The organism is Rickettsiales bacterium, assembly GCA_041396965.1.
Lineage (GTDB): Bacteria > Pseudomonadota > Alphaproteobacteria > Rickettsiales > SXRF01 > SXRF01.
Genome location: JAWKXN010000002.1, coordinates 1 through 115343 on the forward strand (window position 1 = coordinate 1; position 115343 = coordinate 115343).

At 38.9% G+C, this 115343-nt stretch carries 120 protein-coding genes, 1 tRNA gene and 1 pseudogene (1 of these 122 running past the window's edge); 67 read left to right on the forward strand and 55 right to left on the reverse strand.

Translation table 11 applies throughout. The features are described from left to right. Positions 1-22: 22 nt before the first annotated feature. From R3D71_10720 to R3D71_10750, 7 genes are all read right to left on the reverse strand, one after another. The gene (locus R3D71_10720; GenBank protein ID MEZ5692117.1) at positions 23-280 is read right to left on the reverse strand and encodes a type II toxin-antitoxin system prevent-host-death family antitoxin; all 258 of its coding nucleotides are present in this window, start codon (positions 278-280) and stop codon (positions 23-25) included. A gap of 299 nt (positions 281-579) precedes the next feature. Beyond that, positions 580-846, reverse strand: a complete 267-nt coding sequence (gene fliQ, locus R3D71_10725) for a flagellar biosynthesis protein FliQ (protein ID MEZ5692118.1) — start codon at positions 844-846, stop codon at positions 580-582. Positions 847-863: 17 nt separating this feature from the next. Continuing rightward, entirely contained in the window at positions 864-1178 is a 315-nt protein-coding gene (fliE, locus tag R3D71_10730) for a flagellar hook-basal body complex protein FliE (GenBank protein MEZ5692119.1), read from the reverse strand. Positions 1179-1263: 85 nt separating this feature from the next. After that, the gene (flgC, locus tag R3D71_10735; GenBank protein MEZ5692120.1) at positions 1264-1671 is read right to left on the reverse strand and encodes a flagellar basal body rod protein FlgC; all 408 of its coding nucleotides are present in this window, start codon (positions 1669-1671) and stop codon (positions 1264-1266) included. Between the two features lie 37 nt (positions 1672-1708). Next, positions 1709-2119, reverse strand: a complete 411-nt coding sequence (flgB, locus tag R3D71_10740) for a flagellar basal body rod protein FlgB (protein MEZ5692121.1) — start codon at positions 2117-2119, stop codon at positions 1709-1711. A gap of 315 nt (positions 2120-2434) precedes the next feature. Next, complete coding sequence (locus R3D71_10745) at positions 2435-2980, reverse strand: hypothetical protein (protein ID MEZ5692122.1); 546 nt, start codon at positions 2978-2980, stop codon at positions 2435-2437. A gap of 102 nt (positions 2981-3082) precedes the next feature. Next, the gene (locus R3D71_10750; GenBank protein ID MEZ5692123.1) at positions 3083-3685 is read right to left on the reverse strand and encodes a hypothetical protein; all 603 of its coding nucleotides are present in this window, start codon (positions 3683-3685) and stop codon (positions 3083-3085) included. 341 nt (positions 3686-4026) lie between these two features. Between R3D71_10750 and R3D71_10755 the strand changes: the two genes are divergently transcribed. The 5 genes from R3D71_10755 to R3D71_10775 all read left to right on the forward strand — a co-directional run bounded on the left by R3D71_10755 (position 4027) and on the right by R3D71_10775 (position 9220). Then, positions 4027-5916, forward strand: a complete 1890-nt coding sequence (locus tag R3D71_10755; protein ID MEZ5692124.1) for a secretin N-terminal domain-containing protein — start codon at positions 4027-4029, stop codon at positions 5914-5916. Positions 5917-5997: 81 nt separating this feature from the next. Further along, a complete protein-coding gene (locus R3D71_10760; protein MEZ5692125.1) occupies positions 5998-6756 on the forward strand; it encodes a hypothetical protein in 759 nt (252 codons plus the stop codon). 2 nt (positions 6757-6758) lie between these two features. Then, positions 6759-7514, forward strand: coding sequence for a hypothetical protein (locus R3D71_10765; GenBank protein ID MEZ5692126.1), 756 nt, complete (start codon positions 6759-6761; stop codon positions 7512-7514). Between the two features lies 1 nt (position 7515). Continuing rightward, positions 7516-8415 (forward strand): hypothetical protein, encoded by a 900-nt coding sequence (locus R3D71_10770; GenBank protein MEZ5692127.1) that lies wholly within the window; start codon positions 7516-7518, stop codon positions 8413-8415. A gap of 169 nt (positions 8416-8584) precedes the next feature. Further along, positions 8585-9220 (forward strand): YqgE/AlgH family protein, encoded by a 636-nt coding sequence (locus R3D71_10775; GenBank protein ID MEZ5692128.1) that lies wholly within the window; start codon positions 8585-8587, stop codon positions 9218-9220. Positions 9221-9263: 43 nt separating this feature from the next. Here R3D71_10775 and R3D71_10780 read toward each other — a convergent pair whose 3' ends face one another. Further along, complete coding sequence (locus tag R3D71_10780; protein MEZ5692129.1) at positions 9264-11057, reverse strand: ABC transporter transmembrane domain-containing protein; 1794 nt, start codon at positions 11055-11057, stop codon at positions 9264-9266. After that, positions 11047-11379, reverse strand: a complete 333-nt coding sequence (gene cyaY / locus R3D71_10785; GenBank protein ID MEZ5692130.1) for an iron donor protein CyaY — start codon at positions 11377-11379, stop codon at positions 11047-11049. The genes R3D71_10780 and cyaY overlap by 11 nt, the downstream gene beginning before the upstream one ends. A 261-nt stretch (positions 11380-11640) precedes the next feature. On the opposite strand from cyaY, the gene phaZ reads away from it, so the two are divergent. The 6 genes from phaZ (at position 11641) to R3D71_10815 (ending at position 20014) form a co-directional block, all read left to right on the forward strand. After that, positions 11641-12885: a polyhydroxyalkanoate depolymerase gene (gene phaZ, locus R3D71_10790; protein MEZ5692131.1), complete on the forward strand. Its 1245-nt coding sequence runs from the start codon at positions 11641-11643 to the stop codon at positions 12883-12885. Between the two features lie 100 nt (positions 12886-12985). Further along, positions 12986-14164 (forward strand): glutamine-hydrolyzing carbamoyl-phosphate synthase small subunit, encoded by a 1179-nt coding sequence (gene carA, locus R3D71_10795; protein ID MEZ5692132.1) that lies wholly within the window; start codon positions 12986-12988, stop codon positions 14162-14164. A 5-nt stretch (positions 14165-14169) separates the two neighbouring features. Continuing rightward, positions 14170-15069, forward strand: a complete 900-nt coding sequence (locus R3D71_10800) for a DUF2610 domain-containing protein (protein MEZ5692133.1) — start codon at positions 14170-14172, stop codon at positions 15067-15069. Between the two features lie 93 nt (positions 15070-15162). Continuing rightward, positions 15163-18441 carry a carbamoyl-phosphate synthase large subunit gene (gene carB, locus R3D71_10805; GenBank protein ID MEZ5692134.1) on the forward strand — a complete coding sequence of 1093 codons (3279 nt, stop codon included), beginning with the start codon at positions 15163-15165 and terminating at the stop codon, positions 18439-18441. Between the two features lie 36 nt (positions 18442-18477). Next, positions 18478-18951, forward strand: a complete 474-nt coding sequence (gene greA / locus R3D71_10810) for a transcription elongation factor GreA (GenBank protein MEZ5692135.1) — start codon at positions 18478-18480, stop codon at positions 18949-18951. 172 nt (positions 18952-19123) lie between these two features. Beyond that, positions 19124-20014: a hypothetical protein gene (locus R3D71_10815; protein MEZ5692136.1), complete on the forward strand. Its 891-nt coding sequence runs from the start codon at positions 19124-19126 to the stop codon at positions 20012-20014. A gap of 16 nt (positions 20015-20030) precedes the next feature. Here the strand turns inward: R3D71_10815 and metF are convergent, their stop codons facing one another. Continuing rightward, positions 20031-20915, reverse strand: coding sequence for a methylenetetrahydrofolate reductase [NAD(P)H] (metF, locus tag R3D71_10820; protein ID MEZ5692137.1), 885 nt, complete (start codon positions 20913-20915; stop codon positions 20031-20033). A 201-nt stretch (positions 20916-21116) separates the two neighbouring features. On the opposite strand from metF, the gene R3D71_10825 reads away from it, so the two are divergent. The 9 genes from R3D71_10825 (at position 21117) to R3D71_10865 (ending at position 30066) form a co-directional block, all read left to right on the forward strand. Beyond that, the gene (locus R3D71_10825) at positions 21117-21908 is read left to right on the forward strand and encodes a VacJ family lipoprotein (GenBank protein ID MEZ5692138.1); all 792 of its coding nucleotides are present in this window, start codon (positions 21117-21119) and stop codon (positions 21906-21908) included. A gap of 22 nt (positions 21909-21930) precedes the next feature. Continuing rightward, positions 21931-22584, forward strand: a complete 654-nt coding sequence (locus tag R3D71_10830; GenBank protein MEZ5692139.1) for an ABC transporter substrate-binding protein — start codon at positions 21931-21933, stop codon at positions 22582-22584. Between the two features lie 235 nt (positions 22585-22819). Next, the gene (gene mdh, locus R3D71_10835; protein ID MEZ5692140.1) at positions 22820-23767 is read left to right on the forward strand and encodes a malate dehydrogenase; all 948 of its coding nucleotides are present in this window, start codon (positions 22820-22822) and stop codon (positions 23765-23767) included. A gap of 27 nt (positions 23768-23794) precedes the next feature. Next, positions 23795-24967, forward strand: a complete 1173-nt coding sequence (gene sucC / locus R3D71_10840) for an ADP-forming succinate--CoA ligase subunit beta (GenBank protein MEZ5692141.1) — start codon at positions 23795-23797, stop codon at positions 24965-24967. 28 nt (positions 24968-24995) lie between these two features. Continuing rightward, positions 24996-25880: a succinate--CoA ligase subunit alpha gene (gene sucD, locus R3D71_10845; GenBank protein ID MEZ5692142.1), complete on the forward strand. Its 885-nt coding sequence runs from the start codon at positions 24996-24998 to the stop codon at positions 25878-25880. A gap of 57 nt (positions 25881-25937) precedes the next feature. Then, a complete protein-coding gene (locus tag R3D71_10850) occupies positions 25938-26198 on the forward strand; it encodes a type II toxin-antitoxin system HicA family toxin (protein ID MEZ5692143.1) in 261 nt (86 codons plus the stop codon). Further along, positions 26195-26560 carry a type II toxin-antitoxin system HicB family antitoxin gene (locus R3D71_10855; protein MEZ5692144.1) on the forward strand — a complete coding sequence of 122 codons (366 nt, stop codon included), beginning with the start codon at positions 26195-26197 and terminating at the stop codon, positions 26558-26560. The genes R3D71_10850 and R3D71_10855 overlap by 4 nt, the downstream gene beginning before the upstream one ends. 20 nt (positions 26561-26580) lie before the next feature. After that, positions 26581-27105, forward strand: a complete 525-nt coding sequence (locus R3D71_10860; protein MEZ5692145.1) for a hypothetical protein — start codon at positions 26581-26583, stop codon at positions 27103-27105. A 99-nt stretch (positions 27106-27204) separates the two neighbouring features. After that, positions 27205-30066 carry a 2-oxoglutarate dehydrogenase E1 component gene (locus R3D71_10865; protein MEZ5692146.1) on the forward strand — a complete coding sequence of 954 codons (2862 nt, stop codon included), beginning with the start codon at positions 27205-27207 and terminating at the stop codon, positions 30064-30066. A 31-nt stretch (positions 30067-30097) separates the two neighbouring features. On the opposite strand, the gene R3D71_10870 is transcribed toward R3D71_10865, so the two are convergent. Together R3D71_10870 and R3D71_10875 are read right to left on the reverse strand one after the other, a co-directional pair. Further along, positions 30098-30595: a hypothetical protein gene (locus tag R3D71_10870; protein ID MEZ5692147.1), complete on the reverse strand. Its 498-nt coding sequence runs from the start codon at positions 30593-30595 to the stop codon at positions 30098-30100. Positions 30596-30823: 228 nt separating this feature from the next. Further along, positions 30824-32428 (reverse strand): peptide chain release factor 3, encoded by a 1605-nt coding sequence (locus R3D71_10875; GenBank protein ID MEZ5692148.1) that lies wholly within the window; start codon positions 32426-32428, stop codon positions 30824-30826. Between the two features lie 104 nt (positions 32429-32532). Between R3D71_10875 and R3D71_10880 the strand changes: the two genes are divergently transcribed. Together R3D71_10880 and obgE are read left to right on the forward strand one after the other, a co-directional pair. Further along, entirely contained in the window at positions 32533-32853 is a 321-nt protein-coding gene (locus R3D71_10880) for a hypothetical protein (GenBank protein ID MEZ5692149.1), read from the forward strand. A gap of 21 nt (positions 32854-32874) precedes the next feature. Continuing rightward, entirely contained in the window at positions 32875-33879 is a 1005-nt protein-coding gene (gene obgE / locus R3D71_10885; protein ID MEZ5692150.1) for a GTPase ObgE, read from the forward strand. A gap of 11 nt (positions 33880-33890) precedes the next feature. Here the strand turns inward: obgE and R3D71_10890 are convergent, their stop codons facing one another. After that, on the reverse strand, positions 33891-34364 hold the full coding sequence (locus R3D71_10890) for a hypothetical protein (GenBank protein ID MEZ5692151.1): 474 nt from the start codon (positions 34362-34364) through the stop codon (positions 33891-33893). A 147-nt stretch (positions 34365-34511) separates the two neighbouring features. Between R3D71_10890 and proB the strand changes: the two genes are divergently transcribed. The 8 genes from proB (at position 34512) to R3D71_10930 (ending at position 40574) form a co-directional block, all read left to right on the forward strand. Beyond that, complete coding sequence (gene proB, locus R3D71_10895; protein ID MEZ5692152.1) at positions 34512-35648, forward strand: glutamate 5-kinase; 1137 nt, start codon at positions 34512-34514, stop codon at positions 35646-35648. A gap of 91 nt (positions 35649-35739) precedes the next feature. After that, on the forward strand, positions 35740-35979 hold the full coding sequence (locus R3D71_10900) for a type II toxin-antitoxin system HicA family toxin (GenBank protein ID MEZ5692153.1): 240 nt from the start codon (positions 35740-35742) through the stop codon (positions 35977-35979). Between the two features lies 1 nt (position 35980). After that, a complete protein-coding gene (locus tag R3D71_10905; protein MEZ5692154.1) occupies positions 35981-36349 on the forward strand; it encodes a type II toxin-antitoxin system HicB family antitoxin in 369 nt (122 codons plus the stop codon). Positions 36350-36374: 25 nt separating this feature from the next. Then, positions 36375-37115: a pyridoxine 5'-phosphate synthase gene (locus R3D71_10910; protein MEZ5692155.1), complete on the forward strand. Its 741-nt coding sequence runs from the start codon at positions 36375-36377 to the stop codon at positions 37113-37115. Between the two features lie 17 nt (positions 37116-37132). After that, entirely contained in the window at positions 37133-37543 is a 411-nt protein-coding gene (gene acpS, locus R3D71_10915; GenBank protein ID MEZ5692156.1) for a holo-ACP synthase, read from the forward strand. 12 nt (positions 37544-37555) lie between these two features. After that, positions 37556-38308: a uroporphyrinogen-III synthase gene (locus R3D71_10920; protein ID MEZ5692157.1), complete on the forward strand. Its 753-nt coding sequence runs from the start codon at positions 37556-37558 to the stop codon at positions 38306-38308. 26 nt (positions 38309-38334) lie between these two features. Further along, positions 38335-39504 carry a hypothetical protein gene (locus R3D71_10925; protein ID MEZ5692158.1) on the forward strand — a complete coding sequence of 390 codons (1170 nt, stop codon included), beginning with the start codon at positions 38335-38337 and terminating at the stop codon, positions 39502-39504. Positions 39505-39506: 2 nt separating this feature from the next. Beyond that, a complete protein-coding gene (locus R3D71_10930; GenBank protein ID MEZ5692159.1) occupies positions 39507-40574 on the forward strand; it encodes a heme biosynthesis HemY N-terminal domain-containing protein in 1068 nt (355 codons plus the stop codon). 53 nt (positions 40575-40627) lie between these two features. Here the strand turns inward: R3D71_10930 and panB are convergent, their stop codons facing one another. Then, positions 40628-41434: a 3-methyl-2-oxobutanoate hydroxymethyltransferase gene (gene panB, locus R3D71_10935; GenBank protein MEZ5692160.1), complete on the reverse strand. Its 807-nt coding sequence runs from the start codon at positions 41432-41434 to the stop codon at positions 40628-40630. Positions 41435-41487: 53 nt separating this feature from the next. Further along, positions 41488-42975 (reverse strand): HAMP domain-containing sensor histidine kinase, encoded by a 1488-nt coding sequence (locus R3D71_10940; protein ID MEZ5692161.1) that lies wholly within the window; start codon positions 42973-42975, stop codon positions 41488-41490. 312 nt (positions 42976-43287) lie between these two features. On the opposite strand from R3D71_10940, the gene rpmH reads away from it, so the two are divergent. From rpmH to R3D71_10980, 8 genes are all read left to right on the forward strand, one after another. Continuing rightward, the gene (gene rpmH, locus R3D71_10945; protein MEZ5692162.1) at positions 43288-43422 is read left to right on the forward strand and encodes a 50S ribosomal protein L34; all 135 of its coding nucleotides are present in this window, start codon (positions 43288-43290) and stop codon (positions 43420-43422) included. A gap of 60 nt (positions 43423-43482) precedes the next feature. Then, positions 43483-43875: a ribonuclease P protein component gene (gene rnpA / locus R3D71_10950; protein MEZ5692163.1), complete on the forward strand. Its 393-nt coding sequence runs from the start codon at positions 43483-43485 to the stop codon at positions 43873-43875. 27 nt (positions 43876-43902) lie between these two features. After that, positions 43903-44139: a membrane protein insertion efficiency factor YidD gene (gene yidD, locus R3D71_10955; protein MEZ5692164.1), complete on the forward strand. Its 237-nt coding sequence runs from the start codon at positions 43903-43905 to the stop codon at positions 44137-44139. Between the two features lie 3 nt (positions 44140-44142). After that, the gene (gene yidC, locus R3D71_10960) at positions 44143-45933 is read left to right on the forward strand and encodes a membrane protein insertase YidC (GenBank protein MEZ5692165.1); all 1791 of its coding nucleotides are present in this window, start codon (positions 44143-44145) and stop codon (positions 45931-45933) included. Between the two features lie 15 nt (positions 45934-45948). After that, positions 45949-46563, forward strand: a complete 615-nt coding sequence (yihA, locus tag R3D71_10965; GenBank protein MEZ5692166.1) for a ribosome biogenesis GTP-binding protein YihA/YsxC — start codon at positions 45949-45951, stop codon at positions 46561-46563. A 144-nt stretch (positions 46564-46707) separates the two neighbouring features. Continuing rightward, positions 46708-47631, forward strand: a complete 924-nt coding sequence (gene argB / locus R3D71_10970) for an acetylglutamate kinase (GenBank protein ID MEZ5692167.1) — start codon at positions 46708-46710, stop codon at positions 47629-47631. Between the two features lie 989 nt (positions 47632-48620). Beyond that, entirely contained in the window at positions 48621-49406 is a 786-nt protein-coding gene (locus tag R3D71_10975) for an ABC transporter permease (GenBank protein MEZ5692168.1), read from the forward strand. 6 nt (positions 49407-49412) lie between these two features. Beyond that, positions 49413-50174, forward strand: a complete 762-nt coding sequence (locus R3D71_10980; GenBank protein MEZ5692169.1) for an ABC transporter ATP-binding protein — start codon at positions 49413-49415, stop codon at positions 50172-50174. Positions 50175-50181: 7 nt separating this feature from the next. Here R3D71_10980 and R3D71_10985 read toward each other — a convergent pair whose 3' ends face one another. The 13 genes from R3D71_10985 to R3D71_11045 form a co-directional block, all read right to left on the reverse strand. Continuing rightward, on the reverse strand, positions 50182-50604 hold the full coding sequence (locus R3D71_10985) for a hypothetical protein (GenBank protein ID MEZ5692170.1): 423 nt from the start codon (positions 50602-50604) through the stop codon (positions 50182-50184). An 83-nt stretch (positions 50605-50687) separates the two neighbouring features. Beyond that, positions 50688-51044, reverse strand: coding sequence for an HIT domain-containing protein (locus R3D71_10990; GenBank protein MEZ5692171.1), 357 nt, complete (start codon positions 51042-51044; stop codon positions 50688-50690). Between the two features lie 13 nt (positions 51045-51057). Next, positions 51058-51393, reverse strand: coding sequence for a phosphoribosyl-ATP diphosphatase (locus R3D71_10995; protein ID MEZ5692172.1), 336 nt, complete (start codon positions 51391-51393; stop codon positions 51058-51060). A 2-nt stretch (positions 51394-51395) separates the two neighbouring features. Then, positions 51396-52229: an imidazole glycerol phosphate synthase subunit HisF gene (gene hisF, locus R3D71_11000; GenBank protein ID MEZ5692173.1), complete on the reverse strand. Its 834-nt coding sequence runs from the start codon at positions 52227-52229 to the stop codon at positions 51396-51398. 16 nt (positions 52230-52245) lie between these two features. Then, entirely contained in the window at positions 52246-53151 is a 906-nt protein-coding gene (locus R3D71_11005) for an RDD family protein (protein ID MEZ5692174.1), read from the reverse strand. A gap of 4 nt (positions 53152-53155) precedes the next feature. Further along, the gene (hisA, locus tag R3D71_11010) at positions 53156-53887 is read right to left on the reverse strand and encodes a 1-(5-phosphoribosyl)-5-[(5-phosphoribosylamino)methylideneamino]imidazole-4-carboxamide isomerase (protein ID MEZ5692175.1); all 732 of its coding nucleotides are present in this window, start codon (positions 53885-53887) and stop codon (positions 53156-53158) included. 51 nt (positions 53888-53938) lie between these two features. Beyond that, positions 53939-54634: a glutathione S-transferase family protein gene (locus tag R3D71_11015; protein MEZ5692176.1), complete on the reverse strand. Its 696-nt coding sequence runs from the start codon at positions 54632-54634 to the stop codon at positions 53939-53941. A gap of 39 nt (positions 54635-54673) precedes the next feature. Next, positions 54674-55225, reverse strand: coding sequence for a GNAT family N-acetyltransferase (locus R3D71_11020; GenBank protein MEZ5692177.1), 552 nt, complete (start codon positions 55223-55225; stop codon positions 54674-54676). Continuing rightward, positions 55225-55857 (reverse strand): imidazole glycerol phosphate synthase subunit HisH, encoded by a 633-nt coding sequence (gene hisH / locus R3D71_11025; protein MEZ5692178.1) that lies wholly within the window; start codon positions 55855-55857, stop codon positions 55225-55227. Before hisH ends, R3D71_11020 begins: the two co-directional genes overlap by 1 nt. A 4-nt stretch (positions 55858-55861) precedes the next feature. Next, on the reverse strand, positions 55862-56254 hold the full coding sequence (locus R3D71_11030) for a DUF2628 domain-containing protein (protein MEZ5692179.1): 393 nt from the start codon (positions 56252-56254) through the stop codon (positions 55862-55864). After that, positions 56254-56853, reverse strand: coding sequence for an imidazoleglycerol-phosphate dehydratase HisB (gene hisB / locus R3D71_11035; protein ID MEZ5692180.1), 600 nt, complete (start codon positions 56851-56853; stop codon positions 56254-56256). The genes R3D71_11030 and hisB overlap by 1 nt, the downstream gene beginning before the upstream one ends. Positions 56854-57247: 394 nt before the next feature. Then, the gene (locus R3D71_11040; protein ID MEZ5692181.1) at positions 57248-57478 is read right to left on the reverse strand and encodes a hypothetical protein; all 231 of its coding nucleotides are present in this window, start codon (positions 57476-57478) and stop codon (positions 57248-57250) included. A gap of 6 nt (positions 57479-57484) precedes the next feature. Beyond that, positions 57485-57667: a hypothetical protein gene (locus R3D71_11045; GenBank protein MEZ5692182.1), complete on the reverse strand. Its 183-nt coding sequence runs from the start codon at positions 57665-57667 to the stop codon at positions 57485-57487. 19 nt (positions 57668-57686) lie between these two features. Here R3D71_11045 and R3D71_11050 point away from each other — a divergent pair, with 19 nt between their 5' ends. From R3D71_11050 to R3D71_11065, 4 genes and pseudogenes are all read left to right on the forward strand, one after another. Beyond that, complete coding sequence (locus tag R3D71_11050; protein MEZ5692183.1) at positions 57687-57899, forward strand: hypothetical protein; 213 nt, start codon at positions 57687-57689, stop codon at positions 57897-57899. Then, the gene (locus tag R3D71_11055) at positions 57896-58417 is read left to right on the forward strand and encodes a cytochrome c oxidase assembly protein (GenBank protein MEZ5692184.1); all 522 of its coding nucleotides are present in this window, start codon (positions 57896-57898) and stop codon (positions 58415-58417) included. The genes R3D71_11050 and R3D71_11055 overlap by 4 nt, the downstream gene beginning before the upstream one ends. A 109-nt stretch (positions 58418-58526) precedes the next feature. Further along, positions 58527-59354 (forward strand): annotated as a pseudogene (locus R3D71_11060) (cytochrome c oxidase subunit 3). Between the two features lie 163 nt (positions 59355-59517). Then, on the forward strand, positions 59518-59886 hold the full coding sequence (locus tag R3D71_11065) for a DUF983 domain-containing protein (protein MEZ5692185.1): 369 nt from the start codon (positions 59518-59520) through the stop codon (positions 59884-59886). Between the two features lie 29 nt (positions 59887-59915). Here the strand turns inward: R3D71_11065 and rsmA are convergent, their stop codons facing one another. From rsmA to R3D71_11095, 6 genes are all read right to left on the reverse strand, one after another. Next, complete coding sequence (gene rsmA / locus R3D71_11070; GenBank protein MEZ5692186.1) at positions 59916-60773, reverse strand: 16S rRNA (adenine(1518)-N(6)/adenine(1519)-N(6))-dimethyltransferase RsmA; 858 nt, start codon at positions 60771-60773, stop codon at positions 59916-59918. Next, a complete protein-coding gene (locus R3D71_11075) occupies positions 60774-61910 on the reverse strand; it encodes a patatin-like phospholipase family protein (GenBank protein MEZ5692187.1) in 1137 nt (378 codons plus the stop codon). It abuts the gene before it with no gap. Positions 61911-62048: 138 nt separating this feature from the next. Beyond that, the gene (locus R3D71_11080; protein MEZ5692188.1) at positions 62049-63440 is read right to left on the reverse strand and encodes a HAMP domain-containing sensor histidine kinase; all 1392 of its coding nucleotides are present in this window, start codon (positions 63438-63440) and stop codon (positions 62049-62051) included. 108 nt (positions 63441-63548) lie between these two features. Continuing rightward, on the reverse strand, positions 63549-64676 hold the full coding sequence (locus tag R3D71_11085; GenBank protein MEZ5692189.1) for a PilT/PilU family type 4a pilus ATPase: 1128 nt from the start codon (positions 64674-64676) through the stop codon (positions 63549-63551). A 10-nt stretch (positions 64677-64686) separates the two neighbouring features. Further along, positions 64687-65802, reverse strand: a complete 1116-nt coding sequence (locus tag R3D71_11090) for a type IV pilus twitching motility protein PilT (protein MEZ5692190.1) — start codon at positions 65800-65802, stop codon at positions 64687-64689. A gap of 72 nt (positions 65803-65874) precedes the next feature. Further along, positions 65875-67803 carry a tetratricopeptide repeat protein gene (locus R3D71_11095; protein MEZ5692191.1) on the reverse strand — a complete coding sequence of 643 codons (1929 nt, stop codon included), beginning with the start codon at positions 67801-67803 and terminating at the stop codon, positions 65875-65877. A gap of 202 nt (positions 67804-68005) precedes the next feature. On the opposite strand from R3D71_11095, the gene R3D71_11100 reads away from it, so the two are divergent. Continuing rightward, positions 68006-68293: a hypothetical protein gene (locus R3D71_11100; GenBank protein MEZ5692192.1), complete on the forward strand. Its 288-nt coding sequence runs from the start codon at positions 68006-68008 to the stop codon at positions 68291-68293. Between the two features lie 49 nt (positions 68294-68342). Continuing rightward, positions 68343-69410, forward strand: coding sequence for a quinone-dependent dihydroorotate dehydrogenase (locus tag R3D71_11105; protein ID MEZ5692193.1), 1068 nt, complete (start codon positions 68343-68345; stop codon positions 69408-69410). Between the two features lie 40 nt (positions 69411-69450). On the opposite strand, the gene R3D71_11110 is transcribed toward R3D71_11105, so the two are convergent. The 4 genes from R3D71_11110 to rpoD form a co-directional block, all read right to left on the reverse strand. Beyond that, positions 69451-70101: a DUF2155 domain-containing protein gene (locus R3D71_11110; protein MEZ5692194.1), complete on the reverse strand. Its 651-nt coding sequence runs from the start codon at positions 70099-70101 to the stop codon at positions 69451-69453. Next, positions 70040-70513, reverse strand: coding sequence for an outer membrane lipid asymmetry maintenance protein MlaD (gene mlaD, locus R3D71_11115; protein MEZ5692195.1), 474 nt, complete (start codon positions 70511-70513; stop codon positions 70040-70042). Before mlaD ends, R3D71_11110 begins: the two co-directional genes overlap by 62 nt. 124 nt (positions 70514-70637) lie before the next feature. Further along, positions 70638-70997, reverse strand: a complete 360-nt coding sequence (locus R3D71_11120) for an NADH:ubiquinone oxidoreductase subunit NDUFA12 (GenBank protein ID MEZ5692196.1) — start codon at positions 70995-70997, stop codon at positions 70638-70640. Between the two features lie 6 nt (positions 70998-71003). After that, positions 71004-73346, reverse strand: a complete 2343-nt coding sequence (rpoD, locus tag R3D71_11125) for an RNA polymerase sigma factor RpoD (protein ID MEZ5692197.1) — start codon at positions 73344-73346, stop codon at positions 71004-71006. A 467-nt stretch (positions 73347-73813) separates the two neighbouring features. Here rpoD and R3D71_11130 point away from each other — a divergent pair, with 467 nt between their 5' ends. Further along, the gene (locus R3D71_11130) at positions 73814-73987 is read left to right on the forward strand and encodes a Flp family type IVb pilin (GenBank protein ID MEZ5692198.1); all 174 of its coding nucleotides are present in this window, start codon (positions 73814-73816) and stop codon (positions 73985-73987) included. 247 nt (positions 73988-74234) lie between these two features. After that, positions 74235-74411: a Flp family type IVb pilin gene (locus R3D71_11135; GenBank protein ID MEZ5692199.1), complete on the forward strand. Its 177-nt coding sequence runs from the start codon at positions 74235-74237 to the stop codon at positions 74409-74411. Between the two features lie 71 nt (positions 74412-74482). Here R3D71_11135 and dnaG read toward each other — a convergent pair whose 3' ends face one another. Next, positions 74483-76378: a DNA primase gene (dnaG, locus tag R3D71_11140; protein MEZ5692200.1), complete on the reverse strand. Its 1896-nt coding sequence runs from the start codon at positions 76376-76378 to the stop codon at positions 74483-74485. Between the two features lie 70 nt (positions 76379-76448). Here dnaG and R3D71_11145 point away from each other — a divergent pair, with 70 nt between their 5' ends. Then, on the forward strand, positions 76449-77159 hold the full coding sequence (locus R3D71_11145) for a SprT family zinc-dependent metalloprotease (GenBank protein MEZ5692201.1): 711 nt from the start codon (positions 76449-76451) through the stop codon (positions 77157-77159). 182 nt (positions 77160-77341) lie between these two features. Here R3D71_11145 and R3D71_11150 read toward each other — a convergent pair whose 3' ends face one another. From R3D71_11150 to coxB, 4 genes are read right to left on the reverse strand one after another with little or no spacing between them, the layout of a single operon-like run. Further along, entirely contained in the window at positions 77342-77512 is a 171-nt protein-coding gene (locus tag R3D71_11150; GenBank protein MEZ5692202.1) for a hypothetical protein, read from the reverse strand. An 11-nt stretch (positions 77513-77523) separates the two neighbouring features. Beyond that, positions 77524-78456: a heme o synthase gene (gene cyoE / locus R3D71_11155; GenBank protein MEZ5692203.1), complete on the reverse strand. Its 933-nt coding sequence runs from the start codon at positions 78454-78456 to the stop codon at positions 77524-77526. 51 nt (positions 78457-78507) lie between these two features. Then, on the reverse strand, positions 78508-80082 hold the full coding sequence (gene ctaD, locus R3D71_11160; GenBank protein MEZ5692204.1) for a cytochrome c oxidase subunit I: 1575 nt from the start codon (positions 80080-80082) through the stop codon (positions 78508-78510). 12 nt (positions 80083-80094) lie between these two features. After that, positions 80095-80964, reverse strand: coding sequence for a cytochrome c oxidase subunit II (gene coxB, locus R3D71_11165; GenBank protein ID MEZ5692205.1), 870 nt, complete (start codon positions 80962-80964; stop codon positions 80095-80097). A gap of 163 nt (positions 80965-81127) precedes the next feature. Between coxB and tldD the strand changes: the two genes are divergently transcribed. Further along, a complete protein-coding gene (tldD, locus tag R3D71_11170) occupies positions 81128-82567 on the forward strand; it encodes a metalloprotease TldD (protein ID MEZ5692206.1) in 1440 nt (479 codons plus the stop codon). Between the two features lie 348 nt (positions 82568-82915). Then, positions 82916-83092: a hypothetical protein gene (locus R3D71_11175; GenBank protein MEZ5692207.1), complete on the forward strand. Its 177-nt coding sequence runs from the start codon at positions 82916-82918 to the stop codon at positions 83090-83092. A gap of 260 nt (positions 83093-83352) precedes the next feature. On the opposite strand, the gene lpdA is transcribed toward R3D71_11175, so the two are convergent. The 3 genes from lpdA to odhB form a co-directional block, all read right to left on the reverse strand. Continuing rightward, on the reverse strand, positions 83353-84747 hold the full coding sequence (gene lpdA / locus R3D71_11180) for a dihydrolipoyl dehydrogenase (GenBank protein ID MEZ5692208.1): 1395 nt from the start codon (positions 84745-84747) through the stop codon (positions 83353-83355). A gap of 13 nt (positions 84748-84760) precedes the next feature. Beyond that, complete coding sequence (locus tag R3D71_11185; protein ID MEZ5692209.1) at positions 84761-85141, reverse strand: clan AA aspartic protease; 381 nt, start codon at positions 85139-85141, stop codon at positions 84761-84763. A 123-nt stretch (positions 85142-85264) separates the two neighbouring features. Beyond that, positions 85265-86467, reverse strand: coding sequence for a 2-oxoglutarate dehydrogenase complex dihydrolipoyllysine-residue succinyltransferase (gene odhB / locus R3D71_11190; GenBank protein MEZ5692210.1), 1203 nt, complete (start codon positions 86465-86467; stop codon positions 85265-85267). A gap of 348 nt (positions 86468-86815) precedes the next feature. On the opposite strand from odhB, the gene R3D71_11195 reads away from it, so the two are divergent. From R3D71_11195 to R3D71_11210, 4 genes are read left to right on the forward strand one after another with little or no spacing between them, the layout of a single operon-like run. After that, entirely contained in the window at positions 86816-87043 is a 228-nt protein-coding gene (locus R3D71_11195) for a DUF433 domain-containing protein (GenBank protein ID MEZ5692211.1), read from the forward strand. Further along, entirely contained in the window at positions 87040-87372 is a 333-nt protein-coding gene (locus R3D71_11200; protein ID MEZ5692212.1) for a DUF5615 family PIN-like protein, read from the forward strand. The genes R3D71_11195 and R3D71_11200 overlap by 4 nt, the downstream gene beginning before the upstream one ends. A gap of 3 nt (positions 87373-87375) precedes the next feature. Beyond that, the gene (cimA, locus tag R3D71_11205) at positions 87376-88980 is read left to right on the forward strand and encodes a citramalate synthase (protein MEZ5692213.1); all 1605 of its coding nucleotides are present in this window, start codon (positions 87376-87378) and stop codon (positions 88978-88980) included. A 6-nt stretch (positions 88981-88986) separates the two neighbouring features. After that, entirely contained in the window at positions 88987-89703 is a 717-nt protein-coding gene (locus R3D71_11210; GenBank protein ID MEZ5692214.1) for an RNA methyltransferase, read from the forward strand. Between the two features lie 25 nt (positions 89704-89728). On the opposite strand, the gene ftsZ is transcribed toward R3D71_11210, so the two are convergent. Further along, complete coding sequence (gene ftsZ, locus R3D71_11215) at positions 89729-91339, reverse strand: cell division protein FtsZ (GenBank protein ID MEZ5692215.1); 1611 nt, start codon at positions 91337-91339, stop codon at positions 89729-89731. Between the two features lie 129 nt (positions 91340-91468). Here ftsZ and R3D71_11220 point away from each other — a divergent pair, with 129 nt between their 5' ends. Beyond that, positions 91469-92482, forward strand: a complete 1014-nt coding sequence (locus R3D71_11220) for a DUF3137 domain-containing protein (protein MEZ5692216.1) — start codon at positions 91469-91471, stop codon at positions 92480-92482. A 12-nt stretch (positions 92483-92494) separates the two neighbouring features. Here the strand turns inward: R3D71_11220 and rpmE are convergent, their stop codons facing one another. After that, the gene (gene rpmE, locus R3D71_11225) at positions 92495-92749 is read right to left on the reverse strand and encodes a 50S ribosomal protein L31 (protein ID MEZ5692217.1); all 255 of its coding nucleotides are present in this window, start codon (positions 92747-92749) and stop codon (positions 92495-92497) included. Between the two features lie 205 nt (positions 92750-92954). Here rpmE and R3D71_11230 point away from each other — a divergent pair. From R3D71_11230 to R3D71_11240, 3 genes are all read left to right on the forward strand, one after another. After that, positions 92955-93030, forward strand: a tRNA-Ile gene (locus R3D71_11230). 127 nt (positions 93031-93157) lie between these two features. Continuing rightward, positions 93158-94387, forward strand: coding sequence for a penicillin-binding protein activator (locus R3D71_11235; protein ID MEZ5692218.1), 1230 nt, complete (start codon positions 93158-93160; stop codon positions 94385-94387). A 101-nt stretch (positions 94388-94488) separates the two neighbouring features. Continuing rightward, positions 94489-96543 carry a nitrate- and nitrite sensing domain-containing protein gene (locus R3D71_11240; GenBank protein ID MEZ5692219.1) on the forward strand — a complete coding sequence of 685 codons (2055 nt, stop codon included), beginning with the start codon at positions 94489-94491 and terminating at the stop codon, positions 96541-96543. Positions 96544-96603: 60 nt separating this feature from the next. Here the strand turns inward: R3D71_11240 and hemW are convergent, their stop codons facing one another. After that, positions 96604-97752 (reverse strand): radical SAM family heme chaperone HemW, encoded by a 1149-nt coding sequence (gene hemW, locus R3D71_11245; protein MEZ5692220.1) that lies wholly within the window; start codon positions 97750-97752, stop codon positions 96604-96606. Positions 97753-97874: 122 nt separating this feature from the next. On the opposite strand from hemW, the gene R3D71_11250 reads away from it, so the two are divergent. The 3 genes from R3D71_11250 to mnmE are packed head-to-tail and all read left to right on the forward strand — an operon-like array spanning position 97875 to position 100766. Then, complete coding sequence (locus tag R3D71_11250) at positions 97875-98708, forward strand: hypothetical protein (GenBank protein MEZ5692221.1); 834 nt, start codon at positions 97875-97877, stop codon at positions 98706-98708. Positions 98709-98744: 36 nt separating this feature from the next. Further along, a complete protein-coding gene (locus R3D71_11255; GenBank protein MEZ5692222.1) occupies positions 98745-99419 on the forward strand; it encodes a response regulator transcription factor in 675 nt (224 codons plus the stop codon). 12 nt (positions 99420-99431) lie between these two features. Next, positions 99432-100766, forward strand: a complete 1335-nt coding sequence (gene mnmE, locus R3D71_11260; GenBank protein MEZ5692223.1) for a tRNA uridine-5-carboxymethylaminomethyl(34) synthesis GTPase MnmE — start codon at positions 99432-99434, stop codon at positions 100764-100766. 8 nt (positions 100767-100774) lie between these two features. On the opposite strand, the gene R3D71_11265 is transcribed toward mnmE, so the two are convergent. After that, positions 100775-101719, reverse strand: a complete 945-nt coding sequence (locus tag R3D71_11265; protein ID MEZ5692224.1) for a M48 family metalloprotease — start codon at positions 101717-101719, stop codon at positions 100775-100777. A gap of 103 nt (positions 101720-101822) precedes the next feature. Between R3D71_11265 and mnmG the strand changes: the two genes are divergently transcribed. The 6 genes from mnmG to R3D71_11295 are packed head-to-tail and all read left to right on the forward strand — an operon-like array spanning position 101823 to position 108815. Next, the gene (gene mnmG, locus R3D71_11270; GenBank protein MEZ5692225.1) at positions 101823-103706 is read left to right on the forward strand and encodes a tRNA uridine-5-carboxymethylaminomethyl(34) synthesis enzyme MnmG; all 1884 of its coding nucleotides are present in this window, start codon (positions 101823-101825) and stop codon (positions 103704-103706) included. Next, positions 103699-104319, forward strand: coding sequence for a 16S rRNA (guanine(527)-N(7))-methyltransferase RsmG (gene rsmG, locus R3D71_11275; protein MEZ5692226.1), 621 nt, complete (start codon positions 103699-103701; stop codon positions 104317-104319). Before mnmG ends, rsmG begins: the two co-directional genes overlap by 8 nt. A 1-nt stretch (position 104320) precedes the next feature. Continuing rightward, positions 104321-105130, forward strand: coding sequence for an AAA family ATPase (locus R3D71_11280; GenBank protein ID MEZ5692227.1), 810 nt, complete (start codon positions 104321-104323; stop codon positions 105128-105130). A 26-nt stretch (positions 105131-105156) separates the two neighbouring features. After that, positions 105157-106161 (forward strand): ParB/RepB/Spo0J family partition protein, encoded by a 1005-nt coding sequence (locus tag R3D71_11285; protein ID MEZ5692228.1) that lies wholly within the window; start codon positions 105157-105159, stop codon positions 106159-106161. A 35-nt stretch (positions 106162-106196) separates the two neighbouring features. Beyond that, the gene (locus tag R3D71_11290; GenBank protein ID MEZ5692229.1) at positions 106197-107465 is read left to right on the forward strand and encodes an MFS transporter; all 1269 of its coding nucleotides are present in this window, start codon (positions 106197-106199) and stop codon (positions 107463-107465) included. Between the two features lie 18 nt (positions 107466-107483). Next, a complete protein-coding gene (locus R3D71_11295; protein MEZ5692230.1) occupies positions 107484-108815 on the forward strand; it encodes an oligosaccharide flippase family protein in 1332 nt (443 codons plus the stop codon). 122 nt (positions 108816-108937) lie between these two features. Here R3D71_11295 and kdsA read toward each other — a convergent pair whose 3' ends face one another. The 5 genes from kdsA to R3D71_11320 form a co-directional block, all read right to left on the reverse strand. Then, positions 108938-109771 carry a 3-deoxy-8-phosphooctulonate synthase gene (gene kdsA / locus R3D71_11300; GenBank protein ID MEZ5692231.1) on the reverse strand — a complete coding sequence of 278 codons (834 nt, stop codon included), beginning with the start codon at positions 109769-109771 and terminating at the stop codon, positions 108938-108940. A 23-nt stretch (positions 109772-109794) separates the two neighbouring features. Continuing rightward, positions 109795-110766: a UDP-glucose 4-epimerase GalE gene (galE, locus tag R3D71_11305; protein MEZ5692232.1), complete on the reverse strand. Its 972-nt coding sequence runs from the start codon at positions 110764-110766 to the stop codon at positions 109795-109797. Between the two features lie 99 nt (positions 110767-110865). Next, positions 110866-112080, reverse strand: coding sequence for a glycosyltransferase family 4 protein (locus R3D71_11310; GenBank protein MEZ5692233.1), 1215 nt, complete (start codon positions 112078-112080; stop codon positions 110866-110868). A 141-nt stretch (positions 112081-112221) separates the two neighbouring features. Continuing rightward, on the reverse strand, positions 112222-113946 hold the full coding sequence (locus R3D71_11315; protein ID MEZ5692234.1) for a GNVR domain-containing protein: 1725 nt from the start codon (positions 113944-113946) through the stop codon (positions 112222-112224). Next, complete coding sequence (locus R3D71_11320; protein ID MEZ5692235.1) at positions 113946-114677, reverse strand: polysaccharide biosynthesis/export family protein; 732 nt, start codon at positions 114675-114677, stop codon at positions 113946-113948. Before R3D71_11320 ends, R3D71_11315 begins: the two co-directional genes overlap by 1 nt. A 442-nt stretch (positions 114678-115119) precedes the next feature. Between R3D71_11320 and R3D71_11325 the strand changes: the two genes are divergently transcribed. After that, a protein-coding gene (locus R3D71_11325) for a hypothetical protein (GenBank protein MEZ5692236.1) crosses the window boundary here: on the forward strand, positions 115120-115343 show its start. It continues 790 nt past the right edge of the window; 224 of the gene's 1014 nt are visible here — the first part of the coding sequence; the start codon lies at positions 115120-115122; its stop codon lies beyond the right edge, outside the window.

Below are 115343 nucleotides of genomic sequence, written 5' to 3' on the forward strand. Positions count from 1 at the left end.
CATTTTGGTTCGGATGAAAGGCTCACTTGGCAAGCCCATCCAGCACATCACTATGTTTGCCCATAAAGGCATCCACATCCGCTTTAAAATCATCGGTGACGCCGCCATTATACGCATAGCGAGATTGTTTAAATGTCTCAAATTCCTTGTATTCCGCAGCGGAAAGTAGCACAACACTTTCACGACCATTACTGGTGACGCTGACGGGTTCACGTTGTGCCAGTTCTTTATACTGACCAAAATTCTTCTGAAACTCAGATGCTGTTACTATCGTTGTCATAGCAAATCTCCTAATTTATACCCCCATTATACACAAGTTACGTAATATATGCAAGTTGTGTATTTGACTAAGGTGAATACACAATCCCCGCATAATCAAGTCTTATTGGGTTGAATTTACTGTATTTCTCTGACGCTGCTTCTGCCCTGTGAGTGAAGAGCGATACTAGTCGGCTGCGTGCTCCCGCTGCGCTACTACTGTCCCTTGCGCTTGTCTCGCTGTAGCGCGCAAGCGCAAAGGTGGATGGAGCGTGATGGCTGGCACAACCTAATGGCTGTGTTTCTCCAATTCTTTAATTTCTATTCTATATTAGCTATTCTCTCATATAACCGATGATTATAAGATGTGAGCTGCTCCACCATAAATGGCAAGGTAAGCACCAACACTAATAACATCGCTAGCACCTTAGGAACAAAAGTAAGGGTAGCTTCTTGAATCTGAGTAAGAGCCTGCATCAAAGCTATAATCAACCCAACAATTAAAGCCGTGATCATTATTGGCGCGGAAATAATTATAAGCACATATATACCGTCACGTATAACTTCTAATACCTCATTTGTTCCCATAATAAACCACCACAATACTATATTGGCATCCTTATTATATCCTGATAAGCGCTTATCACCTTATCACGAATCGCAACCACCGTATTAAGCGAAAGCTCAGCGTCACTTACAGCCGTCACCAACTCCGATAAATCAACCTTACCGGTAATCGCTTCCATACTAAGCTCTTCCGCGTTACGTTGAGTATCTATAACATCCTGCACACCATCTTTTAGCAAGTCATAAAAGGAAGTTTTAGCGTTCTCTTCTTGATACGCCGCGTCCGTAATATCATTACGCAACTTTAATTGATTAAGATAAGCGTTATTAGCGGATAATGTATTTATGCTCATATATTCCCCAAAACCAGAAACCAACCACCAGACAGTATAGTCATTCCATATATAATAATTATATTAAAAAACAATTTATCCCACACTACCTAAGTAAATCAATAGTGCGTGATAGCATTGATTTTGACACTTCAATGATGTTCATATTAGCCTCATAACCTCTTCTGGCTTCTCGCATATCCATCATTTCCACTATGGTATTAACGTTAGGATATAAAACATAACCCTGCTCATCCGCCGCCGGATGAGTAGGCTCATATTTCTTCATAAAGTCTGACATATCATAGGAACGCTCGCTTATTTCTACGGTATTTACACCTAATTCTCTATCAAGCTGACTATGAAAAGTAACTATCTTACGGCGATAAGGTTCCTCACCGGGTTTACTACCCGTTGACCCAGCGTTAGCGATATTCTCAGCGACCACTCGTAAACGATCACCCTGCGCTTTCATCCCAGAGGCGGCTATTGCTAAAGAATCCGATAACTGCATAATTACCCCTTAAAAAAACAAAAATTTATAAAATAAGCTAACCGTTAGATTTTCCTATCGCTATCTTAAACAACTCAACTGATTTACGATATAAATTGATAGTTTTCTGATATTCCATATAATTACTAGCTACTTTGGACATTTCCTCCTCAATAGAAACATTGTTCCCCGTAGGATTCAACTCGTATGTTGATTCTCTATTTACAATACGGAACTTAGAATGACCGCTAGAAGAGCCAGTTAAATGCTTCTTGTTGGTAGTCTCCATAGGAACATGAGCTAATTCTTTTGACAAGGTGCGCCTAAAATCTGGAGTGCGCAAATCCTTAGCCTTATAGTCAGGAGTATCAGCGTTCGCTACATTTTGTGCCAGAACACCTTGCCTTGCCGACAAGTAGCCAAGCTTCGCTTTCATAGCGTCAAATATAGGAACAGATGTAAAACTCATAACTTACCAACCTTTACAATTACCCAAACAATCATATTATAGGCAATATTTACCTAGCACGAATATATAGCATACTAAAAACTATATATCTATCACTTTCTCGTATGTAAAATTTAGAGTCAAAGTAACAGAACAACTTATCTGATTTACATTAAAAACCATCACTAACAATTATTTGTTACCAGCAATTATAGTGCCAAAAATATGATCACACATATTCGTATTGTGTAAACATAAAAAAATCCCCGCTTATGCGGGGACTAAAAAAGCTAATATAGCCACTTGAGCAATTACTTAATACTATAACCAAAAATACTATCTACCGCTCATCTTTGTATTTCCCATTAAAGAAGGTACAGCCGGAGTATTAAGTATCTCATGCTCAGCGTCCCTACATTCGTGACTACCTTGATACGCGTCACGAGCGACCATACCAGTCTGAGCAGCTCCCGCAATATTTACAGCCATTCTTGATAGACCTGTAGGATCAAATATGGTGACCGCTTTAGCGGCATTTGTAATAGCAAATCCAGTTCCTCCTCTTTGCCACTCAGGAACATTGCTATCAACAGCGTGCTGTAATACATCATCACATTTTTCATCATGCGCTTTTATTTTTTGCATGGTAGCCATTACTTCCTGTCTTACATGTTCTGGATATTCATTAAAGTCAGGCTTTTCCGCCATTTTAGCAGCATCCCTGTAAGGAGGATATTTACCACGTAACTCCGCTTCTTTATAATCAGGATCACTTGTATGAGTTCTATGATTACGATTAAAATTCGGATTTGTCGGAAGAGCGCTTACATCTATTTCTTCCACTGGCGCTGGTGTCTGTTCTTGTATAACTTGTTTTGGCATAATACCCCCTGTATTTATTAACAATAATTAAATTGTTGGGAGTATAGTGCAAAACTAACATATGTCAACAATAGAGTTAACATATTGTTTTATATAAATACTTTATAATTTGCGACCACGTATCACTGTAAAACCTTTAGGGCGAGGAATCGGTTCAACCGACAATATAATATTCGCTGACTTTCCTTCTATTTCCATATTAACAGTAATATCTTCCGTAACATTTCTTTTTAAGAGAACACTTAAACTGTCTTGCTCTTCCTTAGATACCTTGTTCATGTTAAGAAAAAAATCAAGAGAACGTTTTTTTTGTTTTAGGAAACTCGGAAAAAAAATCTGGAAAGGGCGGTCAAGATAGAATATTTCACGTTCATTTTCCGCCACTATAAAAGTAAAATCATGATTCATGCCAAGAGCTGAGGCAAATAGTGAGTTTTGAAACTCAGCAGCGGTTACCATATTCATATTATCTTGGACGCTTCTACTCAAGTTCCAACAGATAAAACCGAACAGAATAAATACTATAGAGGTTACCACTAACTTTTCATTTATAGTTATGGTGGCAACTCCGATTAGTATGGCAACCAAAAGTAACAACAATATCTGACCGGCGTTCGCTCCACGTTTTCTTAAAAAGAAACCATTGTCAAGCTCACCAGTTACCAAATTACTTCCTATTAGATTCGTAGTCGCGCGTTTTTCCATAACTAAAGCACCAATCGCATTGCCAAATTATATAGTTAATAGACTTCCTTATTATAGACAAGATATACTAATTAACTGTTAAATTAAATTCGCTGGCTATGGCTCGCACTTTGATCGCGTCCATCCACAATACAATTCCTGTGTTTTCAATTGCGATATAAATGCCTTAATTTTTTCTTAACTTTAATATTGTAATAGTTTGCCAGTTTACTGTGTGCACTAAAAAATTTATCTGGAAAAACTAGATAAGAGATGTTGCATTATTTTATATCTGTATATAAGTATAATAATGATATTGAATATAATATATTTCAGGTTTTCTAATAATTTAGGGTGAATTTGTGAGACAAACTGTTAGTAGGTTGATAATGATATTGTCCTGTACGGCCTTGATCTCCAGCTGTAACCCTTGGGACAGTTCCTCACTTGACGATCTTGATGTCATAGATCGTGACGCGTCACTCAACCGTAGTGACTTTCGTGATATGCGTAATATAGAGAGCTTCAAAAAAGACGAAGTCGCAAACGCCAATAACATTGTAGAACCACCAATACCAGATCTTGCGGAAATACTTACAGCACCACCTAAACCTAAAATTGGTGAGACTAAACTTGTATCACTAGCGGTTACCGATGATGTCCCACTTAAGGACGTTCTGTTTGAGCTTGCGCGCCTTGCTAAAGTTGATATTGATGTTGACGCTGGAATCACTGGTGGTGTGTCGCTACGCGCGACCGACCGCCCATTTAATGAGGTTATAGATCGTATCGCTGACATGGCGGGTCTTCGTTACAACATGAAAAATGGGGTTTTAAGAATAGAACGTGATACGCCATATATACAGCTTTACTCACTAGATCTATTAAATAACGAGCGCAGCTCCAGCGCCAGCATAAGTACAGGAACAATAGCTGGTTCTTCCACTGGGGGCGGCAATAACACAGAATCCTCTAACTCCGGCTCACAGTCAAATATTACCTCAAAAGCTGACAGTGATTTCTGGAAAAAATTTGAAGCGGGTATCGCACAAATTCTCTCATATACACCAGCCAAACGCAGCTCCGCTGTCGCCTCGTCATCTCATCCCGCTCCAGCGGCTCCCGCTTCAGGTGACACCGAGTATGACCCTTCAATAACTCCTTTACAAAGTCAAGTAACAGCTAACCCCACTTCAAATTCTAGCATTTCTCAAGCTTCTGACACCTCAGGTAATAAAGTTTTTTATGTGGTTAACCGCCAAGCATCTACTCTTACTGTTGCTGCTACCGAAAGACAACATAAACTCATCAAAAAATTTCTGAAAAAAATAGAGAAGAACACCTCGTCGCAAGTATTAATTGAAGCAAAAGTAGTTGAGGTTAATCTCAATGATACTTACAGAAGCGGTATTGACTGGAATAATTTTGGTGGCAAAAGTATAAACTTTTCTCAAAGTACAGCTGATACCGTAAGCTCCAGCATTATCGCTGGCGTTCCAACCCTTACCCTACTTAAAAACGACATATTAAGCTCAGGTGTTAATTTATCTTCCGCCGTAAAATTGCTTAATGAGTTTGGTACAGTCCGTGCCTTATCCAGTCCACGTCTAAACGCTGTTAACAACCAACAAGCTGTGCTTAGTTTTGTTGAGGATATAGTTTATTACGATGTTGACCTTACTTCTACACCTTCAACCACTACCGGAACTGTTACCACACCAGGTACCGTTACCGCTACTAGCGAAAGAAGGACAGAACCTGTTGGTATAATACTTAACCTGCAACCTTCTATAAATACCGATAGTGGTGAGGTTACGCTAAGCATAAGACCAACTATAAAACGCTTTGTAAAATTTGTACAAGACCCTGGATTTAAGATTAATCTAGCTCTCGCCACTCAAACCTCCGGTCTTCCTGATGACGTTCTGCGCACACTTTCTCAAGTCACTAGCGAGTCACCACAAATAGAGACTAGGGAACTTGACTCCATAGTTAAAATAAAAAGTGGACAAACTCTTGTTATAGGCGGTTTATTAGAGGATAAAATATCAAATACCGATAGCGGCGTTCCTTATGCCAGCGAAATACCATTATTTGGAAATCTGTTCAAATCAGTGGATAAACAGAACTCTAAAAAAGAATTGGTAATATTTATTCGTGCCACAATAATTGGAAGTAATGGTAGCGCCACTTCCTACGATAAATCGCTATATCAGAAATTTATTCAGGATCCACGTCCTCTGGAATTCTAGGTCGTGTCTATAGAAAGCTTTACAAAATCAAAATTTTGTATAGCCATATATATTCAATAAAAAAATTATATTAATAAAATTATGTATACTAACATTCGCTATATTTTAATAACCGCGCTACGTGACTGGCTATTTGTCGGACTAATGCTTGGGGTGCTTATAGCAAGTTCCATATCAGTGGTTTTAGGTGGGACGGCTTTTATTGAGGAACAGGAGATGACTCTTTCCTATGCCAGCGCTTCCTCGCGTGTAGTACTTATGGTCGGCATCATAGTATTCGTTTGCTTTCATATAAGGCATTCTTTTGATAATAAGGAAATAGACGTAATCTTATCAAAACCAATATCCCGCAACAATTTGATTGTCTCATATCTACTGGGTTTTTCACTCGTTGGATTACTTCTTACCCTGCCGGTTATAGCTATAATTTTTCTAATAGGCATAAATGATTGGACTGGATTTATGGTCTGGTCAGCGAGCTTTATATTAGAAATGATAATGATAGTATCGTTTTCACTATTTGCCGCCTTTACCATGAGAAGCGCGGTAACCTCCGTTCTTGCCTGTATGGGCTTCTACGTTATATCTAGAATGATGGCTTTTTTTGTGATGACCGCCGATAACCCTATGTTTAATGATACCAAATATATTCTAATAAAATGGGTTCTAAAAATAATTGCCATAATAACGCCAAGACTTGATTTTTATTCTAAAAGCGAGTGGCTGGTTTACGGAATAAATGACGCTATGGACTGGCAGCTATATCTATTACAATCTTTAATTTTTATACCACTACTTGTAACAGCGACTATTATTGATTTCCGCCACAGGCAGTTTTGACAATGCTTCTTACCAACATTAAAGAAAAAGTTTTGGATTGTCGGATTATATTCACGCTACTTATCATAGCTCAGGCTGGCTACTGGTATCAGGTAAAAGCCATTAGACCAGAACTTGGCATTGTGCCTAACGTGCCAAGCGAGCAAACAGTAAGCGCGATGAGTTTTGGAGACAAACAATTTTATTTCCGCTTACTGGCTTTTGAGCTACAGAACGCTGGTGATACTTTTGGTCGTTCCACATCACTACGGTATTATGATTTTAACAAACTATTTCATTGGTTCAAACTAATGGACAGCATTGATTCAAAATCTAACATGATCCCGTCAATGGCTACCTATTATTTCAGCCAAACCCAAAACAGATCTGATGTACGCTATGTGGTTGATTATCTTTATGATCATGCCACTCGTGACATAAAACACAAATGGTGGTGGCTGGTTCAATCAATATATCTTTCCACACACAGACTTGATGATAAAGATCTAGCGTTAAAAGTAGCTAAGCCACTGGTAAATGACGGAGTTCCAGTATGGGCACAACAAATGGTGGCAGTAGTCCATGAAAAAAGAGGAGAAATGCAAGATGCTCTTAGGATAATGGAAACAATAAAAAATAACGCCTCAGATATAAAAGATTCCGATCTTAAATATATGACTTATTTTATCAAAGAAAGACTTGGTAAGCTCGATGAGTTAGAAGAGAAGAATAAAAAATTAATTGATAAAAAACCCCAAAATAAAAATATGGAGAAATAAAATGTTTAGCGCTTTTTTGCAAAGCCGCGCGTTGCTCTCGGTAAGTGGAGATGACGCTGTTTCTTTCCTGCAAGGATTAGTAAGTAATAACACTAAGCTACTGCTTGAAAATAACGCTATTTATAGCGCTTTACTATCACCTCAAGGGAAATTTCTTCATGATTTTTTTCTAATTCCCTTTAATGGCAAAATTTTCATTGATGTATCCGCCGAGCGTGCCGAAGATTTATTATCAAAACTAAAAATTTATCGCCTGCGCTCTAAGATTGAGATTAGCAAAGAAGAAGATTTTTCGGTTGCTGTTTTCTGGAGTGAGGACGGCAAAAATCCTGTAATAACATCTGAAAATGATAGTCAAATAATAAATATTAATAATAGCTTATTTTACTTGGATCCCAGAAATAAAATTATGGGAATTAGGTCAATTGGCAAAAAAGAAGAATTTATGAATGATGTTAAAAAAATTCTCACATCTGATGATGAACGCAAAATAGTTGATGAAGTTGAATATGAACTTTTCCGTATATCGTCGGGAATGATCGGTAGCGAAGATATGATTATTGATAAGAGCCTGTTACTAGAGGCTGATTTCGAGAAACTACATGGTGTTGATTTTTCCAAAGGCTGCTATATCGGTCAAGAAGTAACAGCTCGCAGCAAATTTCGTGGACATGTAAAAAAAGGATTTTATCGTATAACAGCAAACGCTGATTTGCGGCTACCAGCTATTGGAACTCCTATTGTCGCTGGTGAAAACATAATCGGAGAGATAAGAACATCTATTAATAATATTGGTATAGCTCTACTCAAAAATGAGCCGTATAAAACAGCGCGCGACAATAATCATCTGTTTTTATGCGATAATATCAAAGTTGCCATAAAGTCAATAATCTGGTCGTAAGGATATTTTACTCTATCTATTTGACTTCATTTCCTCAGTTCCCTAACTCCCAAACTCCCCAATTCTATTATCCCCACTTCCATCGTTCTTCACGAGTTCCAATTAGATAAAAACATTGTCAATGCTTTTATTAGCTTTTAATTTTCTAAAATTAGACTATATTCTAGGTATGATTAAAAATATAAAAATAGCTGAGAGCATAGCTGCTCCTTTAACCAGAAATAAAAGCGGTGGTTACGATAAGTCAGCCACTAAGGGTTCTTTGGCTGGAAAATTTCTGGTAGCCTCACCATCATTACAAGAGTCTTGCTTTACCAGAGCGGTGATTTATATGTGTGTCCATGATGAGTCGGGTGCTATGGGAATCATAGTGAATTACCCGATAGAAAATATAAAAATAGATGATATTATGGAGCAGGTCGGTCTTAAAACCGATAAAAATTATGGGCTTCCTGTCCATTTTGGTGGTCCCGTTGAGAGCAATCGTGGCTTTATAGTTCACAGCGATAAACCCGATATAGCGGGTATTATAGCTAAATATGATGGAATAGCGGTGAGCTCCAACATTGATATATTACAAAACATAATTGACGATAAAGGTCCTGATAAATGCCTTATCAGTCTTGGCTATGCTGGATGGACTGCCGGACAGCTTGAATCAGAAATGGAAAGTGGTAGTTGGATAGTGGTATCAGCGACTCAGAACTTACTGTTTGATACTGAAAACGAGATGAAATGGGAGCTGGCGATAGCTTCTCTTGGTTTTGATGTCGGAAATTTTTCTAATTCGGTCGGTCACGCCTAAAAATTTCAATCTTAGCAATTCTGGTGACATACTTGTAAGGTTTCTAAGCGGCACTTTTGAACTGCAATCTAGCTAATCGCGCGTATAGCTCACTTTTCTTAAGCAACTCATCATGAGTCCCAGTTGCCTCAATCTTACCATCATTCATGAGAATTATTTTATCAGCCTTTATAATAGTTGATAAACGATGAGCGATAACAAAAGTTGTACGCTCCTTAATAACCTCATCCAAAGCCTGCTGTATATAATATTCATTTTCTGAGTCAAGAGCACTGGTCGCCTCATCAAGCAACAATATTTTAGGATTACGAACAATAGCACGCGCTATAGCGATACGCTGTTTTTGTCCGCCAGAAAGCCGTATCCCCTTCTCACCGAGATGACTATTAAGTCCTTCCGGCAATTTTTCTAAAAACTCCATAGCGCGTGCCATATGGGCAGCCTTTATTACATCTTCATCACTTGCGTTGATATTGCCGATTTTAATATTATCTTTTGCCGTTGCCGAAAAAATAACAGGATCTTGTGGTACTATCCCGATGATTGAACGCAAATTTCTAAGTGATAAATCACGTATATCCCGACCATTTAAGTTTATTTTTCCTGACTTAGGATCATAAAAACGTAGCATAAGCTGAAAAACTGTGCTTTTACCAGCTCCCGACGCTCCTACCAGCGCGATAGTCTGTCCAGCTTTTACATCAAGCGAAAAATCACTAATTGCCGGTTTATCAGTCCGTGTCGGATAGAAAAATTTTACATCACTAAACTCTATATTAGCTTCTTTAAGCGGTAATAAATCATTGTCACTTTTGTTGTCATAAAAATTTATAGAAGGTGATATATTAAGCAATTCTACCAATCTTTCACCAGCGCCAGCGGCACGCTGCAAATCAGCTATAACTTCCGAGATAGCTCCAACCGCGCCAGCTACTATGACCGAATAAAAAACAAAAGCGGATAACTGACCACCACTCATATCTCCCGATAGAACGTCATGACCACCAAGCCATAACACGGTGGCTATAGCTCCAAAAACCAGCATAATAACTATAGCGGTAAGAAGCGACCTACTACGTATGCGCTTACTCGCGGCATCCAACGTATCACCAACAAGGACGGCGAAACGCTCCTTCTCATATTCCTCAAGAGTAAATGACTGGATAGTACGGATGGAATTTAATGACTCTTCAGCGTGCGCGCTGATATTAGCCACCTTCTCCTGTGATTTATGCCCAAAAAATCTTACTTTCCTGCCAAATACGATAATTGGCACAACAACTACCGGAACCATAACCAAAAGATACGCTGCAAGCTTTATACTGGTAATAAGAAGTAAAACAAAACCACCAAAAAATAGTATAGTATTACGCGCGGCCACTGATATAGAGCTACCAATCACTACCTGTAGCAAAGTAGTATCAGTGGTAAGCCGTGAAAGCAGCTCTCCGGTTCTGGCTTTCTCAAAATATTCCATATCCATAGATATTAAATGGCGATAAACATCGTTACGAATGTCAGCTACTACTTTCTCACCTATCCATGAAACCAGAAAAAATCTCGCATAAGACGCTATAGCTAATAAAAATGTAATAACAAGCAGAATAAAAAATGACCTGTCCAAAAGCTCTACATCACCCTTACTAAGTCCGTTATCAACTAAATATCGCAGCCCGCTACCCATCCCCAAAACCGCTGAAGCGGCAAATAATAATGCAAGCAAAGCACCTGCCACTTGCATACGGTATGGTCTTAAATATCTGAGTAAAGGCAGTAAATTTTTTATGCTACCTTTCGGTCGTTTAAGCAATTCGCTGTTATTTTTACTATTTCTCACCTAATTCAACCTCTATACCAGCGATTTCCTCAAGCTCAGCAGATAATGTGGTAAGAAGCTCTTTACCATTTTCTAGCTTCCACTTACTTAAATCATTATTATATGAAAAACGCATACCGCCATTTATGGGCGATGAGAACCATATTTGCTGACTTGCCGAATGCTTATTAATAAGAATTTGCTTTCCCGATTTAAGGGTGATGGTTATCACTCCATCATAATATTCCAGCTCAAGATCACCGTTACCATCCAAAAACTCAAGCTTTTCAGCTATATTATCCAGTAATTCCGCTGACAAACATTGATATTCACCATCAAGCATAGTATTTCCCTGAAATATCTATCTACATAATTCAATAAGTATTTATGTTAAACTATTGAATTTTATGTACAATTAAAAACATAATTTATATTTTCGTAGAAAATATCAGTTTTTTAGAAAAACACAAGGAATGGCTAAAAAACTTTCTAAAAGTTAGAAAAAATAATAAGTTAATCCTTTTTTTATTAAAAATATATATTATATGTAGCATAGAATCATGTTATCCTCATCTAGTAAAAAAGGAAAGAATAGGTAATCATTATGATTATGCTTAACGAAAACAGCCACTTATATAATCTGCATGAAATGCATTACGCGGCGATCACTCCAATTAACATAATGGCAAACGCGAGCGCGATATTACATAGCCACCCGTTAAGCCCCTTATCTTATACTGGTTACAGCAAGCATGTAGCAGCCGCTTCTGAGGTTCTTGGTCGGATGACTCAACGTTATCTAAAACCTGAATTTGGTATTAAATACACCAAAATTAACGATAAAAAGGTCGCCATAAAAGAAGAGGTAATAGCGGAAAAACCTTTTTCCAGATTATTACACTTCAAAAAGCCAGATAAATATAATCAACCCAAACTATTGTTAGTAGCCCCTATGTCCGGTCATCACGCTACCTTACTGCGTGGTACGGTGGAGGCAATGCTACCATTCGTTGATGTATACATCACTGATTGGACGGACGCTCGCCATATACCAACATCTTGTGGTAGTTTTCATCTGGAAGATTATATCTCATATGTAATGGAGTTTATTAAAGTAATCGGAAGGAACACCCATCTTATGGCGGTTTGCCAACCGTCAGTTCCAGTGCTGGTCGCCGCCTCAGTGATGAATGAGACAAATGATCCTTTCGCTCCAAGCTCAATGACCCTAATTGGTGGACCTATTGATACCAGAGCAAACCCAACAAAAGTTAATGAGTCCGCCACTCAAAGACCACTGGCTTGGTTTGAGCAAAATGTAATAACCCGTGTTCCCGCTAATTACAGCGGCTTTATGCGCCGTGTCTATCCGGGATTCTTACAGCTTACTGGCTTTATGACCCTGAATCTTGATCGCCATATAACCGCCCATAAAGATCTGTATAATCATCTAGTAATTGGTGATGGTGACAGCGCTAAGGCTCATAAGAAATTTTATGATGAATATCTGTCGGTAGCGGATCTACCAGCTGAATTCTACCTTGACTCAATTGAGCAAGTATTCCAGAAGCAACTCCTGCCTAAGGGAGAGTTTGAGTATAAGGGCGAAAAAATAAAACCGGAAAAAATCACTAAAACCGCTCTTCTTACCCTAGAAGGAGAACTTGATGATATTTCTGGTGTCGGACAAACTCAAGCCGCGCAAAAATTATGCTCAGCGCTACCAGCGAGTATGCGTAAACATCACCTGCAACCGGGTGTTGGTCACTACGGTATCTTCAACGGCAGTAAATTCCGTAAGCATATCGTGCCAATAATCGTGGATTTCATCGGCAAACATAATAAATAGCCTCGCAGTAAACAATCAATGCTAACTTCTTGACAGGTTATGGTTAGCCTCGTAATATCGGTTGGATTTACCAAAATTAATATTAAGGTTAACCATATAAATGACCAAAATGCGTGATTCCGCTAGCCGTGATGCTTGCCTACTTCTTGCCGACGGCACTGTATTTCGTGGTACAGCGGTTGGGGCTGATAAAAAAACCATTGGTGAGATTTGCTTTAATACCGGAATGGTCGGCTATCAAGAAACTCTAACCGATCCTTCATTCGCTGGACAAATTATAACTTTTACCTTCCCTCATATCGGTAATGTTGGCTGCAATAATGATGATATTGAGGCTGATAAAGTCTTCGCTAGCGGGTTGGTAATTCGCGAGAATATAACCGAGCCCTCAAATTTCCGCAGTGAGAATAATCTTAACGATTGGCTAGTAAAAAATGACATAGCCGGTATTTGCGGAGTGGATACTCGTGCCCTCACCCGTCATATTCGTAAGAACGGAGCGCAAAACGCGATGATTGTCAGTGGTCAGTGGTCAGTTATCAGTAATCAGATAGAAGAGTTGCAAAAAGAGCTAACACAATATCCACAAATGGAAGGTCTTGATTTAGCTAAAACAGTAACGACCAAAAAACCTTATGAATGGACACAAGAAGAATGGGCGCTAACTCCCCAAACCTCAAGCCCTAAACCTCTATCCCCAATCCCTAATTCCTATCATGTAATCGCTATAGATTATGGTATGAAACATAACATATTGCGCTGTCTTACCTCACGTGGCTGCAAAGTAACCGTTGTTCCAGCACAAACTGGCGCTAAGGAAATACTAGCGTACAAGCCAGATGGAATATTTCTTTCCAACGGACCGGGTGATCCAGCGGCGACTAGTGGCTACACCGCTTCGGTCTTACAAGAATTAATCGCCTCAGAAACACCGATATTTGGTATCTGTTTCGGGCATCAGCTACTCGCTACCGCTCTTGGCGGAAAAACGAGGAAAATGACGCAGGGGCATCGTGGAGCTAATCATCCAGTAAAAAACCATATTACCGGAGCGGTGGAGATTACCAGCCAGAATCATGGATTCGCGGTACTGGCGGATAGTATGCCTGATGGGGTAAAAATCACCCACACTTCATTATTTGACGGCAGCGTGGAGGGATTACGGGTGGAAGGAAAACCAATTTTCTCAGTACAATACCACCCTGAATCATCACCCGGACCACATGACAGTGCGTATTTATTTGATAATTTTATTAATATGATGACGGATAATAGGTAACATCTATGGCAAGTTTTACTTTTCCGGCTGTTTTACTCCAGAACAACAAAAAAAGCAACGGCAGGATCCGCATGTATTGTGGAGAACCAAACTATTATAAATCTCCAATATATTATCAAAGACTATGGACTCACAATTTTACAAAAACATACATACCAGATAAAATTGTCATTGATCTTCACAAACTGCTTAACTGTTCGTATAAATTAAACAAGAGTTACGAACAACTGCTCATACATGCATTAATAAATAAGACCGATCAAAAGAAAGCCATAAAATCCAAAATTGATGAGATTTCAAAGGAAACAATAGTTGATCTTGAACAAATACGTAAGCTATCAAAAGAAATAGATACCGTAGAAAAATCTGATTCTCCTGAAATTAAACAAATAATAGAAAAACCGCAAACTGAAAGCAAATATTCGCATTTTGGAATTAGCTTTTCTATAAGACAAGAAATGTTATTTATTGATAATTTATGCATTAATATATTTAACGGTAAAAATCTCTATAGTGCGCAATTTTATCTTATTTCCTCTCTACTAATATTAATATCCAGAATTAAATCATCGGAAACAAAGACTGGCGTGGAACAGTACTGTGATAATTTAGGCGAGTATTTATGCTATAATACGGAGAAACGATTCAGGGAAATAACTTATAGAATAGCTTGCGCCTTAGATGTATACGGCTACTGTCTACCTATTAACGTGGTAAGCTATTTTAACTTTTTCCTCATACTAGATAAAATAACTATGCACAAAATAATAACCTTAAGCATCGCTCAGTTGAATGAATGGGTGTATCGGAAATATGATAAACCAGCAAAATATGCCACTGATCTTTTAACTAAAGAAATGTATAAGGATATAAAAGATAATGTTAAAAATATTCTGGAGAAATAACAGACCATTTTTAACTTTTGTAACATCTATCAAATACGTGAATAATAAAAATATTTCTCCCCTACTAAAAACTACAATAAACGAAAAATAAAAATGCCAAAACGTACAGACATAAAATCTATTTTAATAATCGGGGCGGGACCTATCGTGATTGGACAGGCTTGCGAGTTTGACTATTCAGGCACACAAGCCTGCAAAGCCTTGCGAGCGGAAGGTTATCGGGTGATTCTGGTAAATTCTAATCCGGCGACCATCATGACTGACCCTGACCTTGCTGACGCTACCTATATTGAGCCTATTACGCCTGAAATGGTAGAAAAAATAATCATAAAAGAAAAGCCAGACGCTCTACTTCCAACTATGGGTGGGCAAACCGCGCTTAATTGCGCCAAGGCGCTTGCCGAAAGTGGCGTATTAAAAAAACATAATGTAGAACTTATTGGCGCGAAATTAGACTCCATAAACAAAGCCGAAGACCGCCAGCTATTTAATGAGGCGATGGCAAAGATCGGGCTAGAAGTTCCACGCAACGCGGTGGTTAAATCTATGGAAGAGGCTCGTGTGGCTATGAAGCATGTAGGACTTCCGGCGATTATCCGTCCTAGTTTTACTATGGGTGGCGCAGGTGGTGGCATAGCTTATAACCATGAGGAGTTTGAGCAAATTATCACCAGCGGTCTGGATGCCTCACCAATTGGCGAGGTGTTAATTGATGAATCAGTGCTTGGCTGGAAAGAATTTGAGATGGAGGTGGTGCGGGACAAAGCTGATAACTGTATCATAGTTTGCTCTATTGAGAATGTTGACCCAATGGGCGTGCATACCGGAGATTCTATTACCGTCGCCCCCGCCCTTACCCTTACCGATAAAGAATATCAAAGGATGCGTGACGCTTCATTTGCCGTACTTCGGGAAATTGGCGTTGACACTGGCGGCTCTAATGTTCAGTTCGCGGTTAACCCTAAAGACGGGCGCATGGTAGTAATTGAGATGAACCCACGGGTTTCTCGCTCATCAGCCCTCGCCTCTAAAGCTACCGGCTTTCCGATAGCTAAAGTAGCCGCGAAACTAGCGGTTGGTTATACGCTGGATGAAATACAAAATGATGCAACTAAGGTAACACCAGCTTCTTTTGAGCCGACTATTGATTACGTTGTCGTCAAAGTTCCTCGCTTTACCTTTGAGAAATTCGCTGGAGCCGAGCCATTACTTACTACAGCCATGAAATCTGTTGGGGAGTCAATGGCGATGGGACGTAATTTCAAAGAAGCTCTACAAAAAGCGCTACGTTCGCTGGAAACTGGGCTTACTGGTCTTGATGAAATAGAAATTACTGATGCTGACGCAATCCGTTCCGCCTTATCTCGTCCAACACCTGACCGTCTGCTGGTGGCGGCACAAGCATTAAGGCTTGGTGTGAGCATAGAGGAAATTTGCGAGATTGCCAAGTATGATCCTTGGTTTATAAGACAAATCGCAGAAATCGTAGAGGCTGAGTTAAGAGTACAGAACATAGAGTTTAAGAATAATCTCAGCGCTCAGGACTCAGTGCTCATTAAGCTTAAAAGGGATGGTTTTTCTGATGCCCGCATCGCTCACCTTGTCGGACTAAAAACCTCTGATATTACGGACATTCGCAAAGAACTAAACATTCACCCAGTTTATAAGCGTGTTGACACTTGCGCCGCCGAGTTTGACTCGGATACACCATATATGTATTCCAGCTATGAGGGAATTGGCGCGGAGTGTGAGTCACGGCCAACGGATAAAGAAAAAATTATTATACTTGGTGGTGGGCCTAACCGTATTGGGCAGGGAATAGAGTTTGACTATTGCTGTGTTCACGCCGCCTACTCACTCAAAGAAGCCGGATACGAGACTATCATGGTAAACTGTAATCCTGAGACAGTATCTACCGACTATGACACCTCTAACCGTCTGTATTTTGAGCCCCTAACCACTGAGGACGTATTTGAGATTATCCGCACCGAACAGAAAAACGGTACTATAAAAGGGGTTATCGTACAATTTGGCGGGCAAACTCCATTAAAACTGGCACGCGCTTTGGAAGAAGAATTCGGCAAAGATATAATAATCGGCACTTCTCCTGACTCTATTGACCTCGCCGAAGATCGTGACCGCTTCCGTGAACTGGTAGAAAAATTAAAACTAAAACAGCCAAATAGCGGCATAGGACGTAGCATAGAAGAAGTAATGAATGAAGCGGATAAAGTAGGTTTCCCACTGCTCGTCCGTCCTTCTTATGTACTTGGCGGACGGGCGATGAAAATAATTTACGATAGGAACTCGCTGGAACAATATGTCGCCGAAATTGTAAAAATGTTTGGCGATGGTCCTATATTGGTGGATTCTTACTTGCAAGGAGCAACCGAACTGGATGTTGATTGCTTGCGTGATAAAAATGGTAATGTATTTGTAGCAGGAATAATGCAGCATATTGAGGAAGCCGGAATCCACTCCGGTGACTCGGCATGTTCCCTTCCCGCTTACTCGCTAAATAATGAGATTATAGCGGAAATAAAACGACAAACTGGAGCTTTGGCTAATGAATTAGAAGTTATCGGACTGATGAATGTCCAGTTTGCCATAAAAGAAAATGAAATATACCTAATTGAGGTAAATCCTCGCGCTAGCCGTACGGTTCCGTTTGTAGCTAAATCCACAGGAATTCCTGTTGCCAAAATCGCCGCCCGCCTAATGGCTGGCGAAAGCCTTAAATCTCATGACTTAAAGCTTGAGGAAGAAAAACTAGGGTCGCAGACCACAAACCATAAACCGTACTTCTGCGTAAAAGAAGCGGTGTTCCCATTCGCTCGTTTTGCCGGAGTTGACGTTATACTTGGCCCTGAAATGAAATCAACCGGTGAGGCAATGGGAATTGACCGTGACTTCCCACGTGCTTTCGCTAAATCACAACTCTCCGCCGGAAGCACTATTCCAGAAAGCGGTACTATCTTTATTTCGGTAAAAGATTCTGACAAGGACGAAATAGCGAAAATCACCGAGCAATTCATATTACTAGGCTTTACCGTAACGGCTACCTATGGCACCGCTAAATATATGAAGACAAAAAACCTTGATGTTTCTACCGTAAACAAAGTAAGAGAAGGAAGACCACACATAGTTGATATGCTAAAAGACAGCAAAATAGCTATGGTAATAAACACTACGGAAGGAGAGCAATCGGTGAAGGATTCTTTCAGTATCAGGCGCACCGCCCTACTTGGCAAAGTACCGTACTATACAACTCTTGCCGGAGCGAAAGCAATCGCTGAGGCTATTTCTTCTATAAAAAAAGGTGGCGGACTTGACGTTCGTTCAATACAATCATACTTTAGCGATAAGTTATAAACAAAATATACAGCGAAATATACAGAGAGCAAAAAAATGGAAAAATTTCCCGTAACGATAGAAGGCTACGCACGGCTTGAGGCGGAGCTAAAACAGCTTAAATCAACAGACAGACCAGCTATTATAAGCGCCATATCCGAAGCACGCGCGCATGGTGACTTAAAAGAGAACGCTGAATATCACGCCGCAAAAGAAAAACAGAGTTTCATTGAAGGTCGTATCAAAGAGCTAGAGGCGGTAATTTCGCGTGCTGATGTTATAGATGTAAAATCGCTCGCTTGTGATAAAGTGAAATTTGGAGCTACCGTAAAGCTAGTGGATGAGGATAGTGAGGAAGAAAGCACCTATCAGATAGTCGGAGAATATGAGGCTGATATAAACAAAAACCTCATCTCAATTACCGCGCCAATCGCCCGTGCCATGATTGGTAAAGAAGAAGGTGACAGTATAGAGGTCAGAACTCCTAAAGGCAGTAAAAGCTATGAAATTCTGGAAATAAAATACATATAGCACATTACCTAGTGCCTAATGCCTACAACCTAACTTATCTGATACCTAACATAGGCATAATTAAAAAAGTGTGATGCTAGAATCTGCATAATTGCTTTATAAAACAATGCGATATACTGTATTTTTAAAAAAGGATTATAAAAGTGTCTAAAAACGCTGTGTAAAATGCGGTTTGAGCAGCATAAAAAGCAATGGCAAATTGCGTGGTCGTAAACGGTATCGTTGCAACTTGTGCTTACATCAATGGGTTGATAAGCGCGGCAAAAAAACCGACTATAAGCGTTACTATTTAGACTGGCTGCACAAACGCCGAACACTAGCAGAAATTGCTAGCATTCTTGATATTTCCATCCCCAAGCTCACCAAGGAATTTGATGCTCTTGAGTGGGCAGAAGGATTAATTTTTCCTGCCTCAAAAGAAGCGATTAACCTGCTCATGGATGCGTCTTTCTTCGGCAGAGAATATGGCTATTTCTGTGCGCATGATGGCAGCAGAATCATTTATTACCAAGAGATCAAAACCGAATCAGTGAAGCATTTGCGTGAAGCTTTGCATGAGCTTGTGCAGGCAGGATATTGCTTCAAATCAGTGACCATTGATGGGCGCAAAGGGTTTTATGAAAACATCAGAAAAACACTTGGTGGAGTACCAATTCAAATGTGTATTTTCCATCAAAAAGCGATTGTAAGGCGATATACTGGAAATAATCCAAAGCTCCGTCCTGCAAAGGATTTGAAGGAGTTGATGGAAAAATTATGCAATACCGAACCAGAAGATTTTGTGGCTCAATTTTACGCTCTGGCAGAGCAGCACAAAGGATTCCTGAATGCCAAAAAGGGTGGAAGATTTACGCACGGAAGGACGCGTTCTGCATATAATTCCGTGCAAGAAAATCTGCACAGGCTATTTACATACAAGGAATTTCCAGAACAGAATATTCCGCCAACAACCAACCATCTAGAAGGCTTCTTCTCTCACCTCAAGGAAAGAATAAATATCCACCGTGGGTTGAAACTCCATAGAAAGAAAAAAGCTATAAAAGCTTTCCTCAATTCTTTCTAAAAAGCATCACACTTTTTTAATTATGCCCTAACATACGACATACCGCCACCGTCAGATCCGCTCGGTTAAGCGTATAGAAATGTAATTTATCACAACCAAATTCCATCAATCTTCGGCATTGTTCACGAGCGACCGCTATGGCTACCGCGTTACGTGTAACTATATCATCATCCAACCCACTAAATAGCTCAGCAAGCCATGTTGGAACACTCGCTCCACACATAGCGCTAAATTTTTTCACCTGAGCGAAATTACCAACTGGTAAAATACCAGGAACTATAGGTATCGTAACACCAGCGGAACGAACCTTATCAATAAACCGGAAATAATGTTCAACATCAAAAAAATACTGGGTTATAGCTCTGGTAGCGCCAGCGTCAATTTTCTTTTTAAGATAATCTATATCAGCGGAAAAGCTTTCTGAATCAGGGTGTTTTTCTGGGAAAGCCGCTACCGTAATCTCAAAATCAGCAATTTTTTTAAGACCAGCTACCAACTCACAAGAGTAACGATAACCATCTTTGTGTGGAACATAATTCTCAGCACCATTTGGTGGATCACCACGTAGCGCTACTATGTGGCGAACCCCTGCCTTCCAGTAAGAACGCGCCACCTCATCTACCTCCTGCTTGCTAGCGTCCACACATGTAAGGTGAGCGGCTGGTCTTAATGAGGTTTCATCCACTATCCGCTTTACCGTGTAATGGGTACGCTCACGGGTACTTCCTCCAGCTCCATAAGTCACAGAGACAAAAGATGGTTTTAATTTCTCAAGACGTATTATCGTATCCCATAACCTGCCCTCCATCTCTAGGGTTTTAGGCGGAAAAAACTCAAAAGAAACCTCCGGCGACTTGCCAGTAAATATACTCTCTAAAAATGTAGTGGATGAATCTGTCACGAAAAAACCTAGATTAAATAATACTGTGATAAAAAAACAACATAAAATACTTATTTATATTTAACCATAAAACAACGTTGCCAATTAAATTAATAACATTAAATTATTGGAACGTTTTTTCTAAAATACTTCACGATTGCTTAACACTTACACCATAAGCTTACGTTGTAAATATAATTTTTAACACAAGGAAAAACAACCGTGATTTTTCTAAAGGATAATATTGTGAATTTCAAGTCATCATTGCTAGCCGTAGCGCTTACTTCATGTCTTGCCCTATCTGCCTGCGCTGGTAATGCCGTAGAAAAATATGGTCAACATGATAGATACCATATAGCTCAGGAAACTCCAGATCCTTATGAAGATTTTAATCGTGATATATTTGAATTCAACCGTACAATTGATCGTTACTTGCTAAGACCAATAGCACAAGGCTATGATGAGGTAATGCCTGAACGCGGCAAAATAATGGTATCAAACTTTGTTAACAACATTGAGGAACCAATAACTTTTGTTAATTCTGTGATTCAAGCAGACGCTTATAATAGCTTCACCACCCTTTGGCGCTTCATGCTAAATTCCACCTTCGGTATAGGTGGACTGTTTGACGTAGCAAGCGATCTTGGTCTTAAGAATAGAACCACTGGTTTTGGTGATACTCTAGCTGTATACGGAGCCGATACTGGAGTTTATATAGTTCTTCCTATTCTTGGACCATCTAACGCTCGTGATGGTATAGGTTGGGTCGGCGATGTATTCATGGATCCGGTCAGTTATACTAATAACGCTTTTTTCTACAGTATTGCCTCTGTAAAAACGGTTGATAAACGCTATAAAAATCTTAGATTGCTTGATGATATATACGCTACTTCTCTTGATCCTTACATCACTCTAAGAAGCGCTTATATACAACACAGAAAAGGTCAGGTAAGAAAAGCTATAAGACTTCGCAATGAGTCAATAAAAAAAGTAACCGAAAACTATAATCCGTAGAATAACTAAGTATAAAAACATAATGTCGTTAATTTCAAAACGTAATAAAATGATAAATGTAGCTATAAGCCAATTTGTACGCTTGGTAAGCGTTGTATTGCTAATGAGCGTAGTACCATTTTCCTCTGCTTATTCAGCAGACAAGGACAGCGCCAGCAAATATGTTGAGTCAGTTGGAAATCAGGCGATTGACATATTGTCAGATAAAAATCTTGATAAGAAAGACAAGGAAAAACATATAGAAGAGCTTTTTAGAAAAAACGTTGACATAAAATGGATAGGTCGTTTTGTTATAGGACGCTTCTGGAGACAGCTAGAAAAAGATAAAAAAGAATCTTACATGCAAGCTTATGAGAAATTTGTTATTAAAAATTACGCGTCAAAATTTGTTGATTACAGCAGCGGAAGCTTCAAAATTAGCGGTTCCCACGATAATGGTGATAATGAATTTACCATTAATATGGAAATAAAAGCTGATGACAACTCAGACGAGCCAATAATAGTTGACTATAAGGTAAGGAATGAAGGAAAAAAGTTTCTTATATTTGATATAATAATAGAAAACGTCAGCATGATAGCTACCCAACGCTCAGAATTCAATTCCGTAATGGCGAATAAAGGGATTGATTACCTAACTGAACAATTAGTAAAAAAATCCAATATTGACACAGACTAGCTATGAATCTATATGGCTACCATATAGTTAAATAACTATTGCGCTCGCTTCACGGCGAAAACCCAAAGCTTTCAGCTTTGATTTTGATAATCATTTAGAGCAATTATTACTCTAAACGACTATTAATTCCTACAAAGATACAGAAATATTAAATCAATTAACCTAGATTTAAGTCTTTTCTGGTAAAAATACTTATATAATTTAACAAATTAGCAGCTTAAAAAGGATATTTATTATGACCGCTCGTAAAAAAATTTCTCTCATTGGTTCTGGAATGATCGGTGGAACTCTTGCTCATTTATGTGAACTTAAAAATATAGGAGATGTTGTTCTTTTTGATATAGCGGAGGGAATGCCACAGGGAAAAGCTCTTGATATTTCTCAAAGCTCCGCTGTTGACGGCCATGACGTTAATATTAAAGGTAGTAACAGTTATGAGGATATAGCGAATTCCGACGTGATAATCGTAACCGCCGGTGTTCCTCGTAAACCTGGTATGAGTCGTGATGATCTAGTTAGCATAAATACAGATATAATAAAAACCGTCGCTGAGAATATCAAAAAATACTCACCCGATGCTTTTGTTATAGTTATCACCAACCCTCTTGACGCGATGGTTTGGGTAATGCAGCAAATATCAGGTCTTCCGGCGAATAAGGTTGTTGGTATGGCCGGCGTTCTTGACTCTTCACGCTTCTCATATTTCCTTGCTGAAGCACTTAATGTGTCTATATCCGACATAAATGCTTTCGTACTTGGCGGACATGGTGACACTATGGTACCGGTCGTTGATTATACAACAATATCTGGAATACCTCTTCCTGAATTTGTAAAAATGGGCTGGATAAGCCAAGACAAACTAGATCAAATAGTACAACGCACCCGTGATGGTGGCGCGGAGATAGTCGGGCTGCTTAAAACTGGTTCTGCTTTTTACGCTCCCGCCGCTTCGGCCATACGCATGGCTGAGGCATATCTATATGACAAAAAACGGATAATACCATGCGCCGCTCACCTCTCAGGAGAATACGGAATAAACAATCTATATGTAGGTGTTCCAGCAGTAATAGGAGCTGGCGGAATTGAAAAAATAGTAGAAATCAACCTAAATGAAAAAGAAAAAGAAATGTTTGATAAATCCGTAAGCGCCGTAAAAGGTTTATGTGAGGGAATAAAACTATAAAAATAACACCTAAAAAGGGGGAATATTATGAATATACATGAATATCAGGCAAAGCAAGTTCTTGCTAAATATAATGTACCTGTACCAAATGGGCAGATCGCTTATACCCCCGCGGAAGCCGTAAACGCCGCTCAAAGTCTTGACGGAAAATTATGGGTTGTAAAGGCGCAAATCCATGCCGGAGGCAGAGGAAAAGGCGGTGGTGTCAAACTAGCGAGAACTCTGGATGAGGTTGAAAGCATTTCTCAAGAAATGATCGGTATGACATTGGTTACTCCACAAACCGGCGCGGAAGGAAGAGTAGTAAAACGTGTCTATATAGAAGAAGGCACGGAAATAGAAAAAGAGCTATATCTAAGTCTTGTGGTAGATCGCGCTAGCTCATGGGTAACTTTTATCGCCTCTACCGAAGGTGGAATGGAAATTGAGGAAGTGGCGCATGACAGCCCAGACAAAATAATAAAATTAGCTATTGACCCCGCATCTGGCATTCAACCTTTTCATTCACGAAAAATAGCGTTTGGTCTTAATATTCCTAATGAATTGCTTGCCAAATTTGAGCGTTTCATCAATTCACTCTATAAAGCTTTTATTGATACTGATGCCTCACAAGTTGAGATAAACCCTATGGTAATCGCTAAAAATGGTGACTTGTTAGCGCTAGACGCTAAGTTTAACTTTGATGAGAACGCCCTATTCCGTCATCACGACATCCATGAGCTTCGTGATCCTGATGAGGAAGATCCTTTAGAGCAAAAAGCCGCTAAATTTGGTCTATCTTATGTTAAGATGGATGGAAATATCGGCTGCATGGTAAATGGAGCTGGGCTTGCTATGGCGACAATGGATATAATAAAACTGCATGGCGGCACTCCAGCTAACTTCCTTGACGTAGGTGGTGGAGCGAATAAGGAAAAAGTAGGAGAGGCTTTTAAGCTCATCCTGTCTGATCCTAATGTTGAAGGAATATTAGTAAATATATTTGGTGGAATAATGCGTTGCGATATTATCGCCGAGGGCATAATAGCTGCCGCTCGTGAGGTAAATCTACATGTTCCGCTTGTTGTACGCCTAGAAGGAACCAACGTGGAGCTTGGCAAAAAAATGCTCGCCTCTAGCGGTCTTTCAATTACCCCCGCCGATAATCTGGCAGACGCTGCGGAGAAGATTGTAGCCGCCGTAAGAAGAAAAGCGGCCTAGCCTCTGAAAGAAAAATAAGGAGAACGAAATGTCTATACTCGTAAATAAAAATACAAAAGTCATATGTCAGGGCTTTACCGGACGTGAGGGAACATACCATTCTGAGCAAGCAGTAGCGTATGGAACGAAAATGGTCGGTGGTGTTACACCAGGTAAGGGCGGAACTATCCATATTGACCTTCCGGTATTTAACACTGTGGAGGAAGCTACTCATAAAACCGGTGCTAACGCCTCAGTTATCTATGTTCCACCAAAATTCGCGGCGGACGCAATATTAGAAGCGATTGACGCTAAACTAGAGCTGGTTATCTGCATAACCGAAGGCATACCGGTTCTTGACATGGTAAAAGTAAAACGCGCGCTTTGTGGCACTAACACCCGTTTAGTAGGTCCTAATTGCCCTGGTGTGATAACTCCCGGCGAATGTAAAATCGGCATCATGCCTGGGCATATCCATAAAAAAGGTAAAATTGGTATCGTATCACGCTCCGGAACTCTTACCTATGAGGCGGTAGCGCAGACAACCGCTGAAGGGCTAGGACAGTCAAGCTGTGTTGGTATCGGCGGCGATCCGGTAAATGGCACCAATTTTGTGGATGTTCTGGATATGTTCTTGCACGATGATGAAACACAAGCGATAGTAATGATTGGCGAGATCGGTGGCGATGCTGAGGAGCAAGCCGCTGATTTCTTAAAACAAAGCAAAATCAAAAAACCGGTAGTTGGTTTTATCGCTGGTCGTACCGCTCCTCCAGGAAGACGGATGGGACATGCTGGCGCTATAGTTTCCGGCGGCAAAGGTGGCGCTGAAGATAAGATAGAGGCGATGAAGTCAGCGGGAATCACGGTTTCTGACTCGCCAGCTAATCTAGGACGCACTATGGCGGAGTTGCTTAAGAAAAAAGCTGCTTAGTTTTTAGAAGTTGAAGAATGACGTCACTATTTGACATCATAATTTGATTATGCTAATATGAATCTTAACAATAAGCAACGTAGAACTCTAGAAGCTATATTTGAACGACCTACTCGGGCAAACATTGCATGGACTGACGTGGAGAAATTATTCATTGCGCTGGGTGGCGAGATTATTAATAAAGGTGGCTCAATCATAAATGTGTTACTAGATGGACAGCCTAGAATTTTTCATCGCCCACACCCGCAAAAGGAAGCAAAAAAATATACCATTGATGCGGTGAGAACATATTTAACAATTTTAGGGTATGAACCATGAGTGAGAATTTAATCCGTTACAAAGAGTTTTCCGCACTTATTGGATATGACGAAGGAGATGAAGAATTCTACGGGAATGTCATAGGTATTGAACCGCATGGTGTAAATTTTGGTGGCAAAAGCGTTGCTGAATTAAAGAAGCACATGAAAAAAGCGGTGGACAGCTATCTAGAATTTTGTGAAGAACGTGGAATAGAACCCAAAAAACCATTCAATGGGCGCATAACCTATCGTACCAGCCCACAAACCCACGCCAAACTCGCACAGGCGGCAATGCTTTCTGGAAAACGTTCTATCAACGCTTTTATAGATGAAATAATGATTGACCAAAGCAGTAAAATTTTAGACCAGCATAAATTGTAGAACAATAAAATAAGCTCCATATGAATAACTTCACAAAGAGAGAGAGAGAGAGAGAGAGAACACCACGTTCTGCTGCGGAGATAATGGCTGATATGAAGATGGCTATTAGTAGTAGCAAAGCAAACCATATAGGTGAATATACTACAGAAAACAGTACTATTTTCTCTCAAAGCATGGCTTACCAACATGTGTTTATTACCGCGATAGGTGGAATAAATGGAGCGGTAGATATAGCAGAAATGGAAGAAAGCAAAGAAGGATATGAAAATCTTATAGAAGCAATTGATAGCACAAAGAATATGTCTCACTCCACAACATGGTCTGATTTTTTTGAAGACGGCGAAAAGCATGACGTACTTAAAGTTGTGCGCTTATTCAGAGATGAAATAGAGAAAGGCTTTGCAGACGGTAAGATTAATGAAAACACCAAAAATAACGGGATAGAAATTGCTGACAAGCTTAAGGAAACATATACTAAACTACGAGATCTAGGCAAAGAGCTGGAAATGGCAATAGGTAAAAACACAACCGCAATAACTAGATAGTAATAAACACCATATATAATGATGGATAAACCGATTGTCATAACTATAAAATATGTTAGAAGTAGCTGGTAATTATCCCCCATTATTGCAGGAAGTAATATGACCAACGATCTTAGCGCCACCACTCCCCTTTTCGCGGTAAATAGTGTATTTATTGAAGAGCTTTACGAGCGTTACTTAACTGATCCGAATAATGTGGACGCTAGCTGGCGGGATTTTTTCCGCAACACCACAAACGGAGCGATACCACAGGCGCAAAAAACCGCGAGCTGGGCACGGGTAAAAAGTCAAGTAATTGGAATTAGGGAAGAAGCCGAAAACAATAAAAAAGAAACATCCGGCAAAGGAAAACCATCATTAAATACTGTAGAAACCGAGCATTTCGCCCATGATTCCATACGAGCTATAATGATGGTGCGTGCTTACCGTGTACGTGGTCATCTTCTCGCTAATCTTGATCCTCTAGGAATTGAAAAAAACAACATCCACTCAGAGCTTGATCCGAGCAGCTACGGCTTTACCGAAGAGGATATGGATAAGGAAATATTCCTTGACGGTTCTCTGGGCATCCAAAGGGCTAAACTACGTGAGATTGTGGCTATACTGCGTAAAACCTACTGCCGTAATATCGGTGTTGAGTTCATGCATATTCAACATCCTGAGCAAAAAGCATGGGTACAAAAACGCTTTGAGCAAGATCACGGAAATTTTGGCTTCTCCGAAGAAGAGAAAAAAGCGATCTGGAACACACTGGTTGAGGTGGAGGCTTTTGAGCGTTTTGTCCAGATTAAATATACCGGAACTAAACGTTTTTCAGCACAAGGTGGTGATGCTTTACTCCCTGGTCTTGAGTCTATAATAAACACGGCGGCAAAAGGTGGCGTAAAAGAAATAGTTATTGGAATGCCACATCGCGGGCGAATGAATGTTCTTACCACCACCATGAAAAAACCTTACGCCGAGCTTATATCAATATTTCAGGGTAATATGGATTTTCCAGAATGGGTAACTTCCTCCGGTGACGTTAAATATCATCTGGGAACGTCATCAGATAGGCAAACACCTTATGGCAAAATCCACCTATCCCTACTTGCTAATCCATCGCATCTTGAGGCGGTAAATCCAGTAGTGGTTGGCAAAGTAAGGGCAAAACAAGATATTTATGGCGACACTGAAGATAAAGGTAGCGTAATGGGTATCATGCTGCATGGTGACGCTGCCTTCTCTGGTCAAGGTTCAGTACCAGAAGTTCTCGCTCTTTCTGAGCTTAGAGGCTATCGTACGGGCGGTACTGTCCATGTTATCGTAAATAATCAAATCGGCTTTACCACCAGCCCTAAATATTCTCGTTTTACACCCTACCCAACCGACGTAGCAAAGGCAGTGCAAGCACCTATTTTCCACGTAAATGGTGATGATCCAGAAGCAGTTGCCTATGTCTGCGCGATGGCAGCTGAGTTCCGCCAGACCTTTAAGCGTGACGCGGTGGTTGATATTTTCTGTTACCGTAAATATGGGCATAATGAGTCAGATGAGCCGTCATTTACCCAGCCGATAATGTATAAGGAAATAGCTAAAAAGCCACTTCCAGCGAAGATATATTCAGATAAGCTAGTAGAAGAGAAAATACTTACTGAAGAAAAGGTGGAAGAGAAATTTGAGCAGTTCAAGGCGTTTTTTGAGTCTGAATATGATGCCGCCAAAGATTTCAAACCTAACAAAGCTGACTGGCTAGAAGGTCAGTGGAGCGGTCTGGAAAAACCTAAAGGTGAACACCCAGAAGGAGATACCGGAGTAAATATTGAGACGCTTAAAAAAATCGGTTTTGCGATCTCAAAAGATCCAGATGTTATTAAAGCACATCCTAAAATAATTCGTCAATTAAAGACCAAAAGGGCTATGTTTGAAAATGAAACTGGTCTCGATTGGGCTACCGGTGAAGCTCTTGCTTTCGGCTCATTATTACTTGATGGTCATGGTGTTCGCCTATCCGGTCAGGATTGCGGTCGTGGTACTTTCTCCCACCGTCACTCAGTTCTGGTAGATCAAGAAACAGAGGAACGCTACGTACCGCTTAACAATATAGACGAAAAACAAAAATGTTATGAGGTTATTGACAGCTCACTGTCAGAACTTGCCATACTTGGCTTTGAGTATGGCTATAGTCTTGGTCTGCCTAATTACTTAACTCTATGGGAAGCACAATTTGGTGATTTCGCCAACGGAGCGCAAGTTATTATTGACCAATTCATTTCCTCAAGTGAAGCGAAATGGCTGCGTATGTCAGGGTTAGTAATGCTTCTTCCGCATGGTTATGAAGGACAAGGTCCAGAACATAGTTCGGCGAGACTAGAAAGATACTTACAGCTCTGTGCTGAGGATAATATGCAGGTGGTAAATTGTACTACGCCCGCTAATTATTTTCATGCTCTACGCCGCCAACTAAAGCGTAATTTCCGTAAACCACTAATAGTGATGAGTCCGAAATCACTATTACGGCACAAGCTCGCTATCTCTGATCTTAAAGATTTTACCGAAGATAATCACTTCAAAAGAATAATCCCAGACAGCACGAAGCTAGTAAAAGACGATAAAATAAAACGAGTCGTGATAACTTCTGGTAAAGTATATTATGATTTGTTTGAAAAACGTGAACAAAAGAAAATTGATAATGTTGCTATAATCCGCATGGAACAATATTATCCATTTCCGTCAAATGAGTTAGCTACTGAGCTAAAACGCTATAAAAACGCTGAAATAATTTGGTGTCAGGAAGAACCTAAAAACATGGGTGCGTGGTTCTTTGTCTCACCACGCATTGATGATGTGCTTGAAGGTATAAAAAGAAATATCAGGGTTAAGTACGCTGGTCGCCCAGAAGCAGCATCACCCGCTGTTGGCTATCTGAAAGTCCATGAGCAGCAACAAAAATCGCTGATAGAACAGGCTCTTAATGCTTAATATAGGCATAATTATGAGAATTGATTGTACGCTACTTACTAACACCACCAGCTTTGTTTTCGTCATCTCCTTTAAGTAAGATACGGCTATTGGCGACAGAAAGTAGAGCCCCAATTGATACTCCAAAAGCGAATAAACCATTTACTATAGCGCTGTTGCGATCGTGAGCGGGAAGATGATCAAAATGATGGAACATATTCTTATACCCCATCTTATTGAATGTTTTATCTACCGATTCCTCAAAAGTATTGGCTATACTCTTAAATTTCTCTCTTACCTGTTCTCCCGATAAGTTCTCAGCTTCCCCTAAGACCTGCTTTCCCGCTTCCTTCATTTTCTCACAATCTTCCTTGAAAGCCCCTCTCCTACTAAGCTGTTCACGTGAGCTATTATATATCTGTTTATCAGTTACATAATATCCAGCGCCTATGGAAAGCGGATAAGCAGCAACGTTAAGAAACCTACCTACTTTTCCTTGCTCATTTTCTTTTTTACTACTGCTACTATTTTCTGCTTTTAGATAACCCATGATTATTCGTAAAAAATAATTAATTCAATTAGTTATATTATTCACACTATCAGCAAAGATAAAGTTTTTCAAGTTACAATTCCGTTACGCAAGCAAACTATAGATATAACCAATTGAAATTACTTATTAAATAAAAACCCTAGAACAACAAGCAGGAATTTATTAATTACTATAAATTAACTATAAAAATGGAATTTCAACAGTATATAATTAAATTGTATTAGTAAATTATCTATATTCCCGAGTCTTCAAAAACTCAATATCAGGAAAATCTTGCGCTATACGTTCCAGATGCCATGTGTTAGGCGCTAGGTAGGCAAGAGCACCGGAGGCATCCTCAGCAGTATTATATTTGTTTCGCTCAGCGAATTGCCTTATCTTGTCCTCTGATTTTTCAGGGTTTTTTGCTTTTATCCAACGAGCGTTACTATAAGCGACCGCCTCAAAACTACCCCTCACCCCATACTCACTAAGTAACCTTGAGGCTATCACATCAAACTGCAATTGCCCAACCACCCCGATAATCCACGGCGATCCATCCAGCGGCTTAAAAATCTGTGACGCTCCTTCCTGTGCCAATTGCTCAAGAGCGGCTTTAAGCTGTTTGGATTTCAGTGGATCATCAAGCCTAATTCTCTGGAATAATTCCGGCGCGAAACTTGGAATGCCGCTAAAAGTTACGTTCTCTCCTTCGGTAAGAGAATCTCCTATATGCAAATTACCGTGATTGGGAATTCCTAAAATATCACCAGCATACGCTTCCTGCGCTAATTCCCTATCTCTTGCCAAAAATAATACCGGATTATTCAAAGTAAGCACCTTACCGCTACGTGTGTGCAGAACCTTCATACCGCGCTGGTATTTACCGGAACAAATCCTAACAAAAGCTATACGGTCACGGTGGTTTTTGTCCATATTAGCCTGTATTTTGAACACAAAACCACTAAATTTCTCCTCAGATGGCTCTATAGCACGTGGCTCTGCCGCCTGAATACGTGGACTTGGTGCGAATTCACATAACGCTTCTAGCAACTCCCTAACCCCAAAATTATTAATCGCGCTACCGAAAAATACCGGTGTCAAGTTTCCCTCAAGATACGCTTCCCTGTCAAAATTCGGATATATCTCCCTTACCATCGCCACTTCTTCACGAAAAATCGTTAATTCTTCGGCTGGAATATATTCATCCAATTTTGGATCATCCGCGCCGTTAAACTGGACAGACTCAAAAACTCCAGAATTATTTCCACCATCAAACAAATAAAGCTGATCGGTCATGATATTAAAACAACCACGAAACCTCTCTCCCATTCCAATCGGCCAAGTTATCGGACAGATATCAAGAGCGAGGGTTTTCTCTATCTCATCAAGTAGAGCGAACGGTTCCTTCGCTTCCCTATCCATTTTATTAATGAAACTGATAACCGGCGTATCACGCAGACGACATACCTCAAATAATTTAAGTGTTTGTTCTTCAATACCTTTTGCGCCATCTAAAACCATAACCGCTGAATCAACGGCGGTAAGCGTGCGGTAAGTATCCTCAGAAAAATCTTTATGCCCCGGTGTATCAAGCAAATTGATAGTCTTACCGTCATACTCAAAAGTCATAACTGAGGCGGTAACCGAGATACCACGCTGCTTTTCTATCGCCATCCAGTCACTACGCGCTGACTGCGTGCCTTTTTTAGCTTTTACTGCCCCAGCAAGATGAATAGCTCCACCAAAAAGCAACAGTTTTTCGGTAAGTGTCGTTTTACCAGCGTCCGGATGCGATATTATCGCGAAAGTACGGCGAGTAACATGAGGAATATTATCTAAATTTTCTGACATGCAGGCTCTATACAACCCCATTAATAAAGATTCAATAAAACTTTCATCAAATTAATTTTTATAAAATCAAATTTTATGCTACAATCAGACAGAGGAGAAAAATAATGCTAAAAAACAAATTGTTAATAATATTGCCCGTATTAGCCGTAAGTGGCTGCAAACCATTCTGGCTAAATTTTGTTGCGCCAGATGGTCCTCCCGAGTATCAACTTGGCTGGGAAGATGGTTGTGATAGCGGTATTTCCGCTGAAGGTGGCTGGGCTGATAAAATGATGTTTGGCTTCAAAAAACGTCCAGAACTGGCTGGAAATGACCAATATAAACAAGCTTGGAATGAAGGTTTTACCTATTGCCGTTTCTCTTACGCGTCATCAAAACAACCACATAGTTTCAAAGATATTGGTCTTGGCGGTGGTTTTGATTAGAACTTACGGACATATTAACAAATGAAATTTCTTGATGAAGCAAAAATATACATACGCAGTGGCGATGGTGGTAGTGGCTGCGTAAGTTTCCGTCGTGAGAAATTCATTCCTGACGGTGGTCCTGATGGTGGCAATGGCGGCAAAGGTGGCGACATAATAGCTGAGTGTATAGAAGGGCTTAATACACTTATAGATTTCCGCTACCAACAGCATTTCAAAGCAAAAAAAGGTAATCACGGTATGGGAGCGAACCGAACTGGTGCTTCTGCCGATAATCTTATCATAAAACTTCCGGTAGGAACTCAGATTATCGCTGATGACAAAGAGACCGTAATCGCCGACTTAACCTATGTTGGACAGAAAATAACGCTCGCTGTCGGTGGCAAAGGCGGCAGAGGCAACCAATCTTTCAAGTCATCTACCAACCAAGCCCCACGTCAATTTACCGAAGGCGGAGCGGGACAAGAAATGTGGCTGTGGCTGCGTCTTAAACTAATGTCGGATGCTGGACTTCTTGGACTTCCCAATGCAGGAAAATCAACATTTTTATCTGCCGTATCCCGTGCCAGACCGAAAATAGCAGATTACCCTTTCACCACTCTTATACCGCAATTAGGGGTAGTGTATGTTGATCAAAAAGAATTTGTCCTTGCTGATATACCAGGTCTTATAGAAGGCGCGAGCGATGGTGTCGGGCTAGGACTTAAATTTTTAGGTCATGTTGAAAGAGCTGGCATATTACTTCACCTGATAGATGGCACTCAGGAAGATGTAGTGGAGGTCTATAAGACAATTCGCCATGAGCTTAAAGAATATAGTGAGGAACTATACGCTAAAGAGGAAATTATCGCCCTTAATAAATGTGACGCGCTGAGTGACGATGAAATAAAAACTAAATCAGCCGCCCTTGAAAAAACCAGCAAAAAGAAGGTATGGCAAATCTCAGCGGTAACCGGCAACGGCATAAAACCGCTCCTGCGTGAGATGATGCGGATAATTGAGGAAAACAGGGCTAAACAGCCTTAAAATTCTTAGTATTATCGTATTTGGACAGAGCTAGAAATTTCTTTTTGTACTTCTTCTACCGTACCCTTAGCGTTTCTATTAATAGCAGATCTTATAGCTGCTATATTAGATGCCGATACTTCTATATTCAACCCACCTCCCTTATCTGCATTAGCAGTTCTAACCTGCGTATCCTTTGTAGGAAATATTACTGATATTCCTCCAGCAATAGCTCCCCTTTTATCACTATCAGAAATATTTGATACTTTTATACCGAAGACAACTCCACTATTTTTCTCTTCATAATCAACAACCACAGCACTATCAGCAGAAATTCCTTGAATCTTTTTCGCTAGAATTTTTTTAATAAACTCTATTTTTTCCTGCTCTTCATTCACCGCATGTTGTTTCGCTGCCTCTATAGCGATTGCCGCATTAATTTTATCTCGCTTTAACCTACCCAAGTAACCATCTTGATCATTATCCGATGTTATAACGGACGCCATAATATACCCTTCCTTAAATATATATTAATTTACCTTAGCAAATACTGCCATAATTTATGAAATAATCAATAATAAAAAATAGAATAATTTGAATATAAGCCAAACCATGCTATTATTCAGCATCTTAAGCAATTGAATATGGAATATATGCTCAGATCCGCAAAACGTATCGTTATAAAAATAGGCTCATCACTAATAAGCGGTGGTGATGGGCGTTTTTATAAAAAACACCTAAAAACCATCGCCGCCGATATATCCGAACTAAAAAAACAGAAAAAAGAAATAATAATAGTATCCTCAGGAGCGGTCGCTCTTGGCAGACAAATTATGGGCTATGGCATGAAGAAGCTTACGCTTGAGGAAAAGCAAGCGGCGGCGGCCTGCGGCAATATACTACTTATGGAGAAATGGCAAAGCGTCCTCAAAGACGAAGGCACAAAAACTCTGTCCTTCCCACTTTATCCAGCACAAATTTTATTTACCGCCGATGACAGCATCAACCGCCGCCGTTACCTCAATGCCCGTGGCGCGATTGATACTATGATTAAAAACCAGCAGGTAATTCCAATAATCAATGAAAATGATACAGTGGCCACCGCTGAACTACGCTTCGGCGATAACGACCGGCTTGCCGCCAGAGTAACCCAAATGGCAAGCGCGGACTTGCTTATACTACTTTCAGATGTTGACGGTTTATACAACTCTAATCCACGCACTAACTCTAAGGCGAAACTGATAGATAAAATAATCGATATAACGCCGGAAATTGAGGCAATGGCAGGGGGATCCGGTAGCCAAACCGGAACCGGTGGGATGATAACCAAAATAGAGGCCGCTAAAATAGCAACAAACGCTGGATGCCACACTATAATATCTAGTGGTACTGTAAGTAATCCGATAAAAAAACTCATAGATGGCGGTCTTCATACTATATTTATCGCCAAAGAAACGCCGCTTTCCGCTCGCAAACACTGGATAGCTGGCTCTCTCCACCCTGCTGGAAAAATCATAATTGACGATGGAGCGGAAAAAGCCGTTAAATCTGGTAAAAGCCTACTTCCAGCGGGTGTTGCTAAAATTTCCGGCAATTTTGACCGTGGCGATACCATAATGATTTATAATAAAAACAACAAAAAACTCGGCTGCGGTCTTATCGCCTATAACTCAGAGGATACTACGAAAATAATCGGTAAAAAAAGCTCGGAAATAGAAAAAATACTTGGATTCAGACGTAAAGATGTCCTTATCCATCGTGATGATATGGTGCTGGAATCACGAAAATAAGCATAATATAAGCTGGATTGCCTAAGATGTATATGATACTATATACGGTATCAATTACTATTTACTGGCTATATAAAAAGATTGTTATTTGATGAGTAAGATTCAAAAATTACATGAAAAAATGAAAAACAACCCGCATGGTGACTGGAAAATTGATGATGTTGAGAAAATAGCCCATAATTATGGTTTCAGCTGGAATGAAGGTAAAGGAAGTCATAAAAACTTTTATCATAAAAAACTATCTGAGATATTGACTATCCCAAATAAAAGACCAATAAAACCATTCTATATAAGGAAATTACTGGAGCTTATAGAGCAAGTTGGAGAGTAACATGAGAGATGATAATATAGAATACAGATTCTCCGTAAAACCACTTTCTGCGGAAGATGGGGGAGGATTTAGCATAGAATTCCCAGACCTTCCGGGCTGTATCTCAGACGGCGACACTGTGGAAGAAGCCATAGCTAACGGGAAAGACGCGGTTAAAAGCTGGCTTACTACCTGCAAAAAACTTGGCAGAAAAGCGCCTAAACCTAATCAGAAAATATCCTACAGTGGAAAAACACTGATACGTCTTCCTAAATACCTGCACAAGAATCTTTCAGATAGGGCAGAGTTGGAGGGAGTCAGTCTTAATTCATTAGTCCAGAGCTTTATTGCTGAAGGGCTAGGAAGAAAAGACAATACGGATAGACTATAACCAATCAAGATACCAACTAATGACTATAAAACTTGGCATAAATATTGATCATGTAGCAACCATTCGCAACGCTCGTGGTGAGCTCCATCCATGCCCGATCCGTGCCGCGCTGCTTGCGATGGAAGCTGGAGCCGATAGTATAACTGCCCACTTACGAGAGGATAGAAGACATATCGTTGATCATGATATTGAACGCCTAAAAAATGAGATACCCCTCCCCCTTAACTTAGAAATGGCGGCTACTGAGGAAATGCTTGATATAGCGCTAAAAATAAAACCACACGCCATTTGCCTTGTCCCAGAAAAAAGGCAGGAACTTACCACCGAAGGCGGACTTAATGTAACGGCAATGCGAACGGCCCTTATCCCATATATTAAAAAACTTACCGATAATGGCAGCAGAGTATCTCTTTTTGTTGACCCAGATATAAACCAGATTGAAGCGGCAAAGGATAGCGGAGCGGAAGTAGTGGAAATCCACACTGGAACCTATGCTAAATCATATAATAATAAGGCGACTCAGCCGGAAACTCATACCGCCAATCTAGCCAATATTGAAAAATCCGCCACTTACGCCAAAAAAATTGGGCTTGCTGTTCATGCCGGTCACGGTCTTAATTACGAAAATGTAGCAAAAATAGCAAAAATTCCTGAAATAACTGAGCTTAACATTGGTCATTTTCTAATCGGTGAAGCAATATTTATTGGACTAAAAGAAGCGATAATAAAAATGCGTAACATTATAAACATAGCGAGTAATGAGTAAAAAGGATAAGTACAGCAATGATAATCGGCATTGGCAATGACTTAACGGATATACGCCGAATTGAGAAACTACTTGAGAATTTTGGTGACAAATTTGAAAATAAAATATTCACTAAAACCGAACGTGATTACGCGAATAAAAAAACGACCATAATAAATAAAGCGGCGACCTACGCCAAACGTTTCGCCGCCAAAGAAGCCTTCCTTAAGGCTATCGGCAGTGGTATGCGGGACGGTCTATCATGGCATGATATGGAAATCACAAATGATAAAAATGGTAAGCCAGAGCTTTCTATAACCGGTAACACCCTAAAAAAACTAGAATATATGACTACTAAAAACACGACTATCAATATATTTTTAAGTCTAAGCGATGAATATCCATACGCCCAAGCATTTGTTATTATTGACTCGGTAAATAACAAATAATAAAAACATAGAATGTTAGATAATAATAAAAATAAAACAATCCTCATAACCCGCCCTAAAGGTGATGAATCATTACTAAAAGACGAGCTTACAAGAAGAAATTATAAAATCATACATGAGCCTCTTACCGAAATAATACTAAAACACGACAGCCGCATGGAGGTTGAGCATTTTCTTTTTAAGGATCCCAATGCTGTTTTAATTACCAGCTCACATGGAGCGAAATCCCTGTCCTTACTTACTGATATACGTGATATGTTTCTATTATGCGTAGGCGATAATACGGCAAACACTGCGAAACAACTTGGATTTAGCAATGTAACCGCTACCGGCGAGAACGTGGATCATATGATTGATTACGTCATGGATTGCTATGATGAAAACTCAGAATTCCTTTATATATCAGGCGAACACACCAGTGCTGATCTGGAAAATATTTTTTCCGTAAGAGGCATGTCAGTAAAACGCATCATAACATATGAGGCGGTCGCGGTTGATGAAATATCAGATACGACAAAAGAACAGTTAAAGCGTGGCAACATAAACGTTGTGACTTTTTTCTCAAAACGCGCGGCGGAAATATTCCTTACACTTATTGAAAAAAATGAACTATCAGCTATACTGCGAGAAACTGACGCATTCTGTTTAAGTGAGAATATAGCTGGTATCATTGAGCGATATAAATGGAAAACGGTAAATATTTCTAAACAAGCGACTCTTAAATCATTGCTTGACAGTATTGATGAATCATACAACAAATTATAAATTATTAACTGATAGAATATAAAAGTATGACTGAGAAAAAAGATAAAGCACAACATGATGAAGCTGGAAAAAAAACTGACCAGCCAGAAATCATCACTGAAGAAAACGCGCAACAAAAAATATCGCTAAAAGAGCGTTTCAAACGCATTGCTATAGCTTCTATCATCCTTATTGTTTTTATACCGCTATTTGGAACTATACTACCACAATATTTGTTCAACAAATCTGAAAAACTCGCTCTAAGCAACAACAGCACTAATAACAGTAATAACAAAAGCGAGAATAACGCTAATTTCAATAATCTACAAAGCAAAATAAAAATACCAGCCAGCAACATAGAAAATAGTAAAAGCGACAAACCATCAGAGAATGTGGACAATATAAAGCCAGAAACTAATGGCAACTCAAACATAGAAAATAATACCGTATCCGAAACAATAATAAAAGCGACAGATGAACAAGCGGAAATAAGCAAAAATGATTCTAAGCAGACTGATGAGCTACCTGAAAATAGCACGATTAGTCACCAAGAAGAAGGCTCTAACAAAGACACATCCGTAAAAACCGTAGAGAGTGAGCGTATTAAACTTCTGGAGGAAAAAATAACTATCCTTGAGGAAAATCAAGAAAAAATGCTCACGAGTATTAAATCTAGCATAGAAAAAGGAAATTCCGACTCATTAAGCAAGACAAATAACACTATATCATCCCTAATAATATTAGGGCATATTGAAAGAGCTATAAATGATGGCAATTCTTATTCCACTTTATTGGAACAGTTAAGAGCAATTCATCAAGATAACCCAGATTTTCTCGCGCAACTTTCTGAAATAACAACAGATGAAAAACAAAAAATAAAAACCAAAAAAGAGCTATATGAGGAATTCAAGCCTCTGATAAAACAAGCGATTAGTAACGATGATGATAACTTAGCTGTAAAAACTCTAAAAAATTTCATTACTATCCGCAAAATAGGCAACCAACAAGGAGATGACAAACAATCTATTATAGCTAGAGCGGAACTTCTTATAAAACATAACGAATTAAGCAAAGCCACGGATGAGTTAGAAAAACTTCCTCCTGACACTCGTAAAATATTTAACACATGGATAAAAGATACAGAACATCTGGAAAAAACACGTTCTGTTCTTGAGAGACTTCGCTTATCACTAACCAAAGTCAAGCAGGTAAACTAAGCATGCTCAACCTGTTATTCTTCTTTATTTTTATTTTATGTATGGGGATTGTAGCATCCTTTGTAGTGGATAATCCCGGTGATGTCACCATGCTTTGGTTTAATTACCAAATAGAGACTAGCATAGCTTTTATGATCGCCGCTATTACGATAGCGGTAATAATCTTAATGTCCTTTATCTTACTTATCAGACGCATATTATACGCTCCGTCAAACTTCATTAATAAAAGAACCACAAAACATCTTAAATCCGGTCTTAATGAGCTTACCCATACTATCGCCGCTCTTGCCACCTCTAATATTGATTCAGCAGAAAAACATATTCACAAAGCAGAAAGATTAATCGGGAAAACACCTCTTACTCTGTTGTTAGAAGCACAAATTTCAAAAAGCAAAGGAAATGAGGTTAAAACTCAGAAATTACTTGAGTCTCTACTTGAATATAAAGAGACGGAGTTCCTTGCCGCCCGCTCGTTAAGTGACAACGCCAATAAACATGAAAACCTACCAGCCGCCCTAAAATTTGCCAAAAAAGCGCAATCATTAGAACCAAAAAATAATCACTCATCCCTAGCGGTAATAAGCCTACAAACTCGTATGCAACAGTGGGATGAGGCGCTAGCCAATGTAATGAAGGCAAAACTAAAACGTAAAGACAAAAAAAGGATAGCTGCGCTTATAAAACTTATGCGCGCGCAATCATTATTAAATAACGGCAATAACGAGCAGGCTTTGATAATAGCTGAGGAAGCCTCTCCTATTTTATCTAACTTTACTCCAGCTACCACAATTATGGCTAATATATATAGCAAGAACGATAATAACAAAAAAGCCATATCTATACTCACCAAAGCCTTAAAAAGGCAACCATCATCTTACCTCATGGAGACTTTACAAAATATAATAGAATCAGAACCAGAAGAATATAAGAAAAAAATACTAGAAAAATTTTCTGATAAAATAAAAAATGGAAAATGGATCTGTAGCGCATGTTCGCATAGTCATGAAAAATGGGGATCACATTGCGCATCATGTAGCAGTTTTGACACTCTGGAATGGGTATATAACTAAACAAAATTAGAGCGTCACCCGCAGACTGCACAAACATTGATCAGTAAAAGAGACTATTTCTTCTTATACGGATAACAATAATCGCTAGTTGGAAATTTGCGCTCTCTTACCTCTTTGGCGTATTTAATCACCGCCTCCTCTGCTATAGAAGAAATATCAGCGTATTGTTTTACAAAAGATGGTACATAACCGCCACTGATTCCTAACATATCATCGCTTACTAAAACCTGCCCATCACAGCCTAGAGACGCTCCTATACCTATGGTCGGAATAGCAATCTCTGCCGTTACTGAATCAGCTAGTTCACTCACCACACCTTCAATCACCACCGAAAAAGCTCCCGCCTTCTCAATCGCGACCGCATCCTCCATAACTATTGATGCTTCCAAACTGTCCTTTCCATAAGTACGATACCCTCCCATAGCATTAACACTTTGTGGTTTAAGCCCAATATGTCCCATAACAGCAATGCCACGAGAAACTAAAAACTCTACGGTTGGCGCCATTTCCCTACCACCTTCAAGCTTCACAGCTCCACAACCAGTATCAGCTATTATTCTAGCGGCATTCTCAAAAGCTCGCTGCGGCGACACTTGATAGCTAGCAAAAGGCATATCAACGACAATCAAAGATTTTTTAGTGCTGCGAACAACCGCTTTACCATGCGCTATCATTATATCAACGGTAACCGATAAAGTATTTTCCATGCCATAAAGCACCATACCAAGCGAGTCACCAACGAGCATTATATCCACATGAGGGTCAAATAAGCTGGCATAAGGAGAGGTATAAGCGGTAAGCGCTACTATCGGCTCACCGGATTTTTTTATCCTTATATCATTTATTGTATTACGTTTCATTTCGAGGATTTTATAGACTTAACAGACTAAAAACAAGCAAAACCACCGCGTCCTTAGGCAACATTTTCTACCGAATCTACCTCTTTTTCCCGCTTTCCATTACGGGGAATTGAAAAATATATAGTAGTCCCTACTCCAACCTGACTTTCAATCTCAAATTTACCGCCCATTAGCTCAACAAACTTCTTAGTAAGCGGCAACCCAAGCCCTGTTCCCTCATATTTACGACTAAGCTCACCATCCACCTGACCAAAAGGTGACATAGCTTTAGATATATCCTTAGGAGCGATACCAATGCCGCTATCACGCACCTCAAACATATACGAGTCATCATTAACGTTAACCCATGAGATAATTTTCACCTCTCCACCAGGCTCTGTAAATTTAATCGCGTTAGAAAGTAAATTCAGTAGAATTTGTTTTAACTTTTTACCATCGGTCGCGATATTCAATATCTCTTTCGGTAATTCCTCTGTGAGCAAGACCTGTGCTTTCTCCGCTCTTGGTGTAACAAGTCTCACACAATTATGTACCAGCTTATTAAGATTTACCTCAGCCACTTCCATCTCTAATTTCCCAGCTTCCGCTTTAGAGTAATCAAGTATATCATTTATCAAACTAAGCAAATGAACACCGGAAGAGTAAATATCATGAATATAACCTTCAAATCTTTCCTTTTCCATACCTTTATCAATACTATTTTTTATAATCTCTGAAAAACCAATTATGGAGTTCAAAGGTGTACGCAGCTCATGGCTTATATTAGCGAGAAATTGTGATTTATCACGATTCTCCGCCTGCGCCGCGGTCGCCGCCGCTGTCAGCTCAATATTTACCTCATGCTGCCTAGCGGTAATAGCCTCCGCTCTTTGTACCATGAAAAACAACAAAATAAGATATAGAGCGAAAAAACATACCAGATAAATATCTTCATTTATCTGCGCTTCTAAAAGACTCTCAAATGGATCTGTTATATCACTTATAATCTCAATAACTCCCTCCAGAAAAACATCTTTTCCATCATCACTTATAAAGGTAACAGGAACCATAGTCTGTATTATAGTTCCCTCCGTACCGTCACTAAATTTAGCGCTCTCTACTATCTGGCTAGCGACATCACCACTATTAAACCTATTAGCTATAAAATTAGGATCCGGTGATTTTTGTTCGGAATTAATAGTAACCGATGAGACATCACTGGTTAAAACCAGATTCCCCAAAGAATTATATATATTAGCTCTTACAATGGAGGTGTCTTTAAAAAACCTTACGCTATCTCTGCCAAAAGTTTTCATCAAACGCGAAACTTCAGGATCTTTTTTATCAGCTTCCGATAGATTATTCCTAAAGGCTTTTACGGCTTTATCATGCCTCTTCCATATGGAATTTATATAGGCTTTAGCGATAGATGTGTTATTATTACTGGCGATAAATTTGATATTCTCGGTTACGTTATTACGAAAAACCAGACTAGAAATAATCGCGAAAGCGACTACCGCCAAGAAAACAACTATGGAAAACAACCTAAAGTAACGAAACATATTTTTTCAATTTCAACCTGTTGAAAGCTAATAATAATATAATATCAGCAGGTTAACAAAGCATTTAATATTTATCAAAATATGGTTTACATCGCTAATTAGCCGGTTATTTAGTCAACTATAGTTATTAGCCAATTAATAGATTATAAATCCTTGACATATGGAAGTTTAGTTAATATAAGCATGCTCCACTTGAGGAATATATTAAGGAACAGTTAAGTATGGTGTAAAGTATAGCTAGGGTTTTTCTGGCTTTACCGCTTAGTTTTTATCCAAGTACACCCTATCAACATACTGATATTTGAGGTTTTTATGAAAAGAACATTCCAACCTAGCAACATAGTAAGAAAACGCCGTCATGGTTTTCGTGCCCGCATGGCAACCGTAGGTGGTCGCCGCATAATAAACGCTCGCCGTGCTAAAGGTCGTAAGCGCTTATCCGCTTAAGATAAATAATATATACTAAATCATCATAATAGCCGGACAGACTTGGCTGTATGAGCATGGATGAATTTACATAAAGTGACCTATTCTGTTATAGAAAAACGTAGCGACTTTCTTAACGCTTTTAATAAGGGCAAAAAATTTATAACTCCTAATTTTATATTACAAATGGTAAAAAGAGAGCCAGAGCATAAAGCCCCTGCTGATGATGTCAGAATAGGCTTTACTGTTACTAAGAAAATGGGAAGAGCCGTTAAAAGAAACCGAATAAAAAGACGGTTGCGCACGGCGGTAAAGCCAGCAATAGAGAAATACGCCCTTAAAGGGCATGATTATGTTATCATTTCACGTCACAAAGCATTTAACACTGATTTTTCTGACCTAACAGACAGCATGGAGTTTGCTTTTAAGAAAATTATCCATCATAAAAATACTCACAAAAACAATCAGAACTAGACCAGCAGCTTAGTACAAATGAATATCCTGTCAAAATTCGTAATCGGAATAATAAATATATACAAATTTATCATTTCACCATTAATCGGCGCTAATTGTCGTTATATCCCAACTTGTTCATGCTATTCAAAAGAGGCGATTGAGAGACATGGCGTTATCAAAGGCGTTTATCTCTCATGTAAACGCTTGCTGCGTTGTCATCCATTTGCTAATAAGTCCGGCTATGATCCGGTTCCTCCATCAAATACAAAAATAAAGACTTAATCTATGTCAAACTATCTAAACAATAATGATCCCGATTATCAACGTATAACTCTTGCCATCTTCATGGTAGCAGTAATATTGATATGCTGGCAACTATTTGTTGAATTACCACGCCGCCAACAGCTTGCCGAAGTCATGGCTAAAAACGCCGCTCACCAACAGAAAACAAACAACGCCAATCTAAAAGACACTATCAGTAAATCGACTGATTCTGAGCATATTCCAAACCTAAGCCGAGCGGAACTGCTCGCGCAAAACAATCGTGTACTTATTAAATCGGATCGTCTGCACGGCTCTATATCACTAAAGGCCGCTCGTTTTGATGATTTAACACTGGCAAAATACAAAGTAAGTCTTGATAAAGAGAGTCCAGAAGTAATATTGCTAAGCCCAAATGGTGACAAAGATTCTTACTTTGCTCAAACTGGTTGGGTGGCAACAGATGGCAAAACTAAAGTTCCCGATAACCAGTCAATATGGACAGCGAACAAAGATACCCTAAATGCCAATGATAGAATCACTCTTACTTGGAATAATGGCGAAGACGTAACGTTCATAATGGATATATCATTAAACTCCGATTATATGTTTACCATTAAACAAAGTGTAGAAAATAATTCTGAAAATGTAATATCAGTCTCCCCTTATGGCTATATAAACCGAACTTATATGCTAGAAGATAATCATGGTATGATAATGCATACTGGACCCATGGGAGTTATAGACAGCTTAGTGACTGAATTTCCTTATAAAGACCTAAAAGAAGAAAATCGCAAAGATTACAAAAACACAAATGGTTGGCTGGGAATTACCGATAAATATTGGCTTACCGCCCTAATACCGAATGATGACAAATTCAATATGTCATTCAGTTATTATAGCCAAAACAACCAAGATCGTTTCCAAACTGACTATATGGGAACACCGCTTACCATCCCCCCACAATCGGAAGCGCAAATGACACAACTCCGCCTATTCGCCGGAGCGAAAGAAATAGATATACTTGATCGTTACACTAACGGAATAGAAGGAGACCTTAACAATAAACCAATACCACTATTTGACAGGGCAGTGGATTTTGGCAGATTATATTTCCTCACCAAGCCGTTATTCCTAATGCTTAATATATTCTACTCATTTATCGGTAATTTTGGTCTAGCGATAATAATGGTAACTATAGTAATAAAAATCTGTATGTTTCCACTTGCCAATAAATCATACGCGGCGATGAGTAAAATAAAAGCCCTACAACCAGAGATTACTGAACTTAAAAATCGTCACAAAAAAGACCCACAGGCGATGAACAAAGCCATGATGGAATTATATAAAAGACACAAAGTAAATCCCGCTTCCGGTTGCCTACCGATATTAATTCAACTTCCTGTGTTCATTGCCTTGTATAAAGTTCTTTATGTGACCATAGAAATGCGCCACGCTCCTTTCTTTGGCTGGCTTAAGGATCTATCAGCTCCTGATCCATCCAATATATTCACCCTCTTTGGTATGATAAACTGGGATCCACCAGCTTTTATGCATCTTGGTATACTTCCGATATTATACTGCATAAGCATGATAATACAACAAAAGCAACAACCAGCGCCAACCGATCCCACTCAGGAAAAAATCATGAAAATGTTACCTTTTTTCCTATTATTTGTTTTTGCCACCTTTCCTGCTGGTTTGGTTCTATACTGGGTAGCGAGTAACATATTCTCAATAATCCAACAAGAAGTGATAACTCTGCGTCACGGCACTCATAGATCACAAAAAAACAAATCAACTACTAGCTCCTAAGAAAATAATATAAAAATGGAAAGTGGTGAACAAAATACAAAATTTTTTCGTTGCTCTTGTGTGTTTGTAGCCGGCGCTTCCTCAATCTCCTCTTTACCAGAGTTTGATAAACCGGAAGTAGCTTTTATTGGTCGCTCCAATGTCGGAAAATCAAGCTTGATAAATGCTTTAGTTGGACAAAAAAAACTAGCTAGGACATCACAGAATCCAGGTCATACCAAGCAGTTAAATTTCTTCTTGTTAGCAGAAAAACTAATGTTGGTTGACATGCCCGGATATGGTTACGCTAGAGTCTCTAAAGGACAAAAAAGTGAGTGGAATAGGCTGATTATCGGATATTTATGCGGAAGACCAACCCTAAAAAGAGCCTGCCTACTAATAGATAGCAGACGAGGAATTATGAAAAGTGACGATGAATTCATGTCCGTTCTTGATGAATCAGCCGTAAATTACCAAATAATACTTACCAAAACCGACAGCCTACCTAAAAAAGATATGGATGATGTAATAGAAAAAACAACTAATTCCATTTCCACACACTCAGCCGCCCATCCCTCAATAATCGCTACTAGCTCTAAAACTGGTTATGGTATAGATGAATTACGTGGTGAGTTAGTCGGCATTTTATAAACAAAAAATCAATATTTCTCTCACTTTGTAAATTGACAACTATTCTTATCCTGCTAATAACTTGTTAATTATACTTGTTTTGGACAATTTTTATACAAAACAAGTATAAATACAATAAATAAAATCCGGCATGGGATGGATAATATGAAAACACGGGTAATTCAAGATGCTGATGAATGGGTAAAAACCGTAAAAACCCTATCAGAGGCCCTGCCTTATATGCGGGAATTTACCGATGAGACATTTGTCATCAAATATGGCGGACATGTCATGGGTGATCCAGAACTGTCCAAGCAATTCGCCAAAGATATAGTTCTTCTCAAACAAGTTGGAATAAACCCTATAGTCGTACATGGCGGCGGTCCACAAATAGGCAATATGCTAGAGCGACTAAAAATAAAAAGCTCATTCATTGATGGACTTAGGGTTACCGACGCTGAAACTGTTGAGATAGTGGAAATGGTACTTTCCGGTTCTATTAACAAACAAATAGTAGCGGAAATAAACAACGCTGGCGGTATGGCGATCGGCATATCTGGAAAAGATGGTGGTCTTATTAAAGCAAGAAAATTACGACGCAGCATCCCAGATCCTGATTCAAATATTGAGAAAATATTGGATCTCGGATTCGTTGGCGAACCTACCTCTATAAACCCTATCCTACTTGAGGAATTCAGCCAATCTCATATAATACCAGTTATCGCTCCTATCGGAATAGGAGAAAATGGTGAGACCTACAACATAAACGCTGATACCGCCGCTGGCGCTATCGCCTCCGCTATCGGAGCTACTAAACTTATAATACTTACTGATGTACCAGGTGTTCTTAATAAAAAAAAAGAACTGATAAGTGAACTATCATTTAAGGAAGTAAGGGAACTTATCAGGGATAAAACTATAACCAGCGGCATGATACCGAAGGTAGAGACCTGTCTGCACGCACTAGAAAATGACTGCGGAGCCGCCCATATACTTGATGGTAGACTGCCACATGTGTTGCTGCTGGAAACTTTCACCAAATACGGAGCCGGAACCATGATAAAACCCGACTACGATGCCTACAGATAAAATACATAGGGGGTAATCTATTGCCAAACGTAGTGCATATCCTAAGAGTAAAAAACTCAATAAAGCATATCCTCTTAACTTTAAAATCAGAGTGCAGAACATTAGTAACAATTACTTGGTTTCCGTTTTTGCTTCTTTTCCTGTTATTAAATCTTGTAATACATATACCATTCAATATAGAAACCCACCAATATATAGACTTAGCACTAACGAGCATAAAGGCTCTTATGAGTGCAATAACTATTGTTGGTATCTATAGATACCTACTTTTTGACTCACGTTTTCGTATGCATAGCACTCCACTTAAACGTAATCCATATACGAAAAAACCTTTCATAACAGTAAAATTATATTTTTATATTGATAAGCCGGCTATAATATTAGCAATATTTTTGATGATCTGGGAAACGATCAGAACCCATATAAGCAGTACAATTATACACTATATTCTTAACGATAGCCTTCCTCATTGGAACACACCATTATTTAATATCACCCTATCGCTATACGATATGCTTCCTGTATATCTATGGAAATTTATTTATTTTTCCATAGGAACGCAGCTATGCCTGATATACCCGTATATATCTACATCGCACAGTATAAGATTATCAAAAATTTATGACAATGCTACGATAGCTCTCAACAAAAACAGAATAAATGTGTGGATAATACAGACAATTATTATTGTATGTTCTATAATAGCAAATACGTTAATAAATTTACTATTTAGTTACGAAACGTATTCAACTATATACTATGTCAATGGCTTTTTACGTGCTTTAGTTCTCTTCATAACATTAATCGCATCTGCAATATTCTATTCTGCAATCTTCAAAACCATTGGTATTAATGACGGCAACAATCAACAGTAACATTATAGCGTTCTTATACTTAATTAAACACGAAAACACCCTAGTGTAACGTGCATAACAGAATCAAATTACAAAAAAGTTGCATATACCATAAACTTAACGTAAAAACATCGCATGAATATTCCTTTTACATTTCTTGCCTCTATCGGACGAGTATTTTACGCTTTCCTTGAAGCGGTAGGCCGTCTCGGCATATTTGTCTATAATAGCATAAGCGGTATATTCCGCCCACCATTCTATGGAAAAATGCTTATAAAACAGCTAATTGAGATTGGCTATTACTCACTTCCCGTAGTTGGCATGACCGCTATGTTCACCGGTGCCGCCCTTGCCTTACAAACATATTCAGGTTTTTCTCGTTTCAACGCTGAAAGCTCAGTGGCTATAGTGGTAGTTCTCGCTATTACCAGAGAGCTTGGTCCTGTTATGGCTGGGCTCATGGTCGCTGGAAGAATCGGCGCGGCATACGCTGCTGAGATTGGCACAATGCGGGTAACTGAACAGATTGACGCTCTTTCCACACTTTCTACCGATCCACATAAGTATCTTGTTCTTCCACGCCTAATCGCTGGTGTTACTATGCTACCACTATTGGTCGCGATTGGCGATATAATTGGTGTTCTTGGTGGCTATCTGGTATCCATACATAATCTAGGATTCTCACCAGGTCCCTACCTAAAAAGCACTTTTGAGTATTTAGAAAGCAAAGACGTTATATCAGGGCTTATAAAAGCCTCAGTGTTTGGATTTATTATAACCCTGATGGGTTGCTATCATGGCTTTCACTCTAAAGGTGGAGCGCAAGGAGTAGGAGCCGCTACTACTCATGCCGTAGTTTCCGCCTCTATCTTGATATTATTATCAAATTATGTATTAACCGCCTTACTGTTTGCGAAATAAAAAGTCATGACAGCGAAAATTGAACTATCCGGCGTATATAAATCATTCGGCAGCAAAAAAGTTCTCGACGGCATAGACCTCACCATAGAAAAAGGTGAATCACTGGTAGTTATAGGTGGTTCTGGAACAGGAAAATCCGTACTCATAAAATGTATTCTTGGAATACTCACACCCGACAAAGGTAGTATAAAAATTGATGGTGTTGATACTTGTAAGTTATCACGCAAAGAACGTCAGGAAATGATGAAAAAATTCGGCATGCTGTTTCAAGGTGGAGCATTATTTGACAGTCTTCCAGTTTGGGAAAATATAACTTTTTCTCTACTTCAGAATAAGAGCATTAGCAAAAAAGATGCTAAGAAACTAGCTATAGAAAAACTTAAATCGGTCGGTCTTAAACAAGATGTCGCCGATCTCTCTCCATCAGAACTATCAGGAGGAATGCAAAAAAGAGTCGCCCTTGCCAGAGCGATCGCTGCTAATCCTGAAATAATATTTTTTGATGAGCCAACTACTGGTCTTGACCCAATAATGGCGGATGTAATAAACCGGCTCATAGTAAAATGCTCTAAAGAGCTGGGCGCTACTACCCTCACCATAACTCACGATATGGCAAGCGTTAGGAGAATAGCAAGCCGTGTCGCCATGCTTTATAATGGCAAATTAATATGGCAGGGAGATATTAAAGACATAGAAAACAGCAAAAGCGAGCATGTTGACCAGTTTATACATGGTCACGCCGAAGGTCCAATCACAGCAAATAATTAACTTTAACTCAGTTACCAATCTGATCTGAGTTAATCGGCGCTACAGATCTCAAAGTACCCTCACCTCTACTAGTGACAACAGAATTTTTGCTTACAATATCATCGTGACCGAAATCACCAGGTTCTTCATCATCGGCTATTTCCTCGCCACTAAAAAACGCGTCTTTATAGCTCATTGAAGATGCTTTCTGATCTTGCAATTGTTGCCCTTTAACCATTTCACTAAAATCAAGCTCACCATCACCATTAGCGTCCATTTGCTCAAAGGCTTTCACCATATGTTCAACATAAGCCTTCTTATCAAACTTCATTTTTGATACATTTTTGTAAATATCAGCCGTTGATGACTTTGCTTCCTCCGCTATCGCGACACCGGAAATAAGGACAGAGCTCGCAAAAACTGTGCAAAATCCATATTTTATAATATTCATAACCTGCCAACTCCCTGAATTATATTATTTATTATATATAAAATACGTATAAAATGCTTTATACCAGCTCATATTAACATATTTTAAGGCAATAATCTACCAAGTTTTTTGCCGCCTATTATATGTACATGAAAGTGACTAACACTTTGCGCCGCTGCCTCTCCATGGTTACTTATGATACGATAGCCTTCTTCTGGCAATTTTAGATATTCAGCAACCTTTTGTACCGACTGGAAAAAATCGCGTACAAATCCACTATCGGCGTTCTTTACAAAATCATCAAATGACAAATATTTACCTTTAGGCACAACTAACACATGAATTGGGGCTTCCGGCGCTATATCATGAAAAGCAAGGGCGTAATCATCCTCATAAACCTTATTACATGGTAACTCACCACGCAAAATTTTAGCGAAAACATTATCACTATCATAAGCCATAACAACACTCTTTTTAAGATTTACTTTTTAACTTACGAGATGCCTTCTCATCCAAGCCAGAAATACCTTCCCTACGCTCCAATTCCTTCATAACATCAGCAACCTCAATGCCACCATCAGCGATTAGTAACAACCAGTGGAAAAGCATATCCGCGCTTTCGTCAATCAATTCCTCTCTATTGCCAGCTACCGCCGCTATTACGGTCTCAACTGATTCCTCACCAAATTTTTGGGCTATTTTGGCAGTGCCCTGCTTAAATCTTTTAGCTATATACGAAACATCAGGATCCGCCTTACGCCGCTCCCATACTGTCCTATAAAGTCTTTCAAGAATATCTACATTGCTCATAGTCAGATTCTTACCGCAATTCCATTTGCTTGCATAGATTTTTTTACTTGCTCAATGGTAAAAGTTCCAAAATGAAAAACCGAAGCGGCAAGTACCGCGTCCGCCATTCCATCCTTTACCGCTTGCGAAAAATGCTCAAGACTACCTATTCCACCAGAAGCTATCACCGGAATTCGTACCGACTCCGAAATTATTTTGGTAAGCTCCAAATCAACACCCTGTTTTGTGCCATCTCTGTCCATAGAGGTAAGTAAAATCTCCCCCGCTCCCAGCTCTGCCATTTTCTTAGCCCAAACTACCGCGTTAATACCAGTCCCCTTACGCCCACCATGAGTGAAAATTTTAAATTCCCCCGCTGCGAGCCTGCTGGCTCTCGCATGGGGAACAGCTGAAGGCTCAGCGGTCTGCTGACCACTACCACTATTTTCATTTTTAGTTCGCTTAGCGTCAATAGCGACCACAATACACTGCGAGCCAAATTTATCCGCCGCTTCCCTCACAAATTCTGGTCGCCTTACCGCTTCACTATTTATGGAAACCTTATCAGCTCCCGCAAGCAATAACTGCCTTATATCATCAATAGTACGCACACCACCACCAACAGTAAGCGGAATAAAACACTGCTCAGCGACCTGTGATACTATGTCGTAAAGAATACCTCTATTATCACTGGTCGCCGTAATATCTAAAAAACATAGCTCATCAGCCCCTTGCGCATCATAAAATTTCGCTTGCTCAACCGGATCGCCAGCGTCAATAAGATCAACAAAATTAACGCCCTTGACCACACGACCATCTTTTACGTCAAGACAGGGTATAATACGAGTTTTTAGCATGACTTAACTCTAAACATCAAGGCTTCCCACGAACAACCCTAGTTTTACAAACTAGGTCATGAATTGCTGTTTTTTCCTTAGTAAAAGCCAATATCAATATAGAAATAAAAGTATATACTATCACTATAATAATTACACCAGCTACCTTTGTTGCCATACTTTTTCTAAGGCTAATATTATTTTTCTTAAAATCCTTCTCTTCAGCGGTTAATGGCTGTTTATTTTTTTCCTTCATTTTAATCTGAAACAACCTACCTTGATCATCAAGTGACAAATTCGGGTAATCAGACCTAGTTTCTGTCCACTCAAGAAACTCTTTCTCCTCCTTTGTTAAACCTATATCAGATTCCCTCTTCAACTTTATCGCTGAAAGACTCTCTTCTTCCTCATAACTAAACTTAATCTCATAGGTTAACATATATGAATCAGCAAATTTCCGCTCTTCGTCACTTAAAAGCACATTTTTATCCAATTTTCCTCTTATCTCATCAGCAAACACTTTTTGCTCCGGAGATAATTCATGCAATTGAACAAACATCGCAGCCGGAATAATAACTAGAATAAGCGGATAACAAATTACGTAGCGAGCAATAGCTCGCAACCAACCAATCCGACCTCCATCACTTGCACACACCACATATACACCCAATAACTGCTTACCCAAAGTAGCCTGTTTTGATGAGGAAAGAAAAACAACATAATATAATATATCAATAAAAATCATAACAAACGCTACTGCATTTTCATGTTCATCATTAAAGGAAGAAAGACTACCCGTATCGGTAAATCCAAGAATGAGTGCGGCAAGACCTACAACGACTGCTAAAATCACAAAAGCTACATGAATAATAATCATGTCTACAATAACAGCTACAAACCTTCTCCAAAAAAGAGCTGGATTTCCCTGTGCCGCATAATTCATAATCCTATTTCCTTTCTACTATTAGTTCCAAAGCTTCTTTCGCTTTTATCGCACCATCATATAAAGCACGACCAATAATCACACCCTCCACACCTGAATTTTCAGACTCCTTATAAGCCTTTATATCTTCCAAACCACTCACCCCACCGGACGCTATCACTGGACTGGTTATTGATTCCGCGAACTCCACCGTCTCTGAGATATTAGCCCCCTGCATCGCCCCATCACGATTAATGTCCGTATAAATAATGGCGGCAACCCCCGCATCCTCAAAGCGCCTAGCAAGCTCAACCGCCTGCATATCAGAAACATTCGCCCAACCAGAAACCGCGACTTTTCCATCCACCGCGTCAATACCAACAGCGACCTGCGCTGGAAACAAACGACAAGCCTCCTTAACCAAAACCGGATTTTTAAGAGCGGCAGTGCCAAGTATTACTCTGGATACTCCGCAATTAAGCCAAGTATCTATCATCTCAAGACTACGTATACCGCCGCCAAGCTGCACCTGCATTTTTACCCGTCCCAGAATTTCCTTAACAGCCGACTCATTTACCGGCTTTCCCGCGAACGCTCCATTTAAGTCAACAATGTGCAGCCATGAGAATCCATCATTTTCAAAAGCCGCCGCCTGATCCGCCGGCGAGTCCGAAAATACGGTCGCTTTTTCCATATCACCACGCAGCAAACGAACACATTTGCCATCTTTCAAATCAATCGCCGGATATAAAATCATACTAAATCTAGCCTTCTTATTATATATTTATACTCAATCTGAATAAAAATATTACGTATAATATTCTTTAATCATTCTATCATTATAAGCGATAAGATTAGGTAATTTCTCAGCGAAATCCCTAATCTCAGTTATAAATTCCTTGCATAACACACCACTTACAAAAGCAAACACCGTAGCGTCAGCGGCACAAACCGAATCTCCCATCAAATATTTATTGTCACCGATAATATCAGACAAAGCCTGCAAATCACGCTGGGCTAATTTTTCTCTTTCAGCTAACGAATGCCGTCCCATCCCTTGAGCGTTAAGGGTCTTCATAACTTTTTTTCTAACCATGTTTTTAATGAAAGGACGAACTAACGCTGGAACTCCTCCGAAAAAACGCTTTGCTATCTTTTCGAAATTTTCTGCTCTACCCCATCTGGCGTCAAGAACCGTAAAATATAAATTATCCTCCAGCATTTTTTCTACTGCCCAAGCCACAGATTTTTGTTTATCCGACAGCCCATCACCAAAATTAACCGAATATTTTTCCTCTAAATAAAATCTTATAAATGTTGAGTCGGATATTATAACCCCACCATCATCTATATAAGGCAACTTACCTTTTGGAGCCTTAGAGAATCCACTAACGTCAATTTCATAATCAATATTCGCTATTTTTAAGAGCAATTCCACCTTGGTTACAAAAGGACTAGCGTCAGGCAATCCAAAAGCTTCTCCAAACCCATATAATTTTATCATAACTGCTCCTAATTATATAAATTATACTATAGATTACGCTTAAATAAGCGAGGTAAGAGGATCTACATTTTTATAATAAAAACGCCCAGAGATCATTCTAGCGTTCACGAATTCATAATAAGGCAGAGTTCCCCAATATATATATCCATGTTCTTCATATAGCTTTATCGCCCTTTCCTGAGTATCACGCACACTAAGCTTAATCACAGAAAACCCCTGTATTCTCGCTTCTTTTTCCGCTGCCTCAAGCAGCATTTTAGCCAACCCATGCCCCCTTGCCCATGTAGCGACAAAATGCGCTTCTATAGTAGCGCAAAAGGAAGAAGTTTCCTTGCTAATACCCGGTTTTAATATCTGCACACTACCAGCGAGCGTCCCATCCAACCTTGCTACAAACAAAACCCTATCAGGCACTATAAGAACGCCACGCCAATAAGATTCCAACACATCTTTTCCCGGTGGAATAACCCAGTTAAACCCAATACCATCACGTATAGCATCTTCCGTAGCCGAGCATAACTCATCTAAATCCGCATGACGAAATTCATTAATTTTTTCAACACGAACAGTCGCGGTACTAGCAGCAAGCATTATAACCTCATAAAATTTTCTAAAATACTAAGCCCCACCCTCTGACTTTTCTCAGGATGGAACTGTACTCCAAATATATTATCACTTCCAACAACACCGGCTATATCTATACCATGTCTGCTTACAGCGAGCAATTTGCTCCTATCCTTTACTAACGCATGATAGCTATGGGTGAAATAGACATGACTCCCTTCATCAACGCCTGATAAAATAGGTGAGTCACCCTCTATCCTAAGCTCATTCCACCCCATATGTGGTATTTTTATATTTGATAACTCACCACGCGCGCTATCGGCGATCGGCACTACCTCACCCTTAATCCAACCAAGTCCTTCGCACTCACCATGCTCATACCCTCGCTCAAACAATAGCTGCATACCGACACACACACCAAGAAACATTTTTTTCCTTACGACAACCTGCTCACGTAAAACGTCTAACATACCGGGAATCCTAGAAAGCCCACCCATACAGTCAGCGAAAGCGCCAACACCCGGTAAAATTATATGGCTTGCTCCTTTAAGAGATGAAACATCAGAACTTATTGTGACACCAGCCCCCACATGCTCAAAAGCTTTCGCCACCGACCGTATATTTCCTGAACCATAATCAATGATAACAACAGACGGCATATTATCAGGACACTGTTATATTCTCAAAATAGCGTTGCTGAGCGGCAATCTCATCACTACTTACCACCACATCGGACAATATATACCCTTTGCGACTAAGCCTATAACGCTGTATATCACCAGCCCAGCTACCAATAGCGAAATTAAACCCAAGATTTATAAACCCTATGCTTACCTCATTCATATAGCCAGTCTCTGACACCACCGTAAGGATAATGGTAAAAACCATTATTAAAAAAAACTCCAGCCACATACGGTTATATAACGCCCAAATTGGCGCGACAACAAACGCCAAAAAATTGAACCCTTCACGAATAAAAACCGCGTTTTCAACCGACCTATTATGTGACGGATCAATATGTACGGTATAAATATTGGTTTTTGAGAATAATGACATTAAAGTGTTCCTCCCAGTGTTCCTTTAGTAGATGGAATCTCATCAGCTTTACGTGAATCTATCGCTATCGCCTGCCTAAGCGATCTCGCTAAAGCCTTATAGCATGACTCCACTATATGATGGTTATTCCGACCATACTCATTTTTAACATGTAAAGTGGCCCCCGCCGCGAAAGCAAAGGCCTGAAACCATTCTCTAAATAATTCTGTATCCATCTCTCCAAGCTTAGGAGTAGAAAAATCAACATTCCAGACAAAATACGGTCTTCCCGAAAGGTCAATCACCACATGAGATAGCGTCTCATCCATCGGAATAGTCGCTGCTCCATAGCGCACGATGCCTTTACGCTCACCAAGAGCTTTAGCGAAAGCCTCACCTATAGCTATTCCCGTATCTTCTGTGGTATGGTGGTAGTCAATATGTAAATCACCTTTTGCCTCTAGCTTAATGTCAATAAGACTGTGACGTGACAATTGTTCAAGCATATGATCAAGAAAACCAATACCAGTGGAAACCTCGTAAACCCCGCTACCATCTAGGTTAAGTTCAACTTTCACTTCAGTCTCTTTTGTTTTTCTTTCATTAATCGCCTTACGCATATTATCTCTTTATCTACTCTTTACTATATTGACTTCTAACTAATTACTAAATTCCATAAAGTTTAACAAAGTTAGCGACTATTACAAGGAATAACTTGCTGGATAAATAACAACTTAAATGCTAACAACAGCCCATGCGCCATTTTATTGAAACCCATTTCGGCTTTGTGCTGCTGACTGCCTGCGTGGTTGGGCTAATGACCCCAGCACTAGCCAACCTTCCCGACTATTCCGCCTCTATTACCTTAGCACTGCTTACCTATTCATCCTGCTTTAAGCTGAAAGACGGCGGATTTAGAGAAATAAACTGGACAAACATCATAACCTTCTACATCTCCCGTTACGTTATTCTTCCCGTCATATTATTTTTTACTACCAACTCTTTATTCCCAAGCTATGCCGCAGGGGTCTTTTTACTAGCCTTATTGCCCACCGCCGTCTCCAGCCCCGCATTTTCACATATGTTCGGCGGCAGGGTATCCCCATCCTTTGCTATAGTCATCATCAGCACCTTGCTCGCGCCACTCTTGATTCCCATCCTGTGTTCATGGCTATTAAGTAATAAGGTAGTCCCTTCGCCAGAACCATTATTTCGCACTCTAGCGTTCTGCGTTTTCATTCCCATTGTTATTTACATTTTTACTAGAAAACACAAGCAGTTAGAGGTTACAATATATAATAACATCAAACTAATTTCCATTATCTTAGTGTTTTTTATCATCGCCTTTGTTGTCTCAAAGCAACGAGATTTCATACTTGCCGACACTACGGATTTACTTACTCCTCTTCTCTTAACCTTTTCATGTTTCTTCATATTTTTGATATTTGGATGGATGTTTACCAAAAATCAAAACCGAGAAACTCGGATAAGCATTACCACCTGCTCCATGTTTAACAACGTAGCTCTCGGTGTCAGCATCGCCCTGCTCCATTTCCCACAGGATGTCATACTATTCGTCGCAATTGGTGAGGCGGTATGGGCAACGCTCCCAATAATATTCCGCTGGTTTTTGAACAGCGGAACTGATAAAAAAGCCGAATCATGAATAAAAACACAAAAATAGCCGGAAGCCTTGTTATGCTAGTAGCTGGTATGACCATGCTCTCATTCGCCGCTGTACCCTTATACCGGATTTTCTGTAGTGTCACTGGCTATGGCGGCACAACCAAAGAAGCGACTAAACTCCCAGATAAAGTGTATGATAGAGTTATAAAAATTGAGTTTAACGCTGATATTGACCAAAAGCTTAACTGGCGATTCAAACCGGGTGAGCGCTTCCACAACGTGCGTGTCGGCGAACAAGCCCTTACTTTCTTTGTAGCTCAAAACCTTGAAAACACCTCCTCAAAAGGAAGAGCTATCTATAATGTTGTTCCATTCAAGGCTGGCTCTTATTTTAACAAAATAGAATGTTTTTGTTTTAGCGAGCAAACCTTAGAGCCTAACCAAAAAGTTAATATGCCAGTATCATTCTTCATAGATCCAGAAATACTTAACGATCCAGATATGGACGATGTTAATACAATCACCCTGTCTTACAGCTTTTTTCCCGCGAAAGACTGATAAGAGTGGTATTTTTTTGCTAAAATAATGATTTTTTTCATGACAAACCGGATAATACGGAATAATAATCTGCTAAGTTGTTCAGTGTTAACATAAAAAAGAGTTCAATATGTCACAAACCGATAATCATCAAGCTGGTCATCAATTTCATCTAGTAAATCCTAGCCCATGGCCGATAATAGCGGCATTCTCACTGCTAGGTGTTATGTTTGGTGGGGTTATGTATATGCACGGAAAATCTGGCGGAGACATACTAATTCTAGTGGGTCTTTCCTCCCTTCTTTATACGGCTTTCGCTTGGTGGCGAGATGTTATCAAAGAAGGAATCACCGACAAGGCTCACACTGGCGTGGTAATGAAAGGTCTACGTTATGGCATGGCATTGTTTATCCTATCAGAAGTAGTATTTTTCGCGGCTTTCTTTTGGTCGTTCTTCAACGCCAGTACGTTACCCAAATTACCGCTAGAGGAAACATGGGCGATAGCGGCTGGAACATGGCCACCTGCTGGAATCAAAGAATTTGATCCTTTGCACTTGCCTCTGCTTAATACATTGATCTTACTTCTTTCAGGAACCACCGTGACTTGGGCGCATTATGGCGTTCTAAAAGGTGATAATAAAACCACGATAACTGCCTTATGGTACACAGTGGTACTTGGAGCGGCTTTCACTTGTTTACAGGCTTACGAGTATAGTCATGCCGCTTTCGGATTTAAGGATGGTGTTTACGCCTCAAATTTCTATATGGCTACCGGCTTTCACGGTTTCCATGTTCTTATTGGCACTATATTTTTGGCGGTATGTTTAGTTAGGGCTTATAAAGGACAATTCTCAGCTGAACATCATCTAGGGTTTGAGTTCGCTGCTTGGTATTGGCATTTCGTTGACGTAGTGTGGCTATTTCTGTTCGTATTCGTGTATCTGGATTTTGCTAATGTAGCTATGCCACTACTTACCGCAATATTCTCGGTAACTGGTTTACTGACAATTCTTGCCGTATCAATAATAGCTGTCGCTATAACAGCTTATAGCATACTTAAATGTGGCAAGAAATCAGCTGCTCCTAGACCAAAAGTCCGTAATCATTAATATATTTGTTTTGTCTAAAAACAAAATACGCGAAAAAGCTAATTACGTATCACTCAAACCTCGTTGCCCACGTTGCGATAGGACTTGTTTGTTTAACGGTTTATTTTCCATACGTAAAAACTGTCCAGTATGTGGATTAGACATAAGTGAATATGACGATGGCGATTACCCGATATTTTTTACTATCGTAACAGTATTAATACTGGATATGATGTTCACTGTAGTCATAGGTCTCATTTTTGGCTTCCAGCTATACATGTATATAATATTATGGCTTATAATCTCCACGATAGATTCCATAGCGCTAATCCGCGTAGTGAAAGCGGCGATAATAACTATGCGCTATGATTTCAAACAGGAAGAAGAAGAAACTATATGAGTCTAAGGAAAGAGTGGGGAAAAGTAAATTCAAGTGACTATAGACTCATAAACTTCCGCCAGACGACAAAATTCCTCTACCGTTAAATTTTCCGCTCTTAACGTTCCATCTATTCCTGAATTTTCCAGCAACGCCGCTGCGTTAATCCCTAGATCTTTAAGCGATGAGCGTAACATTTTCCGTCTTTTACCAAAAGCTGTCGCAAGTATTTTCTCAAGAATGTTTTTAGTAACTGTAGAAACTGGTTTTTCTTTAGGCAAAATAGTTACGACAGCGGAATTAACTTTAGGGGGCGGGACAAAAAACTCCGGTCTTAGCTGAAAATCATAATAGCTATCACATAAAAATGAGGTTAACACAGATAGTCTACCATATTCATTGTCATCTGGTGTAGCGACCACCCTTTTAGCCACCTCATCCTGAAACATCAAAGTAAGCGATTCATATGAATTATCTCTGCCATTTCTATAAATATCATCAAACCATTTTATTAATAACTGACTCGCCACATTATAAGGAAGATTAGCGACGATCTTGCGTGGCGCTGGCACAATATCTATCAAATCAACTTTAAGAGCATCTTCTGAAATGATATGCAGCCTACCATCAACAAAAAACTCGGATAATTCTTCCATTATCCGCACGCAACGCTCATCTTTCTCGACCACCGTAACACTTAATGCCTCCGACGCGAGCAATAGCCTAGTAAGCCCTCCCGGTCCTGAGCCTATCTCAATTACGTTTATTCCTTTTAGACTACCAGCGCTAGCGACTACTTTCGTAAGTATCATCTCATCAAGCAAAAAATGCTGTCCAAGCGACTTACGGGTAAACAAACTATGTTTTTTAATAACCTCTTCAAGAGAGGGAAGTTTTTCACTTACCATTTAACCAGCTTTTCTTACGGCTTTCTTCTTCTCAGCACTACTGACCTTACCGGCATCTACCTTCTTATGAACTTTCTCGGTAATATTTTCCTTATCATTTCCAGTACAACCACATAAAAATGTATCACGAATATTAAGCGTAGATTTTTTACCGACATCATTCCAGTTTTTTCTAAGCCAATCATCAGCAGCGTCATAACCTATCTTATGCAGATAACGGAAAAAATCCAAATCAGCGTTCATTTTGCTAGAAGCGTTTAGTTTCTTCATTTCTTCTGGTGGAAAAATCACATGCATTCTTACGTCTTTATACTCATCAGCCGATAATTTTCCACGTCTTATGAGACGTGATACAAAATCAATAGCACGCATCTCTGCGCTAAGACTAGAGTTAAAATTAATCTCATTTACCCTGTCTATAATCTCATAAGCAGTACGTGGAGTTTCTTCCCTAAATAATGGGTTTATCTGTACCAATAATACATCATCACTAGATGTATTATAAATAAGCGGCCATATAACAGGATTGCCCATATAGCCACCATCCCAATATTCCTCTCCATCAATTTCTACGGCCTTAAAAAGGAAAGGGATACAAGCTGACGCCATAATAACATCTATATTAATTTCCTTATTATCAAACACCCTAACCTGTCCACTTTTCACATGTGTAGTAGCTATATAAAGCTTTATATCCTTACATGAGGTTACCAAATCAAAATCTACCATATCCTCAACCACCCCTCTAAGTGGGTTATAATCAAAAGGATTCAGATCATAGGGTGAGAATAGTCTGCTTAATAAATCAAAAAAATGATAGGTGGGCGATAAGTCCATATTCCATCCAGTTAAAAACCGATCAAATGGATTCTTATGTAAAGGACTATAAGCACCCACCTCACCAATTTTTTTCCAAAATTTTTCAAGTGCTTCTTTGGCTCCGATATTCTTGCCTTTATTATACCCCGACACTAAAATCGCGGCATTCATCGCTCCAGCGCTGGTACCACTTACACCATCTATTATAAAATTATCTTCCTCAAGCAACCTATCTAAGGTTCCCCAGCTATACGCGCCATGCGCTCCACCACCTTGTAAAGCTAGGTTAATCTTCTTTTTTTCATTACTTATTACCACTGCCTCCTCCTTCCATTAAGTCATTATATAGTCTTTTTAGTTTATTTTTATACAAAGTAAACCAATTGAGCAAACTAGCCAACTTGTAGAAAACCACACGAGGCGAAGTTTAACAATGTATAAAATAAAATCAAATTACTATACTTTATTAAAACGCATACACACCTTAAGTCCGGGATTATTATCCGAGAATATAATTTCTATATTATGTATACTAGCAACCGTCGCGACCATACTAAGTCCTAAACCATTCCCCCTAGTATTCCTACTCTGTTCTAAACGGAAAAATTTTTCAAACACTTTATCTCTGCTGTCTTTTGGAATACCTATACCATTATCCGCTATTATTATATCAACGTAACTATCCTTACGTTCGTAATATATTTCTATCATTCCACCTTCAGGTGTAAACTTAATAGCGTTATCAATAAGATTAGCGAAGGCTTGCTCTAATAATTTTCTTTCACCATTTATTATAATTTCACTATCTATCTTGTTAATAATCTCAATGTTTTTATCAAGCGCGTAAGGCTCGTAAAACTCCACCATATTGCCAATAACAACCTGTAAATTACATGACTTAAAATCATGAAATTCTCTGTTAGCCTCTAATTCTGATATTTTAAGTATAGCATTAAAAGTAGCTATCAATTCCTGTATGTCATAGATATTTTTCTCCAACAACTCACGAGCCGGATTACCCTCATCAATTTTACGCAAACCATTTTCTAACCTACCGATAATACGATTAAGAGGACTACGCAAATCATGAGCTATGTTATTGGCGAATTCACTAAGTGACTTGAGCAGACCTTCTATCCTATCAAGCATATTATTAAGATTATACGACAACCCATCAAACTCATCTCCACCTTTAGTAAAAGGAATCCGAGTACTAAGCGCGCCATGCATTATAGTATAGGTAGAACGGTTAATTACGTTAATCCTGCGCATTACACTACGGGTTATTACCATAGCACCAATAAACGCCATAATCATGGTCACAAGCAAACTCGCCCAAAAAGTCTGCGCTATAATATATTCTATTTTTTCAGTATCCTGAAGAGTTTTCCCTACCAATATCTTCCGCCATTTTGAAAGTGGAACGGTAACAGCCTTTACTTTAATATTCTTTTGTTTATATGGAGCGCTTTCAATATAAAAACTTACCCAATTACCTTTATCAAAAGGCTTCTCAACTATCGCCTCGTCCGGCCATCTATCCAGATTACCACCAAGCTTTTTATTATCTCTATTAACCAATATATATATTTCGCTGCCATTATTGTCTTCTTCAACTAACTCTTTAATCCTTGCCTCAAGTCCTTTAGAGCCACTTTTACTATATTCTCTGGCAAGATAAGTGTACTGCGTGCGCACGGAATCACTTATCTGCTCTCGCACATAACGCATTGCATAGCTATAGATAAAACCAAAAAGAATTATTATGGAAAGACTGAACATCCCCACATAGACAAGAGCTAGGCGGAAAGTAAAAGTTTTAGCGATATTTGAGTAACGTAATCTCATGATATCCATTATACACAGTCACTCAATTTTTATACAACGCTAAAACACCTATAGACTTAAGCTAATTTTCTATAGCCCATTGCCTGTATACATGCCAATCCTAATAAACTAAAATTGGTCTCTATCACCTAACATTGACGTATCATGTGGTTTCTTAGCTGACATAGCGACTCCCATCTCATACTGCTTAATAACAAGACGTAAATTAGCCGGATTATCAGCTTCAGCAAGAGCTATCTGCTCTGTGATTAATCCTCCAGTATATAAAGAAAATAAAGCCTGCTCAAATGTCTGCATTCCAACGTCACGTCCTCTTTCTATATGCTCGCGTATCTCTTTTATCCTACCTTCTGCTATCAGGTCACGAATGATACCATCATTTAGCATTATCTCAGAAACCGCGTGCCTACCACCTTCCTTTCCCGCGACCAAGCGCTGAGAAAAAATAGCTTTAATATTAACAGACAAATTAAGAAGTATCTGTTTATGTTTTTCCTCAGGAAAAAAATTGATGATCCGTTCTATTGCTTGATTAGCGTTGTTAGCATGTAAAGTAGCCACGCATAAATGTCCAGTTTCAGAGAACATAATAGCGTGCTCCATAGCCTCACGATCACGAATCTCGCCAATAACAATTACATCAGGAGACTGCCGCAAAGCATTTTTAAGAGCCACTCCATAAGAGTAAGTATCTATACCTATATCCCTTTGTGAAAAAATACACTTACCATGCTCATGAACAAACTCTATTGGATCTTCTATGGTTATCACATGACCTGAGCCTTGAGTATTTCTATGCCCAAGCATTGCCGCGAGCGACGTGGATTTACCAGAGCCCGTAGCCCCCACTATTAAAACTAAACCACGCTTTTCTAGCGCTATCTCACCATAAGCGGCAGGTATCTTTAACTCCTCAATAGTTGGTATATGTGTACAAATTCTTCTTAAGACTATACTTGTAAATTTACGCTGACGATAAACATTAAGACGAAATCTATGCTCTTTCCATACTACGGCGGTATTATACTCAAGTGTTGATTCAAACTCCAGTCTGGCATCCTCATTCAAAAGACTGTCAAATATATTTTCCATATCTTTTTGGATTATATTATCACCATTTTGTATTTTTATTTCGCCCTGAAAACGAAATACAGGTGGGCTGCCCACTGTAAAATAACAGTCAGAAGCATCTGTTTTTATAAAACTATCTAAAACTAAATCCAAATTAAAAGCCATATCAACCTTTCTAGAATCCACTATTACCAGACTTTACCGATGAAGCCTTACTATCACTTATTTTACCAGCGTTTTCCATTAAATTCTCTGATTCATCTGATGTACTAGTGCTAAGAGCTCTACGCGCGACTTCCTCAGTAATTATATTCTCTTTTAGTAAAGCGAAAATACTATCCTTCATTGTTATCATACCGATTTTACTACCCATCTGCATCATGGAGTAAATCTGAGAAATGCGTGCTTCACGAATCAAATTACGCACCGCGGCAGTCCCTAATAAAATCTCATGAGTAGCCACCATGCCACCTTCTTTTTTCTTAAGCAAAGATTGAGTAATAACTGCCTCAAGCGATATTGACAGCATTGAACGTATCATCTCCTTATCACCCGCTGGAAACACATCTATAATACGATCTATAGTTTTTGGAGCTGAGTTCGTATGCAGTGTCCCAAGCACCAAATGCCCAGTTTCAGAGGCGGTAAGAGCAAGATGGATAGTTTCTATATCCCTAAGCTCACCAACCAGTATTACATCAGGATCTTCCCTAAGCGCGCTACGGAGGGCAATAGAAAATGATTTGGTATTTTTGCCCACTTCTCTTTGATTTATTAATGATTGTTTTGACGTATGTAAAAACTCTACCGGATCTTCAATAGTTATGATGTGTTTCGCCGAATTTCTATTAATATGATCAATCATCGCCGCGAGAGTCGTGGATTTACCAGAACCCGTGGGACCCGTTACCAAAACTAGCCCTTTATTCAACAAAGATAACTTTTTTAATATATCAGGCGCGCCAATAGTATCTAAATTCTGCACCTCATTTGAAATCATCCTAAGAACCGCCGCCGCTCCTGACACAGTATTAAAAGCATTGACACGAAAACGCATATTATCGCCAAAAGATATAGCGAAATCCAATTCTAGCTCTCTCTCATATTCAGCGCGTTGCTGTTCTGTCATGATAGAATAAAGCATGTTCTTTATCTCTTCATTAGTAAGAGAAGAACCCTTGTACGGAACCATATCTCCATTTATCCTCAAAATAGGAGGATTATTCACCGATAAATGAAGATCCGAAGCCTTATTCTTCTGAGTAAAGACCAATAAGTCAGTTATTTCCACAAAAACCTCTAATATCGCGAATAAGTCTTACAAATTACAGTAAAATGACCAAACGGAAATGGTTAAATTAACTCACAAGTTATTAGAACTAATAAAGGTTAATCTTTGCTGAATATTATCAATATTTCCAGGAATTTTTTCACCACGAGCCGCATCCTCAATTAGCTGCCTGTAAAGCCCTGCCGCCTTCTTATATTCCTTCTTTTTATCCAACATAATAGCCAGATTATAGCGATATACAACATTCTCAGGCGATAAAGAAACCGCTTTTAGCATTTTATCAATAGCTTTATCTGAATCACCAAGCTTTTGATAAATAAAGGCTATTTGTGCTGGAATCATGCTAAAGCTAGGATTTTTACTTTCAAGTTTCTCTAATTCCAACAATGTTTCATTAGGAGCTTTATCCGAAAGCAAAACTAAAAAATTGTTAAACCCATCACGATGTCTCGGATTAATAGCAAGCAACCTACTATATAACGAACGAGCGCTATCAAACATACGGGCACGATGATAAAGAGTGGCAAGACCAAATAAAGCGGGTTGATTACTCGGATTATCTTTCAATATATTTTTATATATATCTATCGCCACCTCATTCTTACCTGAGTTAATAGCGTTATAAGCCTTCTCCAACTCATAATCCACGTTAAGTGATGGTCGTTTTACCTCTACCTTTACTCCTCCAATATTGCCACGCATTACTTGCTCCCCAACAAAATCGTCAGCGTTAAATAAATCATTCATCTGACGAGTATGCCTTATCTTTATTTTCTGATTATCCTGATTACTATTCTTCTTGGATATTGACTTCAAAGATCTTCTAATAATTTTTTCATTACTAGCTACAGCCCTACCACTGTTAGACCTCACAAATGGATCTTTTTTAACCTTAGCGACTTTACCACTATCTTTGGGCAAATTTTTCACTGTAGGTTTCGCTATAGATCTTTCAGACTTCCGCTCTACTTTTTTGCTATTAAACTTAGCTTCCAATTTCTTAGGAGCTGTTTTTTTTGTATCACCGTCATCTTTTACCAAATTTTCTTTTTTAATATTATCAGCTTTAATATTGTCAGGCTCTTTCTTTATATTTTTTATCCCAGACTCAGATTTTATTATTTTATCGCCACCATAAGTCGCTTTACGCAAAGCGTCAGCAAGGTTTTTCTCTATAAATTCCTGTCTAAAATCCTCACCGATAATTTCTTTGTTATCTTCCGAAGAGATATTCTCAACCAGCTTTTCCTCCTTAACTTCACCTTTCTTACTAATGTCCTCACCAGCATTATCTACGTCACCAATTTCCTTATTTATCTTCTCATCATCAATTATATCAATAAGCGGAACACTACCAATCACGATCTTATCTCCACCAGCCGCCGGAGTAAGAGACGAAAGCTCTTCTGCTTTAGAATTGTTAGAAAAACCTAAATATGAAAAAACCCGTCCAAAAAAGCCATCGCCATTAGCCGTCTTACCATCTTTATAATCAACATAATCACGGCTTGAAGAACCATTTTTACCGCTTGCGTCATTTTTTGTGAAAGTTAAATTATCAGCGAATTGCCTTCTAAAACTATTAACTACCGCTCGTTTCATCCTAAAATCAAGTTCTAGCGAATCGTGAAAAGTAACTTTCCCACTTTTATCAAGAACCGCGACTTCCCCATAAGTTTTCACACTACCATCAATCTGGTTATATTCCAGATGCTCCGTACGCAGCATAAGGTCACCATATTCTATCTCAACATTACCTTTAGCCTGAACAACCTTCTTATCAGGTAAATATTTAATATTCTTGGCAACAAAATAATCTGGGATAACAGCTATTTTTGGGATATAAATTTCTAAAGGAGACGTTCTTCTAGTATCTTCATTTTCCGCGTTATCAACTTTTGTGGCGTAAGCATCTTTAGGAAAATTACAGGCGATAACGCCACAAGCCAAAATCAGCCCTATCAAATTCCCTCTTTTTTTTAGACACGATACAAAAATCATAAAGCTTCAATAAAAATTAGCCACGTAGCAAAAAATTGTATACCATGACGGTATCAAAACAAACAATTAAATCGTAATGTTTGTGGCATATTAATTGCTCATACTAAATAGATAGTAGAAGTAACAGCAATTAATTAAAGAAAATTTAATAAAGATTCTAAAAATGCCCCTCACAAAAATAGGATTTTTTCTACTATTTATTATGACTTCTCAATTGGCGGGAACAGATTGCTTTGCCACCTCTTTCAAGCAAAAAACTGACATGAAATTTTTTCCGGTTACTATTAATAAAAAAGTACCGGATGACCCAAACAATATCAAAGCTGGACAATTAAAATTTTTTCCAATTAGCAACGTGAAGATCATAAAAAAAACAACCACACAAAATATGGCAAATAAATCTCGACAAAAACAGATAAAAAAATCACCATCAGAATTATCAGAAGAACAATCTCAACAAATCATTTCACTTTTTTCTCCAGATAGATAAACTATAAAGCACACATAAGCCATAACCCTCTATAATAGACTGTAAATGAATGATAAAATCATATAAAACCCTGCAGCCCCTACTCTATATGTTAAAGCCAGAAACGGCTCATAACATAGCTATATCGGCATTAAAATATGGGCTGATACCTAAGCAAGAAAGAGTAGATTCACCTATATTAAAACAAAACATATACGGCATTGATTTTGATAATCCGATAGGTCTTGCCGCTGGTTTTGATAAAAACGCTGTAGCGATTGATTCTCTACTAAAACAGGGCTTTTCGTTCGTGGAGGCTGGAACGGTAACCCCAAAACCTCAATCAGGAAATCCTAAGCCTAGAATATTTCGCCTTGAGGAAGATGAGGCTATTATAAATAGGCTTGGTTTTAACAATAACGGTATTGAATATTTCATAAAAAATTTTATCCGTCACGATGCGGAATTAGGCATTGCCGGAGCGAATATCGGTAAAAATAAAAATACCGAAAACGCTGAGGAGGACTATGTGTTGTGTCTAAACTCTGTCTATCCGTATGTAGATTACATAACAGTTAATATATCATCACCCAACACCACAGGTCTACGCGACTTGCAGGAAGGAAAAGCTCTTCTCAGCCTGCTTTCCGCGATCTCTAACGCTAGAGAGGAAAATATAAAAACATATAAAAAACGCATACCGATATTACTGAAAATAGCTCCCGATATAGATGATAGACAGTGCGAGGATATAGTAGAAGCTGTAGTGACACATAGAATAGATGGCATAATTATCGGTAACACCACTATATCGCGCCCACAATCTCTAACAAGCCCATATAAACAAGAGAAAGGTGGTCTAAGCGGCAAACCGTTATTTTCTCTCTCAACAGAAATACTCTCTAAAATATATAAAATCTCTAGGGGAAAAGTACCATTGATCGCAACCGGTGGTATCAGCTCGGCAAATGACGCTTATAGTAAAATTTGCTCTGGAGCCAACCTGATACAAATATATAGCGCGCTTATATATCAGGGGTTCGGTCTGGTAAGAACTATAAATGAGGAACTTATTCAGCTAATAAAAAATGATGGCTTTTCTCATATAAGCGAGGCTATCGGCTCAAAATCTTTGTAGTTACTTTTAGATAATTATTACTTGTAGCTAACCGTAAAAACTATCTTACTTCTAAATCCTTTTTATATTCGCAAGATAAAACAGTAATATCATAAAAAGGGTGTTCAAGATTAGAAATACTCGGTGAATGAGAAAACATCCAACCCGAAAAAACACGCTTTGGTGATTCTCCCACTTTTATCTCTCTTATCTCAAGTAGCACCGCGTTATCCTCGTAATCATCATATATGGTTTTCCAGCATTTATGAGCTATAATTTCCAAATTATCAAAGCGATATACCGTGCCCAAAGGCAAGTCAAACTTAAGAGCGTAACCCATTATTTTATTAAGACCACGTAATATAACCAGATTATTGTTCTTTATCTCTTCATGCTTCGGAATGGTTCTTATGTAAACACCACTAGCCCTAAAAGGCTTACGTAAATTATTTTCTGCTGGAGAAGTGACATCCCGTAATTCAACACTCTCATCAGGATATTCCGCGCCTCTAGGCGAAGCACCGGATAAATTATCATCAGACCTACCGAAATTAAACACATTATCCGCCGACAACGCTACACGAGAACATAACAAAAAGATAAATAGTACAGGTAAAAATCTTAGCCTAAACATAAGAGCCACTGACAAATTACTCAGGAGTGGTCGCTTTATCCTTATCAACCCCACCGCCACTAAACATAAATTTTCCAATCAGCTCCTCAAGATTAACCGCCGATTGAGTATAACCTATCTTATCACCATCTTTCAGCATTTTATCATCTCCACCGGGAACTATTTGAATATATTTTTCGCCAAGAAGCCCACTACTTACGATAGAAGCTGAGGAATCTTTTGGCAATTCCGTAGAGCTACGTATACTCATGTTAACAACCGCTTCATAGGTATTAGCGTCCAATGCCAGATCAGAAACTGTTCCTATCTTTATTCCTCCTATACGCACATCACTACCAAGAGCGATTCCCGATATATTACTGAATTTAGCGTTTACAGAGTAACCAGACTCTATTCTCATCCCGCTGCCCTGATAGGCAAAAACAAAAAAAACTATGGCAACGCCAAGAATAACAGCTCCAGTCAAAGTCTCTATAACATTTCTTTGCATATCAGTCTCTCAAATCAATTTTATATTATCAATTTCATAAATACTTGGACGTAATATATCCATTATCTGATTTTTTTCCAGATATAAAATATGATAATATGTGAATAGTTCTTACAAGTGACATCTACTCTCTGGGAATCCAAGCCTCATAGCTGTCGCTTGAACTGGCGTGCTCAGACGTAGTACGCAACGAGCCGGATGGAAAATAAGCATGCTTAGTGCCAGTAAGGTTAGGAAGATGTGACTTTTCCCAGCTATAGTGAGCACCATCAGCCTTAAGAGGAATCTTAGAGGTAGTGTAATGCAACCAACCGAACCACTTAGGTGGAACCTTGCTTGGCTCCGCCATACCTTTATAAATTACCCAGCGCTTAGCTTTTCTGTTCTTTGGATTTTTTTTCTCGGTAAAATAACGGTTTCCAAACTCGTCCTCACCAACTAGCACGCCATTAAAATAAGTAAAAAGTCTTGTTGTAATCGTCATATATAATCAATAATCCAAAAAGCTACGAAGTTTACGAGAACGGGAAGGATGTTTCAGTTTACGCAAAGCTTTCGCCTCAATCTGACGTATCCGCTCACGAGTAACCGAAAATTGTTGACCAACCTCCTCAAGGGTATGATCCGTATTCATTCCGATTCCAAAACGCATCCGTAAAACCCTTTCTTCACGCGGAGTAAGAGAGGCTAGAATACGAGTTGTTGTCTCCCTAAGATTTGACTGTATGGCCGCGTCAAGAGGCAATATAGCGTTTTTATCCTCTATAAAATCACCAAGATGAGAGTCTTCCTCATCACCAATAGGTGTCTCTAACGACACAGGTTCTTTAGCGATTTTCATCACCTTACGCACCTTATCAAGCGGCATAACCAAACGCTCAGCTAACTCCTCAGGAGTCGGCTCACGCCCTATTTCATGAAGTATTTGCCGCGAAGTACGCACGATCTTATTTATAGTCTCAATCATATGCACAGGAATACGGATAGTCCTCGCCTGATCCGCTATAGAACGAGTAATAGCCTGCCTTATCCACCAAGTCGCGTAAGTAGAGAATTTATAACCACGACGATACTCAAACTTATCCACCGCCTTCATAAGGCCAATATTACCTTCCTGAATCAGGTCAAGGAATTGCAAACCTCTATTGGTATATTTTTTAGCTATAGAGATAACCAAACGCAAATTCGCCTCTATCATTTCCTTTTTGGCTCTATTAGTTTCACGCTCACCTTTCTGCACCGCCATTATCATCCGCTTGAATTCACCTATATCAAGCTCAGCGGAGCCAGCTATTTTGGCTATTTCCGAACGTATCTCCTCTATTTCATTAATGTCTTTTTCTACAAATTCTTTCCAGCCTTTATCACTACGCTTTGCCATCAGTTCTATCCAGTCAGGCATAAGCTCGCTTCCAATATAGGCCTCAAGAAAAACATCTCTTTTAATCTTACGATTCTCAGCAAGCCTTAACAGACGACCTTCTAATCCCATAAGCTTTTTGTTTATCTCATATAAACCATTAATCAGCCCTTCAACACGCGCTATAGTAAAACGCACACCAAGCATAAGCTCTACAAGCTCTCTGTGCAATTTTGTGTATTTCTTATCATCGTCCTTGCTGTATTTACCGTCACCAAAGGACTTATTCATACGTTTTTCCTGAAGAACACGCATCTTTTTACTTATTTTAGCGAACTTATCCAAAGTCTCAAGTATCTGCGGCTTCAAAGTATTTTCCATAGCGATCAGTGAAAGACCACTATCCTCATCATCCTCTTCGTCACCATCATCTTGCATCTGATAATCTTCGTCATCTTCTATATCATCATCCTCTTCAGCGGAATCATCTTCTTTAGCACTACTACTAGAAGCGTCTCCTCTTCTTTCAACGTCCACCGACGAAAAATCCTCTGAATCACCGCCAGCGCCATAAGTAGCGTCAAGATCTATAATATCACGTAACAAAATAGTCCCTTCATCAAGCTCATCACGCCATGATAATATTTCCTTCATAACCATCGGGCATTCACATAAAGCGCCAACCACAGTCTCACGACCAGCTTCTATACGCTTAGCGATTTCTATCTCACCTTCACGCGATAATAGCTCAACATTGCCCATTTCACGCAGATACATACGCACTGGATCATCAGATCTTCCAGCGTTCTCAATCTCTTCTCCAGAGGGAGAATTATCCCCGTCATTATCTTCCGAGTCTTGACTATCTTCTTGAACATTAATATCCGCTTGAGAAAGAGCGGCTATAGCAGCCTCTATAATCTCAGGCGAGAACTGATCCGCCGGCAATATATTATTCAACTCGTCATAAGTTATAAAACCTCGCTCTTTTCCCAAAGCCAGTAATTTGCGAACAATATCACGCTGCAGCTCCTGTTTTTCTGATTTTTCAGCTTTATCAGTTTTTTTTACCGATTTACTGGCAACTCGCTTATCAGAAACTTTATCAGCATTATCTTCAGCAACCTTCTTATTAGAGGTGTCACGCTTAGAGTTAACTAATGATTTAACAGCTTTCCTTGATATTTGCTTTTTATTATCTTCAACACTCATACTTTTTTTTGCCACTTTTCCTACAGTCCTTTTTACAGCGACAGGCTTCTTCACCTTACTTGCTGTTTCGCTAGATACTTTCGCGGTCTTTGAGGAAGCGTTCTTACTAGGAAAGGTTTTTACGCCATCTCCAGATTTTTCCCTTGTTTTTTTCGCGACAGCTTTACCTGCACCTGAAACTGATTTTTTTTTATTTGTTTCTTTACCCATATTGAGTTTATTGTCCTTCTCGTTATTTTCACCTAATAATAACCACCACATAGTCCCCCCGTATAAAACGGCAAACGCATCGTGACCGCCAAGAGCCACAATATAAATCAGAACTCACAACCTAAAACATACGCTAAACAGCGTAGATATAAGGCTTTTTTTATAAAATTCAACACTTTTCTATAAAATACTTAAAATATTAATTACCAATTTATTATTTGGGATTTTTTGTAAATATTCTAAAACCTTATACAACAATCAAAACCCACGGAAAACTCGCCTATATAGAAACTTCGAAATAATCAGTTTTGCACCGTGTAGCGAGCGAGATACCTTTATTTTTATGGGGAAAAATGAAGGTATTTTACTATATATCAAAACACAAAATGTATAAATTAGCATATGGTTAACAAGATACATTAATGTTAATATTTAATTAAATATATATATTGACAAATCACAAGAACCAATATAGTTATCAATCCGCAATATTAACTAATTAATCTAAGGATTGTATCATGAAAACTATCATAAATTTCTTAAAATCAGAAGATGGTGCTACTGCTATTGAGTATGCGCTTATTGCTTCTCTTATCTCAATTGTGGCTATTTTCGCTCTTGGAAGTACCGGTAAGAATGTCTCTAACTCTTTTAGCAAAGTAGCAAGCTCTATAAGCTCGGCTATCAACTAAAAATTAGTTAACGATTTAGCTATTCTTGGTATCTAATAATACGTTACAGATTTCATACACGTACTGTTTTTCGTATTTTAGATATGTCTTGATTGGAAAATCTAAAATTTTAGATAAATTTTAGACGAGTTTTATATTCTTTTTTTTGCTTACTCATTGACCAACAATGATTTTTTTGGCATAATCGTAGGCAGCTGAGTAACTCAGCGTATATTTAACTTTATAGTTCTTTCAAGGAGAATAGTTTATGAAAAAAATAATAAATTTCTTAAAGTCAGAAGATGGTGCTACTGCTATTGAGTATGCGCTTATCGCTGCTTTGATTTCAATTGTTGCTATCGCTGCTATGACCAGCGTGGGACAAAACGTAACTAACTCTTTCAGCACAGTAGCAAGTACTCTTACTTCTGCCGCTGGTCGTTAATATTACGTCCTAATTATAAGGCTCTCTGTGTGAACAGGGAGCCTTTTTTTATTTTCTTATACATTAACTGATTAAGCTACATCTGTATATTCATCAACATCCTTTCCACATAGTGTACCAAGCTTTTCTTCAGCCTGCTTTATTTCCTCTCCTATTGAGGCAAGCTTAGAAAGAGCTATTTCATACTCATCATTACCTATTATCCCTATTCTTTCCTGTAATTTTTCTTGATCATTTCGTAAACGAATAATCTCATAAGGCAAAACCGCCGCCTCCCATAACTTCACAGAATCACCACCAGATTCAGCAATGTTATACTCCCGGATTTCTTCCATCATTTGATCACTATATAAATTGTCATTTATATATTTTGTAAAAGAATCTTTATCAGACAAATCAACTTCAACCGCCGCTTCCAAAAAAATATTTCTGATATTTATCAAATCAGATGAAACTGCGTCTATACGCGACAAAAACTCTTCAATCTCTTTTCTATTAAGTAAATCTGGATAATAAGCTACAACAGACATTATCTTTTTAACAGAAGACTCTAAGAGATATTCTTTATTATTTCCCGCGAACTTTTCAACATGATGTGACCTGTCAACTTCAATAGTGCTTTTTCCTCTATATTTCTTAACATTATTATTTCTGGTCACACTTAAATTTTTATTTTTATACGCTACTGAGTCATTAGATTTTTTTCTGTCCCATAGCTGTTTACGAAAATAACTCAAATAATACTGACGAATAGTCATGTCATTTATTCTACTGGCTATATTCTGACAATCACTATCTAAAGCCGCCTGTTCCTCCGCTACCGTTAAATCATATTTTGCCGATAAGCTATCCCACAAAATTTGAGAAATACGCTTCGCGGAAAATAGGGTTTTCTCAAAACCAACTTTGCCATATTTACGTGTATAAGAATCTGGATCCTCTCCCGAAGGAAGGCTAGCGTAACGCAACGAATAACCAGCCTTAAGCAAAGGCAAAGCGATGTCAGCGGTTCTAAACATAGCTCTTCTACCAGCATTATCAGCATCAAGACAAAATATTGGCTCTTTAACCAACTGCCATAAAAGTCTTAAATGATTATCAGTGACCGCCGTTCCAAGAGTCGCCACACAATAGGGCACGCCAGCCTGCACGCTCATGACCACATCCATGTAGCCTTCCATAACCACGATCGTATTATGTTCTCTTGCCGCTTTTTTCGCCTGATCAAAATTAAATAATAACTCTCCCTTCTTAAATAATTGGGTTTCAGGAGAATTAAGGTATTTTGGCAGCTTTTTATTACTATTATTTATAAGTCTACCACCAAAAGCTATTACTTTTCCTGAGGAATTACGTATAGGAAACATTATACGACCACGAAAACGATCATAAATCCTACCATTATCAGGAACTATTATAAGTCCTGCCTCCTTCTGTAAAGACTCAGAAAAACCTTCTTTGATAAGATAATTATACAAATCTGAATTATTTTCAGTAGCATAACCAATACGAAAAGAATGTATAGTCTCGTCTTTAACACCACGACCAGAGATATAATCCCTAGCGATTATCCCGTTTCCTCCCGATAAATTTCTTTCAAACCACAAGCATGCCGCTTCCATGACATCATAAAGGTTCTTTTCTTGCTTAACTTTAATACTATCTTGAGCGGTCATAGCAAGAATTTCTATACCAGCCTCTCTCGCTAAATTTTTAACCGCCTCACCATAAGAAACTCTCTCAAAGCGCCTAACGAATTCTATCGCGTCTCCATGAGCGCCACAGCCAAAACAATGGAAGAAACGCTTATCGTCATTTATGGTAAATGATGGTGTTTTTTCATTATGAAAAGGACATAAACCCTGATATTCTCGCCCATGCTTCTTTACCGGCATACGCCTGCCAATAACTTCTGATACCAAAAAAGCGGAGCGAATACGTTCTATCAGTGATGGATTAAATTTCATAAAACTCTTATATAATCAAAACCTCTCACAGAGGTAAACTTAAAACAAAATATAACTCTTAAAAACTATCATGAATATACATCATAGAGATCAAAATTACTTCATAAAAATTGATGAGAAGAATATTCCAATAAACATAAAAAAGCACTACTCATCACGCAAGATTACAATAAGCTATCTCCCATTAAAACAATCTATAAACATAACCATACCTAAGAGATGCTCAACAAAACAGGCGATAAAATTCGCTAACGAAAAATATTCATGGATAACAAATCAAATAAATCAATATAAAAACATCAAAGAATTTCATGACAAACAAATAATATCAGTATTAGGAAAAGATATTATGCTGCGCCATATAGGTGGTCGTGGCACTACAAATCAAAAGGAAAATATCCTTTTTATTTACGGTGATAGTGAATTCATGAAAAGAAGAGTAAAAAAATGGCTTATTCAGGAATTACGAAACAATATAGTCAAAATCAGCACCAATTACGCTAATAAAATAGGCGTAACTTTTGGGAAAATAAATATCAGAGATACCAGCACCCACTGGGGAAGCTGTAGCACAAAAGGTAATTTATCTTTTTCTATCAGACTCATATTCGCTCCCTACGAAATCCTTGAATATGTGATAGCTCATGAAATAGCTCATATAAAAGAGCATAATCATAGCAAATATTTCTGGGATCTGGTAGAAACAATATATCCAAATTTCAGAGAAGCCGAAAAATGGCTCAAAGAAAACTCTAAATCTCTATATATGTATGAATTATAGCCCTATTCCTATAAGCTAAATAATCAGGAAGCTAGCGACATCCCCATGCGCATAACCGTGATATAATAAGTCACGACAATAATAGAAAAAAGCACCAAAAACAAAACTAGGTTCTTTCTCTTTCTTAAATCCTTAAAATCCCTATCAGACACAAATCACTCAATAATTAAACTTTTTTACTCTTATTCGCTATCAACATCTGATTCCCTATCCCTGCGTACCCAATCAAGCACTATAAGTACAAACAGGGTAAACATGCTACCAAGCACAAACGAACTACCTATAAGATAAATAGTCTGATGGGAAAAGTCAGAAAGAAACTGCGCTTTTTCAATAGCTGAACTTTTTTCCATAAAAATTCCCTTTAATAAGGCAAATATCCTAAATCAACAAATACCCAACCATCCACCATTATAGCCGTAAACAATATAAACAGATAGATGATAGAAAAAATAAATGTTTTACGTGCCCATTTATCACCATCATCTGTTAATATTTTATGAACATGATATAAAAAATATAAGTTAAGTAGCAAAGCGCACACAGCATATACCAACCCCGCCATCCCTAAAGCCGACAAAATCATTGTACAGCCAGCAAGCAAATAGGTATATATTATTATCTGTGTTTTTGTGGCTCTCTTCCCAGCTACTACCGGCATCATTGGAATACCAGCCTTTTTATAATCATCATTCTTATATAAAGCCAATGCCCAAAAATGCGGCGGTGTCCATAAAAAAATAATCATAAATAGCAAGAATGAGTGCACAGTAACATCACCAGACACAGCGGCCCAACCAATCATCGGGGGAAAAGCTCCCGCCGCACCTCCAATTACAATATTTTGTGGAGTACTCCTTTTAAGCCACATCGTGTAAATAACCGCGTAAAAGAATATCGCGAAAGCAAGGATAGATGCCGCGAGCCAATTAAGAGCGAGCCCCATTATCATTACTGAGAAAGCAGAAAGGAACAAACCAAAAGCTAAAGCGTCATCAGGATCTATTACACCTTTTGGAATAGGGCGGTTCTTAGTACGGCTCATGATAATATCAATATCACGGTCATACCACATATTGATGACTCCTCCCGCGCCAGAAGCAAGAGCTATACAAAACACCGCCAATATCTGCTGAAATAAATTTATGTAACTACCGGTAAAAGATAAAGCAACAGACATACCGACAAGACCAGTAAAAACCACAAGAGTCATAACCCGCGGTTTTAGCAAAGTTATAAAATCAGATACTGTAGATGAAGCTCCATAATCAGATGCCTGCAATAGACTATTATTCATAAATAACTATTCCTTCACCATCAATACTGACAACTAGCGAATGTCCATAAATTATTTTACAGTCGGCAATTTATCAAAACTATGAAAATCAGGAGGAGAAGGCAAATCCCACTCTATCGTCGTTCCACCATCCCACTGCTTCTCTGGACATTTTTTACCAAACTTAAAAGCGTGAAAAACAACAAACAGGAAGAATATAGCGGAAGCAGCCGCTATGTAAGATCCTATTGAAGAAACATAGTTCCATCCAGCGTAAATATCTGGATAGTCTGGAACCCTTCTTGGCATACCAGAAAGACCTAAGAAATGCTGCGGGAAAAATGTAAGATTCGTGCCAATAAAGAACATCCAGAAATGTATTTTCCCTAGAGTTTCGGAATATACGCGTCCTGACATTTTACCGAACCAATAATAAAAAGCGGCGAATATACCAAATACCGCGCCAAGTGACATAACATAGTGGAAATGCGCGACCACATAGTAAGTGTCGTGCATAGGAATATCAACAGCGGCGTTAGCAAGAACTATTCCCGTAACCCCACCAGCGACGAACAAGAAAATAAACCCAAGCGCGAAAACCATAGGAGTCTCAAAAGTAATAGAACCTCCCCACATAGTTCCAAGCCATGAGAACACCTTAACACCTGTTGGAACCGCGATAATCATGGTCGCCACCATATAGTAAGAGCTACTATCAACATCCAGACCAACTGTGAACATGTGGTGCGCCCACACTATAAAACCGAGAAAGCCTATAGCCGACATAGCGCAGACCATACCCAAATACCCAAATATTGGCTTACGAGAAAAAGTGGAAACAATCTCACTGATAACCCCAAAAGCTGGAAGTATCAGAATATAAACCTCTGGATGACCAAAAAACCAGAATAAATGCTGATAAAGAATTGGGTCACCACCACCAGCCGGATCAAAAAAGCTGGTTCCGAAGTTACGATCCGTAAGTATCATGGTAATCGCTCCACCAAGAACCGGAACCGCGAAAATCAACAAAAACGCTGTAACTAAAATTGCCCATGGAAATAACGGCATTTTAAATAAACTCATACCAGGAGCACGCATGTTAAATATAGTAACAATAAAATTTATTGCCCCAAGCACTGAGGATATACCAGCGAGATGGAGTGCGAATATAGCCATATCCACCGACATACCGGGCTGTGAGGCAAGCATGGATAGCGGCGGATATAACGTCCAGCCAGTACCAACTCCCTCATCTATAACCGCTGATCCCATAAGCAACAACAACGATGGCACAAGCAACCAAAAACTTATATTATTCATACGTGGGAAAGCCATGTCTGGCGCGCCAATCATCAGAGGAACAAAATAATTACCAAAACCACCTATAAGAGCTGGCATCACTAAGAAAAAGACCATCAACACAGCATGAGCGGTAAGCACCACATTATACATCTGATAATTATCGGCGAATAATGTGCCACCAGGATGAGCAAGCTGCACGCGAAGTAACACAGAAAACGCTGTACCAGTTAAACCAGCGATTACAGCGAATACCAGATACATTACACCTATATCTTTGTGATTTGTAGAACAAAGCCAACGACTTAAACCTTTTGGCGTATGGTCATGAGCGTGATCAGTCATTTAATTCCCCTACTAATTCTTGTTTCCACTAACAATATTTTTATCTTTTGATTTAATAGCGCTCTTTTCTGCTGAAACTTTTTCAACAGGCTTATCCACACCATTTTTACTTGCCACCCAATTAGCGAACTCCTCTTTGGAGACAACGTCAATTACGATTGGCATAAATCCATGACCAACGCCACATAGCTCTGAGCATTGACCATAAAACCTTCCAGTTCTATTTGCTTTGAACCATGTTTGATTAAGCCGCCCAGGAACAGCGTCTATCTTCACTCCAAACGCCGGAACGGCAAAAGCATGAATGACATCAGCACCTGTAACTAATACTTTTACTACGGTATCTACAGGAACAACCAAGCGGTTATCCACAGCAAGAAGACGGTGATCTCCTTCCTTCAATTCATTATCCTTCAATATATAACTATCAAAAGATATATTGCCATTATCAGGATATTCATAATGCCAGTACCATTGATGCCCTGACGCTTTTATCGTCATATCAGCATCAACATCTTGATCCATATAGTAATGCAAACTAAGACTCGGAATAGCAATAGACACCAATACAAGTATTGGTATTACTGTCCACACTATTTCAAGCTTAGTATTATGTGATTTTTTACTGGGAACTGGATTCCTCTTACGATTAAAGCGCACACAAATAATCGCGAGAATGGTAAGGACAAAAATAGGTATAGCAAAACATATCACCAATAAAATATTGTGCATCCATACTAATTCTTCCATGACTGGTGTCGCTGGCGGCTGTAGATTTAACTGCCATGGCTTTGCCATTCCCTCATATAGCTTATCAGAGGCGTTTGCCACTGCTATAAAACCCAGCGTTAATATATTAGATAATAAAAATATTTTTTTCATCACTACACACTTTTACAAATATTTCTCAAATGAACGATAAACCAAATAGCAATATAAAAATCACGAAATAACTAGACGTTAAAACGGTTTGTAAACTTTCCTTGCCTATTGTGCAACAATTTTTGTATCTTATTATAAAATAATTATTTAATAATGTTATTATATGACAAAAAACAATTTACTAGATGATATATTTTTTAATAAAACCGAACTGGAAGAAAAGCCTGTTTGCTCCATCGTGTCCAACTCTCTGTCATCAATGGATGACGGTGAGCTATTCCTAGAATATGTCCAATCAGAATCTTTTATCTTTGATGATGGAAAATTAAAATCCAGCAGCTTTAATACTGAAAAGGGATTTGGTTTACGCTCAGTTCTTGGCGAAGCTAGCGCCTACGCTCATTCTAGTGAGCTTACCGAAAAATCTCTATTAAGAGCCGCTGAAACAGCGAAAGCGGTTAATTATGGTCAAAAAAACATACATTACGACCTGACTCCAGCTTTTGGCACTAACAAACATCTATATACCGATATTAATCCGCTTAATGAAATGCTATTTCAGGAAAAAATAGAAATTCTTAAAAATATAGATTGTTATTTACGTACCGCAAACCCAAAAGTAAAACAAGTATCAGCCTCTCTTTCCGGTCAGTGGCAAGCGGTCAGGATAATAAAAGCGGATGGTCTTGTAGCCGATGATATACGACCTTTAGTCCGTCTTAATGTTAGTGTTATAGCCGAACATAATGGTAGAATGGAAAGTGGCTCAGCCGGAGCTGGCGGCAGAACTTTATACACCAACTATCTAAATGAAAAAAATTGGAAATCTTTGGCTGATGACGCTTTGAGGCAAGCTCTGATAAACCTTGATTCCGTTCCCGCGCCTGCCGGTGAAATGCCAGTAATACTTGGCGCTGGCTGGTGTGGGGTGCTGCTTCACGAAGCGGTTGGTCACGGTCTAGAAGGTGATTTCAACCGAAAAAAAACTTCGGCTTTTGCCTCACTTATGGGCAAACAAGTTGCTAGCAAAGGTGTTACGGTAGTTGATGACGGAACTATAATGGATCGCAGAGGCTCTATCTCTATAGATGATGAAGGAACTCCTAGCGGACGTAGTATATTAATAGAAGATGGTATCCTAACCGGCTATATGCAGGATCGTCTAAACGCCCGCCTCATGGGAGTAAAAGCTACCGGAAACGGCAGACGAGAAAGCTATTCTTGCCAACCAATGCCACGTATGACTAATACTTACATGTTAGCTGGCAATGATGATCCCACAGATATTATCTCATCAGTAAAAAAAGGTGTTTATATAACTCATATGGGTGGCGGACAGGTTGATATAACTTCTGGAAAATTCGTATTCTCAGCCTCTGAGGCCTATCTTGTTGAAAACGGCAAAGTAACCTCGCCGATAAAAGGCGCGACATTAATCGGCAATGGACCTGATTGCCTTACCAAAATCAAAGCAATTGGTAATGATATGAGCCTAGATAATGGGGTTGGAACCTGTGGCAAGGGCGGTCAATCAGTTCCGGTTGGAGTTGGGCAGCCAACCCTACTTATAGAACCTATAACCGTGGGTGGAACTAGAATTTAGACTATACTTATCTTCGTAAAAATCTACTGACTTTCACATGGGACGTAGCTGAAGACTCACTCGGCCTGCTGACCGAGTTTCTTGCCCATATCCTTAAACTTAATCCCCATAACCTAGCACCTAGAACCTATGCTCACACATGCAGCAAATGCTTAATATATTGCTTAACATATATTTTTTCTTAACCTGACTTTTGTTACAATTCTGTTACGAAACGATTACAGAACTGTGAAATATTAGTTAACGACATTATTTTAGTTTGCACTCCTGATAAGTTTTGGTTACTATTTATTCATAGGGATTAATTTAGAATTAAAATATAATTATTAAGTATACAGGGGAAAAATTATGGTTTTTAGTGGAAAGCATCCTATTGAAGTGAGTATAGTTGGTGGAACTCCTGAGGGTATGGCTACCGCTCAAGCACATCAGAACCAAATTACTGGTGGCGTGAGTGCCAACGAGATAAATGTACAACATGTAACAAATGTACGAAATGATGACCGACAGATGGCAGTTAGCTAAAATCTCCTAGTTGTATTAAAAAGCCGCCTTAGCGCGGCTTTTTTTGTTTAAAGGAATTGGAGATCTGAAGAAATAAGGAACAAGAAACGAGGTCAGTAGACCGAGTCAGCCCTACGGCATTAACTTCCCCGTATACCTCATGCGTGGTCATTAGACCACGCGAGCCTTCAGCAATGCTCCATGCGAGGGACAGTAGTCCCGTAGCGGGAGCGAAATAAAATGCTCAGCAGACCGAGTCAGCCTTGAGCATAGAAAACGCTCTATATATGAATAGCCCGCTTAAGCACATCAAGAGCCGCTTCTTTTACCGCCTCATTAAGCGCGGGATGAGCATGGCAAGTACGAGCAATATCCTCACTTGAACCACCAAATTCCATCACCGCTACCACTTCAGCTATCAAAGTTCCAGCGTGTGGTCCTAAAATATGAACTCCCAAAACCCTATCGGTCTTAGCGTCCGCTATGATTTTTACAAAGCCATCAGTCTGTCCTACAGCCCTGCCTCTGCTATTTGCCATAAAAGGAAATTTACCAACTTTATAGTCTATGCCGGATTTTTTGATCTCTTCCTCTGTTTTGCCGACGCTTGCCACTTCCGGCCAAGTATAGACCACACTCGGTACTAAATTATAATCAACATGTGGTTTTTGCCCAGCCATCCCCTCAACAGCCGCTATTCCATCCTCTTCTGCCTTATGAGCAAGCATAGGACCAGCAATAACATCACCTATGGCGTAAATACCGGAGATATTAGTCTCAAAATTACCCCTAACCTCTATACGCCCTCTTTCATCCAACTTAACGCCAGCTTTTTCAAGTCCAAGACCATCTGTATAAGGTTTACGACCGATTGACATCAGCACTACATCACCCTCTATCTCACTAGCCTTACCGCCACCAGCTGGCTCCACCTTAAGCTTCACATTTTTACCTGTACTATCAGCGGCAACAACCTTACTGCCCAACATAAAGCTCATACCTTGCTTTTCCAGTAAGCGCTTAAATTGCTTAGATACTTCCGCGTCCATTACGCCACCGATACTATCCATAAACTCAACAACAGTAACTTTCGCGCCAAGCCGTCGCCAAACCGAGCCAAGCTCTAAACCGATAACACCACCACCAACAACGATTAAATGCTCAGGAACTTTCTCAAGAGTAAGAGCTCCGGTGGATGACACTATCTTTTTTTCATCAATTTTAATGTTCGGAAGACTGATAACATCAGAACCGGTAGCGATCAAAACACGCTCGGTTTTCAATATTTCCTTACCGTCAACTACCACTTCATTCGTGTTTTTTATCTCACCACTGCCTTTAACATAGCTGACATTATTTTTTTTGAATAAACCTTCAATACCTTTGGTAAGATCAAGAACAACCTTATCCTTACGAGCCTGCATGGTTTTAAGATCCAACTCTACTTTTGCCTTAATACCATGAGTGGCAAAATTATGACACGCGTCCTCAAATTTTTCTGAACTCTCAAGTAGAGCTTTGGATGGGATACAACCGACATTAAGACATGTCCCGCCAAGCGCGCCACGTTTTTCTACGCAAGCTACTTTCATACCAAGCTGCGCCGCGCGGATAGCCGCGACATAACCACCCGGCCCGCCACCAATAACCACTAGATCAAATTTTTTCTCAGACATTTTTGTTCCTTTTTTACTTCACTTTATTATTTGCCATGTTAGGGCTTAACGGATTAACATCAATTTTTTGCTCTCTTGGAAAAACTACAAGATCCATATCCTCCATTTGGATAGCACCAAGCAAAACCTCATCACCCATAACCAAAGCACCAGCAAACGAAGTCCTATTTCCAAAACTAACCTGCACAGGACCAACATAAGGAATTGATTTTTCTCTTCCATCTGCGAAAGTCACATCTCTATTTTCAACAGCTTCCAGTTTTAGCTGCGTTACAATATGCTGGGGTATACAAAGCATAATCGCACCAGTATCCGCCAGCGCCCGCACTTTCATTGACCCTAAATCAGGCATACGAGGATTACCGATAGTTATCTCCCCATAAGCTAGCCCCATAATTTCCTCCGAATTATGTAAACATTAAAATAAAGATATACACCCACTAATCATAAAAATAAGAGGTATCACAAAAAACACTCTAACCATAATTATTCTCCTTTATTAAAGGCCTAACAATTATTAAAGACCTAATAACAACCTTCTTGGATCTTCAATAGCTTCCTTCACTTTAACTAAGAAAGTAACCGATTCTTTACCATCAATAATCCTGTGGTCATAAGAAAGAGCGACATACATCATCGGACGAATTACCACCTGCCCACCAACCGCAACCGGACGTTCCTCAGTTTTATGCATTCCAAGAATCCCAGATTGTGGCGGATTAATAATCGGGGTAGACATTAGCGAACCATAAACCCCACCATTAGATACGGTAAAAGTACCTCCGGTAAGATCATTCATTGACAAAGTGCCAAGCCTTGCTTTTTCCGCTAACGCACCAATTTCCTTTTCTATTTCGGCAAGCGACATCTGATCAGCGTTACGCACTACCGGAACAACCAGCCCTTGCGCCGTACCGACCGCGACACCTATATCATAATGGTTTTTGTATATAATCTCATCACCATCAATCTCAGCGTTTACCGCTGGAATTTCTTTTAGCGCGCTCACCGCCGCTTTTACGAACATGGACATAAAGCCAAGACGCACCCCATACTTCTTCTCAAAAGCGTCTTTATATTCCTTGCGCATAGCAATTATATTGCTCATGTCAATTTCATTAAAAGTAGTAAGAATAGCGGCGTTATTCTGAGAATCTTTCAAACGCTTGGCGATTACCTGACGTAACTTACTCATTTTCACCCGTTCCTCACGCGGCTCCTGTGAGTCGGGAGTTTTATGAGCATTGGAAGAACTACCAGATCCAGAAGAAGCTTCAATAACATCGCCTTTCGTCACTCTTCCGTCTTTACCACTTCCAGCGATATCAGAAGAAGATAGACCTTTCTCATCCATTATCTTACGGGCGGCAGGACCAGATTGTGGCTTACTAGAGCCACCTTCATTCCCTGCTGCGTTCGTCTCAGCCTTTCTATCTTCTTTTGCTGGCTCTGACTTAGAAGCGCTAGGTGCTTTACCCGCGACTCCAACATCAATCAACCCAAGAACCGCTCCAACCTCTACGGTTTCTTCCTCTTTTACCGCTATTGATTTAAGCGCGCCACCAGCAGGAGCGTTAACTTCTATTGTAACCTTATCAGTCTCTAACTCCACTATAGGTTCATCAGCTTGTACGTTATCTCCTACTTGCTTAAACCATTTAGAAACTGTCGCCTCAGATACTGATTCGCCAAGTGAGGGAACAATAATCTCTCCAGCCATAATCTTTGCCCTTTTTACCTATATATTAGTTACCACAAATAAAAATATTATATATTTTTATTCAATTTTACACTTTCTTCCATCTTTACTCGTCACTTTCATTTATGGTTAGACGAGGCAAGTAGCGATGGAAACCTTATCTTTCGGATAAAGTTTTATACTCGCATCATATAAAAATCACCCAAAACGAGTATAATAATTTGAATATAACCACGATAACAACTACTCGCATTGAACGCTAAAGTCACCCTTTTTTCAATATAAAAAATCACTAAAAAACAATTCACTATAAATAAGCTAGCTACAACACATAATTGACATTTTATAACAAAAATGGTAGATTGGGTTATGAATTTCAGAGACATTATAACCATAGATTCAAATATACGCTCTGGCAAGCCATGCTTGTCTGGCACCCGTATTGCCGTAAGTGACGTGTTAGAATATATGGCTTCTGGGATGACTGCACAGCAAATCTGTAATGACTTTCCTGAGATTACGGCTGAGCATATTCAAAGCTGTTTGGCATTCGCCGCTAATCGTGAGCAACTAATCCACCAAGCAAATTTTAAGTGAAGTTATTATTAGATCAAAATTTATCAAGGTTTTTGCTGGACGATTTATGCACCATTTGGAAAGAAAGCACACATGTTCATATACTAGGCATGGAGCAAGCATCTGATAAAAAAATTTGGGATTTTGCTGCGAAAACTGGATATATTCTAGTATCCAAAGATAATGATTTTGTACGTATGGCTACTCTGTTTGGCGCACCGCCGAAAGTCATATTTTTATCTATGGGTAACGCTACAACAGATGATATAAAACATTGCCTTGTTAAACATAAAGATACTATAAATGAATTCTATAATAACGTAACAGAATCATTATTAATAATATCATAAAAAATGACTAAAAAACATAATAAAGAAAGAATATATCTGTACGATTCCACATTGCGTGATGGAGCACAAGCACGTGGTATAGATTTTACCGTAACTGACAAACAGGCGATAGCGCGCGCGCTGGATAAAATCGGAATTGATTATATAGAGGGCGGCTGGCCAGGAGCCAACCCTAATGATGACGCTTTTTTTGAGAATCTTCCCTCAATAAAAAAAGCGAAAATCTCCGCTTTCGGCATGACTAGAAGAAATGGTCGTAGCGCGGGTAATGATCCCGCGCTTAACGCTCTTTTGGAAAGCGGCGCTCCTTCTGTCTGCATAGTAGGAAAGAGCTGGGATAAACAAGTTAAGTCTACTCTTGGCGTATCCCTTAATGAGAATCTAAAAATGATCGCTGATTCCATATCCCATATCACAAAAAATAAAAGAGAAGCTCTCTATGACGCTGAGCATTTTTTTGATGGTTACAAATCAAATCCTGAGTTTGCTATAGACTGTTTGAAAGCAGCGTCAGACGCTGGCGCGCGCTGGATTATACTTTGTGATACTAATGGTGGGTCTTTACCTTTTGAGGTTGAGGAAATAGTTGGTGAAGTCACTAAACACATAGATGGTAAAAATCTTGGCATACACTGCCATAATGATACAGAAAGCGCGGTCGCTAACTCCCTAGCGGCAGTACGGGCTGGCGTAAGACAAGTACAAGGAACAATAAACGGTATTGGCGAGAGATGTGGTAACGCTAATCTTATCTCAATTATCCCAAACTTGATGCTAAAAATGGGTTACACTACCGGAATAAATGAGGATAAACTTCAGAATCTTACTTCTCTGTCGCACCTGCTCGATGAAAGGCTTAACCGTGTTCCTAACCGTCACGCTCCTTACGTCGGAGACGCTGCATTTGCCCATAAGGGTGGTTTGCACGTATCAGCTATGGCAAAGGATTCCACCAGCTATGAACACATAAAGCCAGAGCTTGTCGGTAATCAGCGAACTATTTTGGTATCTGACAAAGCTGGAAAATCAAATATATTAGAACGACTTACCCAGTTTAATATAAAAATACAAAAAGATGATGATAGGATAAACCAGTTGGTAAGTGAAGTAAAACAGCGTGAGAAAAAAGGCTATGCTTACGAAGGAGCAGAAGCTAGCTTTGAATTACTAACAAGACGCTTTCTTGGCAGTGTCCCTGAATATTTTGAAGTGGATAGCTTTCGGGTAATTGACGAACGTAGACATTCAGCTAAGGGTAAAATAATAAATGTTTGTCAGGCTACCATCAAAATAATCATAAATGGTGAGGAATTCTTAAGCGCGGCGGAAGGAAACGGTCCAGTAAACGCTTTGGATGGCGCTTTGCGTAAAATATTAATACCACATTTTCCACTGCTGAAAGACGTATTACTTACTGATTATAAAGTAAGAATACTCACTCCACAGGACGCTACCAAAGCGATTACTAGAGTCATGATTGAGTCACGTGATAAAAAAGGCGATATATGGAATACTATTGGCGTTTCAGAAAATATAATAGACGCTTCTTTCAACGCTTTACATGACTGCGTAACTTATAAGCTGATGAAAGATTTTAAGCGAAAATAAATCAAAATGACTATGCCTATAATAATCCTAATCCGTCCGCAAATGGGAGAAAATATTGGAGCGGTAGCGCGCGCCATGAAAAATTTTGGTATTGACGAACTAAGAATAGTCCAACCACGTGATGGCTGGCCAAACCCTAAAGCTATAAGCATGTCAGCGGGAGCGGAGGGTATAATTGAGAAAGCCACAATATACCAATCATTTAGCGAATCCATGAAAGATATAAAAATAGCTTACGCCACCACCGCTAGAGGACGTGATATAAATAAACCGGTTATTTTACCACAACAGGCAGTATGTGAAGCAAAAAGCCTTTGTAATAACAGTATAAAATGCGCATTTATATTCGGCCCAGAAAGAACGGGATTAGAAAATGATGAACTAACCTTGTGTGACAAGATAATTACTATTCCAACAGCTCAGAAAGCATCGCTTAATCTTGCCCAATCAGCAGTTATAATCGGTTATGAATGGCTTAAAAATATTGATACGGAAAATAAGACATATAGAGACATCAACCAGCCAGCGCCTAAAGAAGATATGTTCGGACTGTTTGAGCAAATGGAAAATTATCTTGATGAATGTGAGTATTTCCGTACCTCCCATAAAAAACCAATAATGTGGCAGAATATTAGAAATATGCTACTGCGCGGGAATTGGAACAGCCAAGAAATCCGCACCTTCAGAGGACTAATCCGCAGTTTGTGGGAATATAAAAAATAAGCCTAAACAAGAATAACCTAACTACTTAGTTAGCCTGACGACGCAAGAAAGCCGGTATATCAAGATACTGATCATCATCCTGTGTTCTAGAGCGCTCTTCGGAAGAATTTTGCGGATTAGTTCTCTGAACTATTTGTACTCTTGGCTCTTCTTTCTCTACATATTCATCATCGCTATAACGATTAGAAAGAGACTTGCCAGCCTCCGCCATTTTCCTTAAAAAACCTCTAGCGGAAGATGCCGCCTCCCGCATAGCGCTGGTATGCTCACGCTGATTAATCATAGACGGAGTAGCCTTGATTACCGTCTCCACTTCTGAGGAAGCAACAGCGGTCTCCACAGCTTGCGGAATGTTTATAGGCTCATTTAACAACGGCTTTACCTTACTATTATCATTAAGCTCGCTACTTACAACATCACCAACATGCTCTTCTTTTTTTGCGACATCTCTTACATTATCAGTTTTATCAAAACGTGCCGCAGCTCCCCCAGATATTTGCTCAAACTGCTGCCTTATCGGACTTTGCGTACCACTACTTACAGAATTAATCGGCGCTACTTTCTGCGCAGCTTTTATCGGCTCAGACTTTATAGGAGCGTTAAAACTGTACGGTTTCCTCGCTTCCGTCGCGCCAGAGGACTTATTACCGATCGGATTATTTTCTTTTAAGGCATCAATACCAGTAGCTACAACTGAAACCCTCATTTTTCCATCAGAGCTTTCATTAAAGGTAGAGCCAAAAATAATATTAGCGTCAGGATCAACTTCATCACGAACACGATTTAATGCCTCATCAACCTCAAACAAAGTCATATCCAAACCACCAGTCACATTCACCAATAACGCCTTAGCGCCCTTAAGCGATACATCATCAAGTAGCGGATTAGAGATGGCAGCCTCCGCCGCCTCAACAGCCCGATGCTCACCAGTAGCCTCGCCAGTTCCCATCATCGCTTTACCCATTTCTAACATCACTGTTCTTATATCAGCGAAATCAAGATTAATCAGGCCAGGTTTTACCATAAGATCGGTAACACCACGAACCCCTGAATGTAAAACCTCATCGGCCATTTTGAACGCATCAGCAAAGGTAGTATGCTCATTGGCGATTCTAAACAAATTCTGATTTGGTATCACTATTAGAGTATCAACATAATCTTGTAATTCTTTAAGACCAGACTCAGCAAGATTCATCCGGTGCCTTCCCTCAAACTGGAAAGGCTTAGTTACAACAGCGACTGTAAGTATTCCTTGTTCCTTAGCGATACGCGCGACCACAGAAGCCGCTCCTGTACCAGTACCACCACCCATTCCAGCGGTTATAAACACCATATTGCTGCCCTCTATATGAGAAGCGATTTCCTCACCAGCTTCCTCAGCAGCGTCACGCCCCACAGACGGATTAGCGCCCGCGCCAAGACCTTTAGTAATCCCAGCGCCTAGCTGAATAGTACGCTCGGCAAGTGAACGATCCAGCGCCTGCGCGTCAGTATTAGCGACGACAAAATTAACCCCCTCAAGAGCGGAGGCAATCATGTTATTTACAGCGTTACCGCCAGCGCCACCAACTCCAATCACCGTAATTGTCGGACGCAAATGCTCTGCTTGAGTTGGAATATTGATGTTTATCGCCATACATGCCCCCTAAAATATTTTCAGTTCCATTTAAGGAATACCACACTAACAATATATATTGAACATTTTTATGACATTTGCCACTATATTCTGTAAAAAATTCAAAAAAATATTTTCTACCTATTTCTTATGCAGAACATAAATCACCCATATACATTTGTAGAAACCGAACCATATGAAAAGGGCTTTGCGGCATATTATACTGAACATATAGTACCGATTGCAAAAACATATGAAAAGAACAGAAAAAATATCATAAAAAAGAATAGGGTGAACGCGCTATTAGCGGTTACCACAGGAATTGGTTCGTCTTTTGCCATGATAAAGTCCGCATGGATTGTTAAAACTATCTCCAAGACCAGAAAAGGAGGGCGTTTGTTATTAATTCCACCGCTAATTTGTTGGTGGTTCTTTGTTCGTAGACCGAAACGTAAATATTTTTCAGGTCAAAAAGAAAAAGTTATGCGCCCAATATTAAAATTCATGGGAGATTTTAATTATGAGTCATCTGGTAATTTACCAGCAAAGATTATCGCCAATCATACAGGTTATTTTGGAACGGCAAATATTTTTCCATTTGAGGATCACATATCGTATAGAAAAGGAAAAGTATCCTGTAAAATATTTGAAAGGACAGGAATAGTATTTCTGTATTTTGAGCTTACTGATAATATCGGTATTGATGCTGTATTAACCAGCAGAAAAGAAAAAGGTGTTCTATCAAGAACACAAACAGATGAACTTTATGCCTCACTGAAAAAAAGACTATTAAAAAGAAGAAAGTTAAATAAAAAACCTACATATATAGATCCAAAATTTGATCAATATTTTGATCTCTACCTAAAATATGGTGAACTAGATACAAGCTGGATAACTGATAAATTTACCGATGAGCTAATATCCCTAAACAAAGCTTTTGATAAAGAGGGAATGCTGTTTTCTATAAAAGACAATCAAGTTTTCGTAGAATTGGAAACGCAGCATAATTTGTTTGAAGTTGGCACATCGTACAGTGAGCATTCTATAAACGCTCAAAACATCAAAAAACTGCTAAAAGAACTGGATTTCACTATTAATCTTACAAATCTCATTAACAAGAGACTAGAAAATATTCAGCTTTCTTACCTCCAGAACACTCTGTAACACACGATAAGTTTAAGAGCTTTTTTTGTCTTCTTCTTTACTACCGCTCGTCGCGGCTGAAAAACCAGCGAAACGATTTTGGAATTTTTCCATCTGACCAGTTTTGCGGAGATTCACTCCACCAACCCATGCTGGATGAGTCTTCGGATCAACATCAAGTTGTAAAACAGCCCCCTCGCTTCCCCAAGTTGAGTAGCTCTCATATTTCTCACCATCAGTCATTACTATTGTAATTTTATGGTAATCTGGGTGAATTCCCTGTTTCATAACTTGTTATCCCTAAATAAATTATTCTCAAAAGAGGTGACTTTCTAAAGTAAAGAACGTGATATTTCAAGCAAAATAGTATAGTTTAGACAAAATAAGTGTATTTTTCAGAAAAAAAGATTGAAATTTCATGAATCAGGCACTAATCACTATCTCCTTGCCACATATCAAAGTTGCTTGACAGAAAACCAACTGTCCAAATCATGGGGGGATAGCTCAGTGGTTAGAGCAGGGCGCTCATAACGCCTTGGTCGGGGGTTCAAATCCCTCTCCCCCCACCATCTAATTTATGATTTATCATTAATTTCTAACCATTTGACTATATATATATTTGTCGCTAACCTAGCTAGGATAACTATATATTAAATCGCAATTTATTATTGCAATTCATAAGCATGGCAGGGAAATATGCTAAAATATCTACCTTTCTCTTTATCACTATTTCTGTTGGTAAGCTGTGCTCCACAAAAGCAACAAAATATAAAAACTTCTGATACACCTGCTACATCACCAAAATCTTTGATAGCTGATGACCAATATGGTGACCCAGAACTTGGTTATATCGGTGATGATATACCAACAGTAAAAATAGCCTTATTAGTACCTCTTACTGGAAAATCAGCAGCAGTTGGTGAATCCATGCTGGACGCGGCTACGCTCGCAGTTTATGACAGCTACCTTGCTACTCCTGCGAACAACATAAAAGCGAAAATAGTAATCCTGCCAAAAGACACCGGCAACTCAACATCTGAGACTATTAACTCAGCAAATGAGGCTATTGAGCAAGGAGCAAAATTTATTATAGGTCCTCTGTTTAGCCAATCTGTCACAGCTATAAAACCAATAGCAAAAGAAAAAAATATCCCTATTTTAAGCTTTTCTAATAATAAATCTGTGGCGTCTGAAGATGTATATACCTTTGGTTTTCTTCCTGAGCAACAAATAGAAAGAATAGCTGAATATTCCTATCTTCAGGGATTTCAAAAGGTAGCTCTGCTTGCTCCTAATAATGAATATGGAGAAAAAGTCCAAGAAGAGCTAAGCAAAATTTACTCAAGAAAAGGTGGCGTTGTCTCCCCATCGGAATTGTACGCGCCAAGTGTTGCTAATATAAACGCCGCTATCTCACGTATCGTCGGTTTCTACAATAATTCCCCTGATGAGAGAAAATTCCAAGCTATTTTTGTAGCCAACAGCGGAATACATATGAGAAACATTATAAAAGCGTTGCAAAAAAATAATGTTGATCTGGATAAAATAAAAATTATCGGAGCGGGAATATGGTATGATAAAAAACTCTCAAAAATACCACAAATGCGTGGTGTGTGGTTTCCAAGCCCACCTGAGAAACCTATGGAAATTTTTATAAAACGATTCACTACAGCCTACGGTTATCAACCAAACCACATGTCAGCTCTTTCTTATGACGCTGTAACCCTAATAACCAGCATCGCGATGTCAGGAAAAGAAATAAAAAAAGAATATCTAACCGATAAAGAAGGATTTAATACCCCTGTTGGCGGCTTAGTAAGGCTCCTAGAAAATGGGTTGTCAGAACGTAAGCTTGCGATATCTAAAGTGCAATCCGACGGTTTTCAAATAATTGATAGACCAGATATCTCATTCAAAATAAAATAATTTTATTCCTTACGTTAACGTAACATTAATTAACTTACGCTACCATTTTTCATCATAGGCAGATTTTCACTATCAATACACAACTACTAGGGGTTTATAAAATGTTGAAATTTATATCTAATTTAAAAATATCTGTTGCTATTTTCTCATTAGTGGCGGGTGCTCTTATTGCTATCATGATACTGTCATCCCAGATAATAATGGGAGACATGACTAAGCTAAGTGGGATAAACAAAATGTCTCAGCTCGTAGAGCTTTCAACAAAGTTGAGTAACCTGCTACATGAGCAACAAAAAGAACGTGGATATACTGGGGTTTTCGTAGGTAGCGGCGGAACTAAATTGGAGAGCGAACTAAATAAACAACGTTCCGACACTAATGAAAAGAAACAAGAATTAGAGTCTTTCCTTACGAATTTTGACAATAAAGCCTATGATAATGAGTTTAATAAATTATTCAAATCTGTCATGTCTGATTTAGATAAAATGGATAGCACTCGTTCTTCAATAAGCTCTTTATCATTAGCGAAAGCTGATGCCATAGGATATTATTCAAGTCTTAACGCGAAAATAATTAATCTAGTAGCGTATACAGCGAATTTAAGTCCTGATCCGCAAGTAGCTCTTGCTATAGTCGCTTTCTCTAATTTTATGCAAGGTAAAGAATTTTCCGGTATAGAAAGAGCTGTGGGCGCTGGTGGTTTTGGTGCAAAAGTTTTCTCTGAAGCAGAGATCAATAAAATAAAATCATTGATATCATCACAAAAAGCCTATGAAAAAGTATTCCTTTCGTACGCTTCTGACGAGCAGAAAAAACTTTATGACAATGTACTATCATCTTCTGCTACTAAGGAAGTGGCTCGTATGGAAGACATCATAACCAATAATGTCCCAGAAGAAGTATCAGCCGTTGATGGTGGATATTGGGTTAGCACCATAACCAAAAAAATCGATGGTATGAGAGAAGTTGAGGAATCATTCGCTGATACTCTACTTACTAAAATGTCTCACAGCCTTAAAGAAGCAAGTTCGTCTCAGATGAGCAATATTACTATCATAGCTATAACCACTGCTCTTATAGTTATATTCTCATACGCTATCGCAAGAGCACTTGTGAAATCTCTAAACGTTGTAGCAACAGCTACTGAAGAGCTTGCTGAAGGTAATCTTAATACCAACCTTCCTCCACGCACCAACAATGAGGTAGGAAAAATCGTTTCCGCCCTAGAGATATTCAAAGAAAATGCTCTGCAAATGGAAAAAATGAAACAGGAACAAGCAGAGCAAGAGAAAATCGCTGCCGAGAGGAAACGTCAGGAAATGACTAAAATGGCTGATAGTTTTGAACAATCAGTTAAGGGTGCCGTTTCTCAAGTAGCAAGTTCAGCGGCGCAAATGCAATCTGGCGCTGAGAGTGTTACTCACATAGCTGAGGACACCAAAACACGCTCTACCATAGTAGTAAACGCCTCTAATGAGGCGGCGCAAACCTCTACTCAGGTTGCCTCAGCCGCTGAAGAGCTTACCGCTTCTATTAAAGAGATAAGTGATCAAACGCAAAAATCCAGTCAAATCGCTAATGATGCCGCTTCTAAAGCTGAGTATGCCAGAGACGCGATCAATCTCCTTTCTGAAAGGTCAGCGAGTGTGGCTCAGATTATTGAGGTTATCACTGGTATAGCTGGTCAGATTAACCTTCTAGCTCTTAACGCGACCATTGAGTCAGCCCGAGCTGGTGAGGCAGGGAAAGGTTTCGCGGTTGTGGCTTCTGAAGTTAAAAATCTAGCTAATCAGGTTGGTAAAGCAACTGATGAGATAACCCAACAAATTAACGAGATGCAAAATGCTACTAAAACCTCCGTTGATTCAGTTATGGATATCGCTAACATTATCAGTCAGGTATCAAGCAGTACCTCAGCGGTTGCTACCGCTGTTGAGGAACAATCAGCCGTAACCAGAGAGATTGCCCATAATGTGGCGCGCACTTCTAGTGGCACACAGGAAATATCTCAAAACATGGTTTCTGTTCAAGAGGGAGCTGAAAAGACAGGTTCCACCGCTATACAAGTTCTTGATTCAGCTAAGAATCTTAATCAACAGTCCGAAATATTAAAGCAGAAAGTTGATGAGTTCTTACAAACAATCAGAACTGCTTAATATAAGCATACCAAATTAAGCCTCTCTTTATACAAGTAAAGAGAGGCTTTTTTTATCTACCTATATAAGCAATTCTGAAATTATAGAGTTGAGCAAAAGTCGACCATTCTTAGTTACTACCAAACTTTCTTTATTATTCTCTAACAAACCTTCTTTTGTATAAAATTCTTTCTTATCCATATTTATATAATCACATATATCATAGCCAGTCATTGTGATAAAATCTTTATAATTCATGCCATCAGCTAACCGCAGCCCCATCATTAACCTTTCCTCTATTTCTTCCCTTACGGACAGCGTTTCCCACAGATCTAAAGCATTGTTATTTTTTTCTACACTGTCCAACCATCTATTAGGGCTTTTTATATTACTGGTCGCTACTCTTCTTCCTTCTATAGTAATTCTACCATGTGCTCCTGCTCCTATACCTATATAATCCCCTCCCTGCCAATAATTAAGATTATGAATACTTTCTTCTCCATCTTTCGCATAGTTTGACACCTCATAAGAAACAAAACCGTTTTTATTCATTATATCTTCAGTAAGCCGGTAAAGCTTTTCCGCTGTATCTTCATCTGGTAATGAGAACCCACCATTATGGTAAATATTATAAAAAGCCGTGTTATTTTCTATAGTAAGTTGATAGAGCGATAAATGTCCTCCCGCAAAACTTAAAGCCTCCTCAAGCTCTTTCCTCCAATCATCTAACGTCTGATTTGGTCGTGCGTAAATAAGATCAAAACTATAACGATTAAATATATTACGAGCGACCTCTATAGCTTTTATAGCCTCCTTAGCGCTATGCTGCCTACCCAAAAATTTTAACTCTCTATCAAGTAAAGACTGGACTCCCATAGATAAACGATTCACCCCTGCCCTACTAAAATCCATAAATTTACCGGATTCAACAGAGGTAGGATTGGCTTCCAACGTAATTTCAATTCCAGAATTCACCTTCCACAAACGATGTGCTGATAAAATCACTGACTCCACAGTTTTAGCTGACATTAACGATGGAGTCCCTCCACCAAAGAAAATACTATTTATAACAGCATCATGCGTATAGCGACGCATATATTCCATCTCACTGATTATAGCATTTCCCCATCTCTCCTCATCTATCGTTTGATAGACATGGCTATTAAAATCACAATACGGGCATTTTGACAGACAAAATGGCCAATGAATATATATTGAGGTTTGCTTCATAAAATCAGGCTATTATTAGGGAATCAAATAGAACATAGAGATATATTAATCATATAGACATATAATTCGTTAATAATATATAATATTGATTATATTTCTTAAATAATTAAAATAAAAACACAATGCAAAATCAGTCAAAAGATCATGAGGCTATCGCTTCTCTACTGACCAGACTTTATTTTGAAATATTAGAAATAGAGAAAAAATTTAGCCTGACCATTGGTGGCGGCGATATGCGTGAGAGAATAGAGTATTTTCACGACGCTATCCGCTGTTTTATCTCTGAGGATTATAACAATACACGTCTTAATGTAGAGATGCTCTCATATGATCTTCGCTGCTTACGCTATATACAAAGCAATCCTCTTTCAACCTTCAAAGACGATGACCCTTCCCTATCACCTTCTAGTGATATAATGACAAATAATATTAATATCGACATAAAAACTGACCGTCCCGATAGAGAAACCAAAAATCAAATAAGCTCTTTATATAAAAATTACGCTATAATGTTCTCAGCTCTATTGAAGCCGATAGCCGATAAAAATCATAAAGATCGCTTAGATGATCTTGATAATGATATAGGCGACATAAAGCAAATAATAGATCAGCTAGAGCAACAAAAAGACATTAATATCAATATGATAATAAAAATAGCTCAAAATCTTAGCGAAGCTAACCTGAGGATAATAATAGTAAAATTCATTCAGGAAAAACGTTATAAAAACATAAATGAACTTAAAAAACTTATAAGTCACTTAAAAAATATTATTGAACAAAAAGAACGTAATATCAAAAAGATAGAAGACAACCATCTAGCATTCGCCTCATCTCAACTTATAATATTTGAATCCTCAAAAGATTTATTAAAAGAATTAGCGTCACGTGGTATGAACATAGTTGGGAAATTCGTGGAAGCCTCTATAGCCGATACCAAACGCCAAATGGGAAGATAGTGGACAGTTTGCACTTAACCCATTATAAATACCCTCATGAAGATATTACTTATAGAAGACGATAATGAATCCGCCGGATATCTGTTAAAAGGATTAAAGGAACAAGGATATGTAACCGATCACTGTGTGAGCGGGCGTGACGGTCTATTTCTAGCGACTACCGAGAATTATGACGCGATGATAATAGATCGTATGGTTCCAGATCTTGACGGGGTAACCATAGTAAAAACCCTCCGTGCCTCCAACAACGAAACCCCAATAATTTTTCTTACCGCTTTAGACAAAGTAGAAGAAAGAGTAAAAGGCCTTAAGGCTGGAGCAGATGATTATCTGGCAAAACCATATTCATTCTCAGAACTACAAGCGCGTCTGGAAAGCATAACGAGAAGAAAAAATGGTGAGAAATCAGAAACCACCCTCACCTGCGGTGATTTAGAAATGAATCTTCTTACCAGAAGCGTAAAACGTGGTGGAAAGACCATAGAATTACAAGCTAGAGAATTTTCTCTACTTGAGTATATGATGAAAAACTGTGGTAATGTAGTAACTCGTACCATGCTGCTGGAGCATGTCTGGGATTATAATTTTGACCCACAAACTAACGTTATAGATGTTCATATAAGCCGCTTGCGGCAAAAAGTTGATAAAGACTTTGATAAAAGCCTTATCCATACTCTACGTGGCGCTGGCTATAAAATATCTGATGATTAGATTATATCAGCAATGACCAACGCTACCATATTCGCGCTTGCCACCGCTCCAGTAAAATCAGGAATAGCTATTATACGCATATCAGGCAGAGAAGCCACTCAAGCCTTATCATTAATTACTTCCGCCCCCTGCCCTGCCCCTAATTTAATCAAATATTCTATCTTCTATAATCCAATTTCAAGTAAAATAATTGATAAAGGACTAGCTATATATTTCAAAGCTCCTCATAGTTTTACCGGTGAAGATACGGTTGAATTACATTTACATGGGAGCAAAGCCGTTATTTCTGAGATTTTAGAGGTGCTTTCGACTATAAGCGGTCTCAGACACGCCGAAGCCGGAGAATTCACCCGTAGAGCCTTTATAAACGGAAAAATGGATTTAATTGAAGCCGAAGGACTTGCCGATCTAATAGACGCTGATACCTCTGCTCAGAAAACCCAAGCAATACGCCAAATGCAGGGGGAAATGAGTGAATTTTATAACAATATCCGTAGCCAGATCATAAACTGCATGGCGTTACTAGAGGCTTATATTGATTTTCCTGACGAGGAAATACCTGATTCAGTTTTAGATGATTTACAAAATAACATCATAAATCTACGAAATACAGTTCAGTCAGTGCTTGCTGACCATAAGCGTGGACAACGGCTTAGAGAGGGGTTGCGGATAGTTATAGTTGGCGCGCCAAATGCTGGAAAGTCCAGCCTTCTTAATATGTTAGCGGGAAGGGACGCTGCTATAGTATCCCATCACGCTGGTACGACAAGAGATGTCATCGAGGTAGAAATGGATATTACCGGTTATCCAGTAATACTTACGGATACAGCGGGACTTCGCGAAGCTGAAAATGAAATAGAAGAGGAGGGGATAAAAAGAGCACACGCAAGAGCAGGGCAGGCTGATATAAAACTTGCTATATTTGATGGCTCTAAACTACCTGATATTGATGATTATACTAGAAATTTACTAGATGATAACACTATCATAATTATCTCAAAATCTGACCTTATATCAGCGGATTCTCCCATTCCCACATCCCTAAATTCTCCAATTCTTATATCCACAAAAACTGAGAAAAATATAGATAATCTTCTGTCTATAATAGAAAATAAGGTAAAAGATTTTTTTGAAAGTGCGGAACAACCACTAATTACCCGTGCTCGCCATCGCTCTTTATTACAAGAAGCTGATGATTTATTAGAAAAATCATTGCAAGACAAACCGTTAGAGCTAGTATGCGAGGAGCTAAGAAGAGCCGCTCTTGCCATAAGCAAGATAACCGGAAAAATCCAAGTAGATGATATATTAGACGTAATCTTCAGAGAGTTTTGTATTGGAAAGTGAGAGCACCTCTAATTCCTTAAATTCCAACCTTGTTCACCAATTTTTGCTATTCTATTAGCTATTGACGGATGAGTGGAACCGTCTTCCATTATTCTTTCAGTTATTGAACCATTTTTTATATACTGACTGAGCCTATTCATAGCCTTTGAAAACAAATAGTCGGTCACTTTATTAGCTCCAGCATCCTTTTTAACATTACCAATAATTTTTTTTGCGGTATTTACAACAGCTTTACTGAGTTCTTCTTTCCTTACAAATATTTCTGATAAGGCATCTATCATGGCATCTGACTCTTTCCCATTAAGACTACCATGTTCATCCGCTCTGTACTCCCCGTTTTTCCTAAATTTTGGTATAACATACGACATACTACTAACTATCCAGCCACGTTCGTTATAGTCGTTTATATGGGACAACTCATGACGTAAAACAGCTTTTATCCTTTCCTCAAAACTGCTTTTACTCTTTTTATTCATATCGTCTTTAAGTATTGATATTAAATTACTACTTATAAAAACAGCCTCATCTTCGCCTTTTTTATAAGTATGAGCAAACGGCAAATCACTCGTACATATTACTAAATTCGGTATTTTTTTAATATACTTATACTCAGAACTATTAAACGCATCCTTGAATAAGGAGAGAATCTCTCTATCAGTTTCTTCAATAGCTATATGCGCACTGCTGGAAAAATTCTTAAAAGCGTGGATTTTCTGGGATGACGTTAGTCCATCATATTTACCAACAAACATTCCGGTCAAATCAGACACATCGCCTTTTACCTTATCAGTAAATTTAGTCCATATACCAGAAATTTCACCAACTTTTGTGGTATCTTTTTGATTTTCCTTAAAACCATTCATTATCGTTTCAAAAAACTTTTTGGTATGTGGTAGGTCTATCTCTGCCTTTTCTAATATTTTATTTATTAAATCTACTTCATTTTTATCCATATAATTCACACCCATTTTGCTAATATATATTGCTTAACAACTAGATATACCATATACAAACAGCAATTATTATTAAGATTTAATGATATTCACGGTAAAGCAGATGTATAATTATGACGTAATAGTTATTGGTGGCGGTCACGCTGGATGTGAGGCGGCAGCGGCAGCGGCACGAGTAGGGGCTAGGACCGCTCTTATTACCCATAAATTCTCTACTATCGGTGAAATGTCATGCAATCCAGCGATTGGCGGTATAGCTAAAGGTACTCTGGTAAAGGAAATAGATGCTCTTGACGGCATTATGGGACGAGCCATTGACCGTGCTGGAATTCATTATCGTATACTAAACGCCAGTAAAGGCCCTGCCGTACACGGTCCACGAGCACAGGCTGACCGCAAATTATATAAAGCGGCGATACAAAATATTTTATCAGAATATCAAAACCTTACTATTATAGAAGAATCTGTGGAAGATCTTGTAATAAATGATAATAATCAGATGGAAGCCGTTATATTAGGCTCTGGTGAACATATAAAATCTTCCAAAGTCATACTTACCACCGGAACTTTTCTAAGTGGCTTAATCCATATAGGAGATAAAAAAATAAGGGCAGGAAGAGTAGGGGACGCGCCATCTGTTGGGCTATCTAACACATTGAAAAGACTTAATTTCAATCTAGGGCGGCTAAAAACTGGTACTCCCGCCCGTCTAAATGGCAAAACGATTGATTGGGAATATCTTGAGGAACAGAAAGGTGACGAAGTTCCAAAGCCTTTTTCCTATCTAACTAACAAGGTAGCAGTACCACAAATCTCGTGTTATATAACTCACACCAATTTCGACTCTCATAAAATAATAAATGACAACTTACATTTATCAGCCATGTATTCTGGTCAGATAGAAGGGGTTGGACCTCGCTATTGTCCATCAATAGAAGATAAGATAGTGCGTTTTGCCTCCAAAGAAAAACATCAAATTTTCCTTGAACCTGAAGGGCTAGATGATAGTACCGTATATCCAAATGGAATTTCTACCTCTCTACCAGAAATGGTACAGGAAGAGTTTATAAGAACTATAACTGGATTGAAAAATGTTGAGATTATCCGTTATGGCTATGCTATTGAGTATGATTATGTAGATCCACGTGAATTAAAGCCAACATTAGAAACCAAAAAGGTGAGGGGGCTTTACCTTGCTGGACAAATAAATGGTACAACTGGTTATGAGGAAGCGGGGGGGCAGGGGATAATCTCTGGAATAAACGCTGCTTTGTCAGCGGCAAGTTCTAAACCATTTATTCTTGATAGATCAGATGCTTATATAGGGGTAATGATAGATGATTTAATAACATATGGTACCAGTGAACCATATCGTATGTTTACTTCCCGTTCGGAATATCGCCTTAGTCTAAGAGCCGATAACGCTGATTTACGACTAACCCCAAAAGGACTTTCTATTGGCTGTATAGGAGATGAACGAAAAAACAGCTTCCAAAGCAAGCTGAACACTCTATCAGCTTCACGTGAAACTCTAAGACGATTAAACATCACTCCTAATCAAGCATCATCTTTTGATATAAACCTAAACAAAGATGGAATTCGCCGTTCAGCCTTTGAATTACTTACTTATCCTCATATAAGTTTTGAGAATATATGTAATATATGGCCAGAATTAAATAATATTCCCTATGATATTATAGAACAAATTGAGATAGAAGCACTCTATGATGGCTATCTACAAAAACAAGAACAAGATATTTTGAGTTTCAAGAAAGAGGAAGAGCTAATAATTCCGGACATTATTGACTATGATAATATGCCATCTCTCTCCACTGAAATAAAAAACAAATTAAAATTTTATCGCCCCCATAATATTGGAGCTGCTAGCAGAATACAAGGAATGACTCCGGCGGCTATAACTAATTTGATAGCTCACGTGAAAAAATTATCATCAGATAGTAATAATTGGATTAAATCTTGTGCTTAAAGATCCATTTGAGTTATTAAATAACTATGTATCAGTTCCACATGGAACTTTTGACAAGCTAAAAATATATCATGGCCTATTGTTAAAATGGCAACAACGAATAAATTTAATTAGTAACGACACTATAAATGATATTTGGCACAGACATTTTTTAGATTCGTACCAACTCATTAAATTATTAGAAAATAATTATGAAAAAACCATCATAGATCTGGGCAGCGGCGCCGGATTTCCCGGTATGGTTCTTGCCATAGCTGGATATAAAAATATTCACCTTATTGAAAGCGATAAAAGGAAAGCTATCTTTTTACAAGAGGTCGCTAGAGCTGTTCATGTGAACATAAAAATTCATTGTGATAGAATAGAAAATGTTATAATAGATAATAAAAATAATATTATTGTTTCCAGAGCATGTGCTTCTGTTGATAAATTGTTACACTTGTCATCTAATTTCGTTTCATATGAAACAAAATACTTTCTTCATAAAGGAAAAAATTATAAAAGAGAAATTCAGGACGCTCTTCTGAATTGGAATTATAATTACTCCACAACAAAAAGCATTACCGATTCACTTAGTGTTATTATAAAAATAACTGATCTTAAAAAGGTATAAAATGAAAAATAATCAAGTAAAAACAAGGGTTTTTGCTATAGTTAATCAAAAAGGAGGGGTTGGCAAAACAACCACTACCGTTAATTTAGCGACAGCTCTAGCGGCTGTTGGTAAAACCGTACTTATTGTTGATTTTGATCCGCAAGGTAACGCTAGTACTGGTCTTGGTATCAATCAAAATGAACGTGATATTACATCCTATGAGTTGGTGTTAAATGATATAGAATTATCCAGTGCTATCAAAAAAACCGCTGTCCCTAATCTTCATATAATACCAGCTACTATTGATTTATCAGGAGCCGAAATTGAAATGGTAAGCTTAGTAAGACGAGAATTCCGTCTTAAAGACGCTATGAGTAATGGCAAATCAAACTATGACTATATACTTATAGATTGCCCTCCTTCTCTTGGCTTGCTCACTCTTAACGCGCTGGCTGCCTCTGATTCCGTAATAATACCATTACAATGCGAGTTCTACGCTTTGGAAGGTCTCAGCCATCTTGTAAAAACCATAGAATTGGTCAAAACTAACCTTAATTCTGACCTATCAATTCAAGGCATTATTCTTACCATGTATGATAGACGTAATAAATTTACCGATCATATAGAAAATGACGTTCGTGGTTATTTTGGCGACATTGTATATAGCTCAGTTATTCCTCGCAATATACGGATGTCCGAAGCGCCATCACATGGCAAACCAGCTTTAGTTTATGATATGAAATGTGCTGGTTCAAAAGCCTATATAAAGCTTGCTAGTGAACTACTTAAGCGCGAACGTATTCTTAAACAACAACTAGCTGCCGCTTAATTATATTTATATCTAAGGAGATAATAATGACTAACACAACCACACGAGGACTTGGTAGAGGTCTTTCCGCCTTGATCTCAGAAAATTATAACCAGAATCAATCTAATAATACTAATCCACAATCTGCTAATCCACCAACCAACAATACCTCTAGTCAAACAATTCAAAATACCACAAAACCTATTTCTGGCATCAATAATTTACCAATAAATAGTCTTATACAAGGCAAATACCAACCACGAACAAAATTCGCGGAACAAGCACTAAACGAACTTTCTGAATCCATTAAACGTAATGGTATAATGCAGCCGATTATTGTCCGCCCAAATGGTAATAACGGATACGAAATAATCGCTGGTGAACGTAGATGGCGTGCTGCTAAGCAAGCCGGACTTTCAGAAGTGCCCGCCCTTGTTCGTGATATTAACGATAAGCAAGCGCTAGAACTAGCCCTAGTAGAAAACGTACAAAGACAAGACTTACTTCCTCTTGAGGAAGCTATTGGCTATCAAAGACTTATTGAGGAATTTGATTATACACAGGAAGAGTTATCTAATATCGTTGGTAAAAGCCGTAGTCATGTAACTAACTTATTGCGCTTGCTCTCTCTTCCTGATGAGATAAAAGATATGCTTGATAACGGTGAGCTTACAATGGGACATGCTAGAACACTAATTGGTATACCAAACTCCATTGCTATAGCCAAAGAAATAGTAGCTAAAGGCATGTCAGTACGTCAAGCGGAAGATATAACTAGACAAGTTCAAGGACATACCAAACGTAAAAATTCTAGATCACGTGGTAATAGTTATGGAAATACCTCTTATGATAATCCGCAATCTCAAGAAGTAAGAAGAGACGCTCCTATCAACAAAGACCCCGATATTATCGCTCTCGAGGAAACATTATCGGAAAATCTTGGTATAAGAGTATCTATCCATGATAAAGGTCAAACTGGTGAAATCATTCTTAGCTACGATTCTCTAAGCCAATTAGACGAAATACTCCGTCGTCTCGGCGATGGGATATAGATGGAATATAATATCCTATACATGGTAAATATTACATGAGCTTCTTTCTCTCTAAAAGGTTTTTTCCTTTATTTGTCACCCAATTTTTGGGAGCGTTTAACGATAATTTATTAAAAAACGCTCTAGTAATGCTGATAACATATAAATTATCATCATCGGAAAATGGTGACGCTCAACTATTGGTTACATTAGCCGCCGGCATTTTTATATTACCATTCTTCTTATTCTCAGCGATTGCCGGACAGATAGCGGATAAAATAGACAGAGCTAAAGTTACAAGGATCATAAAGATCGTTGAGATCATAATAATGATTGCCGCTACTATCGGTTTTTATGTTGAAAGCATTTGGTTTTTGATGACTTCATTATTCTTAATGGGAATCCAATCAACTTTCTTTGGTCCAATAAAATTCTCTTTATTACCACAACATCTAAAAGAAGATGAACTATTATTGGGCAATGCCTATATTGAGGCTGGTACTTTTTTATCAATCCTGTTTGGAACGATACTTGGCGGCATACTTATATTACAGCCACAAGGTATATTTTTTATTTCTCTATCTCTGTTGCTAGTTTCTGTTTTTGGTTACATCGCCAGCCGCTACATACCGGTAGCTCCTCCTCCTGATCCGACACTCAAAATAAGCAAAAATATCTGGAAAGAAACTTGGCGTATCGTAAAATTCTCCCGCAAGAATGACCGAGTATTCTTATCAATAATCGCTATATCATGGTTCTGGTTGGTTGGAGCTACCTACCTCTCGCAATTTCCAACTTATGTTAAAGATTCTCTACATGCTGAATCAGAAATCGTAACTTTATTCCTTACTATATTCTCCGTAGGTATAGGTATCGGCTCTGTATTATGTAATAAGCTACTCAAAGGTGAGATAAAAAGCACCTATGTACCGTTCGCTATGCTGGGCATGACCTTATTCGGAGTTGATCTATATTTCGCAAGCAATGGAAATAATACGCTTATTTCAGAAAATCTGATTGGTATTTCTGAATTTTTTTCTACATTTACTAACTGGCGCATAACTTTTGATCTACTTCTGGTTTCAATATGTGCCGGTATATACATAGTCCCGCTTTACGCTATCATGCAACACGATAGTGAAGTTACACACCGTTCTCGTATAATCGCCGCCAACAACATAATAAACGCTTTATTTATGGTCGCCGCCGCTGTAATTACCTTGCTAATGTTAAATAGCGGTTTTACGATACCGCAGATATTTTTATCTATGGCTTTAGCTAACGGTTTTGTAGCCTTATACATATTCAGATATTTACGAAAATAGTTTGGGTTACAATAACTAATGAAGAAAATAATAAGTCTTATAAATAATAAGCTAGCGCATGGCGGCTTTGCCCGTAATGTCATAATCATGTTTACCGGCACCGCTCTTGGGCAGTTAACATCGCTTCTGTTATCGCCAGTACTCACCCGTATATATTCACCAGATTTATTCGGTATGCTAGGGCTATTTAGCTCATTAGTAGCGATACTTTCGGTAATAGCGTCAATGCGCTACGAAATGGCTATGACTATTGTCAAAAACGATAAGGAGGCAGCCAATCTTCTTGCCGTATGCTGCTCTATCCTATTTACTACAACATGTATATTTTATCTAGTTCTATTTCTGTTTCCCCATGAACTTAAAATATCAATAATAAATTACTCTGAATTTACTAAGTCAGTGTATGAATCACTAAAAACTTACTGGTATCTACTTCCGATCGGTTTTTTTGGTATAGGCGCGTATCAGATAATGGTTAGCTACGCCACGCTTGCCGGAGCTTTCGGAGTAATATCAAAAACAAAAATATATCAAGGTGTAACTGGTCCGGTAAGTCAGATCATAATGGGAATAGCTGGGGCTGGTGGATTCGGTCTTATAATCGGATTTATTCTTGGTCAATCTGCTGGTTTTCTCAACATATTATGGAAACTCATTATAAAACCAAAAACGATAATCCAACAAATAAGCTATGTGGATATGAAAAAAATCGCACGAAGATATATACGCTTTCCACTGCTTTCAACATGGTCAGCCTTAATAAGCGCTATCGGATCAAATAACATTTTATTACTGCTAATTCCAATAATCTATTCCCATACGGTCGCCGGTTTTATTTTCCTTACAGACAGAATAATCGGCAGACCATTACTACTGATTAGCACTTCCATATTACAAGTATATCTCGGCGAGGCCTCAAAAACGCAAGATAGCGACCCTGTGGCTATGCGTAAACGTTTTTTACAGATAACTGGTGGCCAGTTCGTCATCGTGTCTTTCTGGCTTATTATAATTAATTTGACAGCCTCCTTTATAATACCTTTTGTTTTTGGAGAGGAATGGAAAGAAGCCGTAATTTATATCCACGTAATGAGTATCTGCTACCTGCCACAAATGATAGTAACTTCCGTAGTTCATACCTTACAAATACTTGAGAAACAAGGTCTTATGGCTATGTGGGATCTAAGCAGATTTATTTGTGTTATCAGTGGCTTCATAATAAGCTATGAGTATTCCCTAGAGCCACAACAGGCTGTGCTAATCTACTGCGTAACCCAAGCATTATTTCAAGTAATTTTATTTGGATTAATGTATATATCTATACAAAAATTACAGCCAAAAAAATTGTAATAATCTATATATAGTCTTTTTAGTTTATTTTATACAAAGTAAACTAATTGGGTAAAATAGCCGAAGTGTAGAAGAACTACATGAGGCGAAGTTTAACGATGTATAAAAGTAAAATCAAATGACTATAGATTCTTAGCAATCTTATCAAACTCCTTAAGACTAGAAAGTAGAGATTCCATATCTTCTAACTTTACCATATTAGGACCATCAGACGGCGCGTTATCAGGATCTTGATGGGTTTCCATAAACACACCCGCCACCCCAACCGCAACCGCCGCCTTAGCTATAGTGGGAACAAAACTACGATCTCCGCCTGATGCTCCTCCCTGCCCACCGGGTTGTTGTACACTATGAGTAGCGTCTATTACCACCGGACAGCCTGTACGTGCCATAATTGGCAATGAACGCATATCCGTTACCAATGTGTTATAGCCAAAACAAGCTCCTCTTTCGGTTAGAATAACTTTATCATTTCCAGAATAATCCATCTTATCAACGACATTTTTCATATCCCAAGGCGCTAGAAACTGTCCTTTTTTAATATTAATAACCTTTCCGGTCGCCGCCGCCGCTAGCAACATGTCGGTTTGCCGACATAAAAATGCCGGTATCTGTAATATATCAACATAAGGAGCGACTACCGAACATTGTTCCTCCGTATGGACATCAGTTAGTACGGCAACGCCAAGATCTCTCTTTATCTCCTCAAAAATCGGCAAAGTCTTAAGCAAACCTAGTCCACGTTTACCACTAATACTGGTACGGTTCGCTTTATCGTATGATGACTTATAGACGAGCGGAATACCTAATTTCTTGGTAATAGCCACAAGCTTTTCCGCCATGAACAAAGCATGGTCACGGCTCTCCACCTGACACGGGCCAGCGATAAGCACAAAGGGATTATTATTAGCGAATACTATATCTTCAGCTACGGAAATACGACGTGGCTCACTCATCTCTAATATTCCTCTAATTTATCTTAATTATCTTTATGCCAGTTATAAGCGGATTTTATAATGCTATCAACATCACCATAGTTAGGTTTGAAACCCAGCTCTTTACAAGCTGCACTATTATCAGCGACCAAACGCGCCGGATCTCCCGCTCGTCTTGGCTTAAATGAATGAGGAACCGGATGACCAAGCTTGGTAAAGCTAGCTAATATGTCATTAATTGAAGTACCAATACCATTACCTAAATTATAAGCGGCGGAAGGTTTCCCATCAAGCAGCGCTTCTAAAGCTAATATATGGGCTTTCGCCAAATCCATAACATGGATATAGTCACGAATAGCCGTTCCATCCGGTGTTGGATAATCATTACCATACACATCAAGCGACTCAGAGCGTCCTAATGCGGCAAAACAAGCTTTTGGTATCAAGTGTGACTCCGGCTCATGTTTCTCGCCTATATCACCATCAAATGAGGCTCCGGCCGCATTAAAATATCTAAGAGCCATCCAAGCTGGTCCACCGGCGTTATGATAATCAGCAAGCAATTGCTCAAACAGTAATTTTGACCAGCCATAAGGACTTTTAGGAGATTTTTTATGTGATTCCGGTATTGGAACTGTCTCCGGTTCACCATAAACCGCCGCTGTTGAGGAGAACACAAACGCCTTTACTCCAGCTTTTTTTAGAGTTTCTAAAAAAGCAAGCTTACAAGCGAAATTATTATCATAATATTTTATCGGGTTAGCTACTGACTCAGCCACCTCAATAGAACCAGCAAGGTCAATAACCGCCTCAATATTATTATCAACTACAGCTTCAGATACCACTCCAAGATCTGAGACATTAGCTTCTATAAGTGCTCCCCAACGAACAAAATCACGATGTCCGGTTGATAGATTATCCAAAGTCACAGGCAAATAACCAGCGGCATCCAATGCCTTACAAACATGCGCGCCAATATACCCAGCACCGCCAGCGACCAAAACAGATTTTTTCATTTATAATACCTCCTGATTATTTCTATTACCTACGGTACAGATAAAATTTATACCTCTCTATAACAGAAAACATAAAAATACCAAATTATTTAGTATTTACTACCCAGCATTGCCTATAAGTTTTTCATAATGAGACAAATAATTATCTACCATATTATCAACACTGGAACTGGCAAGTAGTCCCTTTGTCTCTTCACCAAGGTTAGTGAGAATATTCTTATCGTTAACCGCTCTTACTATAGAGTCAGCGAGTGAATTAGAATTACCAGTCTCAAACAATAATCCGGTTTTTTCATGACGAACAAACTCTGGTATCGCTCCAATATTACTGCCAATTACTCCAAGACCATAAGCCGCCGCTTCTACAATAACTACCGGCGCGTTCTCGTACCATAAAGACGGAATAAGTAACCAGTCGGAATTACGGAATATTCTGTCTTTTTCCTCACCACTTATATAACCAAGATATTTTACACGAGAATCACTAGCGGCAAGTTCTTGAAACTTCTCAGCGTATATCCCTTTACCAGCTATAGAAAACTCAAATTTCAAATCCTCCGGCAACAATTTAAGAGCTTCATATAATACCTCACAACCTTTTTCTGTAGTAAGGCGGGCAGCGAATATAAACTTACGAATATTATCAGAACCAAGATTATTTCGTTTTTCTATATTTTCAGGAAGCACTATACCATTTCTAGCTACCGCTGTTGCTTTTGACAAAAGCCCAGCCTCAATATGTTTATCTATAAGAAACTGTGATGGGCTACAAAATAGGTCAACATAACGGCTAGTATTTATATGCCATTTACGATAAATGCGGCATCCTAGCTGTGGGCTGGTGCATATTTTAAGTGATTTTGTAAGTAGAAGAGCACGCGGACATAATAAATGATAATCATGAGCGGTATGAATAACCGGAATGCCTGCCATCTTTGCCATTTTCCAGATTGAGGCTGACAAACCGTCTATTAAGTGAGTATGTAAAATATCTGGCTTTTTCTCTTTTACTACCTGATTGAATCTTTTCGCCGCGTCCTTATTCCAAGCGTCACGAAGATGCCATAGAGCCTTTTCATACCCTTTACGGTCACCACGCTCCCAATGCCAATAACGATTCTTTGGAAAAAAACGTATTACCTCAACACCATTTCTAACCTCCACCGGATATGGCTCATCAGATGGCGAGCAGGTTGAGACCACTGTAACACGATGACCTCGCTTCGCTAGCCTTTCTGCCTGCATAGCGACAATCAACTCAGCTCCACCAGCCATTATCGGTGGATATATATTATTGGCTATTAAAATATGCATTGTAATAACTTTATACTTACTTATTGCTTATTATCTATATGGAGATGCCACATTTACACTCTAGCTTAGTGCCAGTAAACAATCATTTTCATTTTTATAGAGAAAATAAGCTATTCTAATCACTTAGAAGCTACAAGCCAACTAAGCTTTTTTGGTTCTATAAAGTAAGCCATATACCAAATTAGGTATATAAAATCTTCTATTTACCAATACAGAAGATATAACCCTGCCACCAAGAGAAGTAATAAGACGACCAGTCTCACCAGCAACCGGCGCGCGCGTACGCTCCGCCTCAACCACTAGAACACTGCCACTTGATAATTTTATAAGGGACTGCCCCATACGATCATTAAGCAAGTCAGGACTAGAAATTATTATCCAACTTCCATCACCCTTACGAATAAACTCCTCAGTATTTCTAGAAAAATCTTCCTGCAATTCTTTGCTATTTATCAACATTACTTTCTTACCCTGCTCAGTGGCGAGAGAAGTAAGTTGTTTAGCTACCTCCTCAGCCCCCTCACGCGAATAGCTGCTAGCTATCTGAATAACCGGACACTTAACACCCGACATAGCGTAATCTATAGAATTAAACAGACTGACCAACTTATCCTTAGATGAGCTTTTAGAAGAATAAGCGAAAGCCGGCACTTCCATAGCACGACCTAGCTGCCTAGTATTACGAAAACGATCATCAAGAAGCTCAAGCACCAATACCGCCGCTCCACCAAATAATATACCAGCTAAAATCGCAACAGCCATACCAAGTAATTTACGAGGGCGAGCTGGCTTTATTGCTTCTTTCGGAGAGTCAATTATAACAACTCTGGTTATTTTCTTCTTACCCAAATTCTCACTAATACGAGCTTCCTCACTCTTCGTAAGGTAATTTTTATAATTAGCTTCCTCTAATTCCACCTGACGCTCAAGGTTATTATACCTACTACGCCGATTCTCTAAATCATTGATTCTTTTGTAAATACCAGCGAGCTGAGCGGAAAGCACACCATCCTTTGAGTTCAAATTACTTTGACGCTCCTTAAGTTGACGTTCAGCCTCAACTATAGTCTTTCTTATAGATCTTACCGCTGGGCTGCTAGCCCTATATGTAGAGAGAAGTTCCGCCTCTTTATTACGCAAATTAGCTATTTTATTCTGAGCGTCATCAACTGATTGAAAAGCCACCGTAAGAGCGTTACTCTTTTGCTTAAGCAACTCATTAATTTCCTCGTCAAAAGAAGAAATCCCTGTTTCTGACTTAAATTTATGCAGCTCCTTCTGAGCTAAATCTAACCTTCCTTTTGCACCGTTAACCTGCTCTAAAAGAAAATCAGTATGTGGCTTATTAAACGTTTCCATCTGCCTAGTGATAAAAACACTCTGTATTGTCTCCACCAACTTCTTAGCCACTTTAGGACTCTTATTAAAGACGATTACATTTATAACATTGCTCTGACTACCGGACTTTATAGAGAGATGCTTTGTCTTTAACCTCTTTATAGCGGCTTCTAGAGGAACGTCTCTGCCTTTCACCTCTTTTTCAATATTTGGGTAAACATTTTCAATGCCCACCTTCTCAATAACTTCTCTTAATAAATCATTACTTCCCAAAATATCAATATTTGATTGCATGACCTCACGACGGTCATTGGAGCTTATAATCTCCCTGTCACTATCTTTATTAATACCAGCCTCAGCGCTAGCTCCAAACTTTATGAGCAAACTACCGGTTGATATATATTGCTTTTCCGCGAAAGCTATAAATAATGCTCCAATAGTGACCGCACTTATGAACACCAGCATAAACATTTTGAACTGGCGGAAAAAAGAGGAAATTAAATCCCGTATATTAATATTTTCATCCATTACTGATTAATACTGTCGTTAGGGTTAAGCTGATAGGACATGTTAAATGACGGCGGCAAGAACTGCTGTATATATTGCTGATAGTATCTATGAACATTAGCGACCCCACTACGTGGAATAAAAACTACGTCGTAAGCGGCAAGTCGTACATCCGCCTTCGGATCTTTACCGGTAATCGCGGTGTTGTAATCAGCTATATAAGCCTCAGCTGGATAGCCGATACGGTGACGTATTATTATAGTATTCTCAGGAGCCGCCGAATTTTTAATTCCCCCAGCTCTGGCTATAGATTGAAGAAGAGTAAGGCTAGGACCAGCAGTCACAAACTCTCCAGGTTTTTCAACCTCACCAGCCACATATATACGGTTAGGCGCGAAAGAACGCATTATAACCGACAATCTAGGACTATTTAATTCTTTTTTATATTGTTTTTCTAAATCCTTACGAACATCCTTCACAGTACGCCCATAAGCCATGACATCTTCAGCCATAGTAGTAGATATAATACCGTCAGGAGGGATAATAACTGACTCATTAAGCTCAGGGTTCATCCTTACCTTAATATCCATAGTATCACCAATCTGCAATAGATAAGGATCCAGCGGCGGCGCCTGCCTTATACTAAGTAACTTTTCCTCTGGAGCTGGCGGCAAATAGTCTATCTTCTCGGTGCAACCAAGCAACAAGGGAAAAAGCAGGGGAAACACCGATATTTTTAATAAATTCCTCAATTTACCATCTTTCTTTCAACTTTCCAACAAGAAGGTCTTACTATTATCTGACAGTCATACTTGCAATAAAATTATTACAAATTAGTAAAGATCCAAGTATTTCTAACTTTCATTGTATTGTTTGAGCAACAGCTTGGCAAATATAACACTTTATGATAAGCACTCTAAAAATATATCGCGCTACAACATATGACCAAATAAACACCTAAAAATGCCCATATTATTCTACCTATCACTTACAACATATTTTGCCTTTTATTTATTTGAAGGTCCAATCCGTTATTTATTTAATATTTTTGGAGCGGACTCCCTAATATTTGTTCGTGATATAATAATTATAATTCCCCTTCTTGTCATAATAACGCAACAATTGATTAATAGGAGAATACATCCCGCTTTTTATATATTTTTCTTTATAATAGCAGTGCATGGTACTGTTTTTATGTTAAATATCGGCAGTTTTTTCATTATAATATACTGTACTAAGCTATTGCTAACTGTCCTTATAGGAACCTTACTCGCCGAGTATTTAATAAAGCCACCACCAATAATGATAAAAACTATAGCTGTATTCTTTGTCATAAGCTTCATCGGAATATTTCTTGATAAATATTTCTTCCAATTCCCATGGATTGGTATAGAAGCCAAAATAGGTGGGATAGATGT

Coding starts and splice junctions, on each gene's coding strand:
- R3D71_10865 (MEZ5692146.1), top strand. CDS start 27,205: ATGACCAACGATCTTAGCGCCACCACTCCCCTTTTCGCGGTAAATAGT.
- fliE (MEZ5692119.1), bottom strand. CDS start 1,178: ATGAGCATAAATACATTATCCGCTAATAACGCTTATCTTAATCAATTA.
- rpoD (MEZ5692197.1), bottom strand. CDS start 73,346: ATGTGGTGGTTATTATTAGGTGAAAATAACGAGAAGGACAATAAACTC.
- cyoE (MEZ5692203.1), bottom strand. CDS start 78,456: ATGAATAATAGTCTATTGCAGGCATCTGATTATGGAGCTTCATCTACA.
- R3D71_11285 (MEZ5692228.1), top strand. CDS start 105,157: ATGACTAACACAACCACACGAGGACTTGGTAGAGGTCTTTCCGCCTTG.
- R3D71_11135 (MEZ5692199.1), top strand. CDS start 74,235: ATGAAAAAAATAATAAATTTCTTAAAGTCAGAAGATGGTGCTACTGCT.
- R3D71_11105 (MEZ5692193.1), top strand. CDS start 68,343: ATGATAAAATCATATAAAACCCTGCAGCCCCTACTCTATATGTTAAAG.
- sucD (MEZ5692142.1), top strand. CDS start 24,996: ATGTCTATACTCGTAAATAAAAATACAAAAGTCATATGTCAGGGCTTT.
- hisH (MEZ5692178.1), bottom strand. CDS start 55,857: ATGCCGTCTGTTGTTATCATTGATTATGGTTCAGGAAATATACGGTCG.
- hisB (MEZ5692180.1), bottom strand. CDS start 56,853: ATGCGTAAGGCGATTAATGAAAGAAAAACAAAAGAGACTGAAGTGAAA.
- R3D71_11045 (MEZ5692182.1), bottom strand. CDS start 57,667: ATGAAGAAACATGAAAAGGTTAAGAGAAGAGGAGTAAGTAAATCCGTA.
- R3D71_11040 (MEZ5692181.1), bottom strand. CDS start 57,478: ATGGGAATGAAAACGCAGAACGCTAGAGTGCGAAATAATGGTTCTGGC.
- yihA (MEZ5692166.1), top strand. CDS start 45,949: ATGGAAAGTGGTGAACAAAATACAAAATTTTTTCGTTGCTCTTGTGTG.
- R3D71_11255 (MEZ5692222.1), top strand. CDS start 98,745: ATGAAGATATTACTTATAGAAGACGATAATGAATCCGCCGGATATCTG.
- R3D71_10765 (MEZ5692126.1), top strand. CDS start 6,759: ATGCTTCTTACCAACATTAAAGAAAAAGTTTTGGATTGTCGGATTATA.
- R3D71_11290 (MEZ5692229.1), top strand. CDS start 106,197: ATGAGCTTCTTTCTCTCTAAAAGGTTTTTTCCTTTATTTGTCACCCAA.
- R3D71_10770 (MEZ5692127.1), top strand. CDS start 7,516: ATGTTTAGCGCTTTTTTGCAAAGCCGCGCGTTGCTCTCGGTAAGTGGA.
- cyaY (MEZ5692130.1), bottom strand. CDS start 11,379: ATGCTTGATGGTGAATATCAATGTTTGTCAGCGGAATTACTGGATAAT.
- R3D71_10905 (MEZ5692154.1), top strand. CDS start 35,981: ATGAGAGATGATAATATAGAATACAGATTCTCCGTAAAACCACTTTCT.
- yidC (MEZ5692165.1), top strand. CDS start 44,143: ATGTCAAACTATCTAAACAATAATGATCCCGATTATCAACGTATAACT.
- odhB (MEZ5692210.1), bottom strand. CDS start 86,467: ATGGCTGGAGAGATTATTGTTCCCTCACTTGGCGAATCAGTATCTGAG.
- mnmG (MEZ5692225.1), top strand. CDS start 101,823: ATGTATAATTATGACGTAATAGTTATTGGTGGCGGTCACGCTGGATGT.
- greA (MEZ5692135.1), top strand. CDS start 18,478: ATGGAAAAATTTCCCGTAACGATAGAAGGCTACGCACGGCTTGAGGCG.
- carB (MEZ5692134.1), top strand. CDS start 15,163: ATGCCAAAACGTACAGACATAAAATCTATTTTAATAATCGGGGCGGGA.
- R3D71_11145 (MEZ5692201.1), top strand. CDS start 76,449: ATGAATATACATCATAGAGATCAAAATTACTTCATAAAAATTGATGAG.
- R3D71_10775 (MEZ5692128.1), top strand. CDS start 8,585: ATGATTAAAAATATAAAAATAGCTGAGAGCATAGCTGCTCCTTTAACC.
- proB (MEZ5692152.1), top strand. CDS start 34,512: ATGCTCAGATCCGCAAAACGTATCGTTATAAAAATAGGCTCATCACTA.
- R3D71_10800 (MEZ5692133.1), top strand. CDS start 14,170: ATGGCAAGTTTTACTTTTCCGGCTGTTTTACTCCAGAACAACAAAAAA.
- rpmE (MEZ5692217.1), bottom strand. CDS start 92,749: ATGAAACAGGGAATTCACCCAGATTACCATAAAATTACAATAGTAATG.
- R3D71_11055 (MEZ5692184.1), top strand. CDS start 57,896: ATGAATAAAAACACAAAAATAGCCGGAAGCCTTGTTATGCTAGTAGCT.
- rpmH (MEZ5692162.1), top strand. CDS start 43,288: ATGAAAAGAACATTCCAACCTAGCAACATAGTAAGAAAACGCCGTCAT.
- mdh (MEZ5692140.1), top strand. CDS start 22,820: ATGACCGCTCGTAAAAAAATTTCTCTCATTGGTTCTGGAATGATCGGT.
- R3D71_11265 (MEZ5692224.1), bottom strand. CDS start 101,719: ATGGATAAAAATGAAGTAGATTTAATAAATAAAATATTAGAAAAGGCA.
- phaZ (MEZ5692131.1), top strand. CDS start 11,641: ATGATTATGCTTAACGAAAACAGCCACTTATATAATCTGCATGAAATG.
- panB (MEZ5692160.1), bottom strand. CDS start 41,434: ATGAAACGTAATACAATAAATGATATAAGGATAAAAAAATCCGGTGAG.
- R3D71_11120 (MEZ5692196.1), bottom strand. CDS start 70,997: ATGACGATTACAACAAGACTTTTTACTTATTTTAATGGCGTGCTAGTT.
- R3D71_11240 (MEZ5692219.1), top strand. CDS start 94,489: ATGTTGAAATTTATATCTAATTTAAAAATATCTGTTGCTATTTTCTCA.
- R3D71_11030 (MEZ5692179.1), bottom strand. CDS start 56,254: ATGTCATTATTCTCAAAAACCAATATTTATACCGTACATATTGATCCG.
- R3D71_11250 (MEZ5692221.1), top strand. CDS start 97,875: ATGCAAAATCAGTCAAAAGATCATGAGGCTATCGCTTCTCTACTGACC.
- R3D71_10850 (MEZ5692143.1), top strand. CDS start 25,938: ATGAATCTTAACAATAAGCAACGTAGAACTCTAGAAGCTATATTTGAA.
- R3D71_10870 (MEZ5692147.1), bottom strand. CDS start 30,595: ATGGGTTATCTAAAAGCAGAAAATAGTAGCAGTAGTAAAAAAGAAAAT.
- R3D71_11050 (MEZ5692183.1), top strand. CDS start 57,687: ATGTTTACCAAAAATCAAAACCGAGAAACTCGGATAAGCATTACCACC.
- mnmE (MEZ5692223.1), top strand. CDS start 99,432: ATGACCAACGCTACCATATTCGCGCTTGCCACCGCTCCAGTAAAATCA.
- tldD (MEZ5692206.1), top strand. CDS start 81,128: ATGACAAAAAACAATTTACTAGATGATATATTTTTTAATAAAACCGAA.
- kdsA (MEZ5692231.1), bottom strand. CDS start 109,771: ATGAGTGAGCCACGTCGTATTTCCGTAGCTGAAGATATAGTATTCGCT.
- dnaG (MEZ5692200.1), bottom strand. CDS start 76,378: ATGAAATTTAATCCATCACTGATAGAACGTATTCGCTCCGCTTTTTTG.
- R3D71_11220 (MEZ5692216.1), top strand. CDS start 91,469: ATGCAGAACATAAATCACCCATATACATTTGTAGAAACCGAACCATAT.
- R3D71_10720 (MEZ5692117.1), bottom strand. CDS start 280: ATGACAACGATAGTAACAGCATCTGAGTTTCAGAAGAATTTTGGTCAG.
- ftsZ (MEZ5692215.1), bottom strand. CDS start 91,339: ATGGCGATAAACATCAATATTCCAACTCAAGCAGAGCATTTGCGTCCG.
- coxB (MEZ5692205.1), bottom strand. CDS start 80,964: ATGAAAAAAATATTTTTATTATCTAATATATTAACGCTGGGTTTTATA.
- R3D71_10900 (MEZ5692153.1), top strand. CDS start 35,740: ATGAGTAAGATTCAAAAATTACATGAAAAAATGAAAAACAACCCGCAT.
- R3D71_10880 (MEZ5692149.1), top strand. CDS start 32,533: ATGCTAAAAAACAAATTGTTAATAATATTGCCCGTATTAGCCGTAAGT.
- R3D71_11020 (MEZ5692177.1), bottom strand. CDS start 55,225: ATGCTTGCTGCTAGTACCGCGACTGTTCGTGTTGAAAAAATTAATGAA.
- R3D71_10925 (MEZ5692158.1), top strand. CDS start 38,335: ATGACTGAGAAAAAAGATAAAGCACAACATGATGAAGCTGGAAAAAAA.
- mlaD (MEZ5692195.1), bottom strand. CDS start 70,513: ATGCAAAGAAATGTTATAGAGACTTTGACTGGAGCTGTTATTCTTGGC.
- R3D71_10975 (MEZ5692168.1), top strand. CDS start 48,621: ATGAATATTCCTTTTACATTTCTTGCCTCTATCGGACGAGTATTTTAC.
- R3D71_11005 (MEZ5692174.1), bottom strand. CDS start 53,151: ATGAATTATGCGGCACAGGGAAATCCAGCTCTTTTTTGGAGAAGGTTT.
- R3D71_10745 (MEZ5692122.1), bottom strand. CDS start 2,980: ATGCCAAAACAAGTTATACAAGAACAGACACCAGCGCCAGTGGAAGAA.
- R3D71_10940 (MEZ5692161.1), bottom strand. CDS start 42,975: ATGTTTCGTTACTTTAGGTTGTTTTCCATAGTTGTTTTCTTGGCGGTA.
- R3D71_10855 (MEZ5692144.1), top strand. CDS start 26,195: ATGAGTGAGAATTTAATCCGTTACAAAGAGTTTTCCGCACTTATTGGA.
- sucC (MEZ5692141.1), top strand. CDS start 23,795: ATGAATATACATGAATATCAGGCAAAGCAAGTTCTTGCTAAATATAAT.
- rnpA (MEZ5692163.1), top strand. CDS start 43,483: ATGAATTTACATAAAGTGACCTATTCTGTTATAGAAAAACGTAGCGAC.
- R3D71_10990 (MEZ5692171.1), bottom strand. CDS start 51,044: ATGGCTTATGATAGTGATAATGTTTTCGCTAAAATTTTGCGTGGTGAG.
- R3D71_10760 (MEZ5692125.1), top strand. CDS start 5,998: ATGTATACTAACATTCGCTATATTTTAATAACCGCGCTACGTGACTGG.
- galE (MEZ5692232.1), bottom strand. CDS start 110,766: ATGAAAAAATCTGTTTTGGTCGCTGGCGGTGCTGGGTATATTGGCGCG.
- R3D71_10930 (MEZ5692159.1), top strand. CDS start 39,507: ATGCTCAACCTGTTATTCTTCTTTATTTTTATTTTATGTATGGGGATT.
- R3D71_10920 (MEZ5692157.1), top strand. CDS start 37,556: ATGTTAGATAATAATAAAAATAAAACAATCCTCATAACCCGCCCTAAA.
- cimA (MEZ5692213.1), top strand. CDS start 87,376: ATGACTAAAAAACATAATAAAGAAAGAATATATCTGTACGATTCCACA.
- R3D71_10875 (MEZ5692148.1), bottom strand. CDS start 32,428: ATGTCAGAAAATTTAGATAATATTCCTCATGTTACTCGCCGTACTTTC.
- flgC (MEZ5692120.1), bottom strand. CDS start 1,671: ATGCAGTTATCGGATTCTTTAGCAATAGCCGCCTCTGGGATGAAAGCG.
- R3D71_11080 (MEZ5692188.1), bottom strand. CDS start 63,440: ATGAGATTACGTTACTCAAATATCGCTAAAACTTTTACTTTCCGCCTA.
- R3D71_11315 (MEZ5692234.1), bottom strand. CDS start 113,946: ATGGATGAAAATATTAATATACGGGATTTAATTTCCTCTTTTTTCCGC.
- R3D71_11195 (MEZ5692211.1), top strand. CDS start 86,816: ATGAATTTCAGAGACATTATAACCATAGATTCAAATATACGCTCTGGC.
- R3D71_10985 (MEZ5692170.1), bottom strand. CDS start 50,604: ATGAATATTATAAAATATGGATTTTGCACAGTTTTTGCGAGCTCTGTC.
- hemW (MEZ5692220.1), bottom strand. CDS start 97,752: ATGAAGCAAACCTCAATATATATTCATTGGCCATTTTGTCTGTCAAAA.
- R3D71_11130 (MEZ5692198.1), top strand. CDS start 73,814: ATGAAAACTATCATAAATTTCTTAAAATCAGAAGATGGTGCTACTGCT.
- ctaD (MEZ5692204.1), bottom strand. CDS start 80,082: ATGACTGATCACGCTCATGACCATACGCCAAAAGGTTTAAGTCGTTGG.
- hisA (MEZ5692175.1), bottom strand. CDS start 53,887: ATGATTTTATATCCGGCGATTGATTTGAAAGATGGCAAATGTGTTCGT.
- fliQ (MEZ5692118.1), bottom strand. CDS start 846: ATGGGAACAAATGAGGTATTAGAAGTTATACGTGACGGTATATATGTG.
- lpdA (MEZ5692208.1), bottom strand. CDS start 84,747: ATGTCTGAGAAAAAATTTGATCTAGTGGTTATTGGTGGCGGGCCGGGT.
- flgB (MEZ5692121.1), bottom strand. CDS start 2,119: ATGAGTTTTACATCTGTTCCTATATTTGACGCTATGAAAGCGAAGCTT.
- R3D71_11280 (MEZ5692227.1), top strand. CDS start 104,321: ATGAAAAATAATCAAGTAAAAACAAGGGTTTTTGCTATAGTTAATCAA.
- acpS (MEZ5692156.1), top strand. CDS start 37,133: ATGATAATCGGCATTGGCAATGACTTAACGGATATACGCCGAATTGAG.
- R3D71_11235 (MEZ5692218.1), top strand. CDS start 93,158: ATGCTAAAATATCTACCTTTCTCTTTATCACTATTTCTGTTGGTAAGC.
- R3D71_11085 (MEZ5692189.1), bottom strand. CDS start 64,676: ATGGCTTTTAATTTGGATTTAGTTTTAGATAGTTTTATAAAAACAGAT.
- R3D71_11210 (MEZ5692214.1), top strand. CDS start 88,987: ATGACTATGCCTATAATAATCCTAATCCGTCCGCAAATGGGAGAAAAT.
- R3D71_11150 (MEZ5692202.1), bottom strand. CDS start 77,512: ATGGAAAAAAGTTCAGCTATTGAAAAAGCGCAGTTTCTTTCTGACTTT.
- R3D71_10980 (MEZ5692169.1), top strand. CDS start 49,413: ATGACAGCGAAAATTGAACTATCCGGCGTATATAAATCATTCGGCAGC.
- R3D71_11015 (MEZ5692176.1), bottom strand. CDS start 54,634: ATGATAAAATTATATGGGTTTGGAGAAGCTTTTGGATTGCCTGACGCT.
- R3D71_10860 (MEZ5692145.1), top strand. CDS start 26,581: ATGAATAACTTCACAAAGAGAGAGAGAGAGAGAGAGAGAACACCACGT.
- R3D71_10890 (MEZ5692151.1), bottom strand. CDS start 34,364: ATGGCGTCCGTTATAACATCGGATAATGATCAAGATGGTTACTTGGGT.
- R3D71_10995 (MEZ5692172.1), bottom strand. CDS start 51,393: ATGAGCAATGTAGATATTCTTGAAAGACTTTATAGGACAGTATGGGAG.
- argB (MEZ5692167.1), top strand. CDS start 46,708: ATGAAAACACGGGTAATTCAAGATGCTGATGAATGGGTAAAAACCGTA.
- R3D71_11175 (MEZ5692207.1), top strand. CDS start 82,916: ATGGTTTTTAGTGGAAAGCATCCTATTGAAGTGAGTATAGTTGGTGGA.
- R3D71_10830 (MEZ5692139.1), top strand. CDS start 21,931: ATGTCGTTAATTTCAAAACGTAATAAAATGATAAATGTAGCTATAAGC.
- obgE (MEZ5692150.1), top strand. CDS start 32,875: ATGAAATTTCTTGATGAAGCAAAAATATACATACGCAGTGGCGATGGT.
- R3D71_11295 (MEZ5692230.1), top strand. CDS start 107,484: ATGAAGAAAATAATAAGTCTTATAAATAATAAGCTAGCGCATGGCGGC.
- R3D71_11185 (MEZ5692209.1), bottom strand. CDS start 85,141: ATGGGGCTAGCTTATGGGGAGATAACTATCGGTAATCCTCGTATGCCT.
- R3D71_10750 (MEZ5692123.1), bottom strand. CDS start 3,685: ATGGAAAAACGCGCGACTACGAATCTAATAGGAAGTAATTTGGTAACT.
- R3D71_11095 (MEZ5692191.1), bottom strand. CDS start 67,803: ATGATTTTTGTATCGTGTCTAAAAAAAAGAGGGAATTTGATAGGGCTG.
- rsmA (MEZ5692186.1), bottom strand. CDS start 60,773: ATGGTAAGTGAAAAACTTCCCTCTCTTGAAGAGGTTATTAAAAAACAT.
- hisF (MEZ5692173.1), bottom strand. CDS start 52,229: ATGCTAAAAACTCGTATTATACCCTGTCTTGACGTAAAAGATGGTCGT.
- carA (MEZ5692132.1), top strand. CDS start 12,986: ATGACCAAAATGCGTGATTCCGCTAGCCGTGATGCTTGCCTACTTCTT.
- R3D71_11100 (MEZ5692192.1), top strand. CDS start 68,006: ATGACTTCTCAATTGGCGGGAACAGATTGCTTTGCCACCTCTTTCAAG.
- R3D71_11310 (MEZ5692233.1), bottom strand. CDS start 112,080: ATGCATATTTTAATAGCCAATAATATATATCCACCGATAATGGCTGGT.